Genomic DNA, 110,824 nt, shown 5'->3' with positions numbered 1-110,824 from the left:
GCTGGTTCTGTTGCAACGGCTGTCAGCCTGGGCGCTGGCGCTGCATCTGGTGCTGTTCGAGGATCAATCACCGCCTAGCAGTTTTGGGATCAGCACCCAGCGAATGAAGGGGCATCATCTCAAGTTGCAGATCGAACTGGTGGTCTGGGTGTTACTGCGCACGGCTCTGGTGGCGGTATTGGCGGCTGTGGCGGGTGGGATTATCGCCTGGATGCCAGTGGGCGAAGAGACCGACTTGATCCGGGTGTTGCTGCTGTCGCTTGTTGTGCTGTTGTTCTGGGTGACGGGCGACGCGGTGCTGTCGGCCATCGCGCTGGGCGCATTGGCGCTTATACTGGATCGCCATTTTGGCGGCGCGCATCCGCCACTGCCCAGTTACCTGCGTGGGCAATCGCGGCTGCGTCCCGGATTGCTGGGCTTTGCTGGTGTCGCAGTTGTTCTGGCCGGCATGTCCCTGTGGCTGGGCCAGTCGCTGTTTGACGCGGTAAAGGCCACGGATGAAGTCGAGATCATTGCCCATCGCGGCGCTGCCGGCAGCAAGCCGGAAAACACCACAGCCGCGATCCAAGAGGCGCTGCAGCAGGGCGCTGACTGGGTCGAGATTGATGTGCAGGAAAGCGCCGACGGCCATATCGTGGTGATGCATGACGCCGATTTGATGAAGCTGGCCAGGGTCAATTTGCAGATCCACGCCGCACCTCTGGAGCAGTTGCAGCAAGTTGATATCGGCAGCTGGTATGACCCGGCTTACGCCGATCAGCGCATTCCGCTGTTGAGCGAGGTTCTGCTGCAGGTCAAGGGCCGCGCCAAGCTGCTGATCGAGTTCAAGCACTATGGCTTTGATGTTGATCTGGAGGGCCGCAGCGTCGCCCTGGTCGAGGCGGCGGATATGGCGGACCAGATCGCCTTTATGTCGCTGAAATACGGATCGGTACAAAAGGCGAAATCCCTGCGCCCCGACTGGCGGGCGGGCATTCTGGCCGCCACCAAGGTCGGTGATCTGGCCGGGCTGGACGGGGATTTTGTTGCGGTGCGGGCCGAAATTGCCAGCCCGGCGCTGATTGGCGCGGTGCAGGCCGCGGGCAAGGATATCTATGTCTGGACCGTCAACGATCCGCTGCAAATGTCCAAAATGATCTCGATGGGGGTGGATGGGCTGATCACCGATGAACCGGCGCTGGTGCATGAGGTGCTGCGGGTCAGGGCGCAGCTGAACACCCCCGAACGCATGGTGTTGTGGCTGATCGAAGAGCTGGGTCTGGATCTTAATCCCAGGGAGTATAGAGATGTCAGCCCCTAGGTCATTGCGCCTCTGCTCTGTGATGGCGGTACTGTTGGCGCTGTGGTTCAGCCCAGCCCCGGCTCAGGAAGCACCGGCCCCGGCTCAGGCCTGGGACCAGTTGGGTCGCGGGCTGGAGCTGAAGGCGCATGAGGCGCTGATGGTGCAGGTGGCAAAAGCCGGGGCGGCTAATCCCTTTACCACCGATGGCTGTAGCGGTGGCCTGTCCAGCACCTGGCAGGCGGTTGCAGCCTATTGGCCACAATTCGCCCGCGACCACCAGCAACAGCCGCCGTTTGAAACCTGTTGTGTCAGTCATGACCGGGCCTATCACCAGGCCGGTGCGGCGCAGGTGGCCGCCGACAGCTATGCGGCGCGACTGGCAGCTGACCGGGCGTTGCAGCTCTGTGTCACCGAGACCGGACAGGCCCGTCAAGCCGAGTTGGCGGTGGTCTATGGGGTCAGCCCGGCGCAGGTGGCCGAGGCCTATGAACTGCTGGCGGGCAGCATGTATTACTCGGTGCGATTTGGCGGCGGGCCCTGCAGCGGGCTGAGCTGGCGCTGGGGCTATGGCTATGATGCTTGTTGGAGCGGCAATTAACGCCGTTTCTGTGGCCCTGCGCCGCAATGACGTGGTGACAGGCTTTTTTATTTGCGATATTCAAAGTGAAATGCACGCGAATAGGATATTACCCATGGCAGATCACCAGCACGGAACGATGGACACAACGGTCCAGGAAAACGTTTACTCCGGATTTATGACCTTCGTCAGCCGCTTTTGCGTTGCGATGATTGTTCTGGCCGTGTTCCTGGCCATCTTCGCGACCTGATCTGGAGCTCCCGGTGCGTATTTTTACAGCTTTGACCTCATCGCTTTTGGCGGTGACTCTGTTGGGCGGTTGCGCCGATCAGCCACAGCCCAATGCGGATGCCGCCACCTTGGCGGCGGTGTCGTACCGCGCGCCGGGCCCCAGCACCCTGACGCTGTTTACCATGGTTAACAACCGCAGCGGCCAGGGCGGTCATACTTCGCTGATGATCAACGCATCCGAGCGGGTGATATTTGACCCTGCCGGGTCGTTTTATGCCGATGTTGTGCCCGAAGTTGACGATGTTCTCTTTGGCATCACCCCGGGGGTCGAAAAAGCCTATCGTGGCGGCCATGCCCGCAGCACTTTTCATGTGGTCATTCAAACCGTTGAAGTGACCCCGGAACAGGCCGAGATCGCCTATCAGCGGGCTAGGGCGACGGGCCGGGTCTCCGGTGCCTTCTGCGCCAAATCCACCGCCTCGCTGCTGGCGGGTGTCCCCGGATTCGAACAGGTCAACCAGACCTTCTATCCGGTGAAACTCTCCGATAGTTTTGGTGCGCTGCCAGGGGTTGTGACCAAAAAATACTATGAATCTGACAGTGATGATCTGCAGGACGGTCTGGCCCGGGGCAATGCCGCGCTGAACGGCTGACGCTTCAAATCGGATGGTGGCCAGCTAGATAGGCCACCAAGATGTTCAGTTGTTGATACGCGGGTTGCCCGTACGCCTGTCTTGACGCCGATCTGACCTGCGGATGGTTCCGGTGGCGCAGGTTGGCCCCACGGCGCAGGGTTCTACGGTCGTGCTATTGCTCTGTTCAGGATTGGTCTCTGTTGTCACGACTGTGGTGGTCTCGGTGCCGTCTGGCGCGGTGGTTGTCGTGGTTTCTGTCACCACCTCGGCCAGCAGCGCATTTGCGGGCAGGGCAACGACAAATACGATCATCAATGCGGTTCGTTTTGCTCTGTTTTGCATAGTTGGCCTCCTCTTTTCAGTGGATTGTTTAACAACGGTAGTACCTCGCTGACGGTCTGCCAACCCTCCGATCTCAGATCACCCGATCAGGACAGTAAGTCCATAAAGCGCCAATGCTCCTGTGCCCATGGCAGCGAAAATATTTTTGCTGAGATATCCCACCGCCAGTGCAATCAGCGCCGCAGCCAAATGCGGCAGGCTGAGCGACCCGTTGGTGGCGGATGGCCAGACCACCAGTGGCGTCACCAAGGCAGGTAGAATGGCCACCGCCGTGTAACGCAGGTGCCGCATCAGCCAGGCCGGCAGGGCGCGGTCTCCCATCAGCGCCAAAAAGGCGAACCGCAGGGTGAAACTGCCCAGGGCAAGACCAAGGATCACCGTCCACAGCGTCAGGCTATCAAACTGGCTCATCTGACGATATCCTTCTGCATCTTGTATCGCTCCACCCAGAGCTCAGTCTGAGCCCCGACACTCATGCCGGTCAACCCGGCAACAATCAGGCCAAAGTTGTACGGCAGGCCGGCCGCCAGCAAGGCGGTGACAACAGCGGCAAAGCAGGCAGCCAGATGCGCCGGGGTGCGCAGCATCGGCCCGATCATCGCCAGAAAGGCCAGCGGCAACACGAAATCCAAGCCCCAGCTCTCGGGAACCTGCGAGCCAATCAGCGCGCCGACAATGGTGGCGCCCATCCACAGCGGCGTCACGATGCCACTGGCGCCGAAAAAATAGGCCATGCGCTGCGGCGTGGTCATCTCGGGGTTGGTCTCAAATTTGGCGATCGACAGCGCATAAGACTGATCCACCAGAAAATACGCGGCAAAGGCGCGTTGCCACAGCGGCGCAGCCCCCAGATAAGGCGTCAGCGAGGCGGAATACATCGCCATCCGCAAATTGACCGCCAAGGCCGACACCAGAACGATGAGTGTAGGCGCCTGTTCCTGCATCAGTTGCAAAGCGGTGAACTGTGCGGCGCCGGCAAATACCGCCAGCGAGAAGGCAAAGGCCTCCAGCACATTTAGTCCCGCTTCGGCCGCCAGGACGCCAAACAGCAGCCCAAAGGGGCCGGCAATCAAAATGAACGGCGCGCTGTCCCGAAATCCCCTCCAAAAGGCGGATTTGGTGGTGGTGCATGGCATGGCTTGATCCTAGTCTGAAGCCACAGACCTATGGCTGATCCGGGAGAGTTGCAATTGCCCAAAACATTCGACACGGCAGACTATCTGATCGCGCCCAATCCGCGGAACTCGCGGCTGACCCGCGCTGTCGCCGGTGTTGATCACAACGGCGAAGCCAGCCAGATTTCGGTGGTCGAGGAGAGGCCGCTGACGATCTATCTGAACAGTCAGGAAATCGTCACCGCGATGACCATTGGCGATTACCCCGAATATCTGGCGCTGGGATTCCTGCGCAATCAACGGATGCTGCGCGACGATGATGTGATCACCGGCGTCGACTATGACGAAGAGCTGGAAACCGTCGTGGTGCGCACCGAGATTCAGACCAGTTACGAGGACAAGCTGAAGAAAAAGACCCGCACCTCGGGCTGTGCGGTGGGCACGGTGTTTGGCGACATGATGGAGGGGCTGGAGGATGTCCGCCTGCCCGCCACTCCGGTCAAGACCTCGTGGCTGTATACGCTGGCCAGCAAGATCAACCGCACGCCTTCGCTGTATCTTGAGGCCGGCGCCATCCATGGCTCGGTGCTGTGCCAGCAAGACCACCCGCTGGTCTATATGGAGGACGTGGGCCGCCATAATGCGGTGGACAAGATCGCCGGCTGGATGGTGTCGGAAGGCGCCACGGCTGCGGATAAGATCATGTATACTACCGGGCGTCTGACCTCGGAAATGGTGATCAAGACGGCGATGATGGGCATCCCGGTGCTGGCCTCACGCTCCGGCTTTACCGCTTGGGGGGTGGAGATTGCCCGCGAGGTTGGCCTGACCCTGATTGGTCGCATGCGCGGCCAGCGGTTTGTCTGTCTGGCAGGCGACGCCCGGCTAGAGCGGGATGTGGATCCGGCGACGGTGTCGGTCGAAGATGGCAAGCACCGGCGCAAGAGTGCGGATCGTTAAGGCAATGTCCGAATTCTTCGAAGAATTCGAGTCGGAAAATTCGAATTTTCCGGATTATGATGAAAGAGAGCATTTATGACCAAACCCATGGGCATAATTCTGGCCGGGGGCCTCGCCACCCGCATGGGCGGCGGCGACAAGGGGCTGTTGCAACTGGGCGGCCAGACCCTGCTGACCCGGGTGATCGAGCGGCTACAGCCGCAGGTCGACGGCATCGCCCTTAACGCCAATGGCGATCCCAAGCGGTTTGCCGACTTCGGCCTGCCGGTGCTGGCGGACAGTATCGACGGCTATGCCGGACCGCTGGCCGGGGTGCTGGCCGGGCTGGACTATGCCGCCGGGCAGGGGGCGGACAGTATCGTCACCGCCGCCGCCGACACGCCGTTTTTCCCGCCGGATCTGGTCGAGGTGCTGCAACTCGCCGCCAAACTGGACGGTACCACTATCGCCCTCGCCGCCACCCCGGACCCGGAGCGCGGCACTCTGCGACAGCCGACCTTTGGCCTGTGGCCGGTGGCGCTGCGCGAAGACCTGCGCGCTGCCCTGAACGGTGGCATGCGCAAGGTGGTGCTATGGACCAATCGCCACGGCGCCGCGGATGCCATGTTCCCCAACTGGGACTATGATCCCTTCTTTAACATCAACCGCCCCGAAGACCTGAGTAAGGCCGAGGCTATGCTGGTCGAGCACTCATGAATATTTACGGAATCACCGGCTGGAAAAACTGCGGCAAGACCGGGCTGATGGAACGTCTGGTGGCAGATTTCATCACCCGGGGCTTCAGTGTTTCAACCATCAAACACGCGCATCACTCCACGGATGTGGATCAGCCCGGCACCGACAGTCACCGGCATCGCCAGGCGGGCGCGTCTGAGGTGATCCTGGCCTCGCGCCAGCGGGTGGCGATCATGCAGGAATTGCGCGGTGCAGATGAACCTTCGCTGGATCAACTGCTGACGAGGCTGACGCCGGTCGATCTGGTGCTGATCGAAGGCTACAAGCGCGAGGCCCACCCCAAGATCGAGGCGCATCGCCAGGTGGCGGCCCAGCCTCTCATTGCTTTGGATGATGCCACAATCCACGCGGTGGCCAGCGATGTCCCACTTGATCTGGACCGCCCGCTGTTTGACCTGAACGACACCGCCGCAATTGCCAACTTCATCTTGGCGGAGCTGGGCCTAACAAACGGGACATCACAATGATCAAACCACCGCCCCTGCGCAATGATTGTTTTGCGCTGCCCGCAGGCACCCACTGGACCCCGGTGGCTGAGGCTCTGGCCAGCCTGCGCCAGCGCCTCTCACCGGTCACCGCCGCCGAGATGCTGCCGCTGGATCAGGCTCTGGGACGGGTGCTGGCGGCGGATGTCACCGCTCTGCGCTCGAACCCGCCGCTGGCCAATACGGCGGTGGATGGCTATGGCTTTGCCGGTCCCATCCCCGAGGGGCCGCAGCTGCTGCCGCTGATCAAGGGGCGGGCGGCGGCGGGCATCCCCTTTGACGGTACCGTACCCGCAGGATCGGCGATCCGGGTGCTGACCGGCGCGCCGCTGCCGCAGGGGGTCGATACGGTGATCCTCGAGGAAGATGTCAATTGTGATGGCCACCAGATTGCCTTTCACGGCTCGCTGAAAAAAGGCGCCAATGCCCGCCGTGCCGGAGAGGATGTCACCGCCTCGGATGTTGTCTTTGCCCAGGGCCGGGTTGTCACCCCCGCTGATCTGGCGCTGGCGGCGGCCACCGGCCTGTCGCAACTGCCGCTACGCCAACAGTTGCGGGTTGGGGTGCTCTCCACCGGCGACGAGCTGGTCGAGGTGGGGCAAGCCGCCGGGGCAGGCCAGATCTACGACGCCAACCGGCCGATGCTGCTGGGGCTGCTAGGGCAGATGGGCTTTGCCGCGGTGGATTTGGGGCGGGTTGGCGATGACCGGGATGCGCTTGAGGCGCGACTGAACAGCGCGGCGGCTGATGTTGATGTCATTGTGACCAGCGGCGGCGCCTCGGCGGGGGATGAGGATCATGTTTCGGCGCTGTTGACCGAAAAAGGCGCGATCCAGCACTGGCGCATCGCGCTGAAACCCGGCCGTCCGCTGGCGCTGGGCATGTGGGAGGGCACGCCGATCTTTGGCTTGCCGGGCAATCCGGTGGCGGCGCTGGTCTGCACCCTGATCTTTGCGCGCCCGGCGCTGGGACTGATGGCCGGGGCCGGCTGGGCCGAGCCGCTGGGCTTTGCGGTGGCCGCCGGATTTGCGAAACGCAAGAAACCGGGCCGCCGCGAATACCTGCGCGCGCGCATCCGACAGGGCCGGGTCGAGACCTTCGCCTCCGAAGGATCTGGCCGCATCAGCGGTCTCAGCTGGGCCGAGGGGCTGGTGGAACTGGGCGAGGGGGCGGTTGATATACAGCCGGGAGATCTGGTGCGCTTTCTGCCCTACAGCAGCTTTGCCCTTTAGGCCGGACCTCCCGCCCGTCATTGGGCCTTACGGCCCGCTTCCCGTTGGGCCCGGCGCCGCGCCAAGCGCGGCGAGGCCGGGTCTAGCCGCCAGATACATGAGCCCGGGCTCACCGCATGCCGCAGGGCGGGGAACTCTCCCGGTGTGGACCTTCTTCTTGTTAAAAATACCTCCGCCGGAGGCTGCGCCGCGCCTTGCGCGGCGCCAGGCCCAACGAGAGTCAGGCATCTGTGATGCGGCAGCGATCGGCGGGAGTGCTTGCGGTGGTTAGGCTCTGGACACAATTGATCCAGCATCTGATCGCGAAAAGCTGGACCATGGAAAGGAAGTTGCGTTTCAGCTTTTCGTATCTGGTCGTCAGCCTGCGCATATCCTTCACCCTGCAAAAGAACCGCTCCACGAGGTTTCGTTTTGCGTAGATGTCGCTATCATGTGGGATGTGGGATGTGGGTGCGGGCGTTTGACTTGGACGGAATCACCGCCAGAGCGCCTTCATCTAAGATAGCCTGGCGGATCGCTGCCGATCCATAGGCCTTGTCGGCACCGATTGCAGCGGGTTGTTTCTGCCAACCAATGACGGCGCCGAACGCTTTACTGTCATGGGTTTGCGCCCCCGTGATCTCAAACCGTAGAGGCCGTCCGGTGCGCCTTGACGATGAAGCTGTCCACCGCATGATAGGTGATTGCCCGCAATCGCCGTGAAGGGGGGAAATCAGAGCGTCCTCGCATTCAACCGCAGGAGCCTCAAAGGCATCCCGCCAAACCCCGCGCTCACCCCATCGAACATAACGGCTATAGACTGTTGTACGCGGACCATATCGCTCCGACAGGTCGCGCCAAGGGGCACCGGTGCGCAGATATAGAAAATGCCGTTCAGGACGGTTCGGTCATCTTTTCGTTCCGGACCACGTCCCTGTTTCGGTAGATGGGGCTTGTGGACAAAGCGAACCGCAAGACAGCCTGGGCGTTTCTGGAGGAGGTGCTGGCCGCTGTTCCCTACAAGATCCACACAATCCTGACGGAGCGAGCCATTGAAGGCGCCATTGGTTCGAGCCCAATGGCGAGCGGCATCCAATTTTCTGAGTAGCCACGCAACCGGAACACACCATATTCCCGGCCTATGAGGTTCGACTTGATCTGCGCTGCAAACGGGATCGAGCACCGCCTAGCCAAGCCCAGCCACCCTTGGACGAATGGTCAAGTCGAGCGAATGAACCGCACACTCAAAGACGCAACCGTCAAGCGTTATCACTACGACAACCACGATCAACTGCGCTGCCATCTCAGTGACTTCCCTGATGCCTACAATTACGCGCGTCGTCTCAAAACACTTAGCGGCCTGACGCCCTAGGAATACATCTGCAAAATCTGGACTTCTGAGCCAGATAGATTCATCCCAAACCCGATCCACCAGATGCCGGGACTGAACGTCTAGTCGAAAGTGCCGGCCACGCGACCCAGCAGCATAAAGGCGCGGGCGGTGCGGGTTTCACCAAGGGCGGCAACCTCACTGTCCGAGGCGTCGCTTTCAAATTCGGAAAACATCTGGTCGAACCGGCGCAGGAAATGGTGCGCCGCGTCGCGAAAGATCGGGTCTTGCTTCATGCGGGCGGCGGTCAGCGCCAGCGAGGTCCGGTCACGCACCCCGCCCAAAGCCGCCACCGGGCGGCCGCGGGCACCCTGGGCAAACTGCCGCCAGATCTCGGGGCGGGCCATGTCCGGGCGCAGGTCGTCCATATAGATGCCATCCTGACTGAGCAGGGTCAGCACATCCTGCGCCGCCTGGATGATCTGCGCCGCCTTGCGATCCTGCAGCGCCTGACGCAGGGCGGCAAAGCCTTCCTCGTCTTCGGCGGTTTCCGGAAAATTCAGTGCCCGGATGAAATCGGTCATCGACAGGGTTGCGGCAATGTCTTCGGCGGTGGTTCCCAGCGCCAGCAGCCCCTGATCCTCGGCGGGTTGCTCGGCTTTTGGCGTCGGAATCGCCGCCCGTGGGGTATCGCGACGGGTCGAGTGAAAGGTGGCCAGTGTGGTTTCGGTCTTGCGGGTGGCCTCGGCGATTTCATCCAGTTTTTTGCTGACCGAGGGTTCACTGCCGGCCGCGCTCAGCTGTTGTTGCATGACATAGGCCGCGCGCAACCCATCAATCGCCGCATGCAGGCGCTGGCTCTCTTCGCGCATCGCCTTGCTGGAGCGAATGGTGATTGCCGCCACCCAGACCATGAGCACCGGCATCAGCACCACCAGAATGGCCATCAACTGGTGCAACCCAGCAAGATCCGTCGCCTGATCACCGCCGGAGAACCCGACCCAGCCTGCCCCCAGAACCCACAGGACGCTGATCACCAGTGCCCAAATCTCGACATGGGTAATGGCGACGGGGCGTGGCTGATCATACAGTCGCGCCGAGGCGCTGCGTTTGCTGTCTTGGTCTGGGTGTTGTCCGGTCATCAACAAGGCTCAAAATCAAAGGGAGGGGTCAGGAATAGACGATCTTCAGCACTTCGTATGAGCGCTGACCGCCGGGGGTGCGAACCTCGACACTGTCGCCTTCGTCTTTGCCAATCAGGGCGCGGGCGATGGGCGATTTGATGTTCAACATCCCTCTTTCCACGTCCGCCTCATACTCGCCGACAATCTGCCAGGTCTTTTCTTCGTCGGTGTCTTCATCCACCAGAGTGACCTTGGCGCCAAATTTGATGGTGCCGGACAGTTTCGCCGGGTTGATCACTTCGGCAAAGCTCAGCACGCCTTCCAGCTCTTTGACCCGGCCCTCGATGAACGAGTGCTTTTCGCGGGCCGAGTGGTATTCGGCGTTTTCCGAGAGGTCGCCATGCTCACGGGCCTCGGCGATGGCCTGAATGATGGCAGGGCGCTCGACGCTCTTCAGTTGCTTCAATTCAACTTCGATGGCGGCATAACCCGCCGGGGTCATCGGAATTTTGTCCATGTGACTGGGTCCAGATATCTATAACAGTGCGTGTCGATTTAAAAACCGGCGCCCCGATGCGATCTGCAACGGGGCGCCAAGTTGGGTTGATATCCACCTGACCCAAAGCCGCCCCTAAATGCAAGGGGCAGGATCTGTCTGTTGACCGTCAAATCTGCCTGTAGGGTGAGTTTGGCGTAAAATTGCGCATTTGACGGGCTTAAGGGGCCTCATATTGCACCAGTTCGTATTCAATCCGGTCGGCGTCGTGAAAGTAGAACCGCCTTCCGGGCTCATAGTCGCCGTGATTGCCGGGGGTGAAACCGGCTTTCTTCACGGCCTGCTCCGAGGCGTCCAGATCCTCGACAATCAGCGCAATGTGGTTGAGCCCGCCGATGGTGGTGTAACTGGATCCCTTGGCGGTTGCGGTGACATCGGGCCGGTACAGTGCAAGATAGCTGTCATCACTGCCGACATGGACGGTGTAACCATTATCCTTGGAGGCCCCGGACCAGCGAATGTGCCAGCCAAAGATCTCGCACATCCAGGCGGCGGTGGCGTCCGGGTCGGAGACGGTGAAATTGGAGTGTTCAAGGATTGCGGGCATAAGAGGGCCTCCTGTTGGGTGATGTTTTGACTTGTACCGGCTCACCGTAATTTCTAAACCTAACTTGAGGTCAAGGTATTTCTGACCACAGAACACAGAACACAGAGGACAGATGATGGCATCCAGCGGACTTTCCATCGGCTCCCTTGCCGACCGAACCGGCTTGGCGGTGTCGGCCATTCGCTATTACGAGACCCAGGGGCTGATTGAGCCCTGGCGCAACAGCGGTGGGCAACGGCGCTTTCACCGCGCCGATATCCGGCGGCTGAGTTTTATCATGATTGCCCAGAAGTTCGGGTTTTCCCTGCCCGAGATCGGCGGCTTGCTAAAGGCTTTGCCAGGCGGTCGAACGCCGACGCCACAGGACTGGGCGCGGATCTCCGAGGGGTTTCGCGCCCATCTCGACCAGCGCATCGAGACCCTGCAACAGCTGCGCAACAATCTGGATGGCTGCATCGGCTGTGGCTGCCTGTCGCTGCCAAACTGCGCCCTGTACAACCCCCAGGATCAGGCCGCCACAAAGGGCAAGGGGCCCAGATTCCTGATGGGGGATCACTCGGAGACGGAAAATCGCAGCTGAGGCGCGGAGTTTTACATTTTTTGGTCTCAAAATACCCTTCAACGGCAGTCAAACGTCGAGTTCGGATTGACCTTGGTATCTGGTGGTGGCTAATCATTCGCGAAACAAAGTTGCGCCCAGCGGCGCCGGTAGCGAAATATAGCCAAGGAGCGCCTGATGGCCGAGTTTGAACGCGAAGCAATGGAATATGATGTGGTGATCGTCGGGGCCGGCCCTGCGGGTCTCTCGGCGGCGATCCGGCTTAAGCAACTGGATGCTGATCTTGAGGTTGTGGTGCTGGAAAAGGGCTCTGAGGTTGGCGCCCATATCCTGTCCGGCGCGGTGCTGGACCCCTGCGGTCTGGATGCGCTGATCCCGGACTGGAAGGCCAAGGGCGCGCCGCTGACTGTGCCGGTCACGGACGACAAATTCTTTATGCTGGGCGAGGCCGGTCGGGTCCGCATTCCCAACTTCCCGATGCCACCGCTGATGAGCAACCACGGCAACTATATCGTGTCGATGGGCAACGTCTGTCGCTGGATGGCGGAACAGGCCGAAGAGCTGGGTGTCGAAATCTTCCCCGGCATGGCTTGTTCCGAGCTGATCTTTGGCGACAAGGGCGAAGTCAAAGGCGTTGTTGCCGGTGAGTTTGGCAAAAATGCGGATGGCACCCCGGGACCGTCATATGAGCCCGGCATGGAGCTGCACGGCAAATATGTCTTCCTCGGCGAAGGTGTGCGTGGATCGCTGTCGAAAGAGGTGATTGCCAAATACGACCTGCAAGCGGGCCATGAGCCGCAGAAATTCGGCCTTGGCATGAAAGAGATCTGGGAGATTGATCCCGCCAAGCACAAAGAGGGCTCAGTTACCCACACCATGGGCTGGCCTCTGGGCGGCAATGCCGGCGGTGGTTCGTTCATCTATCACCTGGATAACAATCAGGTTTACATCGGCTTTGTGGTGCACCTGAACTACCGCAATCCGAACGTCTTCCCCTATATGGAATTCCAGCGCTTCAAGCATCACCCGATGATCGCGGAACTGCTGAAAGGCGGCAAACGCGTTGCTTACGGCGCCCGCGCAATCACCGAAGGTGGCTATCAGTCGATGCCCAAGATGGTGGCACCCGGTGTGGCACTGCTGGGCTGCTCGGTGGGCATGGTCAACGTGCCGCGCATCAAGGGCAACCACAATGCGATGTTCTCGGGCAAGGCCGCTGCCGAAGCCGCCTTTGAGGCGATCAAGGCAGAGCGTTCCGGCGATGAGCTGACCGCCTATGAGAGTGAGGTCCGCGACGGTGTCATTGGCGACGATCTGAAAAAGGTCCGCAATGTCAAACCGATGTGGTCCAAGTGGGGGATGATGGCCTCGCTGATGCTGGGCGGTCTGGACATGTGGACCAACACCCTGCTTGGGTTCTCGTTCTTTGGTACCGTCAAGCACGGCAAGAACGATGCGATGGCCACCGAAGAGGCCAGCAAGCACAAGATGATCACCTATCCAAAGCCGGATGGGAAACTGTCGTTTGATCGCCTGACCAACGTCAGCTTTGCGATGACCAACCACGAGGAAAGCCAGCCCTGCCACCTGCAACTGGCCGACCCAAGCCTGCCGATCAGCGTCAACCTGCCCAAATACAACGAGCCGGCGCAGCGCTATTGCCCGGCTGGCGTCTATGAGATCGTCGAGAAAGATGGCAAGCCCGAGTTTGTGGTGAACTTCCAGAACTGCGTCCACTGCAAAACCTGCGACATCAAAGACCCCAGCCAGAACATCACCTGGGTCACCCCGCAGGGTGGCGACGGCCCGAACTATCCAAACATGTGAGGCCAATCCGTGAATGCATTGCCTGGCGGTCGCGCCGGGCAATAGCTCCGCGCTTAGACCCATACGGGCAGGGCAACCGCCGCCGCTATTTGCCACAATAGGCAAAAAACCGTGTATTGGCCCTTGGTGGCAACGCGTGCCATTGCGTCCTCGCCTGCGAGCGCCTAGCGTGGTTGGAAATTAAAATAGCGAGGCATTCGATCCGGTGACTTTTCCTTTCCGACGCGCCGCAACGGCGGCTTTAGCCCTTTCTATGGCATTTGCTGCGGCGGCTCCGGCCTCGGCGCAGGAAGCCGCTGGTGCCTATCTGGCAGGCCGTGCCGCGACCTATGACAGCAATTTTGCAGCGGCGGCCAACTACTATACCCGGGCGCTGGTGCGTGATCCTCAGAACGCAGTGTTGATGGAAAACGTGGTGTTTGCGCAGATGGCGCTGGGCCAGCTGAAACGGGCGCATCCGGTGGCGCAACGCATGTGGGACGACGGTATCAACAGCCAGATTGCCAATATGGTGATGGTTGGCGGCTTTGCCCAGGCGCAGGATTATCAGGCGCTGCTGGATCGCGACCCGGAGAAACAGGGCATTGGCCCGCTGGTGGATGGATTGGTGACAGCCTGGGCCCAGCTCGGCGCGGGCAATGTGACCCAGGCGCTGGCCGAATTTGACCGCGTCGCCGAGGACGAAGGCCTGCGGCTGTTCGCGCGCTACCACCGGGCGCTGGCTCTGGCCTCGATTGGCGAATTCGACGCCTCTGAGGCGCTGTTTGCGGCTGACGATGGCCGGTTGTCCAAGATCACCCGCCGCGCGGTGCTGGCCCGGGTGCAGGTGCTGTCGCAGTTGGGTCGCAATGAACAGGCGATGACCTTCCTGACCGACGCCTTTGGCAGCCAGCTGGATCCGGCGCTGTCGGTCATCTATGACCGCCTTGCCGGGGATGAAACGCTGCCCTTCCTTCAGGCCGCCACGGTCACCGATGGCATTGCCGAGGTGTTCTACACCGTGGCCTCGGCGCTGAGCGGCGAGGCTGCCAATGACTATGTGCTGGTCTATGCCCGCATGGCCGCAGTGCTCAGCCCCTCTCATATGGATTCGATCCTGCTCAGCGCCGACCTGCTGGAGAAACTGGGCCGTTACGATCTGTCAGTGGCCACCTACAAACTGGTGCAGCCGGGTCACCCCGACTATCACGCCGCTGAATTGGGCCGCGCCGAGGCGCTGCGCCGCGCCGCCAAGCCGGACGCCGCGATCGAGGTGCTCGAGCAGCTGACACGGGAGGTCCCCAATCAGCCCAACGTCTATTCGTCACTGGGTGACTTGCTGCGCCAGCAAGAGGATTATGCCGGGGCGGTTGCGGCCTATGACACCGCCCTGTCGATTTTGGATCAGCGAAAGACGTCAAGCTGGTTCATTCTCTATGCCCGCGGCATCAGTCTGGAACGGTTGGACCAATGGGACCGCGCCGAGGCTGATTTCCGCGCCGCCCTGGTGCTGAACCCGGATCGCCCCGAGGTGCTGAACTATCTGGGCTACTCGCTGGTCGAAAAGCAGATCAAGCTGGACGAGGCGCTGAGCATGATCCAGCGCGCGGTCAAAGCCCGCCCCGATTCGGGCTATATCCGGGATTCTCTGGGCTGGGTGCTGTATCGTCTGGGCCGCTACGGCGAGGCCAGCGCGCAGATGGAACGGGCGGCGGCGCTGATGCCGGTTGACCCGGTGGTCAACGATCATCTGGGCGATGTGTTCTGGGCCGTCGGCCGCTATCGCGAGGCTGAATTTCAGTGGAAGCGGGCGCTCTCCTTTGTTGATCCCGAAGATCTCGACAGCGAGGCCGACCCGGAGCGCATTCGCCGCAAGCTTGAAATTGGCCTGGATCAGGTTTTGGCCGATGAAGGTGCCGAACCGCTGAAGCTGGCCAATGACGGCTGAGGCCTTTGCCCCCGCCAAGATCAACCTGACTCTGCATGTGACCGGCCAGCGCCCGGACGGCTATCATCTGCTCGACAGTTTGGTGGTGTTTGCCGATGTCGGGGACCGTCTTTGGCTAACACCGGGCGACCAGCTCTCGATTGATGTGTCTGGCGAATTTGCCGAGGGCGTGCCCACCGATCACCGCAATCTGGTCTGGCAGGCCGCGACAGGGGCGGGGTGGTCCGGGCGCATCCAGCTGGATAAGGCCTTGCCGCATGGGGCCGGCATTGGTGGCGGCTCATCTGACGCCGCGTCCGTGCTAAAAACACTTGCCATTCAGGGTCTTCCAACAGCCAAAGAGTTTCACCTCTCTCTGGGGGCGGATGTGCCCGTTTGTATGGCGGCACAGGCGTCGCGCATGCAAGGAATTGGCGATCAGATCAGCCGTGTTGCACTGCCCAAACTCCCGGCGCTTCTGGTGAACCCCGGCGTCCCTGTGCCAACTGGCGCTGTCTTTTCTGCACTGGCCTGGCGTGACAACCCGCCAATGCCGTCTAATATCCCCGAATTTTCCAGCGCACAGGATTGTGCCGCGTGGCTGTCCGAACAGCGCAACGACATGCATGTCCCAGCAGCGGCGATTGCCCCTCAAATCGACCAAGTGCTGTCTGAAATGAAGTGCACCGGCAATATGCTGTTGGCGCGGATGTCAGGCTCTGGGGCCACATGCTTTGCCCTGTATCCCACTATGATAGCCGCCCACCGTGCAGCTTACGATATCGGTGCCGCGAACTCTGATTGGTGGTGCGTCGCAACTGAACTGAGCTAGTGATCAGTCCTGCGGTTCAACCGCCATCCGGAGTGACATCGATGCCAAGGCCGGTCAGCAAATGATGTTGCTGCCCCGCCGAGACTCTCATGCCGGCATGGCTCTTCAGGCCGGTCAGCCTGAACCCGTGCAGATCACTGCCGCGCAGATCCGCCCCGGCGAAATTCGCATCCGTTGTCTCAATGCTCTGCAGGTTGCAGTCGCGCATCACGGCATTGACCAGCCGCGATTGCTGGAACGTCGCATAAGACAGATCACAGGCTTCAAAGGAACAGGAGGTCAGGTCCAGTTTGTCAAATATGGCGTCCGCCAACTGGCAGGCCTTGAAGCGGGCGCTGGCGAACCTTCGCTTGCCCGCACTCTGCACCAGCTTGGTGTTGTCCAGATCCAGCCCCCGCATCTGGCAGTCTTCAAAGGCCACATCATAGGCCTCGCAGCCATTTATTTTGACCAGCGCCATATTGCAGTTTGCAAAACGCGCTCGCCCCAGATCGCAATAGCGAAACGCGGTGGCACGGGTGGTCGCCCCCTCAAAGAACACCGATCCGTCAAACCGCGCATCGCTCAGATCGGCGCCAATAAACTGACAGTTGATGAACCTGCAGTTGCTCCAGATGCTGGCGGCCAACATCTCCCCCTTGATGTGGCTGTCGCGGATGATGCAGTCGCGAAACGATAGCTCCTCCGCGCCATTGATCCGCTCAAAGTCAAAGCCGGAGAGGTCCTGACCGGCGCAGCCATTGTCGCGTTCAATCGTGTCTCGCAGCGCCGCCCTCAAATCCAAATCCCCGCCAGCTTCTTCTTGTTAAAAATACCTCAGGGGTGAATTGACCTGCAAGGTCAAGAGGGGGCAGCGCCCCCTAAGCCCACTCAAAGCCCACTCAGTTCAACCGTTCGACCACATAATCCGCCAGATCATGCAGCATCTGACGGATCGGATGATCCGGCAAAACCCGCAAGGCATCCTTGGCCTTGGTGGCCCAGCCATAGGCATCATTCCGGGTTGCCGTCAGGGTGTCGTATTTCCCCATCAGCGCCATCGCATGCTCCAGATCACCGTCCTTTTGGCGACCTTTCTCGATGGTGCGCTTCCAGAAATCACGCTCTTCTTGCGTGGCCTGCGCCACCGCCTTGATCACCGGCAAGGTCAGCTTGCGCTCGCGGAAATCATCGCCGACGTTCTTGCCGGTGGCCTTGGCATCGCCCTGATAATCCAGCAGGTCATCGGCAATCTGAAAGGCGATCCCCAGCGCATCGCCATAGGTGAACAGCGCCTTGACCTGCGCTTCATCCGCACCGGCAATCACGCCGCCAACTTCGGTGGCAGCCGAGAACAGCGCCGCCGTCTTGCCGCGCACCACTTGCAGATAGATGTCTTCGCCGGTGTTCAGGTCCTGCGCCGCAGTCATCTGCAGCACTTCGCCCTCGGCAATGGTGGCCGAGGCATTGGCGAGAATGTCCAGCACCCGCAGGCTGCCGGTCTCGACCATCAACTGAAAGCTGCGGGAAAACAGGTAGTCGCCGACCAAGACCGATGATTTGTTGTCCCACAGCAGGTTGGCAGTGGGACGGCCACGGCGCTGGCCGCTTTCATCAACCACATCGTCATGCAACAGGGTGGCGGTGTGAATAAACTCAACCGTGGCGGCCAGTTTCAGGTGATGCACCCCGTCATATCCGCACAGCTTGGCCGCAGCCAAGGTCAGCATCGGCCGCAGCCGTTTTCCGCCGGCCTCTACCAGATGCGCGGTGACCTCAGGAATGCGTGGCGCGTGCTTCGAGGCCATTCGGGTGCGGATCAGCTCATTCACTGCATCCATTTCACCGCTCAAGGTGGCCGCCAATTGTTCGTGCGGTTTCTGTGCCAAACTCTGGTTCATTATATTCCCGACTGCAAGGCTCGACATCCGACCAGCCTTGCCCTTAGATCCCATCTTATGAAGGAACTTTTGCGCAGCACCGACCCAACCATCATGGCCTTTGCCTCTGCCCTTCTTCAGGGGGAGGATATAGACTGCTTTCAGCTCGACGTAAATATGAGCATTCTTGAGGGAGGCATCGGAATTTTCCCGCGTCGTCTGATGGTTCGCCTTGATGATCACGCCGCCGCTGAGCGGGTGATGACTGACAATGAAATTCCTTTGGGCAAATGAGCGACTTCAACGACAGCGCCCTGACCTGCAACGATTTCCTAGGCGGTAAGGTCCGCTTGTGGCAGCCCAAGGATGGTTATCGCGCCGGGGTGGATCCGGTGTTGCTGGCGGCCAGCGTTCCGGCACGGTCCAATCAGCGGGTACTGGAGCTTGGCTGTGGGGCAGGGCAGGTGCTGCTCTGTCTTGGCGCGCGGGTGCCGGATCTGGACCTGACCGGGGTGGAGCTGCAGCCCGACTATGCCCAGCTGGCGCGGCGGAACGGCGTTGAAAACGGCATTGACCTCGCGGTGGTGCACTGTGATCTGGCCGGGCTGCCCGAGGATCTGCGGCAGCGCCAGTTTGACCATGTTCTGGCGAACCCTCCCTATTATTCCCGCGGGGCGCACAGCCCCTCACCCGATGCCGGACGGGCCACCGCCCTGGGCGAGCAGACGCCGCTGGCGGATTGGATCGCGGTGGCGGCAAAGCGGCTGGCGCCACAGGGCATGCTGCATATGATCCAGCGCATTGACCGGCTCCCCGAGATGCTGATCGCCTGCGACGGGCGGCTGGGCTCGATCGAAGTGCTGCCCTTGGCCGCGCGGGTGGGGCGGGCGCCTGAATTGCTGATTCTGCGGGCCCGCAAATCCGGCCGCGCCGCGTTTCGCCTGCACGCGCCGCTGATCCTGCACAAGGGCGCGCGGCACGAGGGGGATGGCGACAGTTATCAACCCTGTATTGCAGCCATTCTGCGCAAGGGTGCAGCGCTGGAATGGCCGGGCGGGCGGTAGGGTTGCGCGGGGCTTTGCCGTTGGGGTTGTATAGACCGGCAAGAACTGGCCGAAGGTGATTATTTCATGACAAATGAATGCGTCTGCGGCGTGACAGATGCAATTTCTTGTGGTCCACTGATCGGGCAAACTAAGCTTTTAAGGAGGATTGCCATGAGCCTCAGCTCACATCTGGTTGAACTGAAAAAGAAGCATGTGACCCTAAGTGATGAAGTGGAATACGCGCAACGCGCACCCAGCACGGACGGGCTCCAAATCGCCGAGATGAAAAAGCAAAAGCTGAAACTCAAGGAAGAAATCGAACGTTTATCGAGCGTCGAACTGACCTAGCATGATGTGGGTCGGGGCCTGACGGCCCCACCCAACCGTCTATGCAGCATAATCACCGCTTACCCGCCGCGTCGGATGCCTTGCGCCGGGACAGGGATGTGCTGGCCCGCGCCGCTATGATGGCGCCCAGGGTGATCAGCACCGCCGCCGCCGCCAGACCCCAGGATGGCGCCGCAATCCCGGCCATGACCAAAACCAGTGTCGACAAAAGCGGTGCCCCGTATGAACTGGTGCCCAGCATCTGAATGTCGCCCTGTTTGACGCCAATATCCCAGACATAAAACGCTAGTCCCACCGGCCCCAGACCCAGCAACAGGGTCGAGCTCCAGCCCAGCACTCCAATCGGCCAGACCGTGTCCTCGATGGCGAAATGCAGCCCCCACGAGGCCACCGCGGTGGCGCAGCAGAACACCGCCACTGAACTGGTCGGCGCCGATCCCACCAGTCTGGAGATCACCGAATAGCCCGCCCAGGTCAGTGCACAGAGCAGCGCCAGCCCATAGCCGGGCAGAAACTGCATCTGAAACCCGGTGCCGCCACCGGCGATGATGGTGGCGGCGCCGGCAAAGCCCAGGGCCGCGCCGATCAGGTGGCCGCGACGCAGGGTTTCGCCGGGCAGCAAGCCGGAAAACAGCACAATCAGCAGCGGCCAGAGATAGGCAATCAGCCCGGCCTCAGCCGCCGGGGCCAGTCGCAGCGCCGAGAAATACAGCGCGTGATAGCCAAACAGCCCAACCGTGCCAAAGGCGTAGACCTTCCAGGACACCCGGCGCAATTGTCCCAACTGGCCGCTGGCCAGTGTCCAGATCAACCCAAGGGTGCCGCCGATGCTAAAACAGATGGCGTTTAGGAGCAGCGGCGGCGTTGGCGCCGAGCCGACGGTCAGCAGCGCCAGCAGCGACCACAGGAGAACGGCGATGAAACCGATCGCGGTGGCTTTGGATTTACTCATAGGGGAGGGATGTCCTCAACTGGGATGATGGTGAAGTGATCCGAGATATGAACAGTTTTTTCAATCTCGGCAAAGAACCAATCGCGAAATGCGGCGATCTGTGGCCGTGTTTCGGCCCCAGGCAGGCACAGGAAGCGGAACCGCCCCTGGGTTTCAATCGCGACCTTGAAGGGGGCGACCAGACGGCCATCGGCCAGATCCTTGACGATCATCGCGCGCCGTCCCAACACCACACCAACCCCGGCAATCGCAGCATCAACCGCGTGGTCGGCATTGGAAAAATGAGTGCCATGGACCGGAGTATGGTCAAGCCCCACCGCCCTGAACCATGTTGGCCAATCACAGGGCGGACGTAGAAAGCCAATCGAATCGTCATAGATCAGCCGGGCCTTCATCAGGCTTTCGGGGGTTGGAAATTGCTCGGCCAATTCCGGCGACATCGCAGGTGTCAGCCATTCCTTGCTGACCGGTACGCTGTAAAGACCGTCGTCAGCGCCCTCGCCAAAGCGGATCGCCACATCGACATCGTCCCGCGCCAGATCCATCTGGCGCAGAGTGGCCGAGAACCGCAGGTCGATCTCTGGGTGGGCGCGGGCAAATTCGTATAATCGGGGGGCAAACCACTTTGCCGTCAGCGCCGGGCCGGCAGTGACGGTCAGATTGGTATTGTCCTGCAAACGTCGCGTCGCAGCCCAGGCGGTTGACAGTGATTGAAAGCCTTCCGCCGCGCCGGGGGCCAGGCTGCGCCCGGCCTCGGTCAGCTCGACCATGCGGTTCTTGCGGAGAAACAGCGGCTGACCCAGATGCTCCTCCAGCGATTTGATCTGAAACGACAGCGCCGCCGGGGTGACGTGCAATTCAGCCGCCGCCAGCGCGAACGACATATGGCGGGCAGCGGCATCAAAGGCGCGCAGGGCGGTGAGCGGTGGGAGACGGTTCGACATTTCACACAAGTATTACTTAACTGAGCAGATGAAAAGTCTCGTTTGTGCCCACTATGGGCTGGGGGCATAGTGACGACAGGTAAACAAGCCTGAACCGAAGGAGCCTTGTCATGCTGGAATATAAAGTAAATGCCGCCACCCGTGATGCCATTGCGCGTGCCCACGCCGAGCGCGGGCAGGTGCTGCGCGATTTCTGGACTTGGCTGTGGCAGTCCCGCAAGGCGATCAGGGCCAAAACCGTTGCGGTCTGATCAGGCGACAGTTTCCCGCTGAGCGCAGCGCGCGCGTTCTTACGGGATACAGAAAAGGGCCGGCCCAATTGGGTCGGCCCTTTTTTTCACCGCGATCGGGGCCTTAAGCGAAGAACTGGGCACCATTGGCCGAGATGGTCGAGCCGTTGATAAACCCCGAATCCTCCGAGGCCAGGAAGACAACACAGCGGGCGATCTCTTCGGGTTCACCCAGACGACCGGTGGGGATCTGTGAGATGATGCTGTCGCGTACTTTCTCGGGCACCGCCATCACCATTTCGGTGGCGATGTAGCCCGGGCAGATGGCATTGGCGGTGATGCCTGCGCGGGCGCCTTCGTGGGCCAGCGATTTGACGATTCCCAGATCACCGGCTTTGGTTGCGGCATAGTTGACTTGGGCAAACTGGCCTTTCTGGCCGTTGATCGAGCTGATCACGATAACCCGACCAAACTTGCGCTGCCGCATGCCGGGCCAGATCGGGTGAACGGTGTTGAACACGCCGGTCAGATTGGTGTCGACCACCTCGGTCCACTGTTCAGGTGTCATCTTGTGGAACGGCGCATCGCGGGTGATGCCGGCATTGGCGACCACAATGTCAATCGGCCCCAGATCGGTCTCGACCTGGGATATTCCCGCTTTGCTGTCCGCGTAGTCGGCAACATTCCATTTATACGCCTTGATGCCGGTCTCTTCGGTAAAGACGGCTGCGGCTTGGTCATTGCCGGCATAGGTGGCGGCGACGCTATAGCCTTCGGCCTTTAGCGCCTGTGAAATTGCTGCGCCGATGCCGCGTGTGCCGCCGGTGACGAGAGCTGTTCGTGCCATATGAAGAATCCTCTGGTAAAATGTTCACTTGGTAATCTTGCTACAATTTTACTATCCCATGCGCAATATTCTTGCGCAGTGAAATTGCCGCAACACCGCATAAAGTGTCACATGCGCATCATCACAGTAGTATGACGGGGCATTGATGCAAGCCATGTTGGCCGGGTCGTGGTGAGCTGCCCATAATTCAGGCGCTCTGGTGGCGGCAGGCAGATTTAGCTGCGGCATAAAAAAAGGGCGCCCGAACCGGCGCCCTCCTTCATGCAATGTCTGAAACGTTTAGGGACGTTCAACGCAGATTGCGACACCCATGCCGCCGCCGATGCACAGGGTGGCCAGACCCTTTTTGGCGTCGCGGCGCTGCATTTCGAACAACAGGGTGTTCAGTACCCGGCAGCCCGAAGCGCCGATCGGGTGACCAATGGCAATGGCACCGCCGTTGACGTTGACGATCTCAGGATCCCAGCCCATTTCCTTGTTCACGGCACAGGCCTGGGCGGCAAAGGCTTCGTTGGCCTCTACCAGATCCAGATCGCCGACGCTCCAGCCGGCTTTCTCCAGCGCCTTGCGTGAGGCGTAGACCGGGCCAACGCCCATGATCGAGGGGTCCAGACCCACGGTGGCATAAGAGGCGATGCGCGCCAGCGGTGTGATGCCGCGCTTTTCAGCGTTGTCGGCGGACATCAGCAGGGTGGCCGCGGCGCCATCATTCAGGCCTGAGGCATTGGCGGCGGTGACCGAGCCGTCCTTGGCAAAAGCCGGACGCAGTTTTTGCATCGCCGCCATGGTGGCGCCGTGGCGGATGTATTCATCCTGATCGACCACAATGTCGCCCTTGCGGTGCTTCACCGTAAAGGCGGTGATCTCATCAGCAAACCTGCCAGCCTTCTGCGCCGCTTCGGCCTTGTTCTGGCTGGCGACTGCAAATTCGTCCTGCATCTCGCGTGAGATCTGCCACTGGTTGGCGACGTTTTCGGCGGTCTGGCCCATGTGGTAGCCGTTGAACGCATCCCACAATCCGTCGCGGATCATGGTGTCGATGTATTTCATGTCGCCCATTTTGTGGCCCGCCCGCAGATGCGCGGCATGGGGCGACAGGGTCATGTTTTCCTGACCACCTGCGGCGACGATCTCGGCATCCCCCAGCATGATGTGCTGCGCACCCAAGGCAACAGCGCGCAATCCCGAACCACAAACCTGGTTCAGGCTCCAGGCTGAGGCCGCAACCGGCAGTCCAGCGTTGATATGGGCCTGACGAGCCGGGTTCTGACCCTGCGCAGCGGTCAGCACCTGACCGAGAATGGTCTCGGATACTTCACCTTTTTCGACACCGGCGCGTTCGACGACGGCCTGCAGAACAGCGGCCCCCAGATCGTGGGCCGGGGTGTTGGCGAAGGCTCCGCCAAAGCTGCCGACGGCGGTACGCGCGGCGGATGCGATTACAACATTGGTCATTGATATGGGTCCTCTGCCATCAAATTATCATTGGGAAACATCACAGCGCTGATCGTCCTGTGTGCAGGTGCAGCATCTGTCATCTCCCTCCCTTACGGGGTTTCAAATAGCGAATTGCTGCAGGTGCAGCAATGGACAGGGTGTCTCAGGCGGGGGCATCGAGTCAATTGCGGAAACGGAAAAACACCCGGATCCTGCAAGATCGGGTATTTCTACGTAGAGTGTTGCGGGTGCAAATCAGGCGCGGGTGCGCTGTTTCAACTCGTCGATCCAGGGCGGGCTGACCGACGGCGCGCCGAATAGAAATCCCTGTAGGCAGTCAACACCGATCGACACCAGAAACTCCGCGTCCTCGCGGTTTTCGACGGATTCAGCCACCACCAGCATATCGAACTGTTTGGCCACCGACACCAGCGCCCGGGTCATCGCCTGATTGTCATGATTGGCATGCACGCCGCGAATGAACTGGCCGTCAATCTTGACCGCATCAAAAAAGAAGTCGCGGAAGTATTTGATCACCGAAGTGCCGGCGCCAAAATTGTCGAGCGCAAAGGCGATGCCATGTTCCTGCATCCGCCCCATGAAATCGACCACCAGTTCCGGCGCCGCCATCGCCGAGGCCTCGGATATTTCCAGCACCAGCCGTTCCCCCAGCGTGGCGTCTTTTTTCATGTACCGTTCCACCACCCGCATCCAGCGATTATAGCCGATAGAGCGGGCAGACATATTGATCGACAGGCGGATGTCGGGACTGCGCGATAGTGCCTTGAACCCATGTTCAAGCGCCAGACAATCCAGCACCCGGCCCAGTTCCTTGTCTTCCACCACCGGCATGAATTCGCGCGCGGGAATCACCCGGCCGGTGGCGTCCAGCACCCGGATATATCCTTCGTAAAAGGCCGGCTCATGCGGCGGTAACGCCTGCATGACCGGTTGATAGGCCAGCATGGTCTGGTTGTGCGCGACTGCGTCTTCCACCATGCTGAGCGTCGATTGATCGCGGCCCAATACGGCTGCGTTCAGCGGGTTGTCTGACCCTTCGGGCATATTAGCCTTGGTTCGTTGCCAATTGTTCACCTTCTGGTCCTCATCCCTTGCCCGAGTCTGCCTGCACTATACGTCGATGAGCAGGGTCGGTTAAAAGGATGAAGGTGCGATTAAAGATCGCATTTTAGGGAAACTGGCAGGGTGATCAAAGCCGCAGCGCCTAGGCGGATCAGTTGAACCCTGGCGTGCCGGCGTCCTCGGGGTGGCGCGCCAGATGTTTTTCCTTCAGGGTTTCAGAGGTATCGCGGCTGCCATCGTGGCTATAGCCGGGTGGGGCCAGCATATAGGCAAGCCGTTGGCGCAGGGTTAACCCCGACTGACTGGCGTCGCTCCAGATGCCAACCCATTCATGAAACGCCACCCTTAGCGGGTTAAAGCTGGCCAGATTATGCACCAGCCCATAGTCCACCGCCTCGCTGTCCTGTTCCGGCACAAAGGTGCCGAACATCTTGTCCCAGATGATAAATACGCCGGCATAGTTGCAATCCAGATAGCGCGCATTGCGGCCATGATGGACCCGGTGGTGGCTGGGGGTGTTCATCACCGCCTCAAACCAGCGCGGCATCTTGCCAATTGCCTCGGTGTGGATCCAGAACTGGTAAATCAGGTTGATACCGCTGACAAACAACACCAGCGCCGGGTGGAAGCCTATCAGCACCAGCGGCGCGCGGATGATCATGATCAGTGAAAAGGTACCGGTCCAGGTTTGCCGCAGGGCGGTGGTCAGGTTGTAGTGCTGGCTGGAGTGGTGGTTGACGTGGCTGGCCCAGACCCAGCGGATGCGGTGGCCAAACCGATGCACCCAGTAATAGCGCAGGTCATCCAGCACAAAACAGATGATAATGGCCAGCACCGAGGTGCCCAGGTTCAGCGGCGTCAGCGCCCAGAGCCACATGAAGAAACCCCAGGCGATAAACCCCAGCGCGATGCCCGAGGCCACACTGCCCGCGCCCATGATCAGCGAGGTCACCGCGTCGCGGGTCTCATAGCGGCCACCGCGGCCTTTGATGGCGATCCAGGCCAGCTCTCCCAATATTGCGATGATGAAAAAAGGCACCGCCCATTGGGTCACGTCGGGGTATGAAAGTGTATCTGTCATGGAATGCTCAGGCCCTGCTCATCAGGAGGCGCCAGTCGGTACGCTCGGTTTCACTCAGGGTCAGGCGGGTCGAGGGAGCAGCAAACTCGTGAAAGCTGACGCGCAACCCATCGGGCCGGTCGCTCAGATCACAGCCTTGCAGCGGGCGAGCGACGGTGTCGGCGCCAAAGGCCCAGACCAATCCCATCCCCTGTGAGGTTTGCAGTAGCGCCGCATGGCCGTCTTGCGCGGTCAGAACCTGGGCGACGTCATCTTCGGGGAACTGCCGCAGCCAGGCGCTGCGGGCCTCGTCGACGGACATGACGGCAAGCGCCGAACGTCCGGTCATATGTAAAATGAACGCGGTAACTGAAATCCCGCCGGCAACCAGCGCCAGTAATATTTCCAATGGCATATCGTTCCCCCCGCAGCCAGAGTGGCGGCCAATGGGGCAGGCTGTCAAAGGTGGCGTAGGGTCAATAGTGGCCGGAATATTCAGCCATTCCGATTTCTGTTAAGAAATCGGTTCGGAAAATTCGAATTTTCCGGGCGTCGAGGGGGGGCTTGGGAAAAGCGCTGACAGGCATTGTGAGGTCACTCGGCCGATTCCATCTGCTCCGGCAGCGATAGCAACTCCTGTTGCACAACCCGTTCGACAAAAGGCACCAGCCCGTCGGGCCCTGATCTGCGGTCTTTCAGGTGGATGCAGACATCGGGTCGCAGGGTGGCAATGATGCCGATCAGGTCGCCGCGAATACCGTCGTCCAGCCCGGCCCCCATAATGACGCAGGCAATACGGGGCTCGGTCTCTAACTGTCGCACCACCTCGGCGTGGTCATGGGCACCCAACCACTGGATCGGCAGGTGATCCAATTGCAGCGCCACATTGCCAATCACATTTGGGAGCCGACCAATCAATAACACAACGGGATGCATGGTGTTGTCCTCTGGGAGTGCTGCCGCCCCGGATGTCGCGGCGGGTCACAGAGGACAATCTAGTGCTTTATTGATCGGCGATCAGGGCTGACAGAATCGCCTTGGCACTGTCACTGTTCCATTCCGCATCGCCGCGCAGGCGGGCAATCTCGCGGCCGCTCCGATCCAGGATCACGGTGATCGGCAGCCCCAGCACCGCCATTTCACGGGCCAGTGCCTGTTTTGGATCCTGATGGCGGGGCAAGTTGGTGATGCCAGCCTCGGCAAAGAACTTGACGATACCAGCCGGGGAGTTACGGCCGGTGGCCAGGGTCAGCACCTCAAAATCATCGCCGCCCAGTTCCGCCTGCAGTTCCGACAGCATCGGCATTTCGGCGCGGCAGGGGGCGCACCAGGTCGCCCAGAAGTTCAGCAGGATGATTTTCCCCTGATAGTCGGCCAGAGTGCCGGTGCCAGTATCGTCTTCCAAGAAAAACGCTTTGTCTGAGACCTCCATTGGGGTGCTGTGAAAATTCAGTTTCTTCATGTCGCCAAGGCGCAGCGCCTCAAGATCCGAGATCTCGACAGCAAGGGCGGCATTTGCACCCAGGCTCAGGGCGATATAAAGGGGGATCAGACGTAACAGACGCATTTTATCTCCGGGTATCTTACCATGACAGACCAATCCTCGAACCAGATGTGGGGCGGCCGCTTTGCCGCTGGCCCGGACGCGATCATGGAGGCGATCAACGCCTCGATCGGGTACGATCAGCGAATGGCGGCGCAGGACATTGCCGGCTCCAGGGCCCATGCGGCGATGTTGGCCGCAACAGGCGTGATCACCGATAACGATGCCGAGGCGATCAGGGAAGGCCTGCTCACCGTATTGTCAGAAATTGAGAGTGGAACTTTTCAGTTTTCCACCGCGCTGGAAGACATTCACATGAATGTAGAGGCGCGCCTGAAGGATATCATCGGGGAACCGGCTGGCCGCCTGCACACTGGCCGGTCGCGCAATGATCAGGTCGCCACCGACTTTAAACTCTGGGTGCGCGACCAGCTGGATGCGGCTGAAAGCGGCATTCTGGCACTGATCAAAGCACTGCTGGCGCAGGCCGAGGCCGGTGCCGATTGGGTGATGCCCGGCTTCACCCACCTGCAGGTGGCGCAGCCGGTGACCTGGGGGCATCACATGATGGCCTATGTGGAAATGTTTGGTCGGGACCTGAGCCGGGTCCGCGATGCCCGCGCCCGGATGAACGAATCACCGCTGGGGGCTGCGGCGCTGGCGGGGACCTCGTTTCCCATCGACCGTGACATGACCGCCACAGCGCTGGGCTTTGACCGCCCCGCAGCAAACTCGCTGGATGCGGTCAGTGACCGGGATTTTGCGCTGGAGTTTCTCAGCACTGCCTCGATCTGTGCCATGCACCTGAGCCGATTTGCCGAAGAGCTGGTGATCTGGTCCACCGCGCAGTTCCGTTTTGTCACCCTGTCGGACCGGTTCTCGACCGGGTCGTCGATCATGCCGCAGAAAAAGAATCCGGATGCGGCTGAGCTGATTCGCGCCAAGGTGGGCCGGATCTTTGGTGCCAACACGGCGCTGATGATGGTGATGAAGGGCCTGCCGCTGGCCTATTCCAAGGATATGCAGGAAGACAAGGAACAGGTGTTCGACGCCGCCGACAACTGGATGCTGGCGCTGGCGGCGATGGAGGGCATGGTCAAGGATATGACCGCCAACCGCGTTGAGCTGGCGGCGGCTGCCGGCTCGGGCTTCTCGACCGCCACCGATCTGGCCGACTGGATGGTGCGGGTGCTGAAGGTGCCGTTCCGCGATGCACATCATGTGACGGGAACGCTGGTGGCGATGGCCGAAGATCGCGGCTGTGATCTGCCGGATCTGAGCCTTGCGGATATGCAGGGGGTGCATGCGGGCATCACTGCAGACATCTTCACTGTGCTGGGGGTGCAGAACTCGGTGAATTCACGGATGTCTTATGGTGGCACCGCCCCGGCGCAGGTGCGTCAGCAGGTGGCGCGTTGGAGCGAAATCCTCGGAGCGTGACCCTCTCTGGCAGGAGGGGTATTGGCTGGGGTATTGAAGGAGGTCGGACAATGCGTAATTGGATCTTATCGGCGATAGCTTTTGTTGTTTTGAGCGCCTGTGGCGTGGATGGAGAACCGGTGCAACCCTCGCTGAATGCTGGGGTTGGGATCTCTGACAGTGGCGTCTATGCGGGCGGCAGCCTGGGATTGCACAAAGGCCCGTTGAGCCTGTACCTCGGGTTCTGAGGTCGCTTTGAAACAAGGTTCTGCCGCCTCTGGAACGTGCCCTGATGGGGCCAGTTCAGAGGCGGGCGTAGCACCGCGCTGACGCGCGGTGCATTTGGGGGCGCTGCCCCCTCTGAGGCGCCCAGGAGGGGGCCCCTCATTCACCCCTGAGGTATTTTGGACAAGAAGAAGTTTTGGGCCGGGGCGGGTGTTGGAGTCTCTCGTAGGGTGCGTGCTGGCACGCACCACGTGGAGAAATGGCGCGGCTCACAGGTGGCACACTGGGTGATATCAACTGAAAGCGGGCGGAATCATTTGATTTGAGCTGCCACTTTGGCTATCGCGCTGGCATGGATCATTTTCTTTACCGCGACGGCGCGCTCTACGCCGAGGATGTTCCGGTGGCCGAGATCGCGGCTGCCGTGGGCACGCCGTTTTATGTCTATTCCACCGCCACGCTGCAGCGGCACTTCAGGCTGTTTGATGAGGCGCTGGAGGGCATCGACCATCTGGTTTGTTATGCGATGAAGGCGGCCAGCAATCAGGCCATTCTGAAAACGCTGGCGCAGGTGGGTGCCGGTATGGATGTGGTCAGCCAGGGCGAATACCTGCGCGCCAAGGCGGCAGGCGTGCCGGGCGACAAAATCGTGTTTTCCGGCGTCGGCAAGACGGCTGAGGAAATCCGGGTGGCGCTGAGTGGTGGTATCCGCCAGTTCAACGTCGAATCCGAGCCCGAGATGGAAGTGATCAACGCGGTGGCGCTGGAGCTGGGCGCGGTGGCGCCGATCACCGTGCGGGTGAACCCGGATGTGGATGCCAAGACCCATGCCAAGATCGCCACTGGAAAATCCGAGAACAAATTCGGCATTCCTATTTCGCGGGCCTCAGCGGTCTATGCCCATGCGGCCTCACTGCCCGGATTGGATGTTATCGGCATCGACGTGCATATCGGATCACAGCTGACCGAGCTGGAGCCGTTTGAGCAGGCCTATCAGAAGGTGGCCGAGTTGACCGAGCAGCTGCGCAGCGAGGGCCATAACATCCGGCGTCTGGATCTGGGTGGCGGGCTGGGCATTCCCTACCACAGCCAATCCAACGCGGCGCCACCACTGCCGGTGGAATATGGCGCGCTGATCAAGAAAACTCTGGGTCATCTGGGCTGTGAGATCGAGATTGAGCCGGGTCGGTTGATCGCTGGTAATGCGGGTCTTCTGGTCAGCAAGGTGATTTATGTAAAATCCGGCGAGGACCGGAAGTTTCTGATCATCGACGGCGCCATGAACGATCTGATCCGCCCGGCAATGTATGAGGCGCATCACGATATCGTGCCGGTCGTCGAGCCCGCCGTCGGCGTCGAGAGCCAGCCCTATGATATCGTTGGCCCGGTCTGCGAAAGTGGCGATACCTTTGCCAAGCAGCGCGACATGGCGCCGCTGGCGGCGGATGATCTGATCGCCTTTCGCAGTGCCGGGGCTTATGGCGCGGTGATGGCCAGCGAATACAATTCGCGCCCTCTGATCCCCGAGGTTCTGGTGCATGGCGATCAATTCGCGGTTATCCGCGCAAGGCCGAGCTTTGACGAAATGATAAATCGCGATAGCATACCAGAATGGCTCTGACGCGATACTGCGCATGAGCCGGTTGGAGACGTTGCAGATATGGCTATATCACCCGGATCCAAGGCAAAGCTGAAACAGCTGCACTGGCCAATCCGGCTGACGCGGTTGGGGATGATTGCGGAAACCAGCCTGCGGGCCTTTTGGCCGCTGGCATCGATTGTCATGCTGGCGCTGGCATTGCTGATGCTGGGGCTGCACGAAGTGCTGCCGGTCGAGCTGGTCTGGGCGGGGGTGATTGTGTCCCTGCTGGTCGCAGTGGCAAGTCTGATTTGGGGGCTGCGGCACCTGCGCTGGCCGAGCCGGGCGCAGGCACTGGCGCGTCTGGATGAAACCCTGCCGGGGCGGCCCATCAATGCACTGATGGATGCGCAGGCCATTGGCCGCGACGACGCCGCCTCAACAGAGCTGTGGCAGGCACATCAGCTGCGGATGGCGGCGCGTGCGGCCAAGGCCCGCGCACCGCAGCCCAATTTGCGGATCGCGGCGGCGGATCCTTATGCGCTGCGGTTTGTGGCACTGCTGGCGCTGGTGGTTGCGCTGCTGTTCGGCTCGATTTGGCGGCTGGGCACGGTGGCTGATCTGGGGGCGGGAGCGGCTAGCGCAATGAGCGGCCCGAGCTGGGAGGGCTGGTTGCAGCCGCCGCGCTATACTGGGTTGCCGACGCTGTATCTGAATGACGCTGAAGGCGCGGTTCTGACGCTGCCTCAGGGCACAAGGGTGACGCTGCGGTTTTACGGTCAGGAGGGGGCGCTGACGCTGGCCGAGTCGGTGTCTGGTCGCAGCGCAGAGCAGCCTTCGGCGGATGCGCAGCAGGAGTTTGCAGTGACCCAGGCCGGGGAACTGACGATTGAGGGCGCTGGCGGGCAGAGCTGGCAGGTCGAGGTGATTGCGGACAGCCCGCCGCAGATCTCGGTGGCGGGTCAGACCGAGATAGAGCCGGATGGTACCATGTCGCTGCCGTTTGCGGCTGTGGATGACTATGGGATTGCTGGGGGCGAGGTGCGGATTGCGCTGGACCTGCTGGCGCTGGATCGCCGTCACGGGCTGGCAGCTGATCCCGACCCGCGCGGCGACATTATCCTGGATCTGCCGTTGCCGCTAACCGGGGACCGGCGCGATTTTACCGAACATCTGATTGATGATTTCTCGCAGTATCCTTGGGCCAACCTGCCGGTGGTCTACAGTTTTGAGGCGCGAGATGGCGCCGAGCAACGGGGCGCAGCACCGGGGTTTGGGGCAAAGCTGCTGGCGCGGCGGTTCTTTGATCCGCTGGCAGCGGCGGTGGTGGAACAGCGGCGTGATCTGCTGTGGGCGCGCAGCAATGCGCGCCGGGTGGCGCAGATCATGCGGGCGCTGACCCATCATCCCGAGCGGCAGTTTCGCAGCCCGTCAGCCTATTTGCGGATGCGGATAATCCTGCGACGGCTGGAAAGCTACACTGCGGTCGGGTTGAGCCCGCAGCACCAGGACGAGATTGCCACCGCGCTTTGGGATCTGGCGCTGATACTGGAAGACGGCGATGTGGGGGACGCGCTGGCGCGGTTGCGGCGGGCGCGGGAACGGCTGAGCCAGGCGATGCGCGACGGCGCCAGTGATCAGGAAATCGCCGAGCTGATGCAGGAGCTGCGCCAGGCGACCGAGGATTACATGCGCCAGCTACAGCGTCAGGCCGAGGCCAACGGCGAGGTGATGGAACAGGGCGAACTGCCCGAGAATATGATGCAGCTGTCACAGGATGACCTGCAGGCGATGATGGACCGCATTCAGGAGCTGATGGAGCAGGGCCGCATGGCCGAGGCCGAGCAGGCGTTGCAGGAATTGCAGCAGATGATGGAAAACATGCGGATCACCGAAAGCCAGCAAGGCCAAGGTGGCAGTGAAGGTCAGCAGGCGATGGAAGGGCTGGCGGAGACGCTGAAACAGCAGCAGGGGCTGTCGGATCAGGCATTCCGCGATCTGCAGGAGCAGTTCAATCCCGGGGCCGGCAAGGGCGAGAGCGAGAAGAATCAGGGCCGCAATGGTGGCTTGGGGCAGGGTCAAAGCCATGAGGGCGGGCAGGGCGGCGACAGCCAGCAGGGCCAACAGCAGGGCGGCGCGCAGGAAGGTCAGGATGGCACTGCCCAGTCGGGTCGGGGTCAGGACGGGGCACAACCGCCGGGTGGCTCTCTGGCTGAGCGCCAGCAAGCGCTGCGCGAGGAATTGCAGCGGCAGCAAAACGGCCTGCCGCTGGGCAGCAGCGAAGAGGGCGATGCCACGCGGCAGTCCTTGGAAGACGCCGGGCGGGCGATGGATGGCGCCCAAGAGGCACTGGAGCAGGGCGATTATGCCGAAGCAATCGACCAGCAGGCCGAGGCGATGGAACGGCTGCGCGAGGGTATGCGCGCGTTGGGCGAGGCGCTGGCAGAGCAGCAGCCCGGTCAGGCCGGCAGCCAGTCAGGTCGCAACTCTGCCAGTCAGGGCAGCCGGATGGACCCGCTGGGCCGGGACCAGCCCGAGGGCGGAGATGGAGCTGGTGATGACGGCAGCCGTATCGGCGCAGGCCCTGCCTATCGCCGGGCCTGGGATCTGCTGGAAGAAATTCGCCGCCGGGCGGATGAGCGTCAGCGCAGTGAGGGCGAGCGCGGCTATCTGCGGCGGTTGCTGGACCGGTTCTGAGCCGCTCCGGTTTGATGTGCCCCGGTTTGATGCGCACCGACTTAACAGGCATGGTGCGTGCAAGCACGCACCCTACAGCTGCCAAAACACCTGCCCTTGCCCTCCCCCTGTGGCCTTGGCGGTTATCATGGGCCCGCGCCAGTCCAGAAATTCGGTGCGGAAATCCGGTGCAGAAAACTGGGGCTTTGCGGGCTATTGGCTGGGCTGCAAGCCGCTTACCTTGGCGTCTAGCCACAGGCGGGCCTTATCAACCGAGGCCACATAGGAACTGAGGTAAGGATCTGCCTGCGGCAGGGTGTTCGCGATTTGAGGCGCGTTGGTGTAGGTCAGAACCAGAGCAAGCATCAGCAAGATGACAAGGGCAAAGCCGCGCGAAAATCCGCTTTTGCGGCGGGGTGGGTGGCCTGCTTCCGGCGCAATGGAGGCCGCTCCCGCAGGGGCGCCACTGGCCCGCAGGGTTGAGTTTATTTCCTCTATATCCGGCAGCAACCCGCGCCGTGAGCCGCTTTCGGCAGCCGCCAGAAGGGCCGGGTTCTCGCCCTTTAGCCGTGCCATGCGATCGCGTGCCTGGTGGGCCCGCCGCGAGACCTCGTCTTCGGGTTCCGCATCCAGACCCAGATCCGGCTGGGATTCCAGACCGGTGCCTTCGGCGGCTCTCAGCTGGGCTTCGCGCTTGGCTTCTTCGCGTAAAATACCGGTGACCGAGGGATCCATTCCACGCGCCAGCCCGGTATGGGCCGGCGCCTCTACAGGTGCTTCAACCGGGACCTCGTCCGGGTCATCCTCGGCAGCTGGTTCCATGTCGATTTCAGCTTCGGGCGCGGCGGCAACATCCGGTTCAGGGGCTGGAGTCGGGTCCGCCAAAGGCGCTGCGGCTGCGGGCTGCGGCTGCGTGTCTTCATCATTGGCCGCGTCTTGCTGAGCCTGCTTTGCGTCGGCTTGCCGGATGGTTTGCCCAGTGAGTTGTTCTGCAAGATGTTCTGCGGGCTGCTCTGCGGCGAGATCGGACTGAGCTGGCGCGGCTTCGGGTGAGACATCAAGCGCCGCGGCTGCGGCGGCATTGGCGCCGGTCTGATACCAGGTATCGCCGCAGTTGGAGCATTGCACGTCCCGGCCTTCGGGCGGAATGACCTCGTCCGGGACCTCGTATTGGGCGTCGCAGTTTGGACATGTCAGCCGCATTCTGTGTCTCCTGAGCTATAAGCTCCTGTCGGATGGTACTTTTCCAGCGACCATAAGCAGTTCCGTCTCCTCAAGAAAGAGACAATTGAAACCGCTCGGGTGCTCTGGCCAAGCCGGGGATTGCCGGCAACAGCGCGCCCCATTGAAACTACTCCGCTGCTAGGGCACAACGGATTGGATATACGCAGGGGGCAGCCGTGATCGAACTGGACAATATAGGCTACAATTACGGGGGTGGCGAGCTGCTGACCAATGTGTCGGCGCAGCTGGCGCCGGGGTCGTTCCACTTTCTGACCGGTCCTTCGGGGGCGGGCAAGACGACGCTGCTGAAGCTGTGCTACGGCGCGCTGAGCCCGACTTCGGGGCGGGTGCGGGCGTTTAATATGGATGTCAAAGGGCTGGACCGCGATCAGATGGCGATGCTGCGGCGCCGCGTTGGGGTTGTGCATCAGGACTGCCGGTTTCTGGATCACCTGCCGGTGGTGGACAACATCGCCCTGCCGCTGACGGTGTCGGGCAAGGATCTGGCACAGGAACAGGCCAATCTGCGGGACTTGATGGATTGGGTCGGCCTGTCCGAGCGCGCCGATGCCAAGCCGCCAGAGCTGTCCGGTGGCGAACGCCAGCGCGCGGCGCTGGCGCGGGCGGTTATCCTGTCGCCGGAAGTGGTGATTGCGGATGAGCCCACCGGCAACGTCGATTGGGAAATGTCGCAACGGCTGTTGAAATTGCTGGTGGAGCTGAACCGTATGGGCAAGACCATATTGGTTGCCACCCATGATCTGGCTCTGATAAGGGCCGCCAAAAACCAGGTGCAGACACGGGTGTTGCGGATTTCGGACAAGCGATTGCAATTGGCGGGGGCGGATCTATGAGCGGCCGTATTCGGCAGTTGATTGTTGGCGATGCGCAGGCTGACCGGGTGGTGCCGCCAAGCGGCTTTACCGCGCATCTGACCTTGTTTGTGGCGGCTGCGATGGCCTTTCTGGCGGTGTTTGCGCTGGCGCTGTCGCTGGCCTCGGGGCGGTTGGCAGATCGCTGGGCGGATGAGCTGGCGCGGGCGGCAACGCTGCGCATCAATGCGCCGGCCGATCAACGGGCGGCACAGACGCAGGCGGCGCTGACGGTGCTGGAGCAAACACCCGGTGTGGCCTCGGCGCGGGCGCTGACCGCGGATGAGCAGGCGGCGCTGCTGGCCCCGTGGTTCGGTGCGGAACTGCCGCTGGACAGCCTGCCGGTGCCGCAACTGATCGAGGTGCTGGAGACGGAAACCGGATATGACGCCGATGGGCTGCGGCTGCGATTGCAGGCCGAGGTGCCGGGTGCGGTGCTGGATGACCACTCTCGCTGGCGCAAGCCGCTGGTGGACGCGGCGCGGTCGCTGCGGCGGTTGGGGCTGTTCTCGATCCTGCTGATCGGTGGCGCCATGGCCGGGATGATCACGCTGGCGGCCAATGCGGCGCTGGCGGCCAATGCGCAGGTGATCGAGGTGCTGCGGCTGGTGGGGGCGCAGGATGGCTATATCGCCCAGGCCTTTGTGCGCCGGTTCACCCTGCGGGCGCTGGTCGGTTGCAGCGTTGGTGTCGCACTGGGCATGATTGGCGTCTGGCTGATGCCTGCGGCCTCGGAGGAGGGCGGATTTTTGACCGGGTTGGGATTTGTCAGCTGGGGCTGGTTGATGCCGCTGGCGATCCCACTGCTTGGGGCTCTGGTGGCCTTTGTCGCCACCAGCCGCGCCGCTAAGAAAAGATTAGGAGATTTGACGTGATGACCCCCCTCCAGCGCCTGCGGGCGATGCTGTTCTCGGTGCAGATGTACCCAATGATGTTGGTCATTGGCCTGCTATACGCGCCCTGGGCGATCTTTAGTAAGCACGGGGCGCGGGCCTGCTGCAAGGCCTATGCAAACTGGATCATGTGGACGGCCGGCTGGATGGTTGGAATCCGCTGCGAAGTGCGCGGCACACCACCGGCGGGCGGGGCGCTGATTGCCGCCAAGCACCAGTCCTTTCTGGATATCCTGATGATCTTTGCGGCGCTGCCCACAGGGCGTTTCATCATGAAAAAGGAAATCCTGCGGATGCCGGTGATTGGCCAATATGCCCGGTTGCTGGGCTGTGTTGCGGTGGATCGGGCCAAACGGGGCGGCGCCATCGACAAGATGGTCCAGGACGCGGAAGCAAGCGACGAGGAGGCCGGACAGCTGATCATCTTTGCCCAGGGCACCCGCGTCGTGCCCGGGGTCAAGGCACCCTATAAGGTTGGCGCCGGGGTGCTGTATGAACAACTGAACCAGACCTGTGTGCCGGTTGCCGTCAATGTGGGTTTGATGTGGCCGCGCAAGGGCATTACCCGGCTTCCCGGTGTGGCGGTGATCGAATTCCTGGAGCCGATTGAACCGGGGTTGGAGCGCAAAGAGTTCCTGAACCTTCTGGAACAGCGGGTCGAGGCCGGATCGGACGCATTGATGCGCGAAGCCGGGTTCGATCCGGCGCCAGCCGTCGCCAAACAGGCGGGCTGAGGCAGGCTTGGTTTAGGGTCGTTCAGGGTAACCCTTGGGTTACCCTGTGGCCCCAGCCTCGCTTGTTCCTTGGTTGGACCTAGCTGATGACCTCGCCGATCAACATCTGCGGTTGTACGTTGGTGAAATTTGGGATGTCCTCCAGAACCGGGCCTGCGGCCTGCATGGCAGCGTTCAGGGCGTCCTGATCTTTGAACAGCAAGGAGGCCACAGCAAAAATCCCCGGCGGAACATCGGGACCGCCAGCCAGCCCCTTGGTGACCAGCATACTGTCCATATGCGCGCCCATGTGTTCGCCCACCAAATCAAAATGAGTGCTGGTGTAATAGTCAAAATCAAATGTTTTTCCATCGCTGATCGGATAGATCACCTGAAGTGAAACGGCCATGGCATGTCCTTTCTGAACGGGTACCAGTTAATCAATACAGTCTGAATAGAGCCTAAATAGGGCGTTCGGCCAAGTAAAAAGGCGGATCGGCTGATGCAGGGGCGCGTTGGGGCGTCGCGATCACCCGGCGTTTGCAATAGCCGCTGCCGGTGGCCGACACCGGTAATCAAAGTGACTTGCATCAAGGCTTGCCAGGGTTCTGACTGCTAGCGTTCAATTGAGTTTTTCAAGTTTGGAGGTTACCGATGCGTATGGTTTTTGCGGCTCTTCTGTCTGTACTGGCAACTGGGGGCCTGGCCCAGGATGTCGAAATGGGGGAAAATCTTTTCCAGCATTTCTGCGCTGGCTGCCATGGCGAGGACGCCAAAGGAGGCGGGCCGATGGCCCCGATACTATTGGTGCAACCCGCAAATCTGACCACACTGAGCGCTCGCAATGGTGGTGAATTCCCCCTTGAACGCGTGGCCGGGCGCATTGATGGGCGCGATCCGATTGTCAGTCACGGTAGCGACATGCCGGTGTTTGGCTGGCTGTTCCAGGATCAACCCGTCGCCCTGAAACTTCCAACCGGTCAACCCATGCTGGCCACCCGCCCGGTTGTCGATCTAATCACCTGGATGCAGACGATCCAGGAGTGAGGCGGGTACAGGCGCGATTAACTCAAAATACAAGTGTGCTCAGTGAAAACATCACGGGCTACACTTGTAAGGGCAAAATGCGGTACTCTACAAAAACTCATTTTTCAGCGATGTAAGCACCGTTGAATTTCTGCACGTCCTCAACGATGTCATCCCAATCGGGTTTTGACGCGGTATGGATGCGAAGCGTCGGCCAATATTTCAAACGTCACTTTGCCCCAGGGGCTGCTTCCCCTGATCCCGGCAGCGTTCCAAAACAAAAGGCAGCCCCGGTTGGGACTGCCTGATGGTAGGCTTCGATTTAGACAGCTTAGCTGTGAATGGCGCCACTGCCGCAGGCCAGCGCCGCTTCGCGTACCGCCTCGGAGAAGGTGGGGTGGGCGTGGCAGGTCAGGGCGATGTCTTCGGCTGAGGCGCCAAATTCCATCGCCACACAGATCTCGTGGATCAGATCGCCGGCGCCGGGGCCGATGATGGCGCAGCCCAGAACCCGGTCTGTTTCCTTGTCTGTGATGATTTTCACAAAGCCGTCGCCCTGATGCACCGCCTTGGCGCGGCCGTTGCCCATGAACATGAACTTGCCGATCTTGATCTTGCGACCCTCGGCCTTCAGCGCGTCCTCAGTCGCGCCAACAGTGGCAACCTCAGGTGTGGTGTAGACCACGCCGGGGATGACGCCATAGTTCACGTGGCCATGTTTGCCGGCCATGACCTCGGCCACCGCCATGCCTTCGTCCTCGGCTTTATGGGCCAGCATCGGGCCTTCGATCACGTCGCCAATGGCATAGATGCCGGGCACATTGGTGGCCCATTTGGCATCGGTGGCGATCTGGCCGCGTTCGGTCATCTTGACGCCCAATGCGTCGAGGCCGAGGCCGTCAGCATAGGGTTTGCGGCCAGTGGCTACCAGCACCACATCGGCGTCGATGATTTCTTCGGCGTCGGGCTTTTTCTTGAGCGCGTATTTGACCTTGGCTTTGGTTTTAGAGGCATCAACGCTCTGAACCGCAGCCCCCATGATGAAGTTCAGGCCCTGCTTTTCGAGGATGCGCTTGAAGCTGCGCTGCACGTCCTTGTCCATCCCGGGGCAGACCGCGTCGAGGTATTCCACCACGGTGACCTCGGATCCCAGACGGGCATAGACCGAGCCCAGTTCCAGACCGATGACGCCGGCACCGATGACGACCATTTTCTTGGGCACTTTGGGCAGTTCCAGCGCGCCGGTTGAATCCACCACGATGCCTTTGTCGTTGTCGACCTCAACACCCGGCAGGGATGACGGCACCGAGCCGGAGGCGATGACGATGTTCTTGGTCTGGTGGATCTCGTCGCCGACCTTGACCTGGCCGGCGGCAGGGATCGAGGCCCAGCCTTTCAGCCAGTCGATCTTGTTCTTCTTCATCAGGAATTCGACGCCGACGGTGTTCTGACCGATGACTTCGTCCTTGTAGGATTTCATCTGCTTCCAGTCGACCGAGGGCGATTTGCCCTTGAGGCCCATCTTGGTGAAATTATGCTCGGCCTCGTGCAGCATATGGGTGGCATGCAGCAGCGCCTTGGAGGGGATGCAGCCGACGTTCAGGCAGGTGCCACCTAGGGTCTCGCGGCCCTCGACAATGGCGGTTTTCAGGCCCAGTTGGGCGCAGCGGATGGCGGATACATAGCCGCCGGGGCCTGCACCGATGATGATGACGTCATATTGGGACATTTATGTGGTCCTTTGTGGTTTGGGCGAGGAGGGGGCGCTGCCCCCGGCCCATGCGGGCCTCCCCCGGAGTATTTGGGGCAAAAAGAACGGGGGAGTGCATTGATTTCAACATCACCCTGGAGGTGGCGGTGCACTTGGGCTTTCCGCTGTTGCGTACCGGCACTCTGGTGTTATCGCGGAGCCGTTGATTGAAATACCTAATTCCTGCTTGCCCTCGGCAATGCCGGTGCTCAGTTCAGGGCCGTTTTGGCGCTCCCAATCCACGGTTTTCTCCTGAAGGAGATAAGTGGTCCGGGTATCGAGCGCGCCAAAACCCATTACAGATCCATCAACAAACGACGGGGATCTTCCAGCGCTTCCTTGACCCGCACCAGGAAGGTCACGGCGCCTTTGCCGTCGACAACGCGGTGGTCATAGGACAGGGCCAGATACATCATCGGACGGATCACCACCTCTCCGTTGATCGCCATGGGGCGGTCCTGGATCTTGTGCATGCCTAAGATTCCCGACTGTGGCGGGTTCAGGATTGGCGAGGACATCAGCGAGCCGTAGACGCCGCCGTTGGAGATGGTGAAGGTGCCGCCCTGCATTTCTGCCATGCTCAGTTTGCCGTCTCGGGCACGTTTTCCCTTTTCGGAAATCGCTTTTTCGATCTCGGCAAAGGACATTGCATCGGCATTGCGGATCACCGGAACAACCAGACCACTTGGGGTGCCGGCCGCAACGCCCATGTGTACGAAGTTCTTGTAGACGATGTCTGTGCCGTCGATCTCGGCGTTGACCTCGGGGACCTCTTTCAGTGCGTGACAGCAGGCCTTGGTGAAGAAGGACATGAAACCCAGACGGGCGCCGTGTTTCTTCTCGAACAGCTCTTTGTACTGGCTGCGCAACGCCATCACCTCAGTCATGTCGACCTCGTTATAGGTGGTCAGCATGGCGGCGGTGTTCTGCGCCTCTTTCAGGCGGCGGGCGATGGTCTGGCGCAGGCGGGTCATTTTCACCCGTTCTTCGCGATCCGCGTCATCGGCTGAGACCGGGGCGCGCACCGCAACCGGGGCGGCGGCTGGCGCAGCTGCGGTTGTGGCGACGGGGGCGGCAGCGGCGGCGGCAGTGGCGCGGAAGACGTCATCCTTCATGATGCGACCGTCGCGGCCGGTGCCGGCAACGGCAGCCGCGGTCAGACCGGCCTCGGCCATGGCCTTCTCCGCCGATGGCGCATTGGCGATGTCTTTGCCTGCGGCGGCAGGAGCAACCACAGCAGCCGGGGCCGAGGCTGGCGCCGGCGCACCCGCAGCACCGGCACCGGAGATCACCCCCAGCTTGGCGCTGGCATTCACGGTGGAGCCTTCGGCGGCGGTGATTTCGCTCAGCACCCCAGCGATGGGGGCCGGCACTTCGACCGAGACTTTGTCGGTTTCCAGCTCACAGAGCATTTCGTCCTGGGCGACAGAATCGCCTACCTTTTTAAACCAGGTCGCCACCGTGGCTTCGGTGACCGATTCGCCCAGGGTGGGCACCATCACGTCGGTGTTGCCAGCACCTGGAGCAGGCGCAGCGGCGGGCGCCGCAGCAGCGGCGGCCGTCCCGGCAGTGAGGGTGGCCAGCAGCGCGTTGACGCCAACAGTTTCGCCCTCGGCGGCGATGATATCGCCCAGGGTGCCGGCGCTGGGGCTGGGCACTTCGACGGTGACCTTGTCGGTCTCCAGCTCGCAGAGCATCTCGTCTACAGCAACCGCATCTCCGGGTTTTTTGAACCAGGTGGCAACCGTGGCTTCGGTGACCGATTCACCCAATGTGGGCACACGAATTTCGGTGGTCATGGATCAGTTTCCTTCGATGCTTAGCGCGTCGTTCACGAGCGCAGCTTGTTGGGCTTTGTGTTGGCTGGCCTGCCCTGTTGCAGGCGAGGCCGATGTGGCGCGTCCGGCATAGGTCGGGCGGCTGTGCTTGGCGCCGATACGGGTCAGCACCCATTCGATATTGGGCTCAATAAAGCTCCAGGCGCCCTGGTTCTTGGGCTCTTCCTGGCACCAGACGATTTCCGCCTGTTTGAAGCGCCCCAGTTCCTTGACCATCGAGATGGCGGGGAAGGGGTAATACTGTTCGACGCGCATCAGATAGACATCGTCGATGCCGCGCTCATCCCGTTCGGCCAGCAGGTCATAATAGACCTTGCCCGAACAGAGCACCACCCGCTTGACCTTGTCATCGCTCACCAGCTGGGTGTCTGAATTGCCGTGCTGGGCGTCATCCCACAGCACCCGGTGGAAGCTGGACCCGGTGGTGAATTCCTCGGTCTTGCTGACCGCCAGCTTGTGGCGCAGCAGCGATTTCGGGGTCATCAGGATCAGCGGTTTGCGGAAACTACGGTGCATCTGGCGGCGCAGGATGTGGAAGTAGTTGGCCGGCGTGGTGCAGTTGGCAACAATCCAGTTGTCCTGGCCACACATCTGCAGGAAACGTTCCAGCCGCGCCGAGGAGTGCTCGGGGCCCTGGCCCTCATACCCGTGTGGCAGCAGCACCACCAGACCGGACATCCGCAGCCATTTGCTTTCGCCGGACGAGATGAACTGATCGAACATGATCTGGGCGCCATTGGCGAAATCGCCAAACTGGCCTTCCCATAGGGTCAGCGCATTGGGTTCTGCCAGAGTATAGCCGTATTCAAAGCCCAGCACCGCATATTCTGACAGCGCCGAGTCGATGACTTCGTATTGCGACTGACCGGCGCGGATGTTGTTCAGCGGGTAGTAGCGCTCTTCGGTGTCCTGATTGACCAGCCCCGAGTGGCGCTGAGAGAAGGTGCCGCGGGTGACGTCCTGGCCGGACAGGCGCACCGGGAAACCTTCGGTCAACAACGAGCCAAAGGCCAGTGCTTCGGCGGTGGCCCAGTCAAAACCAGCGCCATCGGCCAGCATCTGTTTCTTGGCATCCAGCAAGCGGCCAACGGTCTTGTGGACCGGCACACCGTCGGGGAGATGCGACAGTGCTGCGCCCACTTCGGCAAAGGTTTCCGGGGAAACCGAGGTCTTGCCGCGCTGGTAGTCCTCGTCTTTGGTATCCATGTGCTTCCAGCGACCATCCAACCAGTCAGCCTTGTTGGGCTTATAGTCTTTGCCGGCTTCAAACTCGTCGTTGAGCCTAGCCTGGAAGGCGGCCTTCATGTCTTCGATCTCGCCCTCGGGGATCAGGCCATCCTTGACCAGACGCGCCGTATACAGCGACAGGGTGGTTTTGTGGGTCTTGATCTTTTTGTACATCACCGGGTTGGTAAACATGGGCTCGTCGCCCTCGTTGTGACCAAAGCGGCGGTAGCAGAAGATATCCAGCACCACGTCTTTACCGAACTTCTGGCGGAACTCGGTTGCCACTTTGGCGGCGTGAACCACCGCCTCGGGGTCGTCGCCGTTGACGTGGAAGATCGGCGCCTCGACCACCAGCGCGTTATCCGTTGGATAGGGCGAGGAGCGCGAGAAATGCGGTGCGGTGGTGAAACCGATCTGGTTGTTGACCACGATATGCATGGTGCCGCCGGTCTTGTGCCCCTTGAGGCCCGACAGGGCGAAACATTCGGCCACCACACCCTGACCGGCAAAGGCGGCGTCGCCGTGCAGCAGGATTGGCATCACCTGGGTGCGATCGGTGTCTTTCAGCTGGTCCTGCTTGGCGCGGACCTTGCCGATCACCACCGGGTTCACCGCCTCGAGGTGGCTGGGGTTGGCGGTCAGCGACAGGTGCACGATGTTGCCATTGAACTCGCGATCCGAGCTGGCGCCGAGGTGGTATTTCACATCGCCCGAGCCATCGACGTCTTCCGGTTTGGAACTGCCGCCCTGGAATTCGTTGAAAATGGCGCGATACGGTTTCTGCATCACATTGGCCAGCACCGACAACCGGCCCCGGTGAGGCATGCCGATGACGATGTCGCGCACCCCCAGCGCACCCCCGCGCTTGATGATCTGCTCCATCGCCGGGATCAGGCTTTCGCCGCCATCCAGACCAAAGCGCTTGGTGCCCATGTATTTCACATGCAGGAATTTCTCAAATCCCTCTGCCTCGACCATCTTGTTGAGGATCGCCTTGCGGCCTTCGCGGGTGAACTGGATTTCCTTGCCCAGACCCTCGATCCGTTCCTTCAGCCAGCTGGCCTCGGCGGGGTTAGAGATATGCATGTATTGCAGCGCAAAGGTGCCGCAATAGGTGCGTTTGACGATATCGACGATTTGGCGCATCGAGGCCAGCTGCAGCCCCAGCACGTTGTCGATAAAGATCGGTCGGTCCATGTCACCTTCGGTGAAGCCATAGGTCTTGGGGTCCAGCTCAGGATGCGGCACGGTGGAGCGCATGCCCAGCGGATCCAGATCCGCCACCAGATGACCGCGGATGCGATAGGCGCGGATCAGCATCAGCGCGCGGATGCTGTCCAGCACCGCCCGTTTGATCGCATCATCGGACACTTTGACGCCGGTAGCCTCGGCCTTGGCGGCGATCTTCTTGCCAGCCGCCTTGGTTTCAACGGGCGCAGCCCATTCGCCGGTCAGCGCAGAGGTCAGCTCGTCTTCGGGCTGCGGCGGCCAGTCTTTGCGCGCCCACGAGGGGCCCTGCGCCTCGGCCTTTACGTCCAGTTCTGCGTCACCCATCTGGCGAAAGAACTCACCCCATGCAGCGTCCACTGCATTCGGATCATTAGCGTATTGGGCATAAAGCTGCTCCAGATACTCGGCATTGTGCCCCTGCATGAAGGAGGAGGCATGAAAGAGGTCGTTGGGGCTTTGTTCGGTCATTTGGTAACCTCGAGTGGGTTGGGGCCGTATGGGGAGAGACCAGGGGTCATTTGGGGCAGAGTTGCTGCCAGGGGTTTCAAATTGATGAAACGCAGGGCAGATCCTGCGGCAAAATGGGCCGAAAGGGCTGTTTTAGCGACAGAATCTGGAAAAATCGGGGAAATGTGTGAGAGAGAAGACGTCCGATGGCATCGCCGGGCGGGATTTCGGGGAGGAGTAATTGGCTCAAGCAGCGACATACTGATGCTCTACCCAAACAAACAATGACGGAAGGGAGGGGATGCTTCTGTAATACCCAGAGTGATCTCCGAATGCCGCGGCTTTCATCGAAATATCGGAGTGGTCTCGCCCGCCCTCTTTGGTCATACGACCTGCGAGCATTTTTTCTCCGTGATAAGAACGGCCCTCAGCTTGCAAAGAGCTGTTGGAGACAGAGCTATTCTCGGTGTCCGAGAAGGAAGCGGCTAACCCAAACTCTTCCAGTTTTTGGGCCCGACTACGCCCGTTTTCGTCAACATAGTCATGCAGGGAAATGGCCCAAACAAAAGCCTCACCAACTGCAGCCGGATTTGTATTCGGCTTGATCAATACCAAGGTCTTGCAGCTTTGGTCGCGCCACAGGGTGCTGGCAGGGTCTTCAAAGTTCTTGGTGAATTTTTCTGATGTGACACTTCCAGCGTCAGGATCGTTTCCTAGCTTAAAGTGCACAGCGCTTTTGGTCGCAGCAGAAACCTCTTTGATCAGTTCTCTACGTGAGTGCTTCAGCATGTGTTCATTGGCAAAGTAGACCGCATCTCTCATTACGAGGCGCAGTTCTGGGTTGTCATCTCGAGTAAGGCCAACGTCGTGTAAATCTTCTTTGGGCAGCTCACGAAATGAGCTCGACGGGTGGGAGTTGGCAATCCTACGCGCCAAAGATGCCGCATACCAAAAAGCGTCGTCTGTATCATCTCGCGCGCACGCCTCATCATGCGAAGGTGTAACGTCCGCTTTAGGGCGTTTTCGCTTAAAAAGAGGAATGCGCGCGAAAGACATTTTAGCCGATCGCCTTCAGAACAGCTTCGCCCAGACCGGCGGGGCTGTCGGCGACGACGATGCCAGCGGATTTCATCGCTTCAATCTTGTCCTCGGCACCACCTTTGCCACCGGCAACAATCGCACCGGCGTGGCCCATGCGGCGGCCTGGAGGGGCTGTACGACCGGCAATGAAACCAGCTGTTGGTTTCCAACGGCCTTTCTTCTTCTGCTCGGCGAGGAATTCAGCGGCTTCTTCTTCTGCGGAACCACCGATTTCACCGATCATGATGATCGACTGGGTCTCGTCGTCGTCCAGGAACATGTCCAGCACGTCGATGTGCTCGGTGCCCTTGATCGGGTCGCCGCCGATGCCCACAGCAGTGGACTGGCCAAGACCGATGTCAGAGGTCTGTTTGACGGCCTCATATGTCAGGGTGCCGGACCGGGACACAACACCCACGCTCCCACGTTTGTGGATGTGGCCGGGCATGATGCCGATTTTGCAAGCATCCGGCGTGATCACGCCGGGGCAGTTAGGGCCGATCAGGCGCGATTTAGAGCCCTGGAGTGCGCGCTGAACACGCATCATGTCGAGCACCGGGATGCCCTCGGTGATGCAGATGATCAGTTCCATTTCGGCGTCAATCGCCTCGAGGATCGAATCCGCTGCAAAGGGCGGCGGCACGTAGATCACGGAAGCATTGGCTTCGGTGACGTGCTTGGCCTCGTGGACCGAGTTGAAGACGGGCAGGTTCAGGTGGGTCATGCCACCTTTGCCAGGTGTCACGCCGCCAACCATTTTGGTGCCATAAGCAATGGCCTGTTCAGAGTGAAAAGTACCCTGCGAGCCGGTCAGGCCCTGGCAGATGACTTTGGTGTTTTCGTCGATGAGTATGGCCATTTTAGGCTTTCCCTCTATTATTCTTGTCAACCTCAGCCTGACACACTTTGCAAATACCGTTGCGGTGGTCAGGTTTGGTGGCATTTTCGTAATATTCGTTGAGCCGTTTTTCTTTGCGACAACGTTGGCATTCTTTTGACAGCGGCTTCCCTTGCGCCATCAGCCCTTAACCGCTTTCACGATCTTCTCGGCGCCGTCCGACAGGTTGTCGGCTGCGATCACGTCGAGACCGGAGTTGTTGATGATCGCTTTGCCGGCTTCGACATTGGTGCCCTCAAGACGGACAACCAGCGGAACCTGCAACCCGACTTCTTTGACCGCGGCAACAACGCCCTCGGCGATCACATCACAGCGCATGATGCCACCGAAGATGTTGACCAGGATGCCTTTGACCTTGGAGTCAGAGGTGATGATCTTGAAGGCCTCGGTGACTTTCTCTTTGGTGGCGCCGCCGCCAACGTCGAGGAAGTTTGCAGGCTCGGCACCGTACAGTTTGATGATGTCCATAGTGGCCATCGCCAGACCCGCACCGTTCACCATGCAGCCGATTTCGCCGTCGAGGGTGATGTAGTTCAGGTCGTACTTGGAGGCTTCCAGCTCGTTGGCGTCTTCTTCGCTCTCGTCGCGCAGCTCAGCAATGTCGGCATGGCGATACAGGGCGTTGCCGTCAAACGAGATCTTGGCATCGAGCACTTTCAGATCACCAGCGTCGGTGACGATCAGTGGGTTGATCTCCAGCATCTCCATGTCTTTTTCGACAAAGGCCTGGTACAGCTGGCCCATCAGTTTGACGCATTGTTTGACCTGTACGCCCTTGAGACCCAGGGTGAAGGCGATGCGGCGACCGTGGAAGGCCTGGTAGCCAGTGGCGGGATCAACGCTGAACGACAGGATCTTTTCGGGGGTTGCTGCGGCAACCTCTTCGATGTCCATGCCACCCTCGGTCGAGCAGACAAAGGAAACCTGAGACGTCTGGCGGTCCACCAGCAGCGCCAGGTAGAGTTCGGACTCGATGCCCGCGCCGTCTTCGATGTAGATGCGGTTGACCTGTTTGCCAGCCGGACCGGTCTGATGGGTGACCAGAGTGCGGCCGAGCATCTTCTTGGCTTCCTCGGCGGCCTCTCCGACCGATTTGGTCAAGCGCACGCCGCCTTTGTCACCGGCGTCGGCTTCTTTGAAGGAGCCCTTGCCGCGGCCGCCTGCGTGGATCTGTGCTTTGACCACCCAAAGCGGGCCGTCCATTTCGCCTGCGGCGGTTTTGGCGTCTTCTGCTTTCAGTACAACGCGCCCGTCTGAAATTGGGGCACCATAGCTGCGAAGAAGGGCCTTGGCCTGGTATTCGTGGATGTTCATTTGAAACTGTCCCGTCTGACTGCGATTGTGGTGTTTATACGCTGTGATAGCCCCTTTGGTTAAAGGGTTATTTTACAGGAGGCAGCGAAATAGCTAAGATTTTTGGAATTTGTGATCACAGCTTTTGAGCGTGTGATCACAAATTAATGCATCATCTGCAAAAGTGATTCGTTTACGGTGCCGCTGTCGGTTTTCGCCACTTTTTGGTTAAACGCGACATCCCTGCGCCGGGAGGGTCTTCGCGCCCGGGTCAGAACCGCTGCAAAGAGGGGGAGCATGTCGCGTATCCACCGGTTGGCAGCGTATCAGATGCCAGCTTTTCACAGGGCCGCCACCTTATGGCTGCTATGGTGGTGTTGTCCGTGCACAGGCGGCAATGCTGCGGGTAAGGTGCCGCAGAAATCAGGACTGTAAGCCCAGATTGATCTGCAAACAAAAGGGCACGCCATTGATCTGGCGTGCCCGAGGTCTGTAGACAGGTTGACGGGTTAGGACAGCGAGCCGTCGATAGCCTTGCAGGCATCGACCAAGCCTTTGACGGCATTGACTGAATTGTCGAACATTGCCTGCTCGTCAGGGGCCATCTGGATGTCGATCACACGTTCGATGCCGCCGGCACCGATCACGGTGGGAACGCCAACATACATGCCGTTCAGGCCCAGAGCGCCATCAACGTAAGCGGCGCAGGGCAGCACGCGTTTCTGGTCTTTCAGATAGGCCTCGGCCATTTCGATGGCGCTGGTGGCGGGCGCATAAAATGCCGAACCGGTTTTCAGCAGGCCAACGATTTCGGCGCCGCCATCCCGGGTGCGCTGAACGATTGCGTCCAGTTTTTCCTGGGTGGTCCAGCCCATCGATACCAGATCGGGCAGTGGAATGCCGCCAACGGTAGAGTAGCGGGTCAGTGGCACCATGGTGTCGCCGTGGCCGCCCAGCACAAAGGCGGTGACGTCTTTCATCGACACGTTGAACTCGTCCGCCAGGAAGTGGCGGAAGCGCGCCGAGTCGAGAATGCCAGCCATGCCGCAGACCTTGGCGTGGGGCAGGCCCGAGAATTCGCGCAGCGCCCAAACCATGGCGTCTAGCGGGTTGGTGATGCAGATCACAAAGGCGTCTGGCGCGTGATCGCGGATGCCTTCGCCAACCGATTTCATCACTTTCAGGTTGATGCCGAGCAGATCATCGCGGCTCATGCCGGGTTTGCGCGGTACACCGGCGGTGACGATGCAGACATCGGCGCCAGCAATATCGGCGTAGGACTGGGTGCCCTTCAGCGTGGCGTCAAAGCCTTCGGAGGGGCCGGACTGCGAGATGTCGAGCGCTTTGCCTTCCGGGGTGCCTTCGGCAATGTCGAAAAGAACGACGTCGCCGAGTTCTTTCATTGCGGCGAGATGGGCTAGGGTGCCACCAATCTGACCTGCGCCGATGAGGGCGATTTTGGGTCTGGCCATGGGAATATGTCTCCGGTCCGGTTGAAATTGCCGGTTGCCTACGGGGTTCCGCGCTGTCGTGCAAGAGTTCTGCGCTGCAGCGCGGCGCCGCAGCAACCTGACCGGTTTGTGGCTGATAACGCTAAAGAACTTGTAAACTAGGGGGTTAGGGCCCGTGGGAAATGCCGACAGGCGCGATAATGTTTTTCCGATTTGTGATCACAGGAAGTGTTGTGGCGGCGCATTCAAGCGAGGTGGCGGCGCATTCAGGCGGGAAATTGAGCGAGAATTCGGGGCAGGCGCGGTTGTGCATTCCTGTCGATTCCCGTGCCGATTGTGATGGTCTGGGTTGCAGCGGTGGTTTTTGGGGGCCGATACCCCCAAAAACCAGATCCCGTTGTGAGCCGGGTATTCTAAGCGTCGTTGCCCTGGGGCGGCAATGCCTCGGCCAGTTCCTCCCAGGACTGCCCTGACGCCACCAGGCAGGTCAAGCCATTGGGGGTGGTGACGGTGATGGTCCAGGTGCCGGTATCTGCCGAGGCAAAGGTTTCGATGACCATACCCCGTTCGCCCAGTCCGATGCTCTGTCGGCTTTCACCATAGGTGCTGGCCAGACGCTCTACGACGGCCTCACGGGGGGCGCAGTTTCTGTTTTGTTCAGCGGATGCCTGCTGAGGTGCCAATGCTATGAAACCTAAGCTCATAGTCAGTTTGAGTATTGACTTGATCATGGGTTTTACCCTTTTTCCGGAGCGGCCTGTACTACGCTAACTTGATCACGCACTACCCTCGATAGTTCCGTAGCGAGCCGGTTTCTGACGTTTACCGAACCTTTAGCTGTTCTAAACCACGATCTGCGCCGTTCTGGCTGGAAGGTAATGGGTTCGATTGAGACACTATGCCAATTAGGTGCTGATATATTCTTAATACTGCGTTCTTGCCCTTATTCTTATGGCGTTATCCATTGAGAACCTTGAATAATAAAAATGCGATGCTGCGATGCAGAATATATATCTTGTAATTTTATGACCGAATCCCTATCGATTTGGCAACTTTAAAACCTGGAGAGACAAGATGGACATGCGCGCGCGCCCCTTTCGTTCGGTGCTGTATATTCCCGGTTCCAAGCCGCGGGCTTTGGACAAGGCCAGGGGATTGCCGGTGGATGCGGTGATCTTTGATCTTGAGGATGCGGTGTCGGCCAGTGAGAAGGTCTCGGCGCGGGAGGTGCTGGCACAGCAGTTGCAGCAGGGTGGATACGGCGCCCGGATGCGGATTGTTCGCATCAATGGGTTTGATACCAAATGGGGGGTCGCGGATGCCAGGGCTGTGGCGCAAATGGATTGCGATGCGGTGTTGCTGCCCAAGGTGTCGTCGCTGGCGGATCTGGATGCCCTGGCCGAGATCACCGGCGACTTGCCGATCTGGGCGATGATGGAAACGCCGCGCGGTATGCTGAACGCGGCCGAGATCGCCAGGCATCCTAAATTGCAGGGCATGGTCATGGGTACCAATGATCTGGCCAAGGAGTTGCAGACCCGGTTCCGGGTGGATCGCATGCCGCTGATGGCCGGGCTGGGCCTGTGTCTGCTGGCCGCCAAGGCCGAAGGGCTGGTGATCGTTGATGGTGTCTATAATGCCTTCAAGGACGCCGAAGGGCTGGCCGAGGAATGCCGCCAGGGCCGTGACATGGGGTTCGACGGCAAGACCCTGATCCATCCGGCGCAGGTGGATGTCGCCAATACCGCCTTTGCGCCATCCGAGGATGAGATGGATCTGGCCCGGCGTCAGATCGCAGCCTTCGACGAGGCCGAGGCCGCAGGGCAGGGGGTTGCCGTGGTTGATGGCAAAATCGTGGAAAACCTGCATGTGGTTACCGCCCGCGAGATTATCGCAAAAGCGGATGCAATCGCCGCAGTTTCGCTCTAGGCGTTAACCAAGTTAACATCATGAGGAAACTGACATGACATTACTGGTCTTAGGCATCCTGCTGTGGATTGCAGCACATCTGTTCAAACGGGTGGCGCCGGACATGCGCGCATCGATGGGCGACAAGGGCAAGGGGCTGGTGGCGCTGGCCTTGGTCGGCTCGATTGTGCTGATGGTGCTGGGCTATCGCAGCATGGAATTTATTGCCATCTGGGAGCCGGCGCCGTTTCTGAGGCACATCAACAATCTGGCCGTGCTGATTGCGCTGTATTTCACCAGTCCCGGCCCCAGCAAGGGCGCGATTTTCTACAAGATGCGGCATCCGATGCTTATTGGTTTCAAACTCTGGGCGGCGGCGCATTTGCTGGTCAACGGTGATCTGGCGTCGATCATTCTGTTTGGTGGGCTGCTGGCCTGGGGCGTGATCCAGATGATCGTGATCAACCGGTCCGAGCCAAACTGGACGCCAAATCCCAAGGGCACCATCGCCAAGGACGCAATGTTCCTCGGCGTCTCGGTCCTTTTGCTGGCTGTTATCGGCTATGTTCACGGGCTTGTCGGGCCTTCCCCCTTTGTTGGATAAAACACTATGAAACTCTATCGGTTCCTCAGCGAGGACGACACCTCGGCCTTTTGTCATAAGGTCACGGATGCGCTGAACAAAGGGTGGGAGCTGTATGGCAGCCCCACCGAAGCCTTTGATCCGGTCAAGGGCGTCATGCGCTGTGGCCAGTCGGTGGTGAAAGAGGTCGAGGGCACCTATACGCCCGACACCAAACTGGGCGCGCATTAGAGCGTTTCCAGTATTGATGAATTCACCCACCCCGGCGAAGGCGTCGTGACAATCAAACGCGGCCTCTCCGGGGTGGATGAACACTTATATCCAGTTGAATTGGAAACGCTAAAATGACCAAGACCAGTCCGGCGAAAACAAACTCAGGACGATTTTTTGAGGATTACGCGGTGGGCGATGTGTTGCAGCACGCGGTGCCGCGCACGGTGTCGGGGGGCGAGCGGGCGCTGTATCATGCGCTGTATCCGTCCCGCCATGCGCTGTATTCCTCGGATGAGTTTGCCCGCCGGTCTGGTCTGCCCAAGTCACCGCTGGACGATTGGGCGGCGTTTCACCTGGTGTTTGGCAAGACAGTGCCCGATGTGTCGCTGAATGCGGTGGCTAACCTAGGTTACGGTGAAGGCCGTTGGCTACTGCCGGTTTATCCCGGTGATACGCTGCGGGCGGTGTCCGAGGTGATTGGCGTCAAGCAGAACTCAAACGGTAAAACTGGCGTGGTTTGGGTGCGCAGCCGCGGCTTTAACCAGCGCGATGACTGTGTGCTGGAGTATGTGCGCTGGGTGATGCTGCGCAAGAGGGACGTGGAGGCTTCGGCGCCGGTGACGGTGATCCCGGATCTGGCTAAGGTGCTGCGCGCGGATCAACTGGTGATCCCGGCGGGGCTGGATTTTTCCAACTACGATTTCAACCTGGCGGGCGAGCCGCATCGCTGGGGTGATTACCAGGTCGGCGAGAAGATCGACCATGTGGATGGGGTCACCATTGAGGAGGCCGAGCACATGTTGGCGACGCGGCTGTGGCAGAACACCGCCAAGGTGCATTTTGACGCCACCGCCCGGCCAGACGGCACGCGGTTGATTTACGGCGGCCATGTGATCTCATTGGCGCGGGCGCTGTCGTTCAACGGGCTGGCCAATGCGCAGATGATTGTCGGGTTGAATGGCGGCGCCCATGCCAACCCCTGTGTGTCGGGAATGACGGTGCGGGCCTGGTCTGAGGTGTTGGACAAGGCTGAGACCTCGGCGCCCGGGGTTGGTGCCATTCGGTTGCGGTTGGTTGCAACCAGCGGCGCGGCGCCGTTTGCGCTGAAGGGCGAGGATGGCAAATACCTGCCGGGGGTGCTGCTGGATCTGGATTACTGGGCCTTGATGCCACTTTGATCCGGGCGGCGGCGGTGATGGCTGGGGGCGCTGCCCCCAGACCCCCGGGATATTTTTGGCCAGATGAAGGGCGGATCCTGGGCGCTGGGCGGCGAATGGCGAAAAAGTGATCCGTTTTTTGCGCCTTGCTTGTTAAGTTACGAGCATGTCGTTTCTGCGTTCTGTGATTTTATCGGTTCTGATTGGGGCGCCGGTCGGTGGTTTGGCCTGCGATCTGGCTTTGGTGCTGGCGGTGGATGTGTCCGGCTCGGTGGATGCTGAGGAATACCGCATTCAGATGGAGGGGCTGGCGGCCGGCCTGCGCGATGGGGTGGTCGCCGAGGCCTTGGTGCGGGGCAAGGCGCAGGTTATGGTGATCCAGTGGTCGGGCTCAACCCGTCAAGAAGTCAGCATTGCCTGGGTCGAGATGGGTGATTTTGCCGCCACAGAGAAATTGGCGGATCGCATCGAGCGGCTGGAGCGGCCCTGGCGCAATTATTCGACGGCCATCGGCCAAGCGCTGGTACTGGCGGTGGCGCAGTTTGATAGGGTGCCGGACTGTAGGCGGCGGGTGATTGATCTGTCCGGGGATGGCACCTCTAACGAAGGGGTGGCGCCGCGTGAACTGTATGATGCGTTGGTTCAGGCGCGGGTGACAGTGAATGCCTTGGCCATCGAGCAGAGCGATGCCGATCTGACCAGCTATTTCTATGAAAATGTGATCCACGGCGAGGGGGCTTTTGTGGCCACCGCCGGGGGCTTTGCGGATTACCCTGCGCGCATCCGCATGAAGCTGCTGCGGGAGGTGGCGCGGCAGACTGCGCAGTGCGTGACGTGCAGTGATTTGCGGCAAGGGGATTGAGTCTGCAAAACTTCTCTAACTTGAGAATTTGTGATCACAAGCCCGAATGCTGTGATCACAACTGTGATTTTTTAGCGCCAACAGGCAAAATACCACGATTATTTACCATTCGTTTGGGTGACAGTCGCTAAAAATCCGCTAAAACACCGTCAGCCAACCGAAGAGGAGCCACCATGGCCGATGTCAATCGGGGTAATCGCCCGCTATCGCCTCATTTGAGTATTTATCGCCCGCAGCTGAGCTCGATCACTTCGATCCTCACGCGGATCACCGGCAACGCTTTGATCTTTGCGATTCTGCTGATCGTCTGGTGGCTGCTTGCGGCGGCGACATCGCCTGCGTATTTTGATGTGGTGAATGGTCTGTTGACCTCCTGGCTGGGCAATCTGGTGATGACGCTGGCACTGTGGGGCATCTGGTACCACTATCTGGCGGGTCTGCGGCATCTGTATTTTGATGCCGGGCATGGGCTCGATATTCCCACCGCCAACAAGCTGGGCTGGGGTATCATCATCGGCTCAGTTGTTCTGACCGTCATCACCCTGTTTTTGGTATAAGGAGGCGAACATGCGCTATCTGACAGCCCGCAAGCGGGCCGAGGGCAATGGGGCCTCGGGAACCGGCACAGCCCATCACTGGTATATGCAGGTGAGCGCCGTGGCGCTGGCCTTTATGGTGCCGACGCTCCTATACATTCTGGGCTCTGCGATCGGCGGCAGCCATGAAGAGGTGCTGGCCACATTTGCTCGCCCCTTTCCGGCGCTGCTGACCGGGATGACACTTTTTGTGGCTGTTCTGCATTTCAACAAGGGCGCGCAGATGATGATCGAAGATTATGCGCGCGGCTCGATGCGCCGAGCGCTGATCATGTTGGTGATCGGCCTGAGCTACGCCACCATCGCCACCGGGCTTTTTGCCCTCGCCAAAATCGCGCTGTGAGGGAATAAGACATGGCTTCTTACGAATATGAAACGCATGAGTATGACGTTGTTGTGGTTGGCGCCGGTGGTGCTGGTCTGCGGGCGACGCTGGGTATGGCTGAACAGGGATTGCGCACCGCCTGCGTGACCAAAGTGTTCCCGACCCGCTCACACACGGTTGCGGCGCAGGGTGGCATTGCCGCCTCGCTGTCCAACATGGGCCCCGACAACTGGCAGTGGCATATGTATGACACCGTCAAGGGCTCGGACTGGCTGGGCGACATGGACGCGCAGGAATATATGGTGCGCGAAGCGCCCAAGGCGGTCTATGAGCTGGAGCACTACGGGGTGCCGTTCTCGCGCACCGAAGAGGGCAAGATCTATCAGCGCCCCTTTGGCGGTCACACCACCGAATTTGGCGATGGCCCTGCGGTGCAGCGGACCTGTGCTGCGGCGGACCGCACCGGGCACGCGATCCTGCACACGCTGTATGGTCAGTCGCTGAAGAACAACGCTGAATTCTATGTCGAGTATTTCGCCATCGACCTGATCATGTCCGAGGACGGACAGTGTCAGGGCGTTGTCTGCTGGAAGCTGGACGACGGCACCATGCATGTGTTCAACGCCAAGATGGTTGTGCTGGCCACCGGAGGCTATGGCCGCGCCTATTTCTCGGCCACCTCGGCGCATACCTGTACCGGTGACGGTGGAGGCATGGTGGCGCGGGCTGGCCTGGCGTTGCAGGATATGGAATTTGTTCAGTTCCACCCCACCGGCATCTACGGCTCGGGCTGTCTGATCACCGAGGGCGCGCGCGGCGAAGGCGGCTATCTGACCAACTCGGAAGGGGAGCGGTTCATGGAGCGCTATGCGCCCCAGTACAAAGACCTTGCGCCCCGCGATTATGTTTCGCGCTCAATGACGATGGAAATCCGCGAAGGCCGCGGCGTGGGCAAGGATGGCGATCACATCCACCTGAACCTCAGCCACCTGCCAGCCGAGGCGCTGGCTGAACGGTTGCCGGGGATTTCCGAGAGCGCCAAGATCTTTGCCGGTGTTGATCTGACCAAAGAGCCGATCCCGGTGATCCCGACTGTGCATTACAACATGGGTGGCATTCCGACCAACTACTGGGGTGAAGTGATGAACCCCACTGCCAAGGATTCGAATGCGGTGGTGCCCGGCCTGATGGCCGTGGGCGAGGCGGGCTGTGCCTCGGTGCATGGCGCCAACCGTCTGGGCTCCAACTCACTGATCGATCTGGTGGTGTTTGGCCGGGCTGCGGCCATTCGGGCCGGCAAGGTTGTCGATGCCGAGGCGCCCAATCCGGTGCTGAACCAGGCTGGAATCGACGCTGCGTTTGACCGCTTTGACGGGCTGCGCCACGCGAAGGGCAACGTCGGCACTGCCGAGCTGCGGTTGGAAATGCAGAAAACCATGCAGTCTGATGCGGCGGTGTTCCGGACCTCAAAGACCCTCACCGAGGGTGTCGAGAAGATGACAGCGATCGCCGGTAAGATGGATGACCTCAAGGTCACCGACCGCTCGCTGGTGTGGAACTCGGATCTGATGGAGACGCTGGAGCTGGCCAACCTGATGCCCAACGCGCTGGCCACCATCCACGGTGCCGAAGCGCGCAAGGAAAGCCGGGGTGCGCATGCGCATGAGGATTTCTCGGAGCGGGACGACAAGAACTGGCGGGTGCATACAATCTCCCGGGTTGATGGCGCTAAGGTAGATCTGAGCCACCGTCCGGTGGTGGTCAAGCCGCTGACAACCGAAGCAGACGGCGGCATCAGCCTGAACAAGGTCGCGCCAAAAGCGCGGACTTTCTGAGGTCGCTGCCGGATGGTTTTGAGGGATAAAACAGTGGTACTGACGGGAGACTTGGCGCTCCGGTCATTGCCTGCCTGTGCGGGTTGGACCGCTATCGGCGGCGGTTTTATCCCCGAGGTCAGACGATGAGTGCGGTGGATCGCCAATTGGGTGGCGGCCCGCCCAGGGAGTGGACCCGTCTGGGTCTGGTTCCGGGGCAGGCGCTGCGGATGTTTGGCATGCGCCGGTCGGGAAACCATGCCATTGCCAATTGGCTGCAACGCAACGCGCCCTCGGGGCACTCGGTGTTTCTCAACAATTGCAAGCCGAACACCGATCCGTTCAAGAGTTTTCGCTCGATTGAGGTGGACGGCACCCTTGCGTCGCACCGCAAGGCGCGCAAGAATCTGGCCTCGGTTTCCGGGCGCGCAGAACAGGGCGCTTTGTTGCTGATCTCCTATGAGGACGTAACACCGGCGATGTTCGCGCCACTGCGCGCGGTCTCGGGGCCGTTTGACGAAACGCTGCTGACCGGCGACGTGCTGATCTACCGCAGCTTTCTGAACTGGGCCGCGTCCTTGCTGAAAAAGATGCAGGGCAATGAGTCCTACAGCCTGCTGCGCCGCAATGCGATCCTGTTGCAGGCCATCGACTATTACGGGGTGTTGCTGCGACAGGTGGAAGAGGCCGATGAGCTGGGCTTTACCTGCATCTGTTACGACGATTGGGTGCGCAGCGAAAAATACCGCGCGATGATCCTGGGGCAGCTGGAGCTGCCTGTGCGCGACAACAGTTTGGGACCCGTGCAACGCTATGGCGGCGGCTCGTCGTTTCAGAAGCAGGCCAATAGTGCCGACGAGCTGGAGACCAGCCGTCGGTGGCAGAAAATGGCTGAGGACCCGGAATTTGCGGCGGTGCTCAACCTGGCGGCGCATGACCCCAAGCTGACCGGTCGGCTGGAACGGCTGTTTCCGCGGGATGCGGCACTGCTGGCCCGGATTGCCGGGGTGAATGCCGCGCCTGAGGGGGGATCGTCGTGAGCGGCGTGAGTGCCCCTGTCTGCGATTCAGCTTTGGAAAAACACATTGCCTGCGGAAACGCGGGTGAAAATTACGCGCCCGGAATCGCCAGTACTCTGGCGCGGGCATCGGAAAAAATGAACATCTGTCAGCAGGGCGCGGCAACGGCTCTGTTGGTAGGTGGCTAAGCAAGGAGACACATCATGGTCGAATTCGCACTCCCGAAGAACTCGAAGATCACCACGGGAAAGACCTGGCCGAAACCCAGCGGCTCCAGCAATATTCGCAAGTTCCGGATCTATCGCTGGACCCCGGATGACGGCAAGAATCCCCGGGTAGACACCTATTTCCTGGATATGGACACCTGTGGTCCGATGGTGCTGGACGCGCTGATCAAGATCAAGAACGAGATCGATCCGACGCTGTCGTTCCGCCGGTCCTGCCGCGAGGGCATCTGTGGCTCCTGCGCGATGAACGTTGATGGCATCAACACTCTGGCCTGTATCTACGGCATGGATGAGATCAAGGGCGATGTGAAAATCTACCCGCTGCCGCATATGTCGGTGGTGCGTGACCTGATCCCGGACCTGACCCATTTCTATGCTCAGCACGCCAGCATCATGCCCTGGCTGGAGACCAAGACCAACAGTCCGGCCAAGGAATGGAAACAGACCATCGAGGACCGCAAGAAGCTGGACGGTCTGTATGAATGCGTGATGTGTGCCTGCTGCTCGACCTCCTGCCCCAGCTACTGGTGGAACAGTGATCGCTACCTGGGCCCCGCCGCGCTGCTGCACGCCTATCGCTGGATCATCGACAGCCGCGATGAGGCGACGGGAGAGCGTCTGGACGAGCTGGAGGATCCCTTCAAGCTGTACCGTTGCCACACCATCATGAACTGTACCAATACCTGCCCCAAGGGTCTGAACCCGGCTGAGGCGATATCCAGCATCAAGAAGATGATGGTCGAACGGACGCTGTAGTCCGGATCAATTCGAAGGTGAAGCGCCGCCCCGCATAGGGGCGGCGTTTTGCGTTGGTGGTGCTGCCACAGGGTCAACAAGAGCCATGCTGTCTCTGCATGGCGACACGGCATGATCATCCGGTGTTCCCGCTGCCGGATGCGCCTATGTTCTCTGCACGCGCGACCATCCATTTCCTGTCGGGAGAGAAACGATGCAGAAAGTTACCAGATTGCCGAACAGGCAGGCGCAGGACGCGTTGAAGCACCTGGAGCAGGCCTGGGCATATTACACACCTGAACCTGTCGCCGCACAGGCGGCTGCACAGGCGGAATATGATCTGACGGAAAGCCCAATAGTGCCGTATTACTCTGCGGCCTGAGTGGGCCTGAGAATTTGGCACTCCAGAGACCGGATTCTGCGCGCGGGTCACCGTCCCAGGCGTGGCGGCAGGCTGATGTCATCAGGACAGCTGCTGCTATCGGCACCGAGGCTTGGCCCCACTTGCAAAGCAAACAACCAGATGGCCTCCCGCCCATCGTTGGTCTCTTCGACACCTGCCTCTGGTTGGGCGTGGCGCCGCGCAAAGCGCGGCGCCACGCCCAAGACCGCAAGCCTGTCGGCATTGGCCGGCCGGGCTGGCGGCCGCGGGAGCCGCTGATCCGGTTGGCGAGTGTCGAGAAAGCCGCCGGGGTTGCGCTAATTGGGCTTGCGCAAGCCGGGCCAGCGGGCGTTGATAGGGCGACCAAGATGGAGCCCGAGATATGTGTAATTCTGCCCCCGAGATGACCTCTGAGACCGCTGTGGATCTTTTGGTGAAGGCGCCTGAGGATGCGGCGGCGCGCCGGGCTGTGGCGCCGGTGATCTGCTACCCGAATGACAGTCTGCCGCCGGTGGATCTGGCGCTGTATCGCCGGGCGCGGGCCAGCGCGGTCAAGCTGGACGAGGTGCTGATCCCGGCGCGTGATGCGGCGTGTTTTGAGGTGTCGGCCGGTCATTTTTTCCGCATCAGTTCGGTTGAGGGGGCGCAGGTGGGTGATTTGAACCTGTGGAACCGCAATGATCTGGGTGAGCGGTTTTATTCCGGCAAGACGCGGGCGCTGCATGGGTCACATATCACGACCGGAGAACGGATGTGGAGCAGTTTTCCCTACCTGCGCCCGATGGCGACACTCACCGATGATACGCTGGGCTGGTATGGTATCGATGAATACGGTGGCTCGGTTCATGATGTGATCGGCACCCGCTGTGACCCCTATACCGGCAATCTGCTGGCCGGCAGCCAATATCATCACTGTTGCCATTCCAACCTGACCCGGGCGTTGGCGGATCATTTGGACCTGTCTCTGGCTGAGGCCGAACCGCATGTGCATGACGTGTTGAATGTCTTTATGTGCACTGGCTTTAGCCGAGACACCGGGCAATATTTCATGAAGGCCTCGCCGGTGCGCCCCGGTGATTATCTGGAATTCTTTGCCGAGACTGACCTGCTGGGGGCGCTCAGCGCCTGCCCGGGTGGCGATTGTAGCGCCGAACATTCCAGTGATGCCGCCGCCTGCCACCCGCTGCTGGTCGAAGTGTTTGCGCCGGCGGCTGACGCATTGGAGGGCTGGGTCGCTCCGCAGGTCAACACTTATGACGGCAGCCACGGGCGCTAGCCGCTCCGGATTGGCCGCGGGATGAGGGTTTTGCGGGCCGCTGATCTCATCGCTGACAAAAAAGCCCGTGCCGGAGGGGTCTCCGGCACGGGCTAAGGGTCTGTCTGCTGCGACGTGCTGACCCAATGGGAAAACATGCGCAGCGAAGGGTTAGGAAAAGGCAGCCGCGAGGGCAATTTCCACCATGTCGCCAAAGCTCCGCTCGCGTTGGTCAGATGGCAGCGACTCGCCGGTTATCAGGTGGTCCGAAACCGTGAGTACTGCCAAAGCCCGGCGTCCATGTCGGGCCGCCAGATTATACAGCTCGGCGGCTTCCATCTCGACGCCCAGGATGCCGTGGCGTACCATCTGTTCATTCAGATCAGGGCGTTCGTCGTAGAACACATCCGATGAGTAGATCCCGCCAACATGGGTTGTCGTGCCTTTGGCCTCGGCGGCTTGCACCGCTGCGCGCAGCAGGCTCCAGTCGGCACAGGGCGCAAAGTTGAGCTCCTTGAAAATGCCGCGCGATGGGGTGCTGAGACTGCTGGCAGTCATTGCCACGATAACGTCGCGCAGCTTGACCTGATCCTGCATGCCGCCACAGGATCCGATGCGGATCAATGTTTGGGCACCAAAATCGCGGATCAGCTCGTTGACGTAGATCGACAGCGAGGGCATCCCCATGCCGCTGCCCTGGATGGTGACGCGATGTCCCTTCCAGGTGCCGGTGAACCCGAGCATGCCACGGACCTCATTGACCAGGCGCACGTCCTGAAGAAATGTTTCGGCCGCCCATTTGGCGCGATAGGGATCGCCTGGCAAAAGGACGGTTTCCGCAATGTCTTCTTTTGCGGCACCAATATGAATGGTCATTAAAGCGCTCTCCGTTTCTGGATCAGATTTCCAGATCAGAGATATCAGCGCCGGATGTCAAGGCCGTGTGGATCCAATGCGGTTTGCGACCGCGGCCAGTCCAGGTTTCTTCAGGGTTTGCCGGATTTCTGTATTTAGGAGCTGCCTTTGAGCGTTTGCCGATTGAACGGCCGCCATTGGCAATTTCCTCAAGCGAAAAACCGAATTGTGCGGCGGCTTGCTCGGCTGCCTTAAGCGCCTCGAGACGTTCACGTTGTTCGGCTGACTTCAGCGCCTCATCAACATCCGTCTTGAGTTGCAGAAGATCTTTACGCGACATTTCCGCAAGGTTGAGGGTCATTTTAGTCTCCAGTTTTTAGTACCTACGCTATCCAATTAGCGCGTAACTGCTTTTGGCCCAATTGTCAGATGGTTTTAAGCATCTTTTTTGCATTTTTGGCGATTATGGCTATTGTTTAATATTAACTTTCAACTTTTTGGGGTGATGCAAGGGTTGCAATTTCGCTCATGATTGAATTCAGCTCAAAATCTTTCGGGGTATAAACGCGCGATACCCCCATTTGTCGCAGGGCCCTGGCGTCGTCATCCGGAATGATTCCCCCTACGATCACCGGAATATGCCCCAGGCCGGCGTCGCGCATCCGGTCCATTGTTTCCTGGACCAGTGGCAAATGGCTGCCCGAGAGGATCGACAGGCCAACCACATGGGCCGCCTCCTCCAGCGCTGTCGCGACCAGTTCCGCAGGGGTAAGACGGATACCGTCGTAGGTGATATCCATGCCGCAGTCGCGGGCGCGAAAGGCGATCTGTTCGGCGCCGTTCGAATGGCCATCCAACCCGGGTTTGCCGACCAGAAGTTTCAACCGACGGCCCAACCGGTCGCTGACATCATCAACTTGCTGGCGCAGGTCCTCCAACCCTTCGGTCTTGTTGGACACCGAGCCCGACACCCCGGTGGGGCCGCGGTAGGTGCCGTGGACCTGACGCATTACTTGCGCCCATTCGCCGGTGGTGACCCCGGCCTTGGCGGCGACGATAGAGGCGGGCATGATATTGTCGCCGCTGGCAGCCGCCTGCCGCAGCGCTGCGAGCGCCGCCTGAACCTGGCCAGTGTCGCGATCCCGACGCCATTCATTCAGGCGGCCCACCTGTTGCTGCTCGACCGCCGGATCCACCACCATGATACCACCGTCTTCGGTTTGCAGCGGCGAGGCTTCGCCCTCGGTCCAGCGGTTGACGCCGACAACAATGGTTTCATTGCGTTCAATCCGGCCCAGGCGTTCGGCATTTGAATCCACCAGCCGTGATTTCATGTACTCAATCGAGGCCACAGCACCGCCCATGCCGTCAAGATTGCTCAATTCGGCGCGGGCGCCGGTCTTCAGCTCTTCCACCTTGCGGTCAACTGCCGGGTTGCCCTCGAACAGATCATCAAATTCCAACAGATCGGTTTCATAGGCCAGGATTTGCTGCATCCGCATCGACCATTGCTGGTCCCAGGGCCGCGGCAGGCCGAGGGCCTCGTTCCAGGCGGGCAGCTGCACGGCGCGGGCGCGGGCCTTTTTGCTGAGGGTCACCGCCAGCATCTCAATCAGGATACGGTAGACGTTGTTCTCGGGTTGTTGTTCGGTCAGCCCCAGCGAGTTGACCTGCACGCCGTAACGGAAGCGGCGATATTTAGGGTCGGTGACGCCATAACGGGTCTCGCAGATCTCATCCCACAGATCGACAAAGGCGCGCATTTTGCACATCTCAGTGACAAAACGGATGCCGGCATTGACGAAGAACGAGATCCGACCGACCAGCGCCGGGAAATCCTCGGCGGGGACTCTTGGCCTGAGCTCATCTAAGACTGCTTGGCCGGTAGCTAAGGCAAAGGCGAGCTCTTGCTCAGGTGTCGCACCGGCCTCTTGCAGGTGGTAGGAACAGACGTTCATCGGGTTCCATTTGGGCACGTTGGTATAGCAATACTCGGCCACGTCGGCGATCATCTTGAGGCTGGGCTTGGGCGGGCAGATATAGGTGCCCCGGCTGAGGTATTCCTTGATCAGATCATTTTGCACGGTGCCCTGCAGGCTGCGGACATCGGCGCCCTGTTCTTCAGCCACGGCAATATAGAGCGACAGCAACCAGGGGGCGGTGGCGTTGATGGTCATCGAGGTGTTCATCTGAGCCAGTGGGATCTGCTCGAACAGCGCCCGCATGTCACCGAGGTGGCACACTGGTACCCCAACCTTGCCCACTTCGCCGCGGGCCAGAGTGTGATCACTGTCGTAGCCGGTCTGGGTTGGCAGATCAAACGCCACCGACAGCCCGGTCTGACCCTTGGCCAGATTGCTGCGGTACAGCGCGTTTGAGGCACTGGCGGTCGAGTGGCCGGCATAGGTGCGGATCAGCCAGGGGCGGTCTTTCTGCGTCATCGGAGCCTCGTAAGTGATGTGGTAATTTTATTTCGTCACTGGCTTGATACGGGAAATATTGTGGCGCTGTCAATTCGCTGCGTTGCGGCGAAGCTGATACGGCGCGGCAAAAAGCGCGCCGGACCAGTGGTCGGCGCGCTTGCTGCTGGTTCGATGAGCCGCGATCGTCAATTATAGGTATATGAGCCAATCTCGCAGATGTTGACACCTTTTCGGATCAGCTCGTCGCCATCATCGAAGATCGCCTTGAAATCGAATTTGCAATAGCCGGTGCCATCGTCAAAATCGATCATCACGGATTGCCCCGTGCGCAGCACATCCGGGCCCAGAATATCTTCCTCCCATGAGGTGGAACCTTTGTTTGAGCCATAGAATTCAACCAGCACATAGCCGGTGTCATTTACAATTCTGACCCGCCGGTCCAGGGCAAAAGCGGGGATCGCGGTGGTTGCGGTGACGGCCAGGGCGGCCATTGCTGTAACGAGCTGTCGTCTGGAAAACATGATATTCTTTCTTTGCAAAATGACATTTTCATTGAACGCAAGGGCGCCAATGGGCTGGGCGAGTGGGTTATATACTTGCAGAATAGTATGAAAAAAATGCGTGGGGCAACAATCTCTTGTTCCTAAGGAATGGTAATTACCTGTTTTTGAAGTGCTGGCGTGCTATTTATCAGGCGGGGTTCCCGCCCGTTCCGATGAATATGTGGTGCCGGTGACGGGTACTTTGGGGGCTGGCTGTGATCCCGGGTTTGCAGAGGCGCCGCGCTGGTGAGCGTGACCTTTCGAACGACTACGCTAACTCTATTCGGCAGCGGGTTCTGACCTTCGGCCCACGGAGGTTTCTGCGGGTGCTAAGTGAAGTTCTGCGCTTGCGGGGTTATAAAATTACCAAATATCAAGATATCCGGTTGCTTTATTGCTCGACCGTTTTTATTCCGTAGGGGGCGTCGCGATTCTGCACTGCGGCGAAAAGAGACAAAATGGAGGCTGTTATGGCTTTGGACACCAATCCTGACGTGTTGTCGTATGAGGCACCCGAAAAAGACCTGTATGAAATGGGTGAGATGCCTCCGATGGGCTATGTGCCCAAGCAGATGTATGCCTGGGCCATCCGCAGAGAGCGCCACGGTGATCCCGACAGCGCGATGTTGCAGGAAGTTGTCGATGTGCCCAGCGTGGACAGCCATGATGTGCTGGTTCTGGTGATGGCCGCCGGCATCAATTACAATGGTGTATGGGCCGCCCTGGGGACGCCGATCAGCCCCTTTGATGGCCATAAGCAGCCCTATCACATTGCCGGTTCCGACGCCGCAGGCATTGTTTGGGCCATTGGTGACAAGGTCAAAAAGTGGAAGGTCGGCGACGAGGTCGTTATCCACTGCAATCAGGATGATGGTGAAGACGAAGAATGTAACGGTGGCGATCCGATGTTTTCCACCAGCCAGCGCATCTGGGGATATGAAACCCCGGATGGATCGTTTGGCCAGTTCACCCGGGTGCAGTCGCAACAGTTGATGCAACGTCCCAAGCACCTGACCTGGGAGGAAAGTGCCTGTTACACGCTGACGCTGGCAACCGCCTATCGGATGCTGTTCGGCCACCACCCGCACGAGTTGAAGCCGGGGCAGAACGTGCTGGTCTGGGGCGCCTCGGGGGGGCTGGGGTCTTATGCCATCCAGTTGATCAATACTGCCGGGGCCAATGCCATTGGGGTGATCTCGGATGAAGGTAAACGCGAATTTGTCATGGGGCTGGGGGCCAAGGGGGTTCTGAACCGCAAGGATTTTAACTGCTGGGGCCAGATGCCAACGGTGAACACGCCCGAATATGCCACCTGGTTCAAAGAGGCGCGTAAGTTTGGCGCCGCGATCTGGCAGATCACCGGCAAGGGCAATAACGTAGACATCGTGTTCGAACACCCCGGTGAAGCGACATTCCCGGTGTCCACCTTTGTCTGTAAAAAGGGCGGCATGGTGGTGATCTGTGCGGGCACCACCGGGTTCAACCTGACCCTGGACGTGCGCTATATGTGGATGCACCAGAAACGCCTGCAGGGCAGCCACTTTGCCCATCTCAAGCAGGCGGCCTCGGCCAACAAGTTGATGCTGGAACGGCGTCTGGATCCCTGCATGTCCGAAGTGTTCGCGTGGGCTGACCTGCCACAGGCGCATATGAAAATGCTGCGGAACGAGCATAAGCCGGGCAATATGTCGGTGCTGGTGCAGGCCCCGACAACTGGTCTGCGGACCCTCGAAGACGTGCTTGAAGCCGGCTAGTTGCATCCTATCAAGGGGGGGGCTTCCCGACCGTAACCGCCTCGGGCGGTGACCCGCGAATCATTAACAATGGTTCGTGGGTTTTTCCATTTTGCGACCCCCGGCTTTGGTTTCAGGGGCTTGTAGATTTCGCCCTCGCTATTTCGGGGGAGGAAGAAATAGCGAATTTCTGGCATTGTGTTCGTATGTTAGTCACATTTAACGAGGTTTTTGTGAAAAGAGGCACTTCTATGATTCAATCGCACTGGATGCTGGACGTTCTCGTTGACCTGCGGTCATATGCTGCGGCAAATGACATGAGGACATTGGCTGACCACCTGAGCGAAACGCTTGAAGTGGCAAGGTCTGAAATGGCTTCGATTGACGAAAAAGCTGGTGCGCAAAAGAATGGCGAACAGAATCAACTTGGACAGGATCCTGAAAATACTGGAGGCCACCAGTACTCTTGAGGGTATTCAGGACGTCATTGAAAAGGTCCGGGATCTCTTTGAAATTGATCACATCGTCTATCACTGGGTGGACAGTGCCGGAGATCAATACGGCTGCGGGACGTATTCGGATGACTGGGTTCAGCGCTACCTGGATCAGGAATACTTGCGCACGGATCCCGTTATCACCGGCTGCTATCAACGGTTTCACCCGGTGGACTGGAAACGGCTGGACTGGTCCAGCAAGTCAGCGCGCATATTTCTGGCCGACGCGCAGGCGCACGGGGTTGGCAATCAGGGATACTCCATTCCGATTCGCGGCCCCAATGGCCAATTTGCATTGTTTTCCGTTAGTCATAATTGCGATGATGCGAGTTGGGAGAAATTCACCGAAAAATACAGCCGTGATCTAATATTGCTGGCGCATTATTTCAATCGCAAGGCGCTGGATTTTGAACCCAACCGAGCGCCGGAACAATCGCGTACCCTGTCGCCGCGTGAAGTGGACGTCATGACCTTGCTGGCCATGGGATACAGCCGTGCCCAAGTCGCTGAAACACTGTCGATTTCCGAGCACACACTGCGGGTCTACATCGAAAGCGCCCGGTTCAAACTTGGCGCGCTTAATACTACACATGCTATTGCACGTGCAATGAGCAGAGGGCTAATTGTCGTTTAACAATTTGTTTCCATTTATTAACAAAAAACTAATTATACGTTAACCATTTTGATCGTAGGTTTTACTGTCTTTTCACGAAATGGGGATAGCAATGCTTCGTTACATTTATGCAAACGACCTTCACAAGTTTTCCGATCTGGCACATTCAATGTTCGTAGACCGGGCCGACCAGTTCAAAACCCGGTTGGGGTGGGACGTCACCCTTAATTCTTCCGGCGAAGAGCGCGATGAATATGACGCGCTGAACCCGCTCTATGTCATCTGGGAGCAAGCCGATGGCAGCCATGGCGGCTCGATGCGGTTTCTGCCCACAACCGGGCGGGTGATGGTGAATGACATCTTTGGCCATCTGACCGGCGGGGTGCCGATCTACAGTCCTTTCATCTGGGAATGCACCCGGTTCTGCCTGTCGCGCGATGCCAGCAGCAAGGTGGCCGGTGCCCTGATGCTGGGGGGCGGTGAAATTATGCGCAATTTCCATATTGATCACTTTGTTGGGGTGTTTGACCGACGGATGATCCGTATCTACCGCGCCATCGGCTCCTCGCCCGAGGTGCTGGGCAGTGAGGGTGAGGGCCGCGATCAGATCAATGTCGGCCTGTGGGAGTTCACCCCAGACAGCTATGATATGGTGGCTCAGAAATCTGGTATTGCACCGGAAATGTCACGCATGTGGTTCGACCGGTCATTTGGCGGAGCCAACGATCAGCCAATGGCAATGAGCGCTTGAAAACACTTTGGAAACGCAGGGCGGGCTCTGGTGAAGCCAGCCCTGCGCCTATAGGGTCAGGGGATGACAGTACCTCCCATCCAGTTCTCTGAAGACCAAGCCGCTGCCTTTGACAGGGTCACTGAAATGCTGCGCCAGGCAGGGGTCGATCTTGATGACAGCCTGTTGCAGCAGCCAAAAGGCGAAAGCGGCGTGATGGCGCTGATGGGCAAGGCGGGGTCGGGCAAAACGCTGTTGCTGGCTGAACTGTACAAAGCGCTGGAGCAATCGGGCGTTGAGGTCGTGTCAGGCGATTACGAGAGCCGCAAAAAGGGCGATCGCCGCACCCTGGCGATTCTGGCTCCGACCAACAAGGCGGCGTCGGTTCTGCGCCTGCGCGGGGTGCCGGCCACCACCATTCACCGCATTCTGTATACGCCGATGTATGACCCCGAATATGAAAAGCTGGCCGAGTGGCTGGCTGGCAAAGGCGAGCCGCCTGAGATCGAGGGGTTGACCGAAGAGGCGCTGGCGCGGGCTGCGGCGTTTTACCAGCGCAACAAGTCCATTCCGGGCGCCATGGCGTCGGCGGGCTTGCGCGGTTCAGATTTTATCACCGGCTGGAAGCGGCGAGAAGAGCCGCTGGATATTGGCTTTGTTGACGAATCCTCAATGCTGGATGACCGCCAGTTCAATGATTTGAAAGAGATCTTTCCCAGTCTGGTGCTGTTTGGTGACCCGGCGCAGCTGGCACCGGTGAACCAATCCGGGGCGATGATATTTGACTCTGTGCCCGATGAACGCAAACTGGAATTGCACCGCGTTCACCGTCAGGATGCGGATAATCCGATTCTGGATCTGGCCCATGCGCTGGCCGATCCGCAACTGACGTTCCAGGACTTTGAGCGGATGATCGAGGAGGCCTCGAAGCGCGATGACCGGGTTGTCTGGGGGCAACGGGTTGAGGTCGATTTGATGGCGCGCTCGCCGGTTCTGGTCTGGCGCAATGCGACCCGGATCAAATTGATCAATGCCTTTCGTACGGTTCACGGTGCCCCCGAAGATGCGCTGATGGAGGGGGAGCCGCTGATTTGCGATGGCATCGAGTTGCCGATGAAACATCGTAAGAAACGATTGGATCTGGAGGCGCGCGGACTGATCAAGGGGGCGCAGGTGGTCTATCTTGGGCCGGGCCGCAAACCGGGGTTTTCACGGCTGCACGTGCTCGGGGCCGAGGATCCTCAGGTCAGTGCGGCCTCGATTGTGAAAATCGAAAAGCCGGATGAGGAAGAGCCGTTTATTCCCTTTGCGGCGCGGATGGGGGCGACCTTCCTGCATGGCGCGGCGGTGACCATCCACAAGGCGCAGGGGTCGCAATGGGGCACCACGCAGGTCTTTGCCCCAGATCTATTCGTGGCGGCGCGGATGGGCCGGGTTGAGGCGGGGCAGCCGCTGTGGAAGCGGCTGGCCTATGTGGCCATCACCCGGGCGCAAGAGCGTTTGATCTGGGTGGTCCGCAACCGATTGTCCAAACCCAGCGCACCGCTGCGGGTGGACGATTTGCGCGCCGCTCCGGCTGCTGCGTTGAAACTGGAGTCTGAGGGTCAAGAGGGTCCCTGACGGCAGATAGTCGGCCAGGGACCCGGTCATCGGTGTGCCGGATTAGTTATTGCGCAGCAGACGGAACGCAGCAGATGCGCCCCAACCGGCGGCGATGGCAATCGCCAGAGACATCAGCCCGTATAGGAACGGCTGCTCACGCGACATCACATAGAGAAACCGCTCCAGCCCCACCTTGCGCACGTCGATGGGGGTTTCATATTGCGACACCACCTTGCCGTTGCGGGTCAGAAAGATGCGGGCGGTATAGCGGCCCTCGGTCAGGTCGGCAGGCATATCGATGGCGGTTCGAAACAGGGTTTGCTGGTCGACCGCAACGGTATTTTCGCGCACCGAGTATAGCTGTTCATTTTCGCGGATCCGCACCACGGCATTGGCAAAATCCTGAGCGCCACGAATGTGCATCGCGGCCCCAACTGAGCGTATCGCCCGATTGATCGAGATACGATAGCGCAGATCCTCGATGTCGGACAAAATTTGCGACAGCGGGGCGCTGGTGGCCACGGCATAGAAGGTCGGGGCCGAATCGACCAGAACTGAATCTGTGTTGACCCAAATGCCCAGCTTGCGTTCCTTGCGCCGCACCAGCACCGGCTGGTCGGGGCCTGAAACGGTCACGATAACCTGCAGTTGCTCGGTGTCCGGGATTGGGGTTTCCCGCTTTACCGCGCCAAAGATCAGGATTTCCGAGCCGTCAAAAGTCGCGGTGATGGCAACACGGTCCTGGCTGAGACCCAGCACCACCTCTTCTTGTGCGGTGGCCTGCAGGGGCAGGGCAAACATCAACAGGGTGGCAAGCAGTAGATTGCGCATGGTCAATGTCCTCCGCCGGCGCCAAGCGAGAACAGCTCGGAGGGGGTCAGCAGCAGGTCCAGAGCCAGCTTGCCGCAGACGATCATCACCATCAGGGCCAGCAGAATGCGCAATTGTTCGGCCTTCATGTAGACGCCAATGCGGGTGCCGATCTGGGCACCGATGACGCCGCCGATCAGCAGCAGAACGGCCAGTACAATATCCACCGTATAGTTGGTGGTGGCATGCAGCATGGTGGTAAAGGCGGTCACGGTGATGATCTGGAACAGCGAGGTTCCGATCACAACCTTTGTGGGCATGCCCAAGATGTAGATCATTGCGGGCACCATGATGAAACCGCCGCCAACGCCCATAATGGCGGCAAGGATGCCAACGCAGATACCAACCAGAATAGGTGGGATGACGGAGATATACAGGCCGGATGTGCGAAACCGGACCTTGAATGGCAGCGCGTGAATCCAGTTGCGCTGGCGGCGGGCAGGGGCAGCACCTCCGGATTTCTTGGATTTCCAGATGGCGTTCAGGCTCTCGATGAACATCAGCCCGCCAACGACACCAAGGAAGACAACGTAGCAAAGTTTGACCAGAAGATCGACCTGGCCCTGCGCCTTGAGGTAATTGAAGACCAGAACACCCAAGGCCGCCCCAACCAGACCGCCGGCCTGCAGTACCAATCCCATCTTGATGTCGACTGTTTGCCTTCGAAAATGGGCCAGGACGCCTGAAAAAGAGGAGGCCACGATCTGATTCGCCTCGGTGGCGACGGCAACGGCAGGTGGTATGCCGATAAAGAACAGCAGCGGCGTCATCAAAAAGCCGCCGCCAACCCCGAACATGCCTGATAAAACCCCAACCAAGCCACCTAATCCCAGTAAGAGGAAGGCATTGACCGAGACTTCGGCGATAGGAAGATAAATTTGCATTATCTTTGTTAGACCGGGCGGATAGCCAAAATCAACCACCGATGCCGCTGCGCAGAACTTAGGGCTGCGGAGATTGGAAAACTGGACCTATTAAACGGGTACATTTCCCTGCTCGGTGGGCTCCCGCGTCCGCAGGGTGCACCGGCAAGGCCGATAAACCCTGATCAGACTTGGGCGTGGCGCCGGGCGGAGCCCGGCGCCACGCCCAACGGGAGCGGGCATCGCCCAGATGGCCGGCGACGGGCGGGAGATCCTGGCGGCAAATAAAAACAGCGCCCGACACGGGGCCGGGCGCTGTTGATGCAGGAGAGCGGGCTGTGGGCCGTCAGCGTTCTTTTACATAAGGCTCGCCGCCGGCCTTGGGGGGGATCGCCTTGCCGACAAAGCCAGCCAGGATCACCACCGTCAGGATATAGGGCAGCGCGTCCATCATCTGAACCGGGATGGTTATGCCGCCCAGCTCGATATTCTGGAACCGCAGGGCGACGGCCTGCAGGAGGCCAAACAACAGGCAGGCCCCCATGGCATGCCAGGGACGCCACTTGGCAAAGATCAGGGCAGCCAGGGCGATATAGCCACGGCCTGCGGTCATGTCTTTGACAAAACCAGCCTGTAGTGACGTCGCGAGGTAGGCGCCTGCAAGGCCACAGAGCACGCCGCAGATGCCCACCGCGGCAAAGCGCAGGCCAACCACCGAGATGCCAGCCGTATCCACCGCCTCGGGGTTTTCACCCACCGCGCGCAGGCGCAGGCCGAAACGGGTGCGATAGAGCAGCCACCAGGAGGCGGGCACGGCGGCAAAGGCCAGGTAGACCAGGATCGAGTGACCGGAGAGCAGCTCGGCGTAGATTGGCCCAATCACCGGCACCTCTGCTATGGCCTCGGCAAAGGGGAAGGTGATGGGGCCAAAGCGGCCTTCGGTCATCAACGATGGCGTGCGACCGCCCTGCTGGAACCACCTTTGTGCAATCACCACGGTAAAACCCTGCGCCAGCATGGTCACCGCCAGGCCGGAGATCAGTTGGTTGCCACGAAAGGTGATTGAGGCCAGCCCGTGCAAGCCGCTGAGCACCAGTGAAGCGGCAATCCCTGCCAGCAAACCAAGCCACACGTCGCCAGTTACTGCAGCAACCGCAGCCGAAAAGAATGCTGAGGCAAGCATCTTGCCCTCAAGGCCGATGTCGAAAATGCCTGCCCGTTCTGAGAACAGGCCGGCCAGACAGGCCAGCAGCAGCGGGGTGGCCAGACGCACTGTGCTGTCGAGAACCTGGATGAGTGTCAGGAAATCCATCAGGCTTTTCCCTTCCGAAATGCGATAAAGATTTTTTCAAGTGGCATCCGGACCATGTTGTCCAGCGCGCCAGTGAACAGAATAACCAGCGCCTGGATCACTACGATCATTTCCCGCGGGATCTTGGTCCACAGGGCCAGCTCGGCGCCGCCCTGATACAGGAAGCCAAACAGGATCGCCGCAAGGAAGACGCCAAAGGGATGAGACCGTCCCATCAGGGCCACTGCGATACCGATAAAGCCCGCACCTTCGGTGGAGTTCAGCACCAGCCGTTCGGCCTCGCCCATGACGTTGTTGGTGGCCATCATTCCCGCCAGTGCGCCGGAGAGCAGCATGGCGATCATGGTGATTTTGAACGGTGAGATACCAGCGTAGAGCGCGCCTTGCTCGGATTTGCCATAGGCGCGGATCTCATAGCCCAGTTTGGTGCGCCAAATCAGCAGCCAGACAAAGACGCAGGCGGCGAGGGCGACCAGGAAGCTGACATTGGCCGGTGCCGCCTTGGAGAATTCGATGCCCAATGGGGCCAGCAGCTCGTGCAGGGTGGGCAGGTGGACCGTATCGGAGAACCGGGCGGTGGCCGGGTCCATGGAGCCGGCAGGCCGCAGCAGGTTGACCAGCACATAGTTCAGCACCGCCGCAGCGATAAAGTTGAACATGATGGTGGTGATCACGATGTGGCTGCCGCGTCTGGCCTGCAGATAGGCCGGAATGGCCGCCCAGGCGGCACCAAAGATGGCCGCGCCAATAGCGCCGCCGGCCAGAGCCATCGACCAGTGGGGCCAGGGGATATAGAGACAGACAAGGGCCGCACCCAAGCCCCCCAGCATCGCCTGGCCTTCGCCGCCGATGTTGAACATGCGGGCGTGAAAGGCGACGGAAACCGCCAGCCCGGTGAACAGGAAGTTGGTGGCATAGTAGAGCGTATAGCCCCAGCCATAGGTCGACCCCAACGCGCCATCAACCATCAGTTTGACGGCTGCAACGGGATCTTCACCAATGGCGAGGATCACCAGCGCGGAAATAGCGGCGGCCAACAGCAGGCTGATCAGCGGGATCAGCACCACATCGGCCCATTTGGGCATCTTTTCCATCTTATGCGGCCTCCCCGGCGACACCAGCCATCAACAGGCCCAGTTCTTTTTCGTCAGTTTCATGCGGCAGGCGTTCGCCCATGATGTGACCATCAAACATCACCGCCACACGGTCGGCCAGTGACAGGATTTCTTCCAGCTCGACCGAGATCAGAAGGATCGCCTTGCCCTGATCGCGCAGCTCGACGATTTGCTTGTGAATGAACTCAATCGCGCCAATGTCGACGCCGCGGGTGGGCTGGCCGATCAGCAGCAGCTCCGGATTGCGCTCAATCTCGCGCGCCACCACCAGTTTCTGCTGGTTGCCACCGCTGAAATTCTTGGCGGCGAGCCAGGGGTCTGGCGGGCGCACGTCGAATTTCTTCATCTTGGCTTCGGTATCGGCGAGTAGGGCGGCGTTGTTCATGAATATGCCGGATTGATAGATCGGGTCGCGATGATAGCCAAAGGCGACGTTTTCCCAGGCGTGGAAGTCCATGATCAGACCTTCGCTCTGGCGGTCTTCGGGGACATGGGCGATATGGGCGCGGCGGCGGGCCTGACCGTGCGATCCGGACCCGGAGAGCGGCAGCTCGACGCCCTGCATGCGGATCGAACCTTTGCCACTGCGCATGCCGCCCAGCACCTCGAGCAATTCCGACTGGCCGTTACCGGCAACGCCGGCGATGCCCAGGATCTCGCCTGCACGGACCTGCAGGTTGATGCCTTTGACACGTTCTACCCCGTCGTCGTCGCGAACCGACAGGTTTTCGATCTCCAGCACCGGAGCCCCCGGCTTGGCCGGAGCCTTATCCACTTTCAACAGCACCTTACGGCCCACCATCAGCTCGGCCAGATGGGCCGGGCTGGTTTCCGAGGTCTTGACCGTGGCGGTCATTTCCCCACGGCGCATGACAGAGACGGTGTCGGTGGTCTCCATGATCTCGCGCAGCTTGTGGGTGATCAGGATTATGGTTTTGCCTTCTTCGCGCAGCCGGTGAAGAATGCGGAACAGCTGGTCTGCCTCAGCCGGGGTCAATACCCCGGTGGGCTCGTCCAGAATCAGAATGTCGGCCTGACGATACAACGCCTTGAGGATTTCGACCCGCTGTTGCTTGCCAACACCGATTTCATCAATGCGGGCGTCGGGGTCGACGTTCAACTCATATTCAGCGGCCAGTTGTTTCAGAATGCGGCGGGCCTTGGCCAACGACGGTTTCAACAGCCGTCCATCCTCGGCTCCGAGGATGATATTCTCGAGCACGGTGAAGTTTTCTACCAGTTTGAAGTGCTGGAATACCATGCCGATGCCGGCGGAAATAGCGGCCTGACTGTCGGGGATCACGGTGTTCTTGCCGTTGATCCAGATCTCGCCCTTATCGGCCTTGTAGAACCCATACAGGATGCTCATCAGGGTTGATTTGCCCGCGCCGTTTTCGCCGATGATACCGTGGATGGTACCCGGGGCGACGCTGATCGAGATGTCCTTGTTGGCCTGGACCGGGCCAAAGGCTTTGGAAATGCCTCTTAATTCAATGGCTGGGGTAACGGTCATTCACCAGTTCCTGTTCCGAGGGATGTCTCTTTCTGCGCGCATGTGATGTCATTGGACAGGCCGGGGATGTCTAAGTCGGATCTGAACACATGGCTTGCAAGCGCGGCTAGGGAAAAGGGCCGCGCATAGGTGCGCGGCCCCGTAGACTTGTTTGCGACCAGGCTTAGAAGTTCAGAGCCGGGCAGCTGTCGTCGGACATGTAGTTGTGCACGGTCAGCTCACCTGATGCGATTTTGGCCGATGCGGCATCCACTGCGGTCTGCATTTCAGCGCTGACCAGGGCGGCGTTGTGCTCGTCCAATGCATAGCCGACGCCGCCATTGGCGACACCCATGTGAAAATTGCCGCTTTCAAGGTTTTCACCCTGAGTAAAGGCATCAAATACCGCATTGTCCACGCGCTTCATCATCGAGGTCAGTACCTTGCCCGGGTGCAGGTGGTTCTGGTTGCTGTCGACGCCGATTGACAGGATGCCTTCGTCGGCGGCGGTCTGCAGAACGCCAACACCGGTGCCACCGGCCGCCGCATAGACCACATCAGCGCCTTGGCTGATCTGGGCCTTGGTCAACTCGGAGCCCTTAACCGGGTCGTTCCAGGCCGCCGGAGTGGTGCCGGTCATGTTGGAAATGATCTTGGCGTCGGGGTTGGCCGCCATGACGCCCTGGGCATAGCCACAGGCGAATTTGCGGATCAGCGGGATATCCATGCCGCCAATGAAGCCAACGGTGCCGGATTCGGAGGCCAGAGCAGCCATCATGCCAACCAGATACGACCCTTCGTGCTCCTGAAAGCCGATGCCGCGTACGTTGGGCATGTCGAGCCAGTCAACATCGATAACGGCGAATTTGGTGTCTGGGTAGTCAGGTGCGACCTGGCTCAGGGCGTCAGAGAAGGCAAAGCCAGCCATCACGATGGGGTTTGAACCGGCTTCGGCGAAACGACGCAGGGCCTGCTCACGCTGGGCTTCGGACTGCAGTTCAACTTCGCGGAATGAACCGCCGGTTTCTTCAGCCCAACGCTGAGCGCCGGCAAAGGCGGCCTCGTTGAAACTTTTGTCGAATTTGCCGCCAAGGTCAAAGATGAGGGCCGGATCGGCCAGAGCAGCTCCAGCGGTCAGGGCGATCGTAGCGGCCGCTCCCATCAGGGATTTCATCAGAGTCATTTGGGTACTCCCGGTTGTTTTTGTTTGGGGCGACATTTTGTATCAGCCGCCCAGTCAGAGACGTGTCTCAAAAGGTGCAATGATTAAGGCCGTAGCCCGGCCAAGGGGTCAACCGCTTTTTGACCATTTGGTGTGATTTCGGGGTGTTGGCCTTGGGTCAACAGCTATTTGGCGGCTGAGAAGGCCTGTCGCATGACGATGGCGTCCACCGCCGGGCCGTTTGGGCGACGGTAATAACCAGAGCGATTCCCGCAAATGGAGAAGCCGCAAGTGGCATAAAGGTCGCAGGCCGCGACATTGTCGGCGGCGACCTCCAGAAACGCGGTTTCTGCGCCGCGTTGGCTGGCCAATTGCCGCCAGGATGTCATCACCGCGCGCGCCAATCCCTGCCGCTGGTGGTCCGGGTGGGTGGCGATGGTCAGCAGTTCGGCCTCGTCCACAATCACCCGCACCAGCGCGAAACAGCGCTCATCGCCGACAGCAAAGGTCAAAGGGCTGTCCAGCAACGCCGTAAATTCGGCTTCGGTCCAGGGCCGGGACTGGGTAAATGCAGCGGCATGGGTGGTGGCCATAGCCGCCGGGGACGGCGGGCTAGTCATCAAGCAGCTTCGGCGGCACATCCCGCGAGGGGGCGGCATCGGCGGCGCGCAGATACAGCGGCGCCGGGGCGGCGGTGATGGTGTCATACCGCTGCGCGGTGCAGCGGGCGATGGCCTCGGCCATTCCTGCCGGGGTTGCCTCGGGCGCAAAGGTTAGCCCGGCATCGCGGGCGGCCTCAGTGGCCTCGGAGGCTGACATAAGACGCGGTGCCTGATCCGGCAGTGCAGCATAGACCTGATCTCGCGGGGCAGGGATTGCGGGTAGGGCACCATCGATCTGGCGCGCCTCAAAACCGGTGACGCCGACGGCGGGTATATCAAGCCCCAGCGCCAGCCCGCGAGCGGCAGAGACGCCGATGCGGATGCCGGTGAAATTGCCCGGACCCACGCCCACACCAATGGCTGTCAAATCGCTCCAGCTGGCACCGCCCTCAGCAAGAATCTCTTGCAGCAGCAGCATCAAGCGTTCGGCCTGACCGCGGGTCATCAATTCTATGCGCTGGGCAATGATCTGGTCGCCGCGCAGCAAAGCGGCCGCGCAGTGCGCGGCCGATGTGTCAAACCCCAGTATCAGTGGCTCAGACGGCAACAGGACGGACCTCGGTCACTTCGGGGATATAATGGCGCAGCAGGTTCTCGATGCCCATTTTCAGGGTCAGAGTGGACGAGGGGCAACCCGCGCAGGCGCCCTGCATGTGCAGATAGACCACGCCGCGGTCAAAGCCGTGAAAGGTGATGTCGCCGCCATCCTGGGCCACCGCAGGGCGCACCCGGCTATCGAGCAGTTCCTTGATCTGGTTGACGATTTCAGCGTCTTCACCGCTGTGTTCGGCATGGCCAGAGGCAGGCGCTGTGCCGTCTTCGGCTATCACCGGCTGACCGGACTGGTAATGCTCCATCACCGCGCCCAGAATGGCCGGCTTGATGTGATCCCACTCGATGGCTTCCGCCTTGGTCACAGTAATAAAATCATTGCCAAAGAACACTCCGGCAACACCGCTCACGGCGAAGATACGCGTTGCCAGCGGTGACTTTTCGGCGGTGTCGGAGGAGGGGAAGTCGGCGGTGCCAACTTCGAGCACGGTCTGACCCGGAAGGAATTTCAGCGTCGCCGGGTTGGGCGTGGATTCAGTCTGAATGAACATATCGGGTCTCCGTAAAGCTGCCACCGATATGCGCCCGACAGCCAATCAAGTCAAGGATTAGAACGATTCTAATTAGGCCCCTGACGCTTTCCGGGGCGCAAATGCCGGGCTGCGGATCAGGTGATGGCTTCCAGCTTTTCCTTCGAGAGGTCGCCCGGCACCACGGTTATCGGGATCGGCAGGCTGCCCGAGGAGCGGCTGAGCTGGCTGACCAGAGGGCCGGGGCCCTTGCGGTCATTGCCGGCCCCCAGAACCAGCACGCCGATGTCAGGATTGCTTTCGATATGGGCGATAATTTCCTGCAGGGGTTCGCCTTCGCGGATCACCAGAACCGGGTCGACACCCTGACGGTCTCGCATCCATTTGGCAAACACCTCAAAATGCGCATGGATGCGTTCGCGGGCCTCCTCACGGATCATCTCGCCGACGCCGATCCAGTGATTGAACTCATCCGGGGGAATGATTGACAGGATTTCGACACCCGCACCGGTATTTGCGGCCCGCATGGCGGCAAAGCGCATGGCGTTCAGGCATTCGCGGCTGTCATCCAGCACCACAAGAAATTTGCGCATCTCGGTCCTCCACAATCTTGCTTAATCTGCCCGAGGGGGGGACCGCTGTCCATCAGTTTCCTTGTTGCCCTTGCGGTGTATGTGTGTGGCATAAAGTGTGAGTACGATCGCCAGTATCAGCAGACGGAACACATGGGCCGCCGCGACAAAGCTTGGATCCGCGCCCATTGCGGCCGCCACAATGATCATGGTTTCCAATCCGCCGGGGGCAAACCCAAGCAATACATCGATGATCGGCAGCCCGGAAAGCTGGGCGGCTGGAATAGCAAAGGCAACAGCAAGACCTGATGTCAGGACAACAATAGACAGGCCGGCCAACAGGCTGTGGCGCAGGTCCTGCCAACTCATGCCGCTAAAGCGGGTGCCAATCAGGCTTCCCATCAGCACCAGCGCCCCCTGTGCCAGCCAGTCTGGCAGGGTGCCGGTGGTGACTGAGGTCAGGTGGGTGCTGGCCGCCACCATAATCCCGGCCAGCAGGGTCGGGGCTGGCAGCTTGAGCCAGTGCAGGACGGGAGACAGGGCCAGGGCGGCAGCAATTTGTAGCAAAAGCCAGACCCAGGAAGTGGAGCCATAGCCGCGTGGCAGGCCTGCCCCAATGTCCATCCCGGCAGCCTGCGCCGCCAGCGGGACCACCAGCGTCAACACCATAAGGCGGATCGACGCCAGCACCACTGGTCGCGTCAAAGACAGCGACAGGCTGTCTGCCAGCGCAATCACCAGACTCAGATGGCCGGGAGCAGAGGCCAGAAAGGCTTCGTCGCGACCAAAGGGCAGCAGGCGTGGAATCAACCAGCGGCCAATCCACGGCGTTATCAGTGTTAGAATTGCCAGCATGAAAAAGGCAATAGGCCAGCGTATCATCGCCTGAATACTGTCCGGGCCAATCATTGATCCGATGCTCAGCCCAACCAGTAGAAAACCGGCGTTTCGCAGTGCCGGGGCAATGCCGGTCTGAAACCCGCAAAGGCCTGCAAGCGCAACCGCCACGGCTGGGCCGGCCAGCAAGGCCATAGGCATGCCGATGGCAAGCGCCACCAGAGCTCCGATTCCCCCAATAATAAGGGTCACGGCGCTCTGGCGCAGGTCAGTCATGCGATCGCGCCCAATCCCAATACATTTCACGCAGTTGTTTTGTCACGGGGCCTATTTGATACTGGCAATCGTCAAAAGCGGTGACCGGGGTGACCTTGCTCATGTTGCCAGAGGTGAACACCTCGTCCGCCGTCTCGAAATCAGCATAGCCCAGCACCGTCTCGTGTACGGTGATGCCATTGGCGCGCAGGTTGGTGATATGGCGGGCGCGGGTGATGCCGCTAAGGAAGGTGCCATTGGCGATTGGGGTAAACACCTCTCCGTCGCGTACCATAAAGATATTGGCGGTGGCGGTTTCTGCCACATTGCCAAGGGGATCCAGCACCAGCGCGTTAGAGAACCCCTTGGACTGGGCCTCGCGCAGCATGCGGGCGTTGTTGGGATACAGGCAGCCGGCCTTGGCGTTGACCACCGCGCTGTCCAGCACCGGGCGACAGAACCGGGTGCGGGTCAGGGTGGCACTGGCACTGGCGGGGGCCATCGGAATTTGCTCCAGACACAGCGCAAATCCGGTGGCGTTGGGCGAGGGAACGATGGCGGTGACATCGCCGTCGATACCCCAGTACATCGGCCGGATATAGACTGCGGCACCAGTGTCATATGACGCCAGACCTTCGTGCGCGATCTCCACCATGTCGCTAACGGTAACGGTCGGAGTCAGCATCAGGGCCTCGGCCGAGCGATTGATGCGGGCGCAATGCAGGTCCAGATCAGGGGTCAGCCCATCAAAAAGACGCGCACCGTCAAACACCGAAGAGCCAAGCCAGGCCGCGTGATCAGCAGCCCGCATGATCGGCAGGTTGCCGTCGTGCCAACTGCCATTGAAATAAGTGCGGATATTGCTGCCAGTCGCCATCAGGGTGCCTCAACAAGGAAATAGGGTTGCGCAAAGCCTAGGCAGCAATGGGTCAGCCGTCCAGACCTTTTATGGGCTGCGCCTGAGGCTGCAGCGCGGCGCGAAAGGACTGGCCAGGCGGCTCAGCTCAGCCTTGGCTAGGGAGGGGGTGTTGAAAAGGTGGCTTTATCCGGTGATGACGGGATTTCACTCGGCCTCATTTACAACCCATTGGTATTTGTCGACGCTTTGTAAGCCTTTGAGGCACTGACCGTTGCGCCGACGATTGCGAATTTCCAGCATAATTCTTGCCGCCTCGCCGAGCATTGGCGGGATGACATCGCGTTTCACCACGTCGCTAAAGCTCAAGCCAGGGCTTTTCTGCACCTCCAGTAGCCAGGGATTTAGGTCTTGATCGAGCATCAGATCGGCGCCAAACACCGCAAAACAATCCCCTTGTTTTGGATATCTTAGTTTCAGTCTTTCGCGCGACGCCAAGGACACCGTATGAAGTATTCGCCGGATTTGCGGAATTAATTTAGCCTGAAGGAAGTCTGCATCGGTAATTCCAAGCTGTTGGGATAAATAGCGCCCCAGGTCCTCGAATTTCCATTTCAAAACCACGCTCGGATCATAGCCGGGGTGGTTTTTTTGCTGATAAACATTGGTCACATGCACCAGTTGATTGTCAAAATCGTCAAGTTTGTAGGGCAGGCTGTTGAGCCGCACTGTCGCCTCGGGATATAGCAACACCAGCAACGGATCGAGACTGGCAATAAGCCAGTAGACCCGAAGTTCGGATTTTCGCCCCTCCAACAGCAACGGGTTGTTTATGTACCGCTGCATGATTCCCTGATCACGCTTGGCCGTAATCGGCTGCTGTCCCAGCGCGGCATATTGCGCCCGCAATTCGTCGAACTGCCACATGATCTTGATGCCACGGCCCCTTGAATTGTTGCCGGGCTTATAGATCCATAGATTGTCAGCTGTGTCGATCTCGGGCAGCTGGCTGAAAAACATTTGCCGCTCGGCGGGGTCATACAGTCGATAACTCTCCCGGTAAAATTGCGACATCTCCAGTGAGTTTTTGGTTCGCTGCTGATCGTGTTGGGCCAGTGTTTCTGTCAAATACCCCTTGTTGATGATCGCCGACTCATTTTGAAAGTGATTGATGAGCTGGTGGGGTCCCAATTTGCCAATTTGCCGTTTGTAATTCTTGCGAAGCCAAAGAATTGCCGCATCCCGGTGCTGGGACGTTTCTTTAAGGCCTTCGAGATGCATCGCTTTTCTGGCCGCCCTGGAGCTGCTGTCAAAATAAATGTCGTCTGAAGCCATGGGATGTCTCGGCGAAATGAGGTTTGGGGAAGCCTAGGCAGCAATGGGTCAGCCGTCCAGACCGTTATGCGTTCGGGGGGCTGTTGCGCGTACGGGCAATTTGGCATCGGCCAGGACAATGCTTGGGCGGCGCGGCAATGCGCCTCGGGGTTGCGTTCCACTTCTAAACACAACCGAAAGTTATAGTTGTGGTTCCGGGTATAAAAAATTCCTTGATTGATTGATCTCAGATGAAACCTCTTTTCCCAGCCCTGGTGGCTTTGCTCTTAACTTTTGCTTTGCCTGCAAGTGCGGTCGAAATTCCCGGACAGGATAGCCCTGCCTTTCAGACTGCCCTGCAAGATTGGTTGGACGGGAAAGACATGGGGGCGCTGAGCCAGTTGGCGGAACTGGCGCGGCAGGACAATCGCGCCGCTCAGATATTTCTCGCGCGGGTGGCCGAAGAAACGCATCTTCATGCGCATGTTACCGGTTCTCTGCCCCGGGCTGAAAGAGTGGCCTTGCTGCGCCAACCCGGTGGATTGTCGGGTAAAAGCTGGCTGAAGACGGCGCAGGTGGATGTGCCATTGGCCTTGGCCTTGTTGCAGTCCAAAAACATCAGAGAGCGGGAAGGGCCTGCCATCGCACTCTTGACGTTTGGTGAGATCACCTTGGGCCTTCGAACAACGAACGTGCTCATCCAAAATGGCTTTGCCGACGAAGCCAGTAATGCCTTGCTGTCGGTTGAGGATCTGCCAAAAGACGCGATCGTATTGGCAGACTCTCTGAGAAGAATACCATCAGGCAGGACACCGAATTATGCTGGTGTTTCTATTCTGCCGGGAAAGTATAGAAGCATAAACGCCTCAGACATTGAAAACGGCATTACAGCTGAAGACAGGCTGAGCTGGGTGCAGTTCTTTCCCCGCGATTTGTGGGAAGGTGGTCGAGGCGCCGAAATTGCAATCAGCCATACGATAAACGTACCATCGCTTCAGCCATTGGCCCAGTTTTGTCGTCGCAACTGCTCAGAATCTGCGGACCGCTGCACAGCCCTTGGGGCCTCGGTATTGAGCACTTCCTATCATCCCTTCTCCAGCCCACTTGAGAACCTGCTTTCAAACGAGGATTATTGGGCCAGCCCCCGGATTGAGGCGGATGTTGCAAGGCGCTTACCCGATTTGACAAAATATGGGCCATGGCTGCGTGGATTCGACGCTTGTTTCGGTGATGAAATGACAGGTTTGCAAGCGCGGGTCCGCTGACCCACCACACTGTTTGCGCGCCGCCAGGCGCGCCACGCCCAACGGGAACGGGCATCCTTGATGCCCTTGTTCCGGGCGGGAGACCATCGGTGCCGACCTCAGGACGCGGGCTTCAATCCGTGTTTTGCCAGCGCCTCGGTGGCCGCTTGCTGCCAGCGGGCCTTGAGCGCGGCGTTGCTGTTCTTACGCAGCCCCATGGCCCTGAGCCCGTCGAATTTCTGCGAAGTTTCAGTGCCAAAGCTGGCGGCGACGCGGGGCCACCAGTAGTTTACCAATTCCTGCAAGGCGGCGGCGGGGCGCTGTTCGGACAGGGTGCTCAGGCCTTTGTCCGCCAGTTCGGCATGTTGTGCCTCGATCGGCAGGATGGTGCGAAAAGCCTCGGCCAGGGGCTGGTACGAGACCTGCTGCAACTCATCAAGCTGCACCGCCACAGCGAGACCCATCAGCAGGTTCATCACCACCGCATCTGCCCAGCCGGTGAGCGGCGCGTTGAACACCGCCAGCCGCATGTCGTGATCGCTGCGATGCTGGGTGACAGCGGCCTCCCGGGGCAGGCGTGCGGTCCAGGGGTGGTGGTTGGCATAGCGTGTGGTATCGGCGCCAAACTCTCCCATCAGGGTCAGGATTTGATCGGCGTTGGCGGTCTTTTCATACACGATCTTGGCGGCTGCCATCCGTTCTCGGACACCGGGACCGGCGTTGATCACCTCGGCAAAGCCAGCCGCACCGGCCAGTTCGCTGTCGACAAAGATCGCCATGATTTTCATCAACTCAGCGCGGTAGCGCGGTGGCACATTGCTGGGGCTGGTCAGCACGCCGCCGGCAGCGAGGTAGTTTTCAATGCTCATATCATCGGCCATGGTGGTCTCTCCATCCAACGTTTTATTGATCGTAGTCTACCACCACGGTGTCGGTCACCGGATAGGACTGGCAGGACAGGACATAGCCCTTTTCGACTTCGTAATCCTCGAGCGAGTGATTGACAGCCATTTCCACTTCGCCTTCGATCACCTTGCAGCGACAGGTCGAACAGACCCCGGCCTTGCAGGCATAGGGCACATCCATAGCATTGCCCAAAGCGGCATCAAGGATGGTCAGGTCCTTGGCCATCTCGATGGTGCGGGTGGCGCCGTCCAGGGTGATGGCGGCGCGGGTCAGGTTGCCGCTGCTGGTGGCACCAGCTGAGACCGCCTTGCGTGCCGCACGGCCCGGTTGGGCGCTGGCAAACAGTTCGAACTTGATTTGGGCGTCGTCCAGCCCGGCGGTGCGCAGGGCAGCTGCGATGCCCAGCATCATCGGTTCAGGACCGCAGATAAAGGCGGTGTCGGTGTTTTTGATGTCGATCCAATGCTGGAACAACAAAGCGCATTTCTCTTCTGTCACCAACCCGGTGAACAGGTCGATTTCCTGGGCGTCGCTTTCCAGAATGTGGATCACGTTGAGGCGGGTCATATAGAGGTTCTTCAGGTCCTCCAGCTCCTCACGGAACATGATCGTGTTCACCCCCTTGTTGGCATAGACCAGCGTGAAGCGCGAGTTGGGCTCAGACGCGAGCGTGGTCTTCAGGATCGACAGCACCGGGGTGACGCCTGATCCGCCGGCAAAGCCGAGGTAGTGTTTGTGCGCATCCGCCGCAACCGGAGTGAAGAAGCTGCCCATCGGTGGCATCGCCTGCAGAGTGTCGCCGACCTTCAGGTCCTGATTGGCCCAGGTTGAAAAGGCACCGCCGTCAACGCGTTTGATGCCAACCTGCAATATACCTTCGTCTTTGCCCGCACAGATCGAGTAGGACCTGCGCAGTTCTTCGCCGTCAAAGTCGCGGCGAAAGGTCAGGTACTGGCCCTGGGTAAAGTCAAAATGCTCAGCCGCGCCATTGACGGGCTTGAGGGTGACCACCACGGCGTCGCGGATGGTCTTGTGAATCTCTGTAACGGTCAGGTCGTGAAAGCGCGCCATGGGTCTCTCCTCAGATGCACTTGAAATAATCAAAAGGTTCAAGGCAGTCCTGGCAGCGCCAGTGAGCCTTGCAGGGGGTCGAGCCAAACTGGCTGACCTTGGTGAGATTGGTACTGCGGCAGTTGGGGCAGCGGTCGGGCCCGCCTGCGGGTTGCGGCGGCGCGATGCCGTAGTCTTCCAGCCTGGCGCGGCCCTTATCGCTGAGCCAGTCGGTGGTCCAGGCCGGGGAAATCTGGGTTTTCAGTTCCAGTTTTTCGATGCCGTGATCGCGCAGCGCGGTTTCGATATCGAGGTTGATGATCGAGGTGGCCGGGCAGCCCGAGTAGGTTGGCGTGACCGAGACGGTCAGCATATCGCCGTTCCACTCGACGCCGCGAATGATGCCCAGATCTACCAGCGAGATCACCGGAATTTCCGGATCGGGTACGGTATCCAGCCATTGCCAGATCTGCTCTGAGGAGGGTCGCGTCATGTCCATGCCATCCTTGGGTTCCAAACGTCGCGTCTTGCACCGGAATTTTTGAAAATTCCGTCCCGGTTTCTTGCAAGAAGCCGGATGTAATTGCTGGCCGGTTACCAGTTGGCACCGGGATAGGCGCGTTGCAGCCATTGCATCTGGGTCAGCAGATGGCCCAGGTGTTCGGTGTGCATTTTGCCGGTGCGACCGCCCTTGTGGCCAAAGCTGCTGTCCGGGATGGTCAGCGTGGCAGTGGCCATAATGCGTCCGATCAAGGCATCGTATTCGTCGCGCAGGCTGGCCGGGTCGGGGGCGACACCGGCGGCAACCATTTCCATATCGATGGCATCTGACTGGAACATCTCGCCCACATAGGGCCACAGATAATCCAGCGCCTCTTGCATGCGGCGGTGGCTTTCCTCGGTGCCGTCGCCCAGACCAACAACAGTGTCAGCCGAGCGCTCCAGATGGTAGGCCACTTCCTTGCTGGTTTTCTCGGCAATGGCGGCAACCCGGCTGTCCGAGGATGTCATCAACCGGCCAAGTTGGATCGAATGCCAGGCATCAAACAGGAACTGGCGCATCAGGGTGCGGCCAAAGTCACCATTTGGCACCTCGACCAGCAGAATGTTGCGAAAATCCCAGACGTCGCGCAGGAACGCGATGTCATCAGCAGATTTCCCGTCGCCCTGTACTTCGCCCGCAAGGCCCAGCCAGAACTGTGTCTGACCGATCAGGTCCAGCGCGGTATTGGCCAGCGCGATATCTTCCTCCAGAACCGGGGAATGGCCACACCATTCGCTGACCCGGTGGCCCAGGATCAGGGTGTTGTCGCCCATCCTGAGCAGGAACTGCAAAAAAGCGTCGTCCCTTGTGGTTGGGGCGGTCATTACATAGCTCCAATATCGTCAGGAATGTCAAAGAAGGTTGGGTGACGGTAGACCTTGGATTCCGAGGGTTCGTACAGCGGGCCTTTGTCGCTGGGCGAGGAGGCGGCGATGTGGTTGGCCTCAACCACCCAGATCGACTGACCTTCGTTGCGACGGGTATAGACGTCGCGGGCGTTCTTGATCGCCATTTGCGCGTCAGGCGCGTGCAGGCTGCCCACATGGCGGTGGCTCATGCCGTGTTGACCGCGAATAAAGACTTCCCAAAGGGGCCATTCGTTTTTCATGTTCAATTCCTCCTCGAGAGATTATTCGGCTGCAACCTTGGCAGCGGCTTTCTTTCTGGCGTGGGCCAGCAGCCCGTCGCGGACCCATTTGCCGTCGTCCCATGCCTTGTTGCGGGCGGCGAGCCGGTCGACGTTGCAAGGGCCGTTGCCTTTGATCACATCAAAGAACTCCGACCAGTCGGGATCGGTGTAATCATAATGGCCGCGCTCCTCGTTCCACTTGGTGCCGGGATCCGGCAGGTCGAGACCGAGGAATTCGATCTGTGGCACGGTTTGGTCGACAAACTTCTGACGCAGCTCGTCATTGGTGTTCATCTTGATCCGCCAGGCCATCGACTGTTCCGAGTGGACCGAGTCCTTGTCAGGAGGGCCAAACATCATCAGCGCCGGGAACCACAGACGGTTGACTGAATCCTGCGCCATTTTCTTTTGCGCCGGGGTGCCTTCGGCCATCTTGCGAATGGCGTCAAATCCCTGCCGCGCGTGAAAGCTCTCTTCTTTGCAGACCCGGACCATGGCGCGGGCATAGGGGCCAAACGAGGTCCGCTGCAGGGGCACCTGGTTGATGATCGCAGCGCCATCGACCAGCCAGCCCACAGCACCGATGTCGGACCAGTTCAGGGTCGGGTAGTTGAAGATCGACGAGTATTTCATGCGGCCGTCCAGCAGCATTTCGGTCAGATCATCCCGCGACACGCCCAGCGTTTCGGCGGCACAATACAGATACAAGCCATGGCCGGCCTCGTCCTGAACCTTGGCCAGCAGGATCGCCTTGCGCTCTAGCGTCGGGGCACGGGTGATCCAGTTGCCCTCGGGCAATTGGCCAACGATTTCGCTATGGGCGTGCTGGCCAATTTGACGGATCAGAGTCTTGCGATAGGCCGGCGGCATCCAGTCCTTGGGCTCGATTTTCTCACCGGCGTCGATACGGGCCTGAAAGGCGGCTTCTTCCGGCGTCATTTCGGCAGTGGTTTTGACATCTTTGCCGGTTGATTGAACCATCTGTGCATACATGATCTAGGTCTCCCTTATACGCGTTCCAGGATCAGGGCGGTGCCCTGTCCAACGCCGACACACATGGTGCACAGCGCATAGCGCCCACCGGTGCGTTGCAATTGATAGGCGGCGGTCAGCACCAACCGGGCACCAGACATGCCCAGCGGGTGGCCGATGGCGATGGCGCCGCCGTTGGGGTTAACATGGGGTGCATCATCGGCAACGCCAAGTTCGCGCAATGTGGCCAGCCCCTGTGCCGCAAAGGCCTCGTTTAATTCTATCACATCCATCTGCTCAATGGTGAGCCCGGTGCGGGCCAGCAATTTTCGGGTGGCGGGCACCGGGCCGATGCCCATGATACGGGGCTCAACCCCGGCCGCCGCCATGCCAATGATGCGGGCCATCGGCTTTAGTCCGTTTTTGGCAGCGGCAGCTTCACTGGCCAGCAGAATGGCCGCAGCACCGTCGTTGACGCCACTGGCATTGCCGGCGGTCACGGTCATCTCTGGGCCGTTGACGCCACGCAGTTTGGCCAACCTGTCTGCACCGGTGCCGGGGCGGGGATGTTCGTCAGTATCGACAATCACCGGATCGCCCTTGCGCTGTGGCACCTGGACAGAGGTGATTTCATCGCCAAAGACACCAGCCTCATGGGCGGCGGCCCAGCGGGCCTGGCTGCGGGCGGCAAAGGCGTCCTGGTCTTCGCGGCTGATATTGTAGTCAGCTGCAACATTGTCAGCGGTTTGCGGCATCGAGTCGGTGCCGTACATTTTGTCCATCTTTGGGTTGACGAAGCGCCAGCCGATGGTGGTGTCATATACCGCATTTGCACGGCCAAAAGCCGATGTCTGCTTGGGCATCACAAACGGCGCACGGCTCATGCTTTCCACACCGCCAGCGATGGCCATGTCATAGTCGCCAGCCTTGATCCCACGTGAGGCCATGCCCACCGCATCCATGCCGCTGGCGCAGAGGCGATTGATGGTGGTGCCGGGTACATCGGTGGGTAGCCCGGCCAGCAACGCCGCCATGCGGGCCACGTTGCGATTGCTTTCGCCGGCCTGGTTGGCGTCACCATAGATCACATCGTCGATGCTGGCCCAGTCCACCTGAGGGTTGCGGGCCATCAATGCGGCGATCGGCGAGGCCGCCAGATCGTCAGTGCGCACCGACGACAAAGCGCCGCCATATCGGCCAATGGGGGTCCGGGTTGCGTCGCAGATGAAAGCGTCCATGGTGTCAAAGTCTCCTCGAACGGTCATAAATAATCCGACCGGTAGGTCGGTGATAGGGCGCGGTGTGATTCGTGGCAAGAGAAATGTAACAGTGTCTGGCCTGTGTAGAAGAAACTGTAACGTGTTATGCGCATGGCCTGGGTGGTTTAGGACCCGTATTGCAGGATGTCATTCAGATAGGCTGTATCCTGAATTTGGAAATATGTCTGACCGACAGGGGTAAAGCCGTGGCGCTGGTAAAATGCGATGGCCCCGGTGTTTTCAGAGTTCACCGCCAGCCAGGGCCGCGCGCAGAAGCTGCAGGCCGATGCCTTTTCCCTGATGGCGGGGCTGGACGTAAAGCGTGGCAATTTCGGTATCTGAGGCGCGGCCCTCTGGCGAATTCTGGCCGCTGCGTAGCCGGATATAACCGTCAATTCCGGTGCGGTTCTGAGAGACCAAAATCAGTTCAGATGGGTCATCCAATATCCGGGCAAAGCGATCCGCAGTGAATTCCGCGAGGGCATAGTCGGCAAAGAAGCCGCTGATACCCTCGCGGATATAGCTGTTAAGCCAAACCTCGATCGACAGCGCCGCCAGGCTGGAACAATCGGTGGCGAGGGCTGGCCGCAGGGCGGCCGCGGGGGCGGAGGGCATTGTAAATCACCTTTGTAAAAAACAGGGCAGCACAGCGCCACGCTGATGCGATGCCTGGATTTGAACAAAACTCAGATTTGCTGAATTGTACAGGACGGTAGTCTGCTTTGCCTGGGCGCGTCATTTTCCAGGCGGGGTGATGCAAACCGGTTGCGTTCTGCGGGGGCCGCGCAACAAACGCCACCGCGCCGCGCAGCGGCGCCACCGAAGGCGCGGGCCCGAAGCAAGGCTTCGGGCCCGCCATGGTATCTGGTGGCGCCCGACCTGCGGCCGGGCGCGGCTGTGGCCGACCGAGAGCTCAGGTCGCATCTGCAAAGCTGGCATCCAGTGCGGTCAGAGTACCCGTGACGTTATCGGCAGTGAGCACCAGCGGTGGTGATAGGATTATATTGGCCCCTGAGATCCGCACCATGGCCCCTGCGCGATAGGTCTCTTGCTGGATATCGTGATTGTTGTTTTATGACGGCGGTCCGAGACAAGTTCCATCGCAGACATCAACCGATGTCCACAACGCTGCCGCTTCGGCGCGGCGGGCATTTGACGATGACCGCTGGTCGCGTCAGTCCCCCGCCGCACGGGAGAAGGTGCTTTTTGCCATTGCTGACCGGATTGAGGCCGAGGCATTGAGCCTCGGCGGTTATGGGCGTGCCTTGACAACGTCCTGTATTCGGAAAGTTTCGCTGGATCGGACATCAGGTCTGGGTGCATCAGACCATCTTGAAGCACTGAACATTCGGTCCCAAGCGGGTTCGGAAGTCAAGGCGTGGTCTCCCCCATAGTAAGCGCAGAATGCGCAGATTTGCGGCTCTCACCGGCCTTAAAGCGAGATCCTGTAGTCCCAGCGGCATGCGGAGGATCAGGAAAGACCCCGGTGGGGCGCTTTTCCGACAAATGCGAACATTATCTGCGAGGTTGACTAACCGGCTTTTGACCTCAGCAGCGCTGACCACAGAGGACAGAAGCAAAGTGGCGGGTGTTCTGTGTGGGGAATTGTCGCAGGCAATTGGCCCGGTGGCCATGCTGTTGCCCCGGAAAGGGTTGATATGAATGGGATCGGCTCGGTGGTGATCTGCAGGACGCAGATGGCCTGGCGGCCTTTTGTGACGCCGTCACGTCGGGCTGTCCCGGCACTGTGGATCTGCATGTGCTGGACTGACATATCAATGACCGGGCGTTCACCACATCCGCACCGAACTTGTTTGGCGCTTGGCTGCAGAATGGCACTGTGAAGGCCGGTTAGAAAAACGCGGGCGCGGTCTGGCTCATGGGGGGCAGTCACAGAGCTTGCCAAATTGTACCGTTTCGATACAGCTGGCTGGCAAGACCTCTAACACCGGATTTCCCCCATGCAAATTGATACTACTCCCAACCAGTCCTCGTATGATGTTGTGATCATTGGAGGCGCCATGATGGGGGCCTCGGTGGCCTGGTTTCTGGCCAATCATCCCGGTTTTGACGGCTCGGTTCTGGTAGTAGAGCGCGACCCTGGATATGAGCTGAGCTCGACCGCCCATAGCAACAGCTGTATTCGCCAGCAGTTCACCCAGCCGATCAACGTGCAGGTCAGCCAGTTCGGCGCCGATTACCTGCGCAATTTCCGCCAGTACATGGGCGGTGATCCGGATGTGCCGGACCTGCATATGCAGAGTTTTGGCTACCTGTATCTGGCGGCCACGGCTGAGGGCGAGCAGGTGTTGCGGGCGGCGCAGGCCATGCAGGCGGCTGAGGGCGCTGGGACGCAGATCTTGACGTCCGAGATGCTGGCCGAGAAATTCCCGTTCTACAATCTGGATGGCATCCGGGTGGGCAGCCACAATCCGGTGGATGAGGGCTATTTTGACGGTGGATCCATGTTCGACTGGTGGCGGCGCAAAGCAAAATCTGCCGGCGTCGAGTTTATCCGAAATGAGGTAACAGGCATTTCCCGCGCTGCCGGGCATATCACCGGTGTGGTGCTGGCAGATGGCAGCCGGGTTGGCGCTGGCCATGTGGTGAATGCCGCCGGTCCGCGCGCCGGGCTGGTGGCGCAAATGGCGGGAGTCTCGCTGCCGGTTGAGCCGCGCAAGCGCTATACCTTTGTGTTTGAGGCGGCGCGGCCTCTGGCGGTGGATCTGCCACTGACGGTTGATCCCTCCGGCGTGCATGTGCGCAGCGACGGCAAATATTACATGGCCGGCTGCCCACCGCATGAGGACCCGGCCGTTGCGCCGGACGACTTTATTGCCGACCATTCCCTGTGGGAAGAAAAGGTCTGGCCAGCCATTGCCGAACGCATTCCGCAGTTCGACGCGCTGAAGCTGATGCAGAGCTGGGTCGGGCATTATGCCTATAACACCCTGGACCAGAACGCGATTCTCGGGCCACATCCTGAGGTCGGAAATTTCATGCTGATCAACGGCTTTTCGGGGCACGGGTTGCAGCAGTCCCCGGCGATGGGGCGGGGGCTGGCTGAATGGATCGTCTCGGGGTGCTATGAAACGCTGGATCTGTCGCCTTTTGCCTATGATCGGATTGCGGCTGGTCAACCCTTGCTGGAACAGGCGATAATCTGAGCAGGCCAGTGCGCCGCTGGATGCTGACCAAGTGACGTAGGGTTCGACCATCGCCGCCGGCCCAAAGGGCTTGGCGGCGATAGGCCACCCATGGCTAGAGTAACACAACATCGGGGCACAGGAGTGATGCGCCCCATCTGATAAGGGGAAAACGGATGAGCGACGCCATTAGATATGAACGGGTTGGTGACATTGCGGTGCTGACGGCGCAAAATCCGCCGGTGAATGCACTGGGTCTTGATGTGCGTCGGGGGCTGCTGGCTGGGTTTGAGCGGGCCGAGACTGAGGGCGCCAAAGCGGTGCTGATCTACGGCGATGGGCGCACCTATTTTGCCGGCGCCGACATCCGCGAATTTGGCAAACCAATGCAGGCCCCAAGCTTTGCGGATCTTTGTACCCGCATTGAAGCCTCGCCACTGATCGTGGTGTCCGCCCTGCATGGCACCGCGCTGGGCGGCGGGCTGGAGGTGGCGCTGAGCTCACATTACCGCATCGCTGTGCCAAGCGCCAAGATGGGGCTGCCCGAGGTTCATCTGGGCATTCTGCCCGGCGCAGGGGGCACCCAGCGATTGCCTCGAGTGGCTGGGGTCGGGATGGCACTGGATATGATTACCACCGGCCGTCCGATTGGTGCCGCCAAGGCGCTGGAAAATGGCATCATCGACCGTGTTGTCGAGGGAGAGCCGCGCGAAATCGGTCTTGCCTATACCCAGGAGCTGCTGGAGGCTGGCGCGCCGCGTCGTGCGGTCTGTGACCTGCCTGCGCCCAAGGGCGTGGATTTTGACGCTATGCATGTCGCGCTGCTTAAGAAAGGCCGGGGCCAGCTGTCTCCGGCCACCGCATTGCGGGCGGTACAGGCCGCCTGCGAGGCAGACAGTTTTGAGGCTGGGCTGCGGCGCGAACGGGAATTGTTCATGGAGCTGATGAACTCGGACCAGCGGCTGGGGATGATCCACGCGTTCTTCTCAGAGCGTGCGGTGTCAAAACTGCCCGAGCTAAAAGGCGTTGCGCCGCGGGTGTTGGCCGAGATGGGCGTCATTGGCGGTGGCACCATGGGGGCGGGTATCGCCACTGCGGCGCTGCTGTCGGGGCTAAAGGTCACCATGCTTGAAATGACCGACGCTGCTGCCGCTGCGGCCCAGGGTCGGATTGAGGGCAATCTGAAGGGAGCGGTGAAACGTGGCAAGATCAGCGCCGATCAATTCACCGCGCTAACCACACAGGCGCTGACACTGGCCACGGATTACAGTGCTTTGGCGCAGGTGGATCTGGTGGTCGAAGCGGTATTCGAGGACATGTCGGTCAAGAAGACCGTGTTCACCCAGCTGGATGCCGTCTGCAAACCGGGGGCTATACTGGCGAGCAACACCTCCTATCTGGATATCAATGAAATCGCCGCCTGCACCTCGCGACCTGAGGACGTGATCGGGCTGCATTTCTTCTCGCCCGCCCATGTGATGAAACTGCTTGAGGTGGTGGTGGCCGACAAGACCGCCATCGACGTGGTTGCCACCGGCTTTGCGCTGGGCAAGATGCTGGGTAAGATCTCGGTGCGCTCCGGGGTTTGCGATGGCTTTATCGGCAATCGCATTCTGGCCGCCTATCGCGCTTGCGCCGATCACATGATTCTGGATGGCGCCAGCCCCTATCAGATCGACGCTGCCATGACCGCGTTTGGCTTTGCCATGGGGCCATTTGCGGTGGCCGATCTGGCCGGGCTCGATATCGGCTGGGCGGCGCGCAAACGGCTGGCACCAACGCGCGATGCGCGCGAACGGGTGCCCAGCTTTCCCGACAAGCTGTGTGAAGATGGCCATTTCGGTCAGAAAACCGGCAAGGGCTATTATGTCTACGAGGCGGGCAAACGCGGCGGCACCCCGAACCCGGATGTGCCGGGGCTGATTGACGCCAACCGCGCCGAACTGGGCCTTACCCCGCGCGTCTTTACGGACGCGGAAATCACCCGCCGTTATATGTGTGCCATGGTCAATGAGGCGGCCAAGGTGGTGGGCGAGGGCATCGCCCGGCGGCCGCTGGACGTGGATATGACGCTGCTGTTTGGCTATGGTTTTCCGCGCTACCACGGTGGGCCGCTGAAATGGGCCGATATTGTCGGGCTGGATGACATTCTGGCGGATATCAACACCTATGCGAAAGGCGATGACTTCTTCTGGCAACCGGCCCCTCTGCTGCAGCAACTGGTGGCGGACGGTCGTTGCTTTGACGATCTGAACAAGGAGGCCAGTTGAGATGAAACAGGCTGTCATTGTCTCGGCCGCCCGCACCGGGCTGGCCAAATCCTTTCGCGGATCGTTCAACATGACCCATGGCGCCACTCTGGGCGGCCATGCGGTGCAGGCTGCGGTTGCCCGTGCCGGAATTGATCCCGGCATGATTGAGGATTGCGCCATTGGCTGTGGTTTTCCCGAAGCGGAGACCGGCGGTAATATTGCCCGCCAGATTGCGATGCGGGCGGGGCTTCCGATCAGCGCTGCGGGCATGACCGTGAATCGGTTCTGTTCCTCGGGGTTGCAGACCGTTGCCCTGGCCGCCAACGCGATCACCTCTGAGGGCGCGGGCCCGATGGTGGCAGGTGGCGTCGAGAGCATCTCGATGGTGCAGCCCAAGCTGCGCGCGGCGCAGGACGCTTGGATCGCCGAGCACAAGCCGGCCATCTACATGGCGATGATTGAGACCGCCGATATTGTCGCACAGCGCTATGGTATCAGCCGCGAGGCGCAGGACCAGTATGCGCTGCGCAGTCAGCAAAGGATTGCAGCCGCACAGGCGGCGGGTTTGTTTGACGATGAAATCGCCCCGATGTTGGCCACCATGGCAGTCAAGGACAAGGACAGCGGCGAGGTCTCGATGCACGAGACCACCGTGGACCGCGACGAATGCAATCGCCCCAATACGGTGATCGAAGGGCTGCAGGGGTTGAACCCGGTGCGCGATGGCGGCTTTGTCACCGCCGGCAATGCCAGCCAACTGTCGGACGGTGCGGCGGCGCTGGTGCTGATGGACAGCAAACAGGCCGAGCAGCAGGGCATTGAGCCGATGGGCGCCTTCAAGGGCTTCTGTGTCGCAGGCTGCGAGCCAGACGAGATGGGCATTGGCCCGGTGTTTGCGGTGCCGCGTCTGCTGCAGCGTCACGGGCTGAAGGTCGATGATATTGATATCTGGGAGCTGAACGAGGCCTTTGCATCACAGGCGCTGTACTGTCGCGACCGGCTGGGCATTGATGATGCGAAATGCAACGTCAACGGCGGCTCGATCGCCATTGGCCATCCCTTTGGCATGACCGGGGCCCGGATGACCGGCCATATCCTGCGCGAGGGCAAGCGACGGGGTGCCAAGCTGGGGGTGGTCACCATGTGTATCGGCGGCGGCATGGGCGCGGCGGGCTTGTTCGAGATTTATTGAGGGCCGCCGGGCAAGACAGTGAGAAGGAGTGCTTCCATGGACTTGAACTACTCAGTTGAAGAGCAGGCGTTTCGCGCCGAGCTGCGGCTTTTCCTTGCGGAAAAGCTACCGCCAGAGATGGCGGACGCGGTTCGTGAGGGACGTGGACTGGGTAAAGAGGACTATGAGCGCTGGCATGCCATTCTGAATCAGCGCGGCTGGCTGGCGCCAAATTGGCCTCGTGAATTTGGCGGCTGTGAATGGAGCGCAGTGCAGCGGCATATCTTTGAGGAGGAATGCGCCCGCGCCCATGCGCCACGCATTGTGCCTTTTGGCCTGTCGATGCTGGCGCCGGTGCTGCAGAAATTCGGTTCTAAAGCACAGCAAGACCATTATCTGCCGCGTATTCTGTCGGGGCAGGACTGGTGGTGTCAGGGATACTCGGAACCGGGGGCTGGCTCAGATCTGGCGTCGCTCAAGACCAAGGCCCTGCGCGATGGTGACCATTACGTGGTCAATGGCCAGAAAACCTGGACCACGCTGGGGCAACATGCCAACTGGATCTTCTGTCTGGTGCGCACCGATCCAACCGTCAAACAGCAGGCCGGGATCTCGTTTCTGCTGATCGACATGGACACGCCCGGCATCGAAGTCCGCCCCATCATCCTGCTGGACGGCAGTGCCGAGGTGAATGAGGTCTGGTTCTCGGACGTCCGGGTGCCAGTGGAAAATCTGGTCGGTGTGGAAAACAAAGGCTGGACCTATGCCAAATACCTGCTGACCCATGAGCGCACCAATATCGCCGGTGTTGGCTTTAGTCAGGCCGGATTGGCGGCGGTGAAACGGTTGGCCCGCAGCCAGCAACATCGCGGTCGCCCACTGATCGAGAACCCGCATTTCGCCGCCCGGGTGGCGCGGGTGGAGATTGACCTGATGGCGATGTCCACCACCAACCTGCGGATTGTCTCGGCTGCGGCCAAAGGGCAGGCGCCGGGCGTTGAAAGTTCGATGCTCAAGGTCAAGGGCACTTTGATCCGGCAAGAGATCAACGATCTCGCCCGCCGCGCTGCCGGGGTCTACGCCATGCCGTTTGCTTCGGAAGCGGTGTTGGGCAGCAACGAAGCACCCATCGGCCCCGACGGCACTGCGGCGGTGGCGGCGCAGTATTTCAACAATCGCAAACTGTCGATCTTTGGCGGCAGCAACGAGATCCAGCGCAATATCATTGCCAAGGTAAAGTTGGGAGGGGAGAGATGAACTTTGAGCTGACCCTTGAGCGGCAGATGATGCAGGACAGCCTGCGTCGGTTCCTGTCTGATCGCTATACCACCCAGATGCGCAACGGTATCCTCGACAGTGATGCTGGTTTCAGCGCCGATATCTGGGCGCAACTGGCTGATCTGGGCATTTTGGGCGCATTGTTTGCCGAGGAGCAGGGCGGCTATGGCGGCGCTGGATTCGATATCGCCGTGGTGTTCGAGGAACTGGGCCGCGCCGGTGTGGTTGAGCCACTTCTGGACAGTGCCATTCTGGGCGGTGGTCTGATATCAGCGCTGGGCTCAGCCGATCAGCAAAAATTGGTCGAACAGGTGATCGAGGGGTCGCTGCATCTGGCCTTTGCCCATGGCGAGCCTGCCAGCCGATATGATCTGCAGCATGTTGAAACCACCGCCAGCCAGCAGGGTGATGCGGTGACCCTGAACGGGTGTAAGGCGGTGGTGGTCAATGCCGAGGCGGCTGGATACCTGATCACCTCGGCCCGCGAGTTTGGTGCGCCTAGGGATGAGGCTGGGATCTCGCTGTTTTTGGTCCCAAAGGATGCCCCCGGCCTGTCTATGCGAGGGTATCCCTTGCTGGCTGGCGGTCGCGCTGCCGAGGTGGCGCTGGACAAGGTGACCCTGCCTGTGACAGCCCGGCTGGGAGGTGCTGGGGCGGGTTATCCGGTGATTGCCGAGCGGGCTGCTGCGGCCTCGGTTGCGCTGGCGGCTGAGACATTGGGGGCAATGGAAACCGCCACGGCGCTAACCCGCGACTATCTGCAGACCCGGCAGCAATTTGGCCGCCCGATCGGGTCGTTTCAGGCTTTGCAACACCGCATGGCCGATTTGTTGATCGAACTGACGCAGGCGCGCTCGGCGGTGATCAACGCAGCCGGGCATCTGAGTGCTGCGCCGCGCTTGCGTGATCTGCATATCAGCGCCGCCCGCAATCTGGTGGCGCGGGTGGGCCGTCTGGTGGCGGAAGAGAGCATTCAGTTGCATGGGGGAATTGCCATGACGCAAGACTACGCGCTGGCCCATATCGCCAAGCGGATCGTAATGGCCGAGCATCGGTTTGGCGACGCTGATTATCATCTGGAGACATTCATTGACCTTACCGCCTGATCACATTCGCCAGATTGAGAACTCGGGCTGCCAGACGATGGTGGGCTTTTGTACTGAGATGGACCAGCGCGATGGCAGCTGCCGGGTGACGCTGGACCTGAAGCCGCAGCACCTGAACCCTATCGGGGTGCTGCACGGAGGCATTGTGGCAATGCTGCTGGATGTGGTCTGCGGCAATACGGCCTCGGCCTATTTCGATCGCGCCGAGCATCCCTTTGTGGTCACCGTATCGCTGAACACCAGCTATGTCGCGGCGGCCCGGGCCGGGCGGGTGACAGCAACGGCACAGGCCAAGGGCGGCGGCCGCAGCATTGCCTATGTAAACGGGGAGTTGCACGGCGAGGATGGGCTGTTGCTGGCCACCGCGACGGCGATATTCAAACGGATCCGGAGCTGAGACAGCAACGCCAAATCCGGTCTTCAGGCAGGGAACGGCGGGTCATCACTGGCTTTGAGCCGTTGATCCGGCAACAATGATGGCCATGCCCAACACGCAGAAAGCCGCGCCTGTCAGGTCCCACCGTGTCGGCGCCTGTCCCTCGACACCCCAAAGCCAGAGCAGCGAGGCGCCAATGTAAATACCGCCATAAGCCGCGTAGGCCCGGCCGGCAAACGAGACATCGGCGCGGGTGAGCAAAGCCGCAAACAGAACAAGGCAGGCAAGGCCGGGGATCAACCAGAGGATACTGCCATTGGCACGAAGCCAGATCCAGAATGCGAAACATCCCGCGATCTCGGCCACTGCGGCCAGACAATATATCCCTGTGGTCCATATGAGTGTTGTCATGATCTATGGCCTCCAGCAAATGCGTTCCAACACCACGGTACCAAAACCCGAAGCTCGAAGGCGCAATGTGAGCGCCCTGCAGAGCAATTTCTCGGGGTGTTGCGATCCCTACTGGATCAGCTGACCGCAAATGAATACATCAACGGTGAAATTTCAAATGGGTCAAGTCATGACAACTAAACCGCGCACACAGGTTTTCACCAAGTTCTTTCTTTTATGTGGTCTGTTGGTCGGGTATTTTGGCTATCTCAGTTACCAATATGATTTTGCGACCGGTGGCGTGGCGACTCTGCTGACGTGGAGTTTCTTTGTTTTATGTACGCCGGTAGCCGATGCAGGTTTCCTGTTGGATCTGCCGCTCCGATTGCTGTTCGGAATTCGCATGGTGATATCTGAAATAGCGGTTTGGGTGGTGGCTGTTGGTGTTAACGCAGCGATATTTCTTTTTTGGCCAAGCTACTACCAAACCACCGTTCTAACCGAACTGCTGCATACCATATTCACCAACCCATACCCCTATTGGGGGGTGATTGTACTGTCAGGCTTGGGCTCGTTCCTGTCGATCCGATTTGGTGACGAGTTGATGGACATTATTCATCATCATGAACGATCGTTCTTCCATTCTCATCACTTCAAGCATGAGTTGATACTCTTCGCCTTCTTCCTGATGGTAATCTTTGGATATTACGAGCTTATTTCGTCCATTGGCATAGGGGAATACGTGAAATGATCATGGCTGCGCCTGAAGACTTGCGCGGCCATTTTCAGTTTCAAGGGTGCGTGCAAGCACGCACCCTACACAGAACGCTTAGGCCCAGACACCTTCAGCCGCGGCGCGGATGGTGCGGATGTTGTCGCCATACGGGGTTGGGTTGCTGACGGACCCGCCTTTGAACACGGCGGAGCCTGCCACCAGTACGTCAGCGCCGGCTTGGGCGACCAGCGGCGCAGTGATGGGGTCAACACCGCCATCGATCTGGATGTGGATCGGACGGTCACCGATCAAGGCCCGCAGTTGCTTTACCTTGTCGATCTGGCTGTGAATGAATTTCTGGCCGCCAAAGCCGGGGTTGACTGTCATCACGCAGATCAGGTCCACCATATCGAGGTAGTATTCCACCTCAGAGGCCGGGGTGCCGGGGTTCAGGGCCAGACCTGCCTTGGCGCCTGCACCGCGAATAGCCTGCAGGGTGCGGTGGGTATGTGGCCCCGCCTCGACATGGGCGGTGATGACGTCGGCGCCGGCATTGGCAAAGGCCTCGATATAGGGATCGACGGGTGCGATCATCAGATGTACGTCCATCACCCCCTTGATATGCGGCCGTATCGCGGCGCAGGTGGCTGGGCCAAAGGTGATGTTGGGCACAAAATGCCCGTCCATCACATCCACATGCACCCAGTCGGCGCCCTGGGCTTCGATGGCCTCACACTCGGCGCCAAAATTGGCAAAGTCGGCGGCTAGGATGGAGGGGGCGATTTTGATCTTGCGGTCAAAGGACATGGGGCGGTTTCCTTCAGCATGGGGTTTCGAGAGGCGTATAACCCCTCTGACCTCAGAGCGGTAGGAGGGTTTTATGTCGCGGGAAAGGTCAGGCGGTGCCCGGGTCAGGCCCGGTAGAACATATAGCGCCCCGGTGCGATGCCTTTGGGACCCGCCAGTTCTTCAAAGCCAACCAGCGGTTGGCCGGATACGATCAGGCCTCCGGCTGTCATCACCGAGGCAATGATGGGGGACAGGCGGGCGGCCTCGGCGACATCGTCGGCCTTTACGCCAAAGCCAAAATCATAGTGGGCCAGCGCAACTTTGTGACCCTGTTGCACCAGTTGGTTGATCATCGGTTCGGCCTCACCCTGCAGGAAATCTGCCTCAGGGGGGACACATGAGGGGTGGCATTGCAGGATCCGGTCAATCACCCAGATGCGGCGATTGGCCAGGGTCTCGCGCAGGTGGTCATAGGTGCGGCCGTTGCCCAGCCCCATGTCCAGAACGTCCCCCGGCACCGGTGATATTTGCTCTGCGGCCCAGTTGAGCCCATCGCGTTGGGCGGTAAAGCGGCGGAGCATGGAATCCAATCGGCTCATGGAGTTGTCCTTTGTGCATGGGTCCAGGGGGTCGCAGGGCCACCCAGCAGGCGGCGGATCAGGGCTTCGGTGAAATCCCAGATTGCGGTGTCATGGACCAGATGATGGGTCAGAATGCCATAGGGCTCGGCGTTGTCAGCCAAGCCGTGGCGGCGGCTGTTCAATTGGCGGCTGACCTGATCCAGCAACTGCTGGGGGGGCACCAGCGAGCGGCTGCCCTTCCACTGGATCGGGTCGAGGTGGCTGTTGATCTGCGCTAGATAGGCAGCCGCTTCGGCAGTGCTGCGCGGTTTGTAGGTCGAAAGGCTGGTGTAGCCGAGCCTTGCCAATCCTTGGGTGATGTCATCGGTGATCCGGTTCCACGGCGGCACAAACATCGGGGTCACCGCATCGCCGAGCAAATCGCGCAGGGCATCGAGACCGCGGCCTGCATCCGCCAGCGCTTGCTCGATTGGGCGATGGGCGCCAAATTCAGCTTTCTTTTCATCCTGTGGCGCATGGTTCTGATGCGCCCAGCCGTGCACAACTGGGATAAGCTGCGAGGAACTGGCGATATAGCTGGCCAGCGCCGGTGTGGCATCGCGGGGGATCACCGCCAGGTGCACCGGAAGGTTCAGCGTTTCTGACAGAGAGGTGAGCCGATCTAGTTGCGGCGTTGGTTCAATGGCATCATCGTCGCGCCACCACAGCGGCAGGGTCAGACCCTGATCCTGCCAGGCTTGCAGTTCTTGCTCCAGTGCGGTCCAATCGGGGCTCATCATCGTTGCCTGGCCATTTCCACGGCAATCGCAACCGTGTGGGAGGCGCCGTCGAACAGCAGCCCATCGGTGGCGCGGCGCGGCGCGGCCATTGCACTGAGAACAGCAGTGCGCAGGCTCTCAGAGGTCAGGGTGGCACTGGTTACAACTTCGATCCCGTCCAGCGGTGCAAGACTGTTGGCGCGCAAGCCTTGTTCGACCTCGTTGCCAGCGTCAAAGGGGATCAGCACCGAAGGCGTGCCACATTGCAGCAGGTCCAGCGCGGTGTTGTAGCCACACATGCTGACCGAGGCGGTGGCAAGTGGCAGCATCTGGCGGAAATCTGGGCGGGTGGGCTCAATGATGGCGGGGGAGCTTATGGCCTGAAAATGCTCGATCCGCTGGGCTGCATCAGTGCCGCCAACCAGCAGTCGCCACTGGGTATCCGGCATCTGCGCGGCAGCAAGAAGGGCGGTTTCAAACAGCGCATCGCCGACGCTGCCGCCACCGGCACTGACGAGCACTTCGCCGTGACCCGCGCGCTGAGGATGCGCGATTGGCGCGGGTGGGGCCACATAGCCGGTATAGCGCAGCTTGCCGGCCAGCATCTCTGAGACCGGCCAGCTCACCTCAAGCCGGGTGGCTGTGGGGTCGGAATGCACCAGCACCGCGTCGTAATACGCGGCGATCATGGAATCTGCCTGACTGGCCTTCTTTGGTTTCGACGGGGGCGCAAGGATGTCACGGATCGAGGCTAGAACCACCGGGCGTTGCGGCAATATCTGGGCCGCAGTGAGCAGGGCTTGGAATTCCGCTGCCAGGCTGCGGCGGCCAAAGGGGTAGAGTTCGGTAATCAGGATATCTGGGCCAAGATCGGTCAGCGCGGCGCAAAGTGCGGCCTGTCGCTGACTATAATATTCAGCACCCGCAACGTCGCCGGTGGCGGTGAGCAGCCGGGTGAAATCCACCCCGTCCGAGCGCAGCGGTGGCAGTTGCAGCAGATCAACGCCATCAGCGTTCAGTTGCGGTGCGGCAAAGCCGCCCGAGGCAACACAGACCTGATGACCGGCAGCGCTAAAGGCGCGACCCAGGGTGAGCGCCCGGCTCAGATGACCGGTTCCCAGCAGGTGAGTGACTGCGATCAGGACTTTCATGCGGCGCCGGTGCGTTTGGCAAGCCGGACGGGATCTGGCTGAGGGGTCAGCCGGTCGCCGTCGATTTCAACCACAAACAGCCGGTTGCGTTTGATGCGGAACGGCACCGGACCGTCAAAATCCCAATCATAGGCGCGGGCAAGGATCATCCGCATGATGCCGATATGGCAGACCGCAACAGTGTCTTTCTGCAAGGTTTTCAGCCAGGGTTCAATTCGGGCCCAGACCTGCGCCGGGGTCTCGCCACCGGGGGGCTGATAGTCCCAGCCCCAGCTTTCAATATCGCGAAAGCCGCTGTTGGGGTCAGCCTTTAGGTCCAGGCCATGCTTGCCCTCCCAATCGCCCCAGAACATCTCGGTCAGTTCAGGGGCTGTTTGGGGGTCTCGGTTGGCAACGATCTGCGCGGTCTCGGTGGCGCGTTTCAGTGGGCTGGACCACAGGTCGGCCTGATCCCAAGGGGCGGGCAGCGCGAAACCTGCCAGATCCGCGCGGGCGCCATCGTCCAGGGGGATGTCGCTGCGGCCCTGGATGCGGCCGGCGCGGTTCCAATGGGTGTGGCCATGGCGCAGCAGAGCAAGACGGATCATGTGGAGATCTCCAGTAAGGGGGTCACGGCGCGCCAGAACCGTTGGGTGGCGGCAGGTGCAAGATGGGTCGCGGCAATGAAGGCCTGCGCGTCGGCACCCTGCTTGGCGCGTAGATCAGGATTGCCCAGAAGCTGCGAGATCTGAGCGGCCAGCGCCTGGGGGCCCAGCTCGGGCGCTGGATATTGCCCGACTGCCAAGACATCGCGAAGGCCGGGGCGATTCTGCGCCACCACCGGCAGCCCGTGGCTCTGCGCCTCAAGATAGACCATGCCGAAGGCCTCGTTCACACCGGGCCAGAAGAACAGGCTGGCCTGCCCATAGGCCCTGGCCAGTTGGGTGCGGTCCAGTTGACCCAGAAAAGTGACGCGCGGGCCAAACGGGGCCATCAATGTCTCGACTTCGGCGCGTGCCGGGCCATCGCCGGCAATATCCAGCTGCCAGTCGCCGGACAGATGCGACAAGGTTTCGGCGATGATGCGATATGAGGCCAGCTTGTCGCCCGCGCGCATCATGCCAGCGGTCAGCATTGGACCCTTCAGGGAGGACGGCCGGGGCAGGGTCGCGGCGGGTAAGAAAGGCGGCAGGTGGACCAGGGTCTGTTGGCCATAGCGCTCGCGCTTTAGCGTAATCAGGTCGTTGGCGGTCAGGTAAAAGATCACATCCGCCGCATCACAGGCGTCATGGGCGGACTGGGCAAAATCGGCCCAGGCGCCGGTCAGGCGGCTGCTGGCGCGGGTGGATTCGATTTGCACATAGGGAATGGCGCGGGCGCGCGCCACGATGGGGCCAATCAGATCCGGGGCTTTGTAATAATTGTGATAGGTGACCCAGAGATCAGCATGGGGCATGTCGCGGATCAGCCGCGCCGCCTCACCTTGGGCCTGGGCGCGCAGATCCTGCTGCACATCGCCGTCGCCATGTTTGTCATAGATCTTTTGCTCGGAGACCAGATCCACATCGGCGCCACCCGCACCAATCACCGCGATCAGGTTGCGGGCCATTTCACGATCCCCCGACGGCACCGGGTGATGCGGCGACTTCATCGGCGCGTAAAAGGCAACCCGTTTGCCCTGACCCGGTTTCATTTACCCGCCAGCATCGTGGTCAGGCGCTGCGACAGTCGCGCGATACCTGGGGGCATGCCAAAGTCGGATTTCAGTCGCGCCAGCGCTGCCTCGGCCATGTCGCCAGATTGCCCCGGATGGTTGGCCATTTGCAGGATGGCCCCGGCCAGAGCCTGTGGCGCATCATCCGCCAGCAGACCATGGGTGCCGCTGGTGATGAACTCGGGGATCGCCGACACAGCGGTGGAGAGGATTGGCAGCCGCTGCGAGGCGGCCTCCATCAGCACATTGGGCAGCCCGTCCCGGTCGCCGTCGGCGGCAATGCGGCTGGGCAGCACAAACAGATCGGCGGCGCGCATGGCAGCGATGACCTCGGGCTGATCGCAAGCGCCGCGCCAGGTGATGCGATGATCAATGCCTGCGTCCTTGGCCATCGCGGTCAGCCTGGCTTGCAGGGTGCCGCCACCGATCTGCGTCCAGTGCCAGTCAAGATCCGCAGGCAGCAGCGCCAGCGCCGCGATCAGGTTGTCAAAACCCTTTTTCTCCACCAGCCGTCCGACGGACATCAGATGCAGCGGATCAGTGGCCTGACGCCAGACCCGGTCCGGTGCAACCGGAAAGCGGCTGAGGTCGAGCCCGTGGTAGATCAAGTCGATCCGGGCGGGATCATCTGACATCTGTTGCAAATGCTTGGCGCCAAAGCCGGTGCAGGTGGCGCCAAAGGTCGCCCCGTGATGGGCGCTGGACAGTTTCTCGGAAATCTCCCAGTCGGGCGAGGTCCAGATGTCTTTGGCATGGGCGGAAAAGCTCCACGGTAGCCCGCGCATGATCGCGCCGTAGCGTGCAACCGAGGAGGGCGTGTGCAGAAAGTGAGCATAGAGCCCCAGCACCGCATCGGGCATTTCAGCGGCCAGCACGCAGGCCTGACCAAACCGACGGATGCGGTTGTGCGAGGGGTCGCGTTTCAGATCGGCGCGCCAAACCCGGTAAGCCTCGGGGTAGCCCGGCAGAGACTGAGCAATGGCCCGCGCCTGCCAAACCCGCTCGGGCTCCTGATACAGGTATTCCGGCAGGTATTTCACTGTCGCCTGCAATTGATCATGCAGAGGATGGCGCTTGACGTCGGTGGGGTGCCTGAGCGACCAGATCTCAAAGCCATGCCCTGCCGCCTCAAGCGCCACCAGTTCCTGGGCAATAAAGGTCTCGGACAATCGTGGCCAACCCTTGACCAAAATCGCCAGCGGCGGCGAGGTCTCGGTCATTCGGCGGCCTCAATGGCGGCACCGCTCAGCAGCTTGGCCACCCGGTCTGTGACGTAGTCGAGCCCGTCCAGCAGGCCCGCAGGAAAGGCCGTTGAGGGTGGTTTTTGCTGTGTCAGTGAGCGGATCGCGCGGATCATGGTCTCGGGCGTCATGCCGTCGCGGTTTTCGTCCAGCATGGTGATCAGGCCCAGCTGCTCAGCCCGGCTGGCGCGGATCCACTGCTCCAGACGAGGGGTGGTGCGGGGCACGATCACCGCCGGTTTGTCAAACGACAGAACTTCGCAGAAGGTATTATAGCCGCCCATGCAGACCACGCCCTGAGCGCCGGCAAACAGGGTTTCAATCTCGGATTCAAAGCCGACGGTGGTGACCCTGCCGTTCAGTTGCTCGACACGGGTTTCAAAGGCGACCCGGGTGTCGCCGGACAAAAACGGCCCATAGACCAGAATGGCGCGCGGGTTGAGATCCGGGTCGCGTTCATAGGCTGCCAGCACAAGATCGACCATTGCAGCGCCGTCGCCGCCGCCGCCGGGGGTGATCAGCACATAAGGCGGCTTGGGGGCGTCTCCGACAGAGCCGAGGTCGCGGCGCAGATAGCCGGTCCAATGGGTGCGGGCCTGCACTGCGGGGCTCAGCTCAAGCCCGGCGGTCGGGTCGTAGATTGTGCGCAGCCCATAGACCCAGAGTTCATCATAGAAGTTTTCGGTGGCTGGGATAGCGCCTTTGCGCTGCCATTCGGCCGCCAGCACCTCGGGCTCGTCCAGCACGTCCCGCAGTCCCAGCACCAGCCGCGCCTTGCCGCGGGATTTCAACAGGTCCAGCGTTGGCAGCAGCTCGCCGTGAAAACCGGTGGGCTCTTTGTCGACAATCAGCACATCGGGATTGTATTGCTCGGCGGTTGAGCGGATCAACCCGGCCCGCAGACTGGTGGTCTCATCAATGCTCATCCCCATGGTGCGCGAGGCATAAGATCCGTCCGAACGTTTGATGACGCCGGGCAGCCGCACATGGTCCACCCGGCTGGGAAAGGCAAACCGGCCAGCGACGGGTGAGCCGGTCAGAATGAGAGCCGAGGCGGTGGGGTCGGCCGCGGTAATGGCACCGGCCAATGCACGCGACCGGCGCAGATGGCCAAGGCCAAAGGTGTCATGGCTGTAGAGCATCACCCGCGGCGCGCGTGGCTTATCGCCCGCTTTGGTGTTGGAGATGGTGTGGACTGTCATGAATGAGCCTGAGCGAATGGGGCGAAGAAGCGGGAAGCGGCGGGGCAGGCGGTATCGGGCGACGTCAATTGCAACATTTGGAATGGGCGCACATAGAGAGATCGCATAAGTCGATACACCGACAAAAACGGCACCACTAGAGGTGTCGGGAAAATTCCTATCTGCTCGGCCATCGCTCGCCTCAGGTTGCGCAGCCAGCTCCAAAAATTGGATCCGGCACGGTCCATGTTTTTTTCCGCGTTTCTCCGTGGGCTTTCCGGCTGCCAAACTGTTTGCAGGCAGGTGTCCGGTCACGGAGCATAGCGAACAGGAAGTGTATAGCCTGCGTGAAAATAACATGCAATCGGCCGAGGTTCACCTGGGCGCAAAACTCTGTGTGGTGATGGGGTTTGCGCTCTGGCTTGGGCTGGGCTAATTTTGCGCAAATCACCCAAGGATCCATTTCCCCATGACGCATCCGTTTTTTCGATTTCTGTTGAGCGGCTTGCTGGCGCTGATGCTGGCGGCTCCTCTGGCCTCTCCGCTGGCGGCGCAGAGCGACGATGGGGTGGGCGCAGAGGCGCTGGCGCAAGCCATTGAACAGGCCGCTGACAGCGGTGTTGGCGTCATCGTGCTGAATGGTCGGGGTCAGCTGATCAGCGAGGCTGCTGATGCAGAACCGCCCGAGGGGGCAGCCGATCCGATGGGGGGGCCGTCGGCGCTGATGAAGGCGCAATCCGAAGTGGATAAATTCCGCCAGGAGCTGCGCAGCCGGTTGGCGGCCTTGCCCTATTCGGTGTTCGAAGTGAAGTACATCCTGCGCCAGACCAGTCCTGATGGACGTATTCAGACCTATCTGGAGATCCTGGGCTGGAATGTCTTGTTGTTGTTGATTGGCCGTTGGCTGTCGATAGAGATCTACGGCAAACGCATTGCCAAACGGCTGGTGGTCGCACGGATAAAATCCGCACCCGAGGGCTATCGCGAGAAAATGCCGTTTTTGGTGTTCCGCTTCTTTATGGGCATTGGCGCCACGGTATTTGCGATGATCTTTGCGGGTCTGGCTGGTTATCTGATTTTTGGCCCAGCCGAAGATAGTTCGGTCAAATTCACTGTTACAGCGGTCTTCACAGCCTTTTTCCTAGCCCGCACGGTTTCGGACCTTTGGCGTATGGTGCTGTCACCCTTTCTCAGCCAGTACCGTATTCCGAGTTTTTCGGATCGCGATGCTAAGCGGCTCTATCTCTGGGCTTCTTTGCTGGCGACCTATGATATTTCCTCGATATTGTTTGCCACCTGGATTGGCGATTTTGGCCTGAACTACAATGTCTATGCCATGGTTCACGGCGTGCTGACGTTGGCGGGCACGGTTGGAAATCTGGCGATGGTGATCTTTAACGCAGGCGCTATCGGCAATGCCATTCGGGGCGGGCGAAGCCGGTATGAGTGTAGCTGGATGGTGCAGGGCCTGAGCACATTCTGGGTGCCTGTGATCATGACCTATATGGTGTTTGGCTGGCTTAAACTGGCCTTCGATCTGGTGTTGGAGCGGGAGGCGTCAATTCCGCTGATGGCAGGAACCTACATCACCCTGACGTCAATCCTGATTGTTTACGGGGTCATTAACTTTGTCATCGAGCGTTTCTTTGATCGCTCGCGCCGGGTGCTGCTGCTGAATGAGGAGACGAGCGAAGCTGATTTGGCGACGGCGCCGGATGGGGAACCGCAGCGGTCTTTGCAGGATCAGCAGCCCATTGTCACGTTTGAGGATCTGGCCCGCCGGGTCGCGGGGGTTTTGGCCTTTGTAGTCGGGGCGTATTCGCTGATCGTAATCTGGAACCCGGATGCCAAGTGGATGGGCAGTGTGGCCTCGGAGCGGGCAATCGACGTGACGTCGATCCTGTTCATTGGCTATATTGTCTACCACCTGTTTCGGATTTGGATCGACAGCAAAATCGCCGAAGAAACCGGTGATATTGACGAAGGTGAGTTGGGGGACGAGGGCGGCGCCAATGGGGCCAGCCGGTTGGCGACGCTGTTGCCACTGTTTCGTGGCGGTATCCTGGCGGTGGTTGTGGTGTCGATTGGTTTGATTGTGCTGCTGGAACTGGGGATCAATGTCAGCCCATTGTTTGCCGGCGCTGGTGTTGTTGGTCTGGCGATTGGGTTTGGCTCACAAACACTGGTGCGCGACATTTTTTCGGGGGCGTTTTTCCTGGTGGATGATGCGTTTCGCAAAGGGGAATACATCGATATTGGCGATGTTAAAGGAACCGTCGAGAAGATCTCGGTGCGGTCGTTCCAGCTGCGCCACCACTTAGGCGCGCTGCAGACCATCCCATTTGGCGAGATCCGGGTGCTCACCAACTATTCGCGCGATTGGGTGATCATGAAGCTGCCTTTGCGGGTGACCTATGACACCGATGTGGAAAAGGTGCGCAAGATGATCAAGACGCTGGGTCAGGAACTGCTGAATGATCCGGTGATCGGCGACAATTTCATCCAGCCGCTGAAATCTCAGGGCGTCATCGAGATGCAGGATTCGGCGATGATTATCCGGGTCAAATTCATGACCAAACCGGGCGATCAATGGTTGGTGAGAAAGAAGGTCTACGAGGAAATCCGCCAGTTGTTTGAACGGGAGGGCATCCGTTTCGCGCATCGCGAAGTGACTGTGCGATTGGCTGAGGGACGCAGTGAAGATCTGAGCCCGCAGCAACGGCAAGCGGTCGCCGCGGCGGCGCAAGCGGCGATTGACGAGGATGTGCTGGAGGACAATGGTGGCGGTGACGACCGCTAGATTTTAACGGAGGCGGGGCTCTCCCGTCCCCGCGCAGACCCGCTGACGCGGCTGGCTTGGGGTTGGGCGTGGCACCGCGCCAAGGCTCGGTGAAAAAATCTTGTAAGATTTTTGGTCGGAAAATTCGAATTTTCCGGGTGGTGGTTGCTACTCTTGCCAAACCGCGTGGGCGCTGCCGCATTGGCTAGCCGGGTGATCCCAGTTCATCGAGGTTGATGACAGCTGCAATGGTGGTGCCAGACGCTGACCTGGGCCCCAACCGCTGTGCTCGGTTGTGCTGGAGTAGTCTGCGTTTGTGGCTGTCGCTATGTCCGGGCCAGAAGCGGTTTTTTCCAGCCCGTCGAGCATTGCCGCAGTGCGGGCCAGTGAAAGGCGTGCCTGGGGGACGGACTTGTCGGTGACTGCAGCCGTCAGCGCCGAGAGGACGGCGGCGGCCATCAGATAGCCGGTGGCGTGGTCGAGGGCCTGTACCGGCAGTGGGGTTGGCTGACGGGTCCCGGCCCAGGCGCGGCCGGTATCGGCGATGCCGCAGCTCATCTGCACCAGACTGTCAAAGCCGCGCCGCCCGGCCCAGGGGCCGGTCCAGCCGTAGGCATTCAGGGTGACCTCAATCAGATTAGGGGCCAGTTGTTTGCGAAAATCCGGGCCATAACCAAGCCTGTCAAGGGCGCCGGGGCGGTAGCCATGTATCAGTACATCCGCCTTGGCGAGCAGCGACTCGAACCGGTCCTGGCCCTCCGGGCTGTGCAGGTCGAGATAGGCGCAGCGTTTGCCCAGAGAGATGTCGGGGATCACTCCGGGTTCGTCCCACCCCGGGGGATCAATGCGCAGAACCTCGGCGCCAAATCCGGCCAGGGTGCGGGTGGCGATTGGACCTGCCAATACCCGGGTCAGATCGAGAACGCGCAGCCCTGCCAGGGGGCGGGCAAGGCTGGCCTGCGGGCGATTCCGCAGGGTGACGGGGCGGGCGGCGATCCAGTCGATCAGCTGCTCGGAAGCCACGGCAGCGCCTTGAGGATGCGCTAGCCAGTCGGAGCGCGAGCGCAGGGCTGCGGCCACACCCCCGCTGTTCACAATGGCGCTTTCCAGTGCGTTGCCGGACCATTTAATCACCGCGTCGGCCACGGCCTCGCGGGTGTTGGCACAGTCTAACACCCGCAGCGCTGCGGCGCGGTGGTGGGGCAGGTT

The 110,824-nt window shown here is 60.2% G+C and carries 116 protein-coding genes and 2 pseudogenes (2 of these 118 only partly in view); 52 read left to right on the top strand and 66 right to left on the bottom strand.

Annotated features, from left to right (window positions below; genetic code table 11):
- The 4 genes in view from QPJ95_RS04965 to QPJ95_RS04950 are tightly spaced (at most 13 nt apart) and all read left to right on the top strand, a layout consistent with a single transcriptional unit that may run on beyond the window.
- On the top strand, positions 1–1,300 hold the 3' portion of the coding sequence (locus QPJ95_RS04965; RefSeq protein WP_270918538.1) for a glycerophosphodiester phosphodiesterase family protein. The gene continues 545 nt to the left of window position 1, outside the view; only the last 1,300 of its 1,845 coding nucleotides appear in the window; the start codon falls outside the window, past its left edge; the stop codon is at positions 1,298–1,300.
- The gene (locus tag QPJ95_RS04960) at positions 1,287–1,880 is read left to right on the top strand and encodes a hypothetical protein (protein WP_270918537.1); all 594 of its coding nucleotides are present in this window, start codon (positions 1,287–1,289) and stop codon (positions 1,878–1,880) included. Before QPJ95_RS04965 ends, QPJ95_RS04960 begins: the two co-directional genes overlap by 14 nt.
- Positions 1,849–2,109: an aa3-type cytochrome c oxidase subunit IV gene (locus tag QPJ95_RS24170; RefSeq protein ID WP_390923254.1), complete on the top strand. Its 261-nt coding sequence runs from the start codon at positions 1,849–1,851 to the stop codon at positions 2,107–2,109. The genes QPJ95_RS04960 and QPJ95_RS24170 overlap by 32 nt, the downstream gene beginning before the upstream one ends.
- A 13-nt stretch (positions 2,110–2,122) precedes the next feature.
- Positions 2,123–2,743 carry a hypothetical protein gene (locus QPJ95_RS04950; RefSeq protein ID WP_390923251.1) on the top strand — a complete coding sequence of 207 codons (621 nt, stop codon included), beginning with the start codon at positions 2,123–2,125 and terminating at the stop codon, positions 2,741–2,743.
- A 45-nt stretch (positions 2,744–2,788) separates the two neighbouring features.
- On the opposite strand, the gene QPJ95_RS04945 is transcribed toward QPJ95_RS04950, so the two are convergent.
- The 3 genes from QPJ95_RS04945 to QPJ95_RS04935 form a co-directional block, all read right to left on the bottom strand.
- Positions 2,789–3,067: a hypothetical protein gene (locus QPJ95_RS04945; protein ID WP_270918536.1), complete on the bottom strand. Its 279-nt coding sequence runs from the start codon at positions 3,065–3,067 to the stop codon at positions 2,789–2,791.
- 78 nt (positions 3,068–3,145) lie between these two features.
- Positions 3,146–3,478, bottom strand: coding sequence for an AzlD domain-containing protein (locus tag QPJ95_RS04940; RefSeq protein ID WP_270918535.1), 333 nt, complete (start codon positions 3,476–3,478; stop codon positions 3,146–3,148).
- Entirely contained in the window at positions 3,475–4,203 is a 729-nt protein-coding gene (locus QPJ95_RS04935) for an AzlC family ABC transporter permease (protein ID WP_270918534.1), read from the bottom strand. The genes QPJ95_RS04940 and QPJ95_RS04935 overlap by 4 nt, the downstream gene beginning before the upstream one ends.
- Positions 4,204–4,233: 30 nt before the next feature.
- Between QPJ95_RS04935 and QPJ95_RS04930 the strand changes: the two genes are divergently transcribed.
- The 4 genes from QPJ95_RS04930 (at position 4,234) to QPJ95_RS04915 (ending at position 7,594) form a co-directional block, all read left to right on the top strand.
- Positions 4,234–5,142, top strand: coding sequence for a formate dehydrogenase accessory sulfurtransferase FdhD (locus QPJ95_RS04930; RefSeq protein ID WP_390923247.1), 909 nt, complete (start codon positions 4,234–4,236; stop codon positions 5,140–5,142).
- Positions 5,143–5,217: 75 nt separating this feature from the next.
- Positions 5,218–5,838: a molybdenum cofactor guanylyltransferase MobA gene (gene mobA / locus QPJ95_RS04925; RefSeq protein WP_270918532.1), complete on the top strand. Its 621-nt coding sequence runs from the start codon at positions 5,218–5,220 to the stop codon at positions 5,836–5,838.
- A complete protein-coding gene (gene mobB, locus QPJ95_RS04920; RefSeq protein ID WP_270918531.1) occupies positions 5,835–6,344 on the top strand; it encodes a molybdopterin-guanine dinucleotide biosynthesis protein B in 510 nt (169 codons plus the stop codon). The genes mobA and mobB overlap by 4 nt, the downstream gene beginning before the upstream one ends.
- Positions 6,341–7,594: a molybdopterin-binding protein gene (locus QPJ95_RS04915; protein WP_270918530.1), complete on the top strand. Its 1,254-nt coding sequence runs from the start codon at positions 6,341–6,343 to the stop codon at positions 7,592–7,594. Before mobB ends, QPJ95_RS04915 begins: the two co-directional genes overlap by 4 nt.
- A 220-nt stretch (positions 7,595–7,814) precedes the next feature.
- Here QPJ95_RS04915 and QPJ95_RS24165 read toward each other — a convergent pair whose 3' ends face one another.
- From QPJ95_RS24165 to QPJ95_RS24425, 3 genes and pseudogenes are all read right to left on the bottom strand, one after another.
- On the bottom strand, positions 7,815–7,964 hold the full coding sequence (locus tag QPJ95_RS24165; RefSeq protein ID WP_390923243.1) for a hypothetical protein: 150 nt from the start codon (positions 7,962–7,964) through the stop codon (positions 7,815–7,817).
- Positions 7,965–8,022: 58 nt separating this feature from the next.
- Entirely contained in the window at positions 8,023–8,307 is a 285-nt protein-coding gene (locus tag QPJ95_RS24160) for a transposase (protein ID WP_449301436.1), read from the bottom strand.
- 68 nt (positions 8,308–8,375) lie between these two features.
- Positions 8,376–8,489: pseudogene (locus tag QPJ95_RS24425) on the bottom strand (transposase); the annotation flags it as partial.
- A 36-nt stretch (positions 8,490–8,525) separates the two neighbouring features.
- Between QPJ95_RS24425 and QPJ95_RS24420 the strand changes: the two are divergent.
- Positions 8,526–9,029: pseudogene (locus tag QPJ95_RS24420) on the top strand (integrase core domain-containing protein); the annotation flags it as partial.
- Here QPJ95_RS24420 and QPJ95_RS04905 read toward each other — a convergent pair.
- The 3 genes from QPJ95_RS04905 to QPJ95_RS04895 form a co-directional block, all read right to left on the bottom strand.
- Positions 9,026–10,045 (bottom strand): hypothetical protein, encoded by a 1,020-nt coding sequence (locus tag QPJ95_RS04905; protein WP_270918529.1) that lies wholly within the window; start codon positions 10,043–10,045, stop codon positions 9,026–9,028. The pseudogene QPJ95_RS24420 and the gene QPJ95_RS04905 sit on opposite strands and share 4 nt — an antisense overlap.
- A 28-nt stretch (positions 10,046–10,073) precedes the next feature.
- Positions 10,074–10,544, bottom strand: a complete 471-nt coding sequence (greA, locus tag QPJ95_RS04900; protein WP_270918528.1) for a transcription elongation factor GreA — start codon at positions 10,542–10,544, stop codon at positions 10,074–10,076.
- A gap of 199 nt (positions 10,545–10,743) precedes the next feature.
- Positions 10,744–11,130 carry a VOC family protein gene (locus QPJ95_RS04895; RefSeq protein ID WP_270918527.1) on the bottom strand — a complete coding sequence of 129 codons (387 nt, stop codon included), beginning with the start codon at positions 11,128–11,130 and terminating at the stop codon, positions 10,744–10,746.
- Positions 11,131–11,242: 112 nt separating this feature from the next.
- On the opposite strand from QPJ95_RS04895, the gene soxR reads away from it, so the two are divergent.
- The 4 genes from soxR to QPJ95_RS04875 all read left to right on the top strand — a co-directional run bounded on the left by soxR (position 11,243) and on the right by QPJ95_RS04875 (position 16,254).
- Positions 11,243–11,710 carry a redox-sensitive transcriptional activator SoxR gene (soxR, locus tag QPJ95_RS04890; protein ID WP_270918526.1) on the top strand — a complete coding sequence of 156 codons (468 nt, stop codon included), beginning with the start codon at positions 11,243–11,245 and terminating at the stop codon, positions 11,708–11,710.
- A 156-nt stretch (positions 11,711–11,866) separates the two neighbouring features.
- Positions 11,867–13,516 carry an electron transfer flavoprotein-ubiquinone oxidoreductase gene (locus QPJ95_RS04885; protein WP_270918525.1) on the top strand — a complete coding sequence of 550 codons (1,650 nt, stop codon included), beginning with the start codon at positions 11,867–11,869 and terminating at the stop codon, positions 13,514–13,516.
- A 253-nt stretch (positions 13,517–13,769) separates the two neighbouring features.
- Positions 13,770–15,443, top strand: coding sequence for a tetratricopeptide repeat protein (locus tag QPJ95_RS04880; RefSeq protein ID WP_270918524.1), 1,674 nt, complete (start codon positions 13,770–13,772; stop codon positions 15,441–15,443).
- A complete protein-coding gene (locus QPJ95_RS04875; RefSeq protein ID WP_270918523.1) occupies positions 15,433–16,254 on the top strand; it encodes a 4-(cytidine 5'-diphospho)-2-C-methyl-D-erythritol kinase in 822 nt (273 codons plus the stop codon). Before QPJ95_RS04880 ends, QPJ95_RS04875 begins: the two co-directional genes overlap by 11 nt.
- A gap of 16 nt (positions 16,255–16,270) precedes the next feature.
- Here QPJ95_RS04875 and QPJ95_RS04870 read toward each other — a convergent pair whose 3' ends face one another.
- Both QPJ95_RS04870 and QPJ95_RS04865 read right to left on the bottom strand, forming a co-directional pair.
- Positions 16,271–17,038 carry a pentapeptide repeat-containing protein gene (locus QPJ95_RS04870; RefSeq protein ID WP_270918522.1) on the bottom strand — a complete coding sequence of 256 codons (768 nt, stop codon included), beginning with the start codon at positions 17,036–17,038 and terminating at the stop codon, positions 16,271–16,273.
- A gap of 97 nt (positions 17,039–17,135) precedes the next feature.
- On the bottom strand, positions 17,136–18,134 hold the full coding sequence (locus tag QPJ95_RS04865; RefSeq protein ID WP_270918521.1) for a polyprenyl synthetase family protein: 999 nt from the start codon (positions 18,132–18,134) through the stop codon (positions 17,136–17,138).
- Between the two features lie 57 nt (positions 18,135–18,191).
- On the opposite strand from QPJ95_RS04865, the gene QPJ95_RS04860 reads away from it, so the two are divergent.
- The 3 genes from QPJ95_RS04860 to QPJ95_RS04850 all read left to right on the top strand — a co-directional run bounded on the left by QPJ95_RS04860 (position 18,192) and on the right by QPJ95_RS04850 (position 19,507).
- On the top strand, positions 18,192–18,407 hold the full coding sequence (locus tag QPJ95_RS04860; protein ID WP_270918520.1) for a putative signal transducing protein: 216 nt from the start codon (positions 18,192–18,194) through the stop codon (positions 18,405–18,407).
- Entirely contained in the window at positions 18,404–19,177 is a 774-nt protein-coding gene (locus tag QPJ95_RS04855) for a tRNA1(Val) (adenine(37)-N6)-methyltransferase (RefSeq protein WP_270918519.1), read from the top strand. The genes QPJ95_RS04860 and QPJ95_RS04855 overlap by 4 nt, the downstream gene beginning before the upstream one ends.
- Positions 19,178–19,330: 153 nt before the next feature.
- A complete protein-coding gene (locus tag QPJ95_RS04850; protein ID WP_270918518.1) occupies positions 19,331–19,507 on the top strand; it encodes a YdcH family protein in 177 nt (58 codons plus the stop codon).
- A gap of 52 nt (positions 19,508–19,559) precedes the next feature.
- Here the strand turns inward: QPJ95_RS04850 and yddG are convergent, their stop codons facing one another.
- Both yddG and QPJ95_RS04840 read right to left on the bottom strand, forming a co-directional pair.
- Positions 19,560–20,459: an aromatic amino acid exporter YddG gene (gene yddG, locus QPJ95_RS04845; RefSeq protein ID WP_270918517.1), complete on the bottom strand. Its 900-nt coding sequence runs from the start codon at positions 20,457–20,459 to the stop codon at positions 19,560–19,562.
- Positions 20,456–21,403 (bottom strand): transcriptional regulator GcvA, encoded by a 948-nt coding sequence (locus QPJ95_RS04840; protein ID WP_270918516.1) that lies wholly within the window; start codon positions 21,401–21,403, stop codon positions 20,456–20,458. The genes yddG and QPJ95_RS04840 overlap by 4 nt, the downstream gene beginning before the upstream one ends.
- A gap of 110 nt (positions 21,404–21,513) precedes the next feature.
- Here QPJ95_RS04840 and QPJ95_RS04835 point away from each other — a divergent pair, with 110 nt between their 5' ends.
- Positions 21,514–21,654, top strand: coding sequence for a hypothetical protein (locus QPJ95_RS04835; RefSeq protein ID WP_270918515.1), 141 nt, complete (start codon positions 21,514–21,516; stop codon positions 21,652–21,654).
- Positions 21,655–21,757: 103 nt separating this feature from the next.
- Here QPJ95_RS04835 and phbB read toward each other — a convergent pair whose 3' ends face one another.
- From phbB to QPJ95_RS04800, 7 genes are all read right to left on the bottom strand, one after another.
- Positions 21,758–22,480, bottom strand: a complete 723-nt coding sequence (gene phbB, locus QPJ95_RS04830) for an acetoacetyl-CoA reductase (RefSeq protein WP_270918514.1) — start codon at positions 22,478–22,480, stop codon at positions 21,758–21,760.
- Positions 22,481–22,759: 279 nt separating this feature from the next.
- The gene (locus tag QPJ95_RS04825; protein WP_270918513.1) at positions 22,760–23,935 is read right to left on the bottom strand and encodes an acetyl-CoA C-acetyltransferase; all 1,176 of its coding nucleotides are present in this window, start codon (positions 23,933–23,935) and stop codon (positions 22,760–22,762) included.
- A 237-nt stretch (positions 23,936–24,172) separates the two neighbouring features.
- Complete coding sequence (locus tag QPJ95_RS04820; RefSeq protein WP_270918580.1) at positions 24,173–24,982, bottom strand: EAL domain-containing protein; 810 nt, start codon at positions 24,980–24,982, stop codon at positions 24,173–24,175.
- Between the two features lie 169 nt (positions 24,983–25,151).
- A complete protein-coding gene (locus QPJ95_RS04815) occupies positions 25,152–26,081 on the bottom strand; it encodes a sterol desaturase family protein (protein ID WP_270918512.1) in 930 nt (309 codons plus the stop codon).
- A 7-nt stretch (positions 26,082–26,088) separates the two neighbouring features.
- Positions 26,089–26,475, bottom strand: coding sequence for a hypothetical protein (locus QPJ95_RS04810; protein WP_270918511.1), 387 nt, complete (start codon positions 26,473–26,475; stop codon positions 26,089–26,091).
- Positions 26,476–26,654: 179 nt separating this feature from the next.
- Positions 26,655–26,996: a hypothetical protein gene (locus QPJ95_RS04805; protein ID WP_270918510.1), complete on the bottom strand. Its 342-nt coding sequence runs from the start codon at positions 26,994–26,996 to the stop codon at positions 26,655–26,657.
- Between the two features lie 67 nt (positions 26,997–27,063).
- Positions 27,064–27,627: a TlpA disulfide reductase family protein gene (locus QPJ95_RS04800; RefSeq protein WP_270918509.1), complete on the bottom strand. Its 564-nt coding sequence runs from the start codon at positions 27,625–27,627 to the stop codon at positions 27,064–27,066.
- Positions 27,628–27,648: 21 nt separating this feature from the next.
- Here QPJ95_RS04800 and argH point away from each other — a divergent pair, with 21 nt between their 5' ends.
- The 4 genes from argH to QPJ95_RS04780 all read left to right on the top strand — a co-directional run bounded on the left by argH (position 27,649) and on the right by QPJ95_RS04780 (position 33,523).
- On the top strand, positions 27,649–29,043 hold the full coding sequence (gene argH / locus QPJ95_RS04795; protein WP_270918508.1) for an argininosuccinate lyase: 1,395 nt from the start codon (positions 27,649–27,651) through the stop codon (positions 29,041–29,043).
- Between the two features lie 50 nt (positions 29,044–29,093).
- Positions 29,094–29,270 (top strand): hypothetical protein, encoded by a 177-nt coding sequence (locus QPJ95_RS04790; protein WP_270918507.1) that lies wholly within the window; start codon positions 29,094–29,096, stop codon positions 29,268–29,270.
- Between the two features lie 329 nt (positions 29,271–29,599).
- Positions 29,600–30,868, top strand: a complete 1,269-nt coding sequence (gene lysA, locus QPJ95_RS04785) for a diaminopimelate decarboxylase (RefSeq protein ID WP_270918579.1) — start codon at positions 29,600–29,602, stop codon at positions 30,866–30,868.
- A 39-nt stretch (positions 30,869–30,907) separates the two neighbouring features.
- Positions 30,908–33,523 (top strand): DUF4175 domain-containing protein, encoded by a 2,616-nt coding sequence (locus QPJ95_RS04780; protein WP_270918506.1) that lies wholly within the window; start codon positions 30,908–30,910, stop codon positions 33,521–33,523.
- A 192-nt stretch (positions 33,524–33,715) separates the two neighbouring features.
- Here the strand turns inward: QPJ95_RS04780 and QPJ95_RS04775 are convergent, their stop codons facing one another.
- Positions 33,716–34,705, bottom strand: coding sequence for a zinc-ribbon domain-containing protein (locus QPJ95_RS04775; protein WP_270918505.1), 990 nt, complete (start codon positions 34,703–34,705; stop codon positions 33,716–33,718).
- A gap of 197 nt (positions 34,706–34,902) precedes the next feature.
- Here QPJ95_RS04775 and QPJ95_RS04770 point away from each other — a divergent pair, with 197 nt between their 5' ends.
- The 3 genes from QPJ95_RS04770 to QPJ95_RS04760 are packed head-to-tail and all read left to right on the top strand — an operon-like array spanning position 34,903 to position 37,225.
- Positions 34,903–35,580: a cell division ATP-binding protein FtsE gene (locus QPJ95_RS04770; RefSeq protein ID WP_270918504.1), complete on the top strand. Its 678-nt coding sequence runs from the start codon at positions 34,903–34,905 to the stop codon at positions 35,578–35,580.
- A complete protein-coding gene (locus QPJ95_RS04765) occupies positions 35,577–36,473 on the top strand; it encodes a cell division protein FtsX (RefSeq protein ID WP_270918503.1) in 897 nt (298 codons plus the stop codon). Before QPJ95_RS04770 ends, QPJ95_RS04765 begins: the two co-directional genes overlap by 4 nt.
- The gene (locus QPJ95_RS04760) at positions 36,473–37,225 is read left to right on the top strand and encodes a lysophospholipid acyltransferase family protein (protein WP_390923774.1); all 753 of its coding nucleotides are present in this window, start codon (positions 36,473–36,475) and stop codon (positions 37,223–37,225) included. The genes QPJ95_RS04765 and QPJ95_RS04760 overlap by 1 nt, the downstream gene beginning before the upstream one ends.
- Positions 37,226–37,304: 79 nt before the next feature.
- Here the strand turns inward: QPJ95_RS04760 and QPJ95_RS04755 are convergent, their stop codons facing one another.
- The gene (locus QPJ95_RS04755; protein WP_270918501.1) at positions 37,305–37,613 is read right to left on the bottom strand and encodes an EthD family reductase; all 309 of its coding nucleotides are present in this window, start codon (positions 37,611–37,613) and stop codon (positions 37,305–37,307) included.
- A gap of 245 nt (positions 37,614–37,858) precedes the next feature.
- On the opposite strand from QPJ95_RS04755, the gene QPJ95_RS04750 reads away from it, so the two are divergent.
- Positions 37,859–38,251: a c-type cytochrome gene (locus QPJ95_RS04750; protein WP_270918500.1), complete on the top strand. Its 393-nt coding sequence runs from the start codon at positions 37,859–37,861 to the stop codon at positions 38,249–38,251.
- Positions 38,252–38,561: 310 nt separating this feature from the next.
- On the opposite strand, the gene lpdA is transcribed toward QPJ95_RS04750, so the two are convergent.
- The 9 genes from lpdA to QPJ95_RS04705 form a co-directional block, all read right to left on the bottom strand.
- Positions 38,562–39,959, bottom strand: coding sequence for a dihydrolipoyl dehydrogenase (gene lpdA, locus QPJ95_RS04745; protein WP_270918499.1), 1,398 nt, complete (start codon positions 39,957–39,959; stop codon positions 38,562–38,564).
- Positions 39,960–40,070: 111 nt separating this feature from the next.
- Complete coding sequence (locus tag QPJ95_RS04740) at positions 40,071–40,277, bottom strand: hypothetical protein (RefSeq protein WP_286018245.1); 207 nt, start codon at positions 40,275–40,277, stop codon at positions 40,071–40,073.
- The gene (gene odhB / locus QPJ95_RS04735) at positions 40,277–41,779 is read right to left on the bottom strand and encodes a 2-oxoglutarate dehydrogenase complex dihydrolipoyllysine-residue succinyltransferase (RefSeq protein WP_270918498.1); all 1,503 of its coding nucleotides are present in this window, start codon (positions 41,777–41,779) and stop codon (positions 40,277–40,279) included. The genes QPJ95_RS04740 and odhB overlap by 1 nt, the downstream gene beginning before the upstream one ends.
- A 3-nt stretch (positions 41,780–41,782) precedes the next feature.
- Positions 41,783–44,743, bottom strand: coding sequence for a 2-oxoglutarate dehydrogenase E1 component (locus QPJ95_RS04730; RefSeq protein WP_270918497.1), 2,961 nt, complete (start codon positions 44,741–44,743; stop codon positions 41,783–41,785).
- Between the two features lie 225 nt (positions 44,744–44,968).
- Positions 44,969–45,778 (bottom strand): hypothetical protein, encoded by an 810-nt coding sequence (locus QPJ95_RS04725; protein WP_270918496.1) that lies wholly within the window; start codon positions 45,776–45,778, stop codon positions 44,969–44,971.
- 1 nt (position 45,779) lies between these two features.
- Positions 45,780–46,661, bottom strand: coding sequence for a succinate--CoA ligase subunit alpha (sucD, locus tag QPJ95_RS04720; RefSeq protein WP_270918495.1), 882 nt, complete (start codon positions 46,659–46,661; stop codon positions 45,780–45,782).
- A gap of 159 nt (positions 46,662–46,820) precedes the next feature.
- The gene (gene sucC / locus QPJ95_RS04715) at positions 46,821–48,014 is read right to left on the bottom strand and encodes an ADP-forming succinate--CoA ligase subunit beta (RefSeq protein ID WP_270918494.1); all 1,194 of its coding nucleotides are present in this window, start codon (positions 48,012–48,014) and stop codon (positions 46,821–46,823) included.
- A gap of 488 nt (positions 48,015–48,502) precedes the next feature.
- Entirely contained in the window at positions 48,503–49,465 is a 963-nt protein-coding gene (gene mdh, locus QPJ95_RS04710; protein ID WP_270918493.1) for a malate dehydrogenase, read from the bottom strand.
- A gap of 392 nt (positions 49,466–49,857) precedes the next feature.
- Positions 49,858–50,148, bottom strand: coding sequence for a hypothetical protein (locus QPJ95_RS04705; RefSeq protein WP_390923772.1), 291 nt, complete (start codon positions 50,146–50,148; stop codon positions 49,858–49,860).
- Positions 50,149–50,518: 370 nt separating this feature from the next.
- On the opposite strand from QPJ95_RS04705, the gene QPJ95_RS04700 reads away from it, so the two are divergent.
- From QPJ95_RS04700 to QPJ95_RS04645, 12 genes are all read left to right on the top strand, one after another.
- Positions 50,519–51,373 carry an HpcH/HpaI aldolase/citrate lyase family protein gene (locus tag QPJ95_RS04700; RefSeq protein ID WP_270918491.1) on the top strand — a complete coding sequence of 285 codons (855 nt, stop codon included), beginning with the start codon at positions 50,519–50,521 and terminating at the stop codon, positions 51,371–51,373.
- Positions 51,374–51,407: 34 nt separating this feature from the next.
- A complete protein-coding gene (locus QPJ95_RS04695; RefSeq protein ID WP_270918490.1) occupies positions 51,408–51,956 on the top strand; it encodes an NnrU family protein in 549 nt (182 codons plus the stop codon).
- Between the two features lie 6 nt (positions 51,957–51,962).
- Positions 51,963–52,166, top strand: a complete 204-nt coding sequence (locus QPJ95_RS04690) for a DUF1737 domain-containing protein (protein ID WP_270918489.1) — start codon at positions 51,963–51,965, stop codon at positions 52,164–52,166.
- A gap of 113 nt (positions 52,167–52,279) precedes the next feature.
- On the top strand, positions 52,280–53,326 hold the full coding sequence (locus tag QPJ95_RS04685; protein WP_270918488.1) for a MaoC family dehydratase: 1,047 nt from the start codon (positions 52,280–52,282) through the stop codon (positions 53,324–53,326).
- A gap of 145 nt (positions 53,327–53,471) precedes the next feature.
- Positions 53,472–54,167 carry a DUF1194 domain-containing protein gene (locus QPJ95_RS04680; RefSeq protein ID WP_270918487.1) on the top strand — a complete coding sequence of 232 codons (696 nt, stop codon included), beginning with the start codon at positions 53,472–53,474 and terminating at the stop codon, positions 54,165–54,167.
- 173 nt (positions 54,168–54,340) lie between these two features.
- Positions 54,341–54,724 carry a succinate dehydrogenase, cytochrome b556 subunit gene (gene sdhC / locus QPJ95_RS04675; protein WP_270918486.1) on the top strand — a complete coding sequence of 128 codons (384 nt, stop codon included), beginning with the start codon at positions 54,341–54,343 and terminating at the stop codon, positions 54,722–54,724.
- A gap of 10 nt (positions 54,725–54,734) precedes the next feature.
- On the top strand, positions 54,735–55,106 hold the full coding sequence (gene sdhD, locus QPJ95_RS04670; RefSeq protein WP_270918485.1) for a succinate dehydrogenase, hydrophobic membrane anchor protein: 372 nt from the start codon (positions 54,735–54,737) through the stop codon (positions 55,104–55,106).
- A gap of 11 nt (positions 55,107–55,117) precedes the next feature.
- Positions 55,118–56,923 carry a succinate dehydrogenase flavoprotein subunit gene (sdhA, locus tag QPJ95_RS04665; protein ID WP_270918484.1) on the top strand — a complete coding sequence of 602 codons (1,806 nt, stop codon included), beginning with the start codon at positions 55,118–55,120 and terminating at the stop codon, positions 56,921–56,923.
- Positions 56,924–57,048: 125 nt separating this feature from the next.
- On the top strand, positions 57,049–57,942 hold the full coding sequence (locus tag QPJ95_RS04660; protein WP_270918483.1) for a hypothetical protein: 894 nt from the start codon (positions 57,049–57,051) through the stop codon (positions 57,940–57,942).
- 182 nt (positions 57,943–58,124) lie between these two features.
- Complete coding sequence (locus QPJ95_RS04655; protein WP_270918482.1) at positions 58,125–58,904, top strand: succinate dehydrogenase iron-sulfur subunit; 780 nt, start codon at positions 58,125–58,127, stop codon at positions 58,902–58,904.
- A 193-nt stretch (positions 58,905–59,097) separates the two neighbouring features.
- The gene (locus QPJ95_RS04650; RefSeq protein ID WP_270918481.1) at positions 59,098–59,265 is read left to right on the top strand and encodes a hypothetical protein; all 168 of its coding nucleotides are present in this window, start codon (positions 59,098–59,100) and stop codon (positions 59,263–59,265) included.
- A gap of 382 nt (positions 59,266–59,647) precedes the next feature.
- A complete protein-coding gene (locus QPJ95_RS04645; protein WP_270918480.1) occupies positions 59,648–60,541 on the top strand; it encodes an urea carboxylase-associated family protein in 894 nt (297 codons plus the stop codon).
- 150 nt (positions 60,542–60,691) lie between these two features.
- On the opposite strand, the gene deoD is transcribed toward QPJ95_RS04645, so the two are convergent.
- The 4 genes from deoD to QPJ95_RS04625 form a co-directional block, all read right to left on the bottom strand.
- Positions 60,692–61,396 (bottom strand): purine-nucleoside phosphorylase, encoded by a 705-nt coding sequence (gene deoD / locus QPJ95_RS04640; RefSeq protein ID WP_270918479.1) that lies wholly within the window; start codon positions 61,394–61,396, stop codon positions 60,692–60,694.
- Between the two features lie 22 nt (positions 61,397–61,418).
- On the bottom strand, positions 61,419–61,736 hold the full coding sequence (locus QPJ95_RS04635; RefSeq protein WP_270918478.1) for an H-NS histone family protein: 318 nt from the start codon (positions 61,734–61,736) through the stop codon (positions 61,419–61,421).
- A gap of 121 nt (positions 61,737–61,857) precedes the next feature.
- The gene (locus QPJ95_RS04630) at positions 61,858–63,816 is read right to left on the bottom strand and encodes a protein meaA (RefSeq protein ID WP_270918477.1); all 1,959 of its coding nucleotides are present in this window, start codon (positions 63,814–63,816) and stop codon (positions 61,858–61,860) included.
- A 167-nt stretch (positions 63,817–63,983) separates the two neighbouring features.
- Positions 63,984–64,319: a hypothetical protein gene (locus QPJ95_RS04625; RefSeq protein WP_270918476.1), complete on the bottom strand. Its 336-nt coding sequence runs from the start codon at positions 64,317–64,319 to the stop codon at positions 63,984–63,986.
- A gap of 491 nt (positions 64,320–64,810) precedes the next feature.
- Here QPJ95_RS04625 and ccrA point away from each other — a divergent pair, with 491 nt between their 5' ends.
- From ccrA to QPJ95_RS04600, 5 genes are all read left to right on the top strand, one after another.
- Positions 64,811–66,094, top strand: a complete 1,284-nt coding sequence (gene ccrA / locus QPJ95_RS04620; RefSeq protein WP_270918475.1) for a crotonyl-CoA carboxylase/reductase — start codon at positions 64,811–64,813, stop codon at positions 66,092–66,094.
- Between the two features lie 230 nt (positions 66,095–66,324).
- Entirely contained in the window at positions 66,325–66,543 is a 219-nt protein-coding gene (locus tag QPJ95_RS04615; RefSeq protein ID WP_270918474.1) for a hypothetical protein, read from the top strand.
- Positions 66,482–67,201, top strand: a complete 720-nt coding sequence (locus QPJ95_RS04610; protein WP_270918473.1) for a helix-turn-helix transcriptional regulator — start codon at positions 66,482–66,484, stop codon at positions 67,199–67,201. The genes QPJ95_RS04615 and QPJ95_RS04610 overlap by 62 nt, the downstream gene beginning before the upstream one ends.
- A 91-nt stretch (positions 67,202–67,292) precedes the next feature.
- Complete coding sequence (locus QPJ95_RS04605; protein WP_270918472.1) at positions 67,293–67,931, top strand: acyl-homoserine-lactone synthase; 639 nt, start codon at positions 67,293–67,295, stop codon at positions 67,929–67,931.
- 63 nt (positions 67,932–67,994) lie between these two features.
- Positions 67,995–69,530, top strand: a complete 1,536-nt coding sequence (locus tag QPJ95_RS04600) for an ATP-dependent DNA helicase (protein WP_270918471.1) — start codon at positions 67,995–67,997, stop codon at positions 69,528–69,530.
- Positions 69,531–69,572: 42 nt separating this feature from the next.
- On the opposite strand, the gene QPJ95_RS04595 is transcribed toward QPJ95_RS04600, so the two are convergent.
- From QPJ95_RS04595 to QPJ95_RS04535, 13 genes are all read right to left on the bottom strand, one after another.
- A complete protein-coding gene (locus QPJ95_RS04595) occupies positions 69,573–70,343 on the bottom strand; it encodes a TIGR02186 family protein (RefSeq protein ID WP_270918470.1) in 771 nt (256 codons plus the stop codon).
- 2 nt (positions 70,344–70,345) lie between these two features.
- Entirely contained in the window at positions 70,346–71,266 is a 921-nt protein-coding gene (locus QPJ95_RS04590; RefSeq protein WP_270918469.1) for a sulfite exporter TauE/SafE family protein, read from the bottom strand.
- A 325-nt stretch (positions 71,267–71,591) separates the two neighbouring features.
- Entirely contained in the window at positions 71,592–72,557 is a 966-nt protein-coding gene (locus tag QPJ95_RS04585) for an ABC transporter permease (protein WP_270918468.1), read from the bottom strand.
- Entirely contained in the window at positions 72,557–73,651 is a 1,095-nt protein-coding gene (locus tag QPJ95_RS04580) for an ABC transporter permease (RefSeq protein WP_270918467.1), read from the bottom strand. The genes QPJ95_RS04585 and QPJ95_RS04580 overlap by 1 nt, the downstream gene beginning before the upstream one ends.
- 1 nt (position 73,652) lies before the next feature.
- A complete protein-coding gene (locus QPJ95_RS04575) occupies positions 73,653–75,185 on the bottom strand; it encodes an ABC transporter ATP-binding protein (RefSeq protein ID WP_270918466.1) in 1,533 nt (510 codons plus the stop codon).
- Between the two features lie 163 nt (positions 75,186–75,348).
- Entirely contained in the window at positions 75,349–76,347 is a 999-nt protein-coding gene (locus QPJ95_RS04570; RefSeq protein ID WP_270918465.1) for a BMP family lipoprotein, read from the bottom strand.
- 164 nt (positions 76,348–76,511) lie between these two features.
- Positions 76,512–76,946: a GNAT family N-acetyltransferase gene (locus QPJ95_RS04565; protein ID WP_270918464.1), complete on the bottom strand. Its 435-nt coding sequence runs from the start codon at positions 76,944–76,946 to the stop codon at positions 76,512–76,514.
- Complete coding sequence (tsaB, locus tag QPJ95_RS04560; protein WP_270918463.1) at positions 76,939–77,535, bottom strand: tRNA (adenosine(37)-N6)-threonylcarbamoyltransferase complex dimerization subunit type 1 TsaB; 597 nt, start codon at positions 77,533–77,535, stop codon at positions 76,939–76,941. Before tsaB ends, QPJ95_RS04565 begins: the two co-directional genes overlap by 8 nt.
- Positions 77,525–78,091, bottom strand: coding sequence for a NifU family protein (locus QPJ95_RS04555; protein WP_270918462.1), 567 nt, complete (start codon positions 78,089–78,091; stop codon positions 77,525–77,527). The genes tsaB and QPJ95_RS04555 overlap by 11 nt, the downstream gene beginning before the upstream one ends.
- 116 nt (positions 78,092–78,207) lie before the next feature.
- On the bottom strand, positions 78,208–78,663 hold the full coding sequence (locus QPJ95_RS04550) for a universal stress protein (RefSeq protein ID WP_270918461.1): 456 nt from the start codon (positions 78,661–78,663) through the stop codon (positions 78,208–78,210).
- 21 nt (positions 78,664–78,684) lie between these two features.
- On the bottom strand, positions 78,685–79,755 hold the full coding sequence (locus tag QPJ95_RS04545) for an AbrB family transcriptional regulator (RefSeq protein WP_270918460.1): 1,071 nt from the start codon (positions 79,753–79,755) through the stop codon (positions 78,685–78,687).
- Positions 79,748–80,611, bottom strand: coding sequence for a branched-chain amino acid aminotransferase (locus tag QPJ95_RS04540; protein WP_270918459.1), 864 nt, complete (start codon positions 80,609–80,611; stop codon positions 79,748–79,750). The genes QPJ95_RS04545 and QPJ95_RS04540 overlap by 8 nt, the downstream gene beginning before the upstream one ends.
- A gap of 186 nt (positions 80,612–80,797) precedes the next feature.
- Positions 80,798–81,925 carry an ATP-grasp domain-containing protein gene (locus tag QPJ95_RS04535; protein WP_270918458.1) on the bottom strand — a complete coding sequence of 376 codons (1,128 nt, stop codon included), beginning with the start codon at positions 81,923–81,925 and terminating at the stop codon, positions 80,798–80,800.
- A 362-nt stretch (positions 81,926–82,287) separates the two neighbouring features.
- Between QPJ95_RS04535 and QPJ95_RS04530 the strand changes: the two genes are divergently transcribed.
- Complete coding sequence (locus QPJ95_RS04530; RefSeq protein ID WP_270918457.1) at positions 82,288–83,169, top strand: hypothetical protein; 882 nt, start codon at positions 82,288–82,290, stop codon at positions 83,167–83,169.
- 98 nt (positions 83,170–83,267) lie between these two features.
- On the opposite strand, the gene QPJ95_RS04525 is transcribed toward QPJ95_RS04530, so the two are convergent.
- The 8 genes from QPJ95_RS04525 to QPJ95_RS04490 all read right to left on the bottom strand — a co-directional run bounded on the left by QPJ95_RS04525 (position 83,268) and on the right by QPJ95_RS04490 (position 89,623).
- Positions 83,268–84,029 carry a Phenylacetic acid catabolic protein gene (locus QPJ95_RS04525; protein ID WP_270918456.1) on the bottom strand — a complete coding sequence of 254 codons (762 nt, stop codon included), beginning with the start codon at positions 84,027–84,029 and terminating at the stop codon, positions 83,268–83,270.
- 22 nt (positions 84,030–84,051) lie between these two features.
- Positions 84,052–85,125, bottom strand: a complete 1,074-nt coding sequence (paaE, locus tag QPJ95_RS04520; RefSeq protein WP_270918455.1) for a 1,2-phenylacetyl-CoA epoxidase subunit PaaE — start codon at positions 85,123–85,125, stop codon at positions 84,052–84,054.
- Positions 85,126–85,135: 10 nt separating this feature from the next.
- Complete coding sequence (paaD, locus tag QPJ95_RS04515; RefSeq protein ID WP_270918454.1) at positions 85,136–85,597, bottom strand: 1,2-phenylacetyl-CoA epoxidase subunit PaaD; 462 nt, start codon at positions 85,595–85,597, stop codon at positions 85,136–85,138.
- Positions 85,598–85,698: 101 nt separating this feature from the next.
- Positions 85,699–86,472: a 1,2-phenylacetyl-CoA epoxidase subunit PaaC gene (paaC, locus tag QPJ95_RS04510; RefSeq protein WP_270918453.1), complete on the bottom strand. Its 774-nt coding sequence runs from the start codon at positions 86,470–86,472 to the stop codon at positions 85,699–85,701.
- On the bottom strand, positions 86,472–86,756 hold the full coding sequence (paaB, locus tag QPJ95_RS04505; RefSeq protein ID WP_270918452.1) for a 1,2-phenylacetyl-CoA epoxidase subunit PaaB: 285 nt from the start codon (positions 86,754–86,756) through the stop codon (positions 86,472–86,474). Before paaB ends, paaC begins: the two co-directional genes overlap by 1 nt.
- 21 nt (positions 86,757–86,777) lie before the next feature.
- On the bottom strand, positions 86,778–87,770 hold the full coding sequence (paaA, locus tag QPJ95_RS04500; RefSeq protein ID WP_270918451.1) for a 1,2-phenylacetyl-CoA epoxidase subunit PaaA: 993 nt from the start codon (positions 87,768–87,770) through the stop codon (positions 86,778–86,780).
- A gap of 14 nt (positions 87,771–87,784) precedes the next feature.
- Positions 87,785–88,987 (bottom strand): 3-oxoadipyl-CoA thiolase, encoded by a 1,203-nt coding sequence (pcaF, locus tag QPJ95_RS04495; protein ID WP_270918450.1) that lies wholly within the window; start codon positions 88,985–88,987, stop codon positions 87,785–87,787.
- 261 nt (positions 88,988–89,248) lie between these two features.
- Entirely contained in the window at positions 89,249–89,623 is a 375-nt protein-coding gene (locus QPJ95_RS04490; RefSeq protein WP_313851506.1) for a GNAT family N-acetyltransferase, read from the bottom strand.
- A 449-nt stretch (positions 89,624–90,072) separates the two neighbouring features.
- Between QPJ95_RS04490 and QPJ95_RS04485 the strand changes: the two genes are divergently transcribed.
- The 7 genes from QPJ95_RS04485 (at position 90,073) to QPJ95_RS04455 (ending at position 98,358) form a co-directional block, all read left to right on the top strand.
- The gene (locus tag QPJ95_RS04485) at positions 90,073–90,402 is read left to right on the top strand and encodes an aldehyde dehydrogenase family protein (protein ID WP_313851505.1); all 330 of its coding nucleotides are present in this window, start codon (positions 90,073–90,075) and stop codon (positions 90,400–90,402) included.
- A 567-nt stretch (positions 90,403–90,969) separates the two neighbouring features.
- Positions 90,970–92,175, top strand: coding sequence for an NAD(P)/FAD-dependent oxidoreductase (locus tag QPJ95_RS04480; protein ID WP_270918449.1), 1,206 nt, complete (start codon positions 90,970–90,972; stop codon positions 92,173–92,175).
- Between the two features lie 155 nt (positions 92,176–92,330).
- Entirely contained in the window at positions 92,331–94,424 is a 2,094-nt protein-coding gene (locus QPJ95_RS04475; protein WP_270918448.1) for a 3-hydroxyacyl-CoA dehydrogenase NAD-binding domain-containing protein, read from the top strand.
- A 1-nt stretch (position 94,425) separates the two neighbouring features.
- Positions 94,426–95,598, top strand: coding sequence for an acetyl-CoA C-acyltransferase (locus tag QPJ95_RS04470; protein WP_270918447.1), 1,173 nt, complete (start codon positions 94,426–94,428; stop codon positions 95,596–95,598).
- A 36-nt stretch (positions 95,599–95,634) separates the two neighbouring features.
- Entirely contained in the window at positions 95,635–96,834 is a 1,200-nt protein-coding gene (locus QPJ95_RS04465) for an acyl-CoA dehydrogenase family protein (RefSeq protein WP_270918446.1), read from the top strand.
- Entirely contained in the window at positions 96,831–97,961 is a 1,131-nt protein-coding gene (locus tag QPJ95_RS04460) for an acyl-CoA dehydrogenase family protein (RefSeq protein ID WP_270918445.1), read from the top strand. The genes QPJ95_RS04465 and QPJ95_RS04460 overlap by 4 nt, the downstream gene beginning before the upstream one ends.
- Positions 97,945–98,358, top strand: coding sequence for a PaaI family thioesterase (locus tag QPJ95_RS04455; RefSeq protein ID WP_390923203.1), 414 nt, complete (start codon positions 97,945–97,947; stop codon positions 98,356–98,358). The genes QPJ95_RS04460 and QPJ95_RS04455 overlap by 17 nt, the downstream gene beginning before the upstream one ends.
- Before the next feature lie 45 nt (positions 98,359–98,403).
- On the opposite strand, the gene QPJ95_RS04450 is transcribed toward QPJ95_RS04455, so the two are convergent.
- Positions 98,404–98,748: a YnfA family protein gene (locus tag QPJ95_RS04450; RefSeq protein ID WP_270918444.1), complete on the bottom strand. Its 345-nt coding sequence runs from the start codon at positions 98,746–98,748 to the stop codon at positions 98,404–98,406.
- 169 nt (positions 98,749–98,917) lie between these two features.
- Between QPJ95_RS04450 and QPJ95_RS04445 the strand changes: the two genes are divergently transcribed.
- Positions 98,918–99,478 (top strand): hypothetical protein, encoded by a 561-nt coding sequence (locus QPJ95_RS04445; RefSeq protein ID WP_286018244.1) that lies wholly within the window; start codon positions 98,918–98,920, stop codon positions 99,476–99,478.
- Positions 99,479–99,556: 78 nt separating this feature from the next.
- Here the strand turns inward: QPJ95_RS04445 and rpe are convergent, their stop codons facing one another.
- From rpe to QPJ95_RS04405, 8 genes are all read right to left on the bottom strand, one after another.
- Positions 99,557–100,249 carry a ribulose-phosphate 3-epimerase gene (rpe, locus tag QPJ95_RS04440; protein WP_270918442.1) on the bottom strand — a complete coding sequence of 231 codons (693 nt, stop codon included), beginning with the start codon at positions 100,247–100,249 and terminating at the stop codon, positions 99,557–99,559.
- 104 nt (positions 100,250–100,353) lie between these two features.
- Positions 100,354–100,830, bottom strand: coding sequence for a class I SAM-dependent methyltransferase (locus QPJ95_RS04435; protein ID WP_270918441.1), 477 nt, complete (start codon positions 100,828–100,830; stop codon positions 100,354–100,356).
- Entirely contained in the window at positions 100,827–101,588 is a 762-nt protein-coding gene (locus tag QPJ95_RS04430) for a polysaccharide deacetylase family protein (RefSeq protein ID WP_270918440.1), read from the bottom strand. Before QPJ95_RS04430 ends, QPJ95_RS04435 begins: the two co-directional genes overlap by 4 nt.
- Positions 101,588–102,721 (bottom strand): glycosyltransferase family protein, encoded by a 1,134-nt coding sequence (locus QPJ95_RS04425; RefSeq protein ID WP_270918439.1) that lies wholly within the window; start codon positions 102,719–102,721, stop codon positions 101,588–101,590. Before QPJ95_RS04425 ends, QPJ95_RS04430 begins: the two co-directional genes overlap by 1 nt.
- Complete coding sequence (locus QPJ95_RS04420) at positions 102,718–103,308, bottom strand: histidine phosphatase family protein (RefSeq protein WP_270918438.1); 591 nt, start codon at positions 103,306–103,308, stop codon at positions 102,718–102,720. Before QPJ95_RS04420 ends, QPJ95_RS04425 begins: the two co-directional genes overlap by 4 nt.
- A complete protein-coding gene (locus QPJ95_RS04415) occupies positions 103,305–104,393 on the bottom strand; it encodes a glycosyltransferase family 4 protein (protein ID WP_270918437.1) in 1,089 nt (362 codons plus the stop codon). Before QPJ95_RS04415 ends, QPJ95_RS04420 begins: the two co-directional genes overlap by 4 nt.
- Positions 104,390–105,634, bottom strand: a complete 1,245-nt coding sequence (locus tag QPJ95_RS04410; RefSeq protein ID WP_270918436.1) for a glycosyltransferase — start codon at positions 105,632–105,634, stop codon at positions 104,390–104,392. Before QPJ95_RS04410 ends, QPJ95_RS04415 begins: the two co-directional genes overlap by 4 nt.
- A complete protein-coding gene (locus tag QPJ95_RS04405) occupies positions 105,631–106,857 on the bottom strand; it encodes a glycosyltransferase family protein (protein WP_270918435.1) in 1,227 nt (408 codons plus the stop codon). Before QPJ95_RS04405 ends, QPJ95_RS04410 begins: the two co-directional genes overlap by 4 nt.
- Positions 106,858–107,305: 448 nt before the next feature.
- Between QPJ95_RS04405 and QPJ95_RS04400 the strand changes: the two genes are divergently transcribed.
- Positions 107,306–109,636 (top strand): mechanosensitive ion channel family protein, encoded by a 2,331-nt coding sequence (locus QPJ95_RS04400; RefSeq protein WP_270918434.1) that lies wholly within the window; start codon positions 107,306–107,308, stop codon positions 109,634–109,636.
- A 147-nt stretch (positions 109,637–109,783) separates the two neighbouring features.
- Here QPJ95_RS04400 and QPJ95_RS04395 read toward each other — a convergent pair whose 3' ends face one another.
- Positions 109,784–110,824, bottom strand: partial view of a CoA transferase gene (locus QPJ95_RS04395; protein ID WP_270918433.1) — the 3' portion only. 306 nt of this gene lie beyond the right edge of the window; 1,041 of the gene's 1,347 nt are visible here — the last part of the coding sequence; its start codon lies off the right edge, out of view — the gene reads right to left on this strand; its stop codon occupies positions 109,784–109,786.

The organism is Parasedimentitalea psychrophila, from assembly GCF_030285785.1.
GTDB lineage: Bacteria > Pseudomonadota > Alphaproteobacteria > Rhodobacterales > Rhodobacteraceae > Parasedimentitalea > Parasedimentitalea psychrophila.
This window is presented reverse-complemented; position numbering and strand designations above follow the sequence as displayed.

Excerpts from the sequence above, each read along its gene's own strand:
- QPJ95_RS04960 (WP_270918537.1), top strand. The coding sequence starts at position 1,287 with ATGTCAGCCCCTAGGTCATTGCGCCTCTGCTCTGTGATGGCGGTACTG.
- QPJ95_RS24170 (WP_390923254.1), top strand. The coding sequence starts at position 1,849 with ATGGCTATGATGCTTGTTGGAGCGGCAATTAACGCCGTTTCTGTGGCC.
- QPJ95_RS04945 (WP_270918536.1), bottom strand. The coding sequence starts at position 3,067 with ATGCAAAACAGAGCAAAACGAACCGCATTGATGATCGTATTTGTCGTT.
- QPJ95_RS04940 (WP_270918535.1), bottom strand. The coding sequence starts at position 3,478 with ATGAGCCAGTTTGATAGCCTGACGCTGTGGACGGTGATCCTTGGTCTT.
- QPJ95_RS04935 (WP_270918534.1), bottom strand. The coding sequence starts at position 4,203 with ATGCCATGCACCACCACCAAATCCGCCTTTTGGAGGGGATTTCGGGAC.
- QPJ95_RS04930 (WP_390923247.1), top strand. The coding sequence starts at position 4,234 with ATGGCTGATCCGGGAGAGTTGCAATTGCCCAAAACATTCGACACGGCA.
- mobA (WP_270918532.1), top strand. The coding sequence starts at position 5,218 with ATGACCAAACCCATGGGCATAATTCTGGCCGGGGGCCTCGCCACCCGC.
- mobB (WP_270918531.1), top strand. The coding sequence starts at position 5,835 with ATGAATATTTACGGAATCACCGGCTGGAAAAACTGCGGCAAGACCGGG.
- QPJ95_RS04915 (WP_270918530.1), top strand. The coding sequence starts at position 6,341 with ATGATCAAACCACCGCCCCTGCGCAATGATTGTTTTGCGCTGCCCGCA.
- QPJ95_RS24165 (WP_390923243.1), bottom strand. The coding sequence starts at position 7,964 with ATGCGCAGGCTGACGACCAGATACGAAAAGCTGAAACGCAACTTCCTT.
- QPJ95_RS04905 (WP_270918529.1), bottom strand. The coding sequence starts at position 10,045 with ATGACCGGACAACACCCAGACCAAGACAGCAAACGCAGCGCCTCGGCG.
- greA (WP_270918528.1), bottom strand. The coding sequence starts at position 10,544 with ATGGACAAAATTCCGATGACCCCGGCGGGTTATGCCGCCATCGAAGTT.
- QPJ95_RS04895 (WP_270918527.1), bottom strand. The coding sequence starts at position 11,130 with ATGCCCGCAATCCTTGAACACTCCAATTTCACCGTCTCCGACCCGGAC.
- soxR (WP_270918526.1), top strand. The coding sequence starts at position 11,243 with ATGATGGCATCCAGCGGACTTTCCATCGGCTCCCTTGCCGACCGAACC.
- QPJ95_RS04885 (WP_270918525.1), top strand. The coding sequence starts at position 11,867 with ATGGCCGAGTTTGAACGCGAAGCAATGGAATATGATGTGGTGATCGTC.
- QPJ95_RS04880 (WP_270918524.1), top strand. The coding sequence starts at position 13,770 with ATGGCATTTGCTGCGGCGGCTCCGGCCTCGGCGCAGGAAGCCGCTGGT.
- QPJ95_RS04875 (WP_270918523.1), top strand. The coding sequence starts at position 15,433 with ATGACGGCTGAGGCCTTTGCCCCCGCCAAGATCAACCTGACTCTGCAT.
- QPJ95_RS04865 (WP_270918521.1), bottom strand. The coding sequence starts at position 18,134 with ATGAACCAGAGTTTGGCACAGAAACCGCACGAACAATTGGCGGCCACC.
- QPJ95_RS04860 (WP_270918520.1), top strand. The coding sequence starts at position 18,192 with ATGAAGGAACTTTTGCGCAGCACCGACCCAACCATCATGGCCTTTGCC.
- QPJ95_RS04855 (WP_270918519.1), top strand. The coding sequence starts at position 18,404 with ATGAGCGACTTCAACGACAGCGCCCTGACCTGCAACGATTTCCTAGGC.
- QPJ95_RS04850 (WP_270918518.1), top strand. The coding sequence starts at position 19,331 with ATGAGCCTCAGCTCACATCTGGTTGAACTGAAAAAGAAGCATGTGACC.
- yddG (WP_270918517.1), bottom strand. The coding sequence starts at position 20,459 with ATGAGTAAATCCAAAGCCACCGCGATCGGTTTCATCGCCGTTCTCCTG.
- QPJ95_RS04840 (WP_270918516.1), bottom strand. The coding sequence starts at position 21,403 with ATGTCGAACCGTCTCCCACCGCTCACCGCCCTGCGCGCCTTTGATGCC.
- QPJ95_RS04835 (WP_270918515.1), top strand. The coding sequence starts at position 21,514 with ATGCTGGAATATAAAGTAAATGCCGCCACCCGTGATGCCATTGCGCGT.
- phbB (WP_270918514.1), bottom strand. The coding sequence starts at position 22,480 with ATGGCACGAACAGCTCTCGTCACCGGCGGCACACGCGGCATCGGCGCA.
- QPJ95_RS04825 (WP_270918513.1), bottom strand. The coding sequence starts at position 23,935 with ATGACCAATGTTGTAATCGCATCCGCCGCGCGTACCGCCGTCGGCAGC.
- QPJ95_RS04820 (WP_270918580.1), bottom strand. The coding sequence starts at position 24,982 with ATGCCCGAAGGGTCAGACAACCCGCTGAACGCAGCCGTATTGGGCCGC.
- QPJ95_RS04815 (WP_270918512.1), bottom strand. The coding sequence starts at position 26,081 with ATGACAGATACACTTTCATACCCCGACGTGACCCAATGGGCGGTGCCT.
- QPJ95_RS04810 (WP_270918511.1), bottom strand. The coding sequence starts at position 26,475 with ATGCCATTGGAAATATTACTGGCGCTGGTTGCCGGCGGGATTTCAGTT.
- QPJ95_RS04805 (WP_270918510.1), bottom strand. The coding sequence starts at position 26,996 with ATGCATCCCGTTGTGTTATTGATTGGTCGGCTCCCAAATGTGATTGGC.
- QPJ95_RS04800 (WP_270918509.1), bottom strand. The coding sequence starts at position 27,627 with ATGCGTCTGTTACGTCTGATCCCCCTTTATATCGCCCTGAGCCTGGGT.
- argH (WP_270918508.1), top strand. The coding sequence starts at position 27,649 with ATGACAGACCAATCCTCGAACCAGATGTGGGGCGGCCGCTTTGCCGCT.
- QPJ95_RS04790 (WP_270918507.1), top strand. The coding sequence starts at position 29,094 with ATGCGTAATTGGATCTTATCGGCGATAGCTTTTGTTGTTTTGAGCGCC.
- lysA (WP_270918579.1), top strand. The coding sequence starts at position 29,600 with ATGGATCATTTTCTTTACCGCGACGGCGCGCTCTACGCCGAGGATGTT.
- QPJ95_RS04780 (WP_270918506.1), top strand. The coding sequence starts at position 30,908 with ATGGCTATATCACCCGGATCCAAGGCAAAGCTGAAACAGCTGCACTGG.
- QPJ95_RS04775 (WP_270918505.1), bottom strand. The coding sequence starts at position 34,705 with ATGCGGCTGACATGTCCAAACTGCGACGCCCAATACGAGGTCCCGGAC.
- QPJ95_RS04765 (WP_270918503.1), top strand. The coding sequence starts at position 35,577 with ATGAGCGGCCGTATTCGGCAGTTGATTGTTGGCGATGCGCAGGCTGAC.
- QPJ95_RS04760 (WP_390923774.1), top strand. The coding sequence starts at position 36,473 with ATGACCCCCCTCCAGCGCCTGCGGGCGATGCTGTTCTCGGTGCAGATG.
- QPJ95_RS04755 (WP_270918501.1), bottom strand. The coding sequence starts at position 37,613 with ATGGCCGTTTCACTTCAGGTGATCTATCCGATCAGCGATGGAAAAACA.
- QPJ95_RS04750 (WP_270918500.1), top strand. The coding sequence starts at position 37,859 with ATGCGTATGGTTTTTGCGGCTCTTCTGTCTGTACTGGCAACTGGGGGC.
- lpdA (WP_270918499.1), bottom strand. The coding sequence starts at position 39,959 with ATGTCCCAATATGACGTCATCATCATCGGTGCAGGCCCCGGCGGCTAT.
- QPJ95_RS04740 (WP_286018245.1), bottom strand. The coding sequence starts at position 40,277 with ATGGGTTTTGGCGCGCTCGATACCCGGACCACTTATCTCCTTCAGGAG.
- odhB (WP_270918498.1), bottom strand. The coding sequence starts at position 41,779 with ATGACCACCGAAATTCGTGTGCCCACATTGGGTGAATCGGTCACCGAA.
- QPJ95_RS04730 (WP_270918497.1), bottom strand. The coding sequence starts at position 44,743 with ATGACCGAACAAAGCCCCAACGACCTCTTTCATGCCTCCTCCTTCATG.
- QPJ95_RS04725 (WP_270918496.1), bottom strand. The coding sequence starts at position 45,778 with ATGTCTTTCGCGCGCATTCCTCTTTTTAAGCGAAAACGCCCTAAAGCG.
- sucD (WP_270918495.1), bottom strand. The coding sequence starts at position 46,661 with ATGGCCATACTCATCGACGAAAACACCAAAGTCATCTGCCAGGGCCTG.
- sucC (WP_270918494.1), bottom strand. The coding sequence starts at position 48,014 with ATGAACATCCACGAATACCAGGCCAAGGCCCTTCTTCGCAGCTATGGT.
- mdh (WP_270918493.1), bottom strand. The coding sequence starts at position 49,465 with ATGGCCAGACCCAAAATCGCCCTCATCGGCGCAGGTCAGATTGGTGGC.
- QPJ95_RS04705 (WP_390923772.1), bottom strand. The coding sequence starts at position 50,148 with ATGAGCTTAGGTTTCATAGCATTGGCACCTCAGCAGGCATCCGCTGAA.
- QPJ95_RS04700 (WP_270918491.1), top strand. The coding sequence starts at position 50,519 with ATGGACATGCGCGCGCGCCCCTTTCGTTCGGTGCTGTATATTCCCGGT.
- QPJ95_RS04695 (WP_270918490.1), top strand. The coding sequence starts at position 51,408 with ATGACATTACTGGTCTTAGGCATCCTGCTGTGGATTGCAGCACATCTG.
- QPJ95_RS04690 (WP_270918489.1), top strand. The coding sequence starts at position 51,963 with ATGAAACTCTATCGGTTCCTCAGCGAGGACGACACCTCGGCCTTTTGT.
- QPJ95_RS04685 (WP_270918488.1), top strand. The coding sequence starts at position 52,280 with ATGACCAAGACCAGTCCGGCGAAAACAAACTCAGGACGATTTTTTGAG.
- QPJ95_RS04680 (WP_270918487.1), top strand. The coding sequence starts at position 53,472 with ATGTCGTTTCTGCGTTCTGTGATTTTATCGGTTCTGATTGGGGCGCCG.
- sdhC (WP_270918486.1), top strand. The coding sequence starts at position 54,341 with ATGGCCGATGTCAATCGGGGTAATCGCCCGCTATCGCCTCATTTGAGT.
- sdhD (WP_270918485.1), top strand. The coding sequence starts at position 54,735 with ATGCGCTATCTGACAGCCCGCAAGCGGGCCGAGGGCAATGGGGCCTCG.
- sdhA (WP_270918484.1), top strand. The coding sequence starts at position 55,118 with ATGGCTTCTTACGAATATGAAACGCATGAGTATGACGTTGTTGTGGTT.
- QPJ95_RS04660 (WP_270918483.1), top strand. The coding sequence starts at position 57,049 with ATGAGTGCGGTGGATCGCCAATTGGGTGGCGGCCCGCCCAGGGAGTGG.
- QPJ95_RS04655 (WP_270918482.1), top strand. The coding sequence starts at position 58,125 with ATGGTCGAATTCGCACTCCCGAAGAACTCGAAGATCACCACGGGAAAG.
- QPJ95_RS04650 (WP_270918481.1), top strand. The coding sequence starts at position 59,098 with ATGCAGAAAGTTACCAGATTGCCGAACAGGCAGGCGCAGGACGCGTTG.
- QPJ95_RS04645 (WP_270918480.1), top strand. The coding sequence starts at position 59,648 with ATGTGTAATTCTGCCCCCGAGATGACCTCTGAGACCGCTGTGGATCTT.
- deoD (WP_270918479.1), bottom strand. The coding sequence starts at position 61,396 with ATGACCATTCATATTGGTGCCGCAAAAGAAGACATTGCGGAAACCGTC.
- QPJ95_RS04635 (WP_270918478.1), bottom strand. The coding sequence starts at position 61,736 with ATGACCCTCAACCTTGCGGAAATGTCGCGTAAAGATCTTCTGCAACTC.
- QPJ95_RS04630 (WP_270918477.1), bottom strand. The coding sequence starts at position 63,816 with ATGACGCAGAAAGACCGCCCCTGGCTGATCCGCACCTATGCCGGCCAC.
- QPJ95_RS04625 (WP_270918476.1), bottom strand. The coding sequence starts at position 64,319 with ATGTTTTCCAGACGACAGCTCGTTACAGCAATGGCCGCCCTGGCCGTC.
- ccrA (WP_270918475.1), top strand. The coding sequence starts at position 64,811 with ATGGCTTTGGACACCAATCCTGACGTGTTGTCGTATGAGGCACCCGAA.
- QPJ95_RS04615 (WP_270918474.1), top strand. The coding sequence starts at position 66,325 with ATGATTCAATCGCACTGGATGCTGGACGTTCTCGTTGACCTGCGGTCA.
- QPJ95_RS04610 (WP_270918473.1), top strand. The coding sequence starts at position 66,482 with ATGGCGAACAGAATCAACTTGGACAGGATCCTGAAAATACTGGAGGCC.
- QPJ95_RS04605 (WP_270918472.1), top strand. The coding sequence starts at position 67,293 with ATGCTTCGTTACATTTATGCAAACGACCTTCACAAGTTTTCCGATCTG.
- QPJ95_RS04600 (WP_270918471.1), top strand. The coding sequence starts at position 67,995 with ATGACAGTACCTCCCATCCAGTTCTCTGAAGACCAAGCCGCTGCCTTT.
- QPJ95_RS04595 (WP_270918470.1), bottom strand. The coding sequence starts at position 70,343 with ATGCGCAATCTACTGCTTGCCACCCTGTTGATGTTTGCCCTGCCCCTG.
- QPJ95_RS04590 (WP_270918469.1), bottom strand. The coding sequence starts at position 71,266 with ATGCAAATTTATCTTCCTATCGCCGAAGTCTCGGTCAATGCCTTCCTC.
- QPJ95_RS04585 (WP_270918468.1), bottom strand. The coding sequence starts at position 72,557 with ATGGATTTCCTGACACTCATCCAGGTTCTCGACAGCACAGTGCGTCTG.
- QPJ95_RS04580 (WP_270918467.1), bottom strand. The coding sequence starts at position 73,651 with ATGGAAAAGATGCCCAAATGGGCCGATGTGGTGCTGATCCCGCTGATC.
- QPJ95_RS04575 (WP_270918466.1), bottom strand. The coding sequence starts at position 75,185 with ATGACCGTTACCCCAGCCATTGAATTAAGAGGCATTTCCAAAGCCTTT.
- QPJ95_RS04570 (WP_270918465.1), bottom strand. The coding sequence starts at position 76,347 with ATGACTCTGATGAAATCCCTGATGGGAGCGGCCGCTACGATCGCCCTG.
- QPJ95_RS04565 (WP_270918464.1), bottom strand. The coding sequence starts at position 76,946 with ATGACTAGCCCGCCGTCCCCGGCGGCTATGGCCACCACCCATGCCGCT.
- QPJ95_RS04555 (WP_270918462.1), bottom strand. The coding sequence starts at position 78,091 with ATGTTCATTCAGACTGAATCCACGCCCAACCCGGCGACGCTGAAATTC.
- QPJ95_RS04550 (WP_270918461.1), bottom strand. The coding sequence starts at position 78,663 with ATGCGCAAATTTCTTGTGGTGCTGGATGACAGCCGCGAATGCCTGAAC.
- QPJ95_RS04545 (WP_270918460.1), bottom strand. The coding sequence starts at position 79,755 with ATGACTGACCTGCGCCAGAGCGCCGTGACCCTTATTATTGGGGGAATC.
- QPJ95_RS04540 (WP_270918459.1), bottom strand. The coding sequence starts at position 80,611 with ATGGCGACTGGCAGCAATATCCGCACTTATTTCAATGGCAGTTGGCAC.
- QPJ95_RS04535 (WP_270918458.1), bottom strand. The coding sequence starts at position 81,925 with ATGGCTTCAGACGACATTTATTTTGACAGCAGCTCCAGGGCGGCCAGA.
- QPJ95_RS04530 (WP_270918457.1), top strand. The coding sequence starts at position 82,288 with ATGGGGGCGCTGAGCCAGTTGGCGGAACTGGCGCGGCAGGACAATCGC.
- QPJ95_RS04525 (WP_270918456.1), bottom strand. The coding sequence starts at position 84,029 with ATGGCCGATGATATGAGCATTGAAAACTACCTCGCTGCCGGCGGCGTG.
- paaE (WP_270918455.1), bottom strand. The coding sequence starts at position 85,125 with ATGGCGCGCTTTCACGACCTGACCGTTACAGAGATTCACAAGACCATC.
- paaD (WP_270918454.1), bottom strand. The coding sequence starts at position 85,597 with ATGACGCGACCCTCCTCAGAGCAGATCTGGCAATGGCTGGATACCGTA.
- paaC (WP_270918453.1), bottom strand. The coding sequence starts at position 86,472 with ATGACCGCCCCAACCACAAGGGACGACGCTTTTTTGCAGTTCCTGCTC.
- paaB (WP_270918452.1), bottom strand. The coding sequence starts at position 86,756 with ATGAAAAACGAATGGCCCCTTTGGGAAGTCTTTATTCGCGGTCAACAC.
- paaA (WP_270918451.1), bottom strand. The coding sequence starts at position 87,770 with ATGTATGCACAGATGGTTCAATCAACCGGCAAAGATGTCAAAACCACT.
- pcaF (WP_270918450.1), bottom strand. The coding sequence starts at position 88,987 with ATGGACGCTTTCATCTGCGACGCAACCCGGACCCCCATTGGCCGATAT.
- QPJ95_RS04490 (WP_313851506.1), bottom strand. The coding sequence starts at position 89,623 with ATGCCCTCCGCCCCCGCGGCCGCCCTGCGGCCAGCCCTCGCCACCGAT.
- QPJ95_RS04480 (WP_270918449.1), top strand. The coding sequence starts at position 90,970 with ATGCAAATTGATACTACTCCCAACCAGTCCTCGTATGATGTTGTGATC.
- QPJ95_RS04475 (WP_270918448.1), top strand. The coding sequence starts at position 92,331 with ATGAGCGACGCCATTAGATATGAACGGGTTGGTGACATTGCGGTGCTG.
- QPJ95_RS04470 (WP_270918447.1), top strand. The coding sequence starts at position 94,426 with ATGAAACAGGCTGTCATTGTCTCGGCCGCCCGCACCGGGCTGGCCAAA.
- QPJ95_RS04465 (WP_270918446.1), top strand. The coding sequence starts at position 95,635 with ATGGACTTGAACTACTCAGTTGAAGAGCAGGCGTTTCGCGCCGAGCTG.
- QPJ95_RS04460 (WP_270918445.1), top strand. The coding sequence starts at position 96,831 with ATGAACTTTGAGCTGACCCTTGAGCGGCAGATGATGCAGGACAGCCTG.
- QPJ95_RS04450 (WP_270918444.1), bottom strand. The coding sequence starts at position 98,748 with ATGACAACACTCATATGGACCACAGGGATATATTGTCTGGCCGCAGTG.
- QPJ95_RS04445 (WP_286018244.1), top strand. The coding sequence starts at position 98,918 with ATGACAACTAAACCGCGCACACAGGTTTTCACCAAGTTCTTTCTTTTA.
- rpe (WP_270918442.1), bottom strand. The coding sequence starts at position 100,249 with ATGTCCTTTGACCGCAAGATCAAAATCGCCCCCTCCATCCTAGCCGCC.
- QPJ95_RS04435 (WP_270918441.1), bottom strand. The coding sequence starts at position 100,830 with ATGAGCCGATTGGATTCCATGCTCCGCCGCTTTACCGCCCAACGCGAT.
- QPJ95_RS04430 (WP_270918440.1), bottom strand. The coding sequence starts at position 101,588 with ATGAGCCCCGATTGGACCGCACTGGAGCAAGAACTGCAAGCCTGGCAG.
- QPJ95_RS04425 (WP_270918439.1), bottom strand. The coding sequence starts at position 102,721 with ATGAAAGTCCTGATCGCAGTCACTCACCTGCTGGGAACCGGTCATCTG.
- QPJ95_RS04420 (WP_270918438.1), bottom strand. The coding sequence starts at position 103,308 with ATGATCCGTCTTGCTCTGCTGCGCCATGGCCACACCCATTGGAACCGC.
- QPJ95_RS04415 (WP_270918437.1), bottom strand. The coding sequence starts at position 104,393 with ATGAAACCGGGTCAGGGCAAACGGGTTGCCTTTTACGCGCCGATGAAG.
- QPJ95_RS04410 (WP_270918436.1), bottom strand. The coding sequence starts at position 105,634 with ATGACCGAGACCTCGCCGCCGCTGGCGATTTTGGTCAAGGGTTGGCCA.
- QPJ95_RS04405 (WP_270918435.1), bottom strand. The coding sequence starts at position 106,857 with ATGACAGTCCACACCATCTCCAACACCAAAGCGGGCGATAAGCCACGC.
- QPJ95_RS04400 (WP_270918434.1), top strand. The coding sequence starts at position 107,306 with ATGACGCATCCGTTTTTTCGATTTCTGTTGAGCGGCTTGCTGGCGCTG.